Genomic DNA, 112,245 nt, shown 5'->3' on the forward strand with positions numbered 1-112,245 from the left:
GCCGCGGCAGGCGGCGTTCGCCCCCGCGCGCGAACGCCGCCTGCCGCGGGACCTGCACACGCGCGTGCCGGACAGGTGTCCCCAAGGGGACTTGTCCGGTACGCGGGTGGGGCCATTCGGAGGTAGCACCCACGACGTGCGACGATGTGCGGCATGCCGCAGCAGCCCCCCGTTCGGAGCACACCTCCGCGCCCCTCGCGCCCGGACGCCTCCATGTCGCTGCTCACCAACGTCATGGACCACAGCCTCGACGACGGATACGCCGAGGCGGCCGCCCGCAAGGAGACCGAGGGCGCCGGCGGCATGCCGAAGACGGTTCGGGCGAAGCTCGGTCTCGCCGCCGGTCTCGTGCTCGCCGCCCTGGTCGTGACCGTGGGAGCGGCCAACGCGCGGATCGCGGCGCCGGTCGTGGCCAAGGAACGCCAGGAGCTCATCGACCGGATCCAGCGCGAGACCTCGTCCGCGGACAAGCTCGAGGGCAGTGTCGACACCCTGCGCGACGACGTGAGCGCCCGGCAGCGCGAGGCACTGAAGAAGCAGGGGGGCGGCGACCAGGCCGACCTGGTCGGCATCCTGTCGGGTGCCGTCGCGGTGCACGGCCCTGGCGTGAAGCTGGTCGTGAACGACGCCAAGGAAGCCACCCAGGGCGGTGACGGTGATCCACGGGAGACCAATGGCTTCTCGGACACCGGCCGGGTCCGTGACCGTGACATGCAGCGGGTCGTCAACGGGCTCTGGGAGTCCGGCGCGGAGGCCGTGTCGGTCAACGGACAGCGGCTGACGGCGCTCTCGGCGATCCGGGCCGCGGGAGACGCGATACTGGTCGACAACAAGCCGCTGGTACCGCCGTACACCGTGCTCGCGGTGGGGGACGGCGAGCGGCTCAGCACCAGGTTCCAGAACAGTGCCGACGGGCTGTATCTTCACGCCCTTCAGGAGAACTACGGCATCCGGACCAGCATCTCCGTCGACGACGACGTCCGGTTGTCCGCCGCACCGAGTGTGATCGTACGTACAGCACAGCCGAGCACAGAGAAGGGCACATCGTGATCGCCGTACTGGGCCTCGTCGTGGGAGTCGTGGCTGGATTGTTGGTCCGGCCCGAGGTTCCGGTGATCGTGGAACCCTACCTTCCGATCGCCGTCGTGGCGGCGCTCGACGCCGTCTTCGGAGGCCTGCGCGCGATGCTCGACGGCATCTTCGACGACAAGGTCTTCGTGGTCTCGTTCCTGTCGAACGTGGTCGTCGCCGCGCTGATCGTCTTCCTGGGCGACAAGTTGGGCGTCGGTGCCCAGCTCTCCACCGGGGTCGTGGTCGTCCTCGGTATCCGTATCTTCTCCAACGCCGCGGCGATCCGTCGGCACGTGTTCCGGGCGTGAGGCCGATGAGCAACGAGGGTGAGACCCCAGACAACCGGCTGCGCCGGGAACTTCCCGAAGAGGTTCCGGCCGCGGCCGCCGAGAGTTCCGCGCCCCGGCAGCACGGAGCGCCCCCGCCGGACGACACGAACGCCGTCCCGGCGCTGACCGGCCGTCAGCGGCTGGGAAAGGGGCTGTGGCCGCCGAGGGTATCCCGTGCGCAACTCATCGTGGCGGTGCTGCTGTTCGGCCTCGGCTTCGGTCTGGCCGTCCAGGTGGCGTCCAACAGCGACAGCGGAAGCGCACTGCGTGGCGCACGTCAAGAAGATCTCGTACGTATCCTCGATGAACTCGACAACCGTACTCAGCGTCTTGAAGACGAGAAGCAGGGTCTCGAGGATCAGCGCACCGAGCTGGAGAACAGCTCGAACCAGGCTGCCGAGGCGCGCAAGCAGACGGCCGAGAAGGAGAAGCAACTCGGCATTCTGGCGGGCACGGTGGCGGCGCAGGGACCCGGCATCACGCTCACAATCGACGATACGAAGGGGACGGTCAAGGCGGACATGCTGCTTGACGCGATCCAGGAGCTGCGCGCGGCCGGCGCGGAGGCGATTCAGGTGAACGGTGTGCGGGTCGTCGCCAGCACCTATCTGAGCGACTCCGGCAAGGGTGTGAGCGTGGACGGGAACAAGATCACCCAGCCCTATCGTTTCAAGGTCATCGGCAAGCCGCAGGACCTCGAGCCGGCGCTCAACATCCCCGGAGGCGTGGTGCAGACTCTGGAGAAGGAGCAGGCCACCGTCACGGTGGAGCGGGCGACGAAGATCGTTGTGGACGCCTTGCGGGCCGCGAAGCTGCCTGACTACGCTCGGTCCTCCTCCCAGTGAGCCGGGGGCGCATGGGGGTGGTGCGGCGAGGGCATGAGGTTGCGGGGGGTCGGCGCACCGAATGGGTGGTGCGTGGTGGAAACTGTCTGGTGGATACGGACGTTGTGAGGATGTCCGGGTCGACCGGTGTGTGCAATCAGGGTTCGTCCTGCCCCACGGGCGGGTCTGTTTCGGTCAAGGGGAATCGCCCGTGAAGTTGTTTGCGAAGTTGTTCGGCAAGAGCGCACGCGAGGGCGGCGACAACGCCCGGCACCGTGCACCACGCCATGGAGACGTGGAGGGCCAGGGTGGCGAGCGCCCCCTGTTCCGGGACCAGGTCACTGGTCCGGGCGGCGACATTTCCGGTGGTCAGGGCGCGCCGTCTGTTGACCCTGCCCAGTCCGGCCGCATAGGTTTCGGGGAACCGTCAGCCTCAAGTACGGGTGGAGGGTTCGCCGCCGCCCCGTACGCGTCTCATGTCCCTGGGGGGCAGCCGCGGCAGGAGGATCCGATGTCGGCCCTGGTGTGTACGAGGTGCGGTAACCGCAACGCGGAAAACAGCCGCTTCTGTTCGAACTGCGGTGCGCCGCTGCGGCCCGGGGCGGTCCCGGAGCGCCCGTCCGAGACGACGTCGACGATCTCCATCTCGGGCCTCGAGGCCTACGACGCCGAGGTCACCGGTCAGACGCAGATGCCCACGCTCTCGCCGGAGGCGCAGGCCGCCGTCGACGCACTGCCGCTCGGCTCGGCGCTCCTGGTGGTCCGCCGCGGTCCGAACTCGGGCAGCCGCTTCCTCCTGGACAGTGAGCTGACCACGGCCGGGCGCCATCCGCAGAGCGACATCTTCCTCGACGACGTGACCGTGTCGCGCCGGCATGTGGAGTTCCGTCGCGCCGCTGACGGTTCGTTCACGGTCGCCGACGTGGGCAGCCTGAACGGTACATACGTCAACCGGGAGCGGATCGACTCGGTTCCGCTGTCGAACGGCGACGAGGTGCAGATCGGTAAGTACAGGCTGGTCTTCTACGCGAGCCAGCGAGGTATCTGACCCTTCCCCAGACTCCGTCCGGGGGGACCCCCAGGAAGGTCCATGCTTCGAACACCGAGCGGCGGTGCCGGCAGCGGTACCGCCGCAACGGACAGTGGGCTGATGAGTATCGGCGCGGTGCTGACCGCCCTGCGTGACGAGTTCCCCGAGGTCACCATCTCCAAGATCCGCTTCCTGGAGTCGGAGGGGCTCATCGAGCCTCGGCGGACGCCCTCGGGGTATCGCAAGTTCAGCGCCGACGACGTCGAGCGACTCGGGCACGTCCTGAGGATGCAGCGGGATCACTATCTTCCACTGAAGGTCATCCGCGAGCATCTCGACGCCCTGGAGCGGGGCGAGGCCGTACGGCTGCCGTCCCTGGGGCGTCAGCGCGACGGAGGTGACGCGGAGCCGCTGGAGCCCGACGCGCCCGCGGCGGTCCGGGTGGGCCGTTCGGAGCTGCTGGCCGCCGCCGAGATCGGCGAGCACGAACTGCGGGAGTGGGAGTCGTACGGGCTCATCGCCCCACTGGCGGAGGGGACGTACGACGCCGAGGCGGTGACGGTCGCCGCGCTCGTCGTCGAGCTGGGGCGGTTCGGTATCGAGCCGCGCCATCTGCGGGCGATGAAGGCCGCGGCCGAACGGGACGCGGGGCTGGTGGACCAGGTGGTGGCCCCGCTGAGGCGCCATCGCAATCCGCAGACCAGGGCGCACGCGGAAGCGCGTACGAAGGAGCTGGCGGGGCTCACGGTGAGGCTGCACGCCGCGTTGGTGCAGACCGCGCTGGGCGTAAGACTGCCCTGACCTCGGGCCCTGGCAGCTGTCCGGATCGGCCACCCGTTCTGTGCTCGACTACCCAAACGTCCCGGGCACGGCCTAGGGTTGCTGTGTGAACGAGCTCGATGTCGTAGGTGTCCGGGTCGAAATGCCCTCCAACCAACCGATCGTGCTCCTGCGTGAAGTGGGAGGCGATCGCTACCTCCCCATCTGGATCGGACCGGGGGAGGCGACGGCGATCGCCTTCGCCCAGCAGGGCATGGCCCCCGCACGACCGCTGACCCACGACCTGTTCAAGGACGTGCTGGAAGCCGTCGGCCAGGAGCTCACCGAGGTGCGCATCACCGATCTGCGCGAAGGGGTCTTCTACGCGGAGCTGGTGTTCGCCAGCGGGGTCGAGGTCAGCGCCCGTCCGTCCGACGCCATAGCGCTGGCGCTGCGCACCGGAACGCCGATCTACGGCAGTGACGGGGTGCTCGACGACGCGGGAATCGCGATTCCGGACGAGCAGGAGGACGAGGTGGAGAAGTTCCGGGAGTTCCTCGACCAGATCTCTCCCGAGGACTTCGGGACCAACAGCCAGTGAGGGGGCCGGGCGCCCCCGGCGGGCGCCCGGACACTCGTTCCCGCAGCTGTGCCGCGTCACGGGATCGGAGTACTCCCGGCGGCAATTGCCCGTGGCGACTGTGGCGCGCTGCGGCTCACTCCGAGAGCATTCGGCTAGCCTTTCCCCGCGGTGGGACACGGGAAACCACTCCTAGGGTGATTATCACTCGGCGTGCCGAGTGTGGCGATCGTTGACGCGCCCCTGGTGACTGCCTACCGTCGAGAAGGCAGGTCAAGGACGGAGGTCGGCGTGAGAAGCAGCGGCGACGGTACGGCTGGGGGTGCCCCCGGACGCGGTCCGGGGGAGAGCGGCCCGTACCCTCCCCCAAGCTCTCGGCTCGGCTCGAGCAGGGGGTACCCCCACCACGACAGCGCGGCCGACCAGGTTCCACAGCGGCCGACAGCGGTGCCGGGCGAGGGCGGGACGGACGCCGAGGAGATCGGCTACCGAGGGCCCACGGCGTGTGCCGCCGCGGGCATCACCTACCGGCAGCTCGACTACTGGGCCAGGACGGGTCTGGTGGAGCCGAGCGTGCGGCCCGCCTACGGGTCCGGGACGCAGCGGTTGTACAGCTTCCGGGACGTGGTGGTTCTTAAGATCGTGAAGCGGTTCCTCGACACGGGTGTGTCGTTGCAGAACATCCGCACCACGGTCCAGCACCTCAGGGAGCGTGGCTTCCGGGACCTGGAGCGGATGACGCTGATGAGCGACGGCGCGACCGTCTACGAGTGTTCCTCGCCCGACGAGGTCCACGCCCTGCTCCAGGGCGGCCAGGGCGTTTTCGGGATCGCCGTCGGCGTGGTGTGGCGGGACGTCGAGAACGCCCTCTCACAGCTGCACGGGGAGCGGGTGGACACGGGCGAGACGCTCGTGGGGCACAACCCCGCGGACGAGCTGGCACGACGGCGCAACCGCGCGGTCTGACGGGCTGAGCGATCCGACGGTCCGCACGGCCTGGAGAGCCGTGCCGGACCGACGAGTGCCGCGGACCGGCGTGGCGGTCCGGCTCGGCGGACGGCGCGGCTCGGCCCAGCGCCGGAATCCGGGGGCGATGTCAGTGGCGTAGGGCAGCATCGGGGGTGTGAGAAACGCGCCCACGATCCTGCATCTCGACATGGATGCCTTCTTCGCCTCGGCGGAGCAGGCGTCCAAGCCGAGCCTGCGGGGGAAGGCCGTCGTCGTGGGCGGCCTCGGGGTGCGCGGCGTGGTCGCCACCGCCTCGTACGAGGCCCGCGTCTTCGGGGTCCACTCGGCGATGCCGATGGCCCAGGCGCGCAGGCTCGCGCCGAACGCCGCGTATCTCGTGCCGCGTTTCGGGCTCTACCGGGAGATCAGCGACCAGGTGATGGGGCTGCTGCGGACGCTGTCCCCCCTGGTGGAGCCGCTGAGCCTGGACGAGGCGTTCGTCGACCTGGAGGCCGGGGGGACCGCCTGGGACGACGCCTCGGCGCGGCTGGCCGGGGTGAAGCTGCGCGCGGACATCAGGGCTGTCACGGGCCTGACCGGATCCGTGGGCCTCGCGGCCTCCAAGATGCTCGCCAAGATCGCCTCCGAGCAGGCCAAACCCGACGGCCTGGTGGTCATCGAGCCGGGGACGGAGCGCGCGATGCTCGGGCCGATGCCGGTGCGGACGCTGCCGGGCGTCGGGCCCGCCACCGGGGACCATCTGCGGCGGGGCGGGATCAACACGGTCGACGAGATCGCCGAGGCGGGCGAGGACGAGCTCGTACGGCTGCTGGGCAAGGCTCACGGGCACGCGCTGTACGCGATGGCGCTGGCCCGCGACGAGCGGCCCGTGGTGGCCGAGCGGGAGACGAAGTCCGTGTCGGTGGAGGACACCTATGACGTGGACATCCATGACCGGGTGCGGGTCGGGCTCGAGGTGCAGCGGCTCGCCGACCGGTGTGTGCAGCGGCTGCGCCGGGCGGGGCTGTCGGGACGGACCATCGTGCTGAAGGTGCGCAGGTACGACTTCTCGACGCTGACCCGGTCCGAGACGCTCCGGGGGCCCACGGACGACCCCGCGGTCGTACGGGAGGCGGCCGCGCGGCTCCTGGAAGCGGTGGACACGACGGGGGGTGTACGCCTGCTGGGCGTCGGTGTCTCGGGGCTCGCCGACTACACGCAGGAGGACCTCTTCGCGCAGGCCCAGGCCACGGCGCAGGCCCAGGCCGCGGTGGAGGAGACGGCGGAGCAGGAGCACTCCGATGAGGAGGGAGCGTCGGCGGAGTCGGCGGCCGAGCAGGTGCCGGCGGCCGGGCGGCGCTGGCCCGCGGGGCACGACGTGCACCATGCCGAGCACGGGCACGGGTGGGTCCAGGGCAGCGGGCTGGGCAGGGTGACGGTGCGGTTCGAGACGCCCGACTCGGAGCCGGGGCGGGTGCGGACGTTCCGTACGGACGACGGGGCCTTGGAGCCCGCGGACCCGCTGCCGCTGGTGCGCCGAAGACCCGAGGATTCGACCGGCGTGTCCGCCGGTGCGCCCGGGAGGGCCTGAACTGGTCCGGGCAGGGCCGACAGGAAGGGCCGGCCGCGGGGAAGGGCTGGGCACCGGAGGCCGTACGGCCGGCCGGTCGGCTGGTTCGCCGTACCCCGGAAGCAGTGCTCCGCGCCTCCGAAAGGGTGTCTCAGGTCTCGTCCGTTCCCGCCAGACGGCCGAAATCGCGGTCCGGCGGGAGGGCCGGGGGCGTCACGTCGAGACCGTAGTGGTGGTAGAGCTGGAGCTCCTGCTCCGGAGAGAGGTGGCGGCCCACGCCGAAGTCGGGGGCGTCCTTGATCAGGGCGCGGTCGAACGGGATGCGCAGACTGCCCTCGACGAGTTCGCTGGGCTCCAGGGGCACGAAGGCGTCCCTGCTGAACAGGCCCGTACGTATGGCGGCCCACTCCGGTATGCCGGTCGCGTCGTCCAGATAGACCTCGTCGACCGTGCCGATCTTGGCGCCATTGCGGTCGAGCGCCTTGCGGCCGATCAGATTGCGCGGATCGATGTCGGTCTGCACGGGCCCTCCACTCGATTGCAACTCATCCGTAGGCACTACGAAAGAGCACATTCGTGACGGTGGCCACTCGAAAGCCCGTGCGTTGTTCACGCTGGTACCCTGGCAAGCGGCTGCTGACCCCGCGCGGGAGAGTCCTCCAGACACCATCGGAGGCGCCGAAGGAGCAACTCCTCCCCGGAATCTCTCAGGCTCACGTACCGCACGGACGAGGTCACTCTGGAAAGCAGGGCGGTGCCGATGGCTACCGCTCTCACCGACGGTGAAAGCCGGGTCGCAGCGAGCGGGCGGGCCGGTGAAGCTCTCAGGTCGAGATGACAGAGGGGGAGGCCGTCGGGGCACCCACGCCGTGGTGCCCCTCGAAGGTCGTGTGTGACCAGGAGGCCTCCGTAATGACCGCCCATCGCATTCCGCTCTCCGAGCTCGAGCAGGGAATCCCCTTCGAGCAGCGCCACATCGGGCCCGCCCCGGAAGCACGGGCCAAGATGCTCGCGCAGGTCGGGTACGGCTCGCTGGACGAGCTGACGGCCGCGGCCGTGCCGGACGTGATCAAGAACGCCGAGGCGCTGGAGCTCCCGGGCGCGCGCACCGAGGCCGAGGTCCTGGCCGAACTGCGCTCCCTCGCGGACCGCAACCAGGTCCTCGACCCGATGATCGGCCTCGGTTACTACGGCACCTTCACGCCGCCGGTGATCCTGCGCAACGTCATGGAGAACCCGGCCTGGTACACCGCGTACACGCCCTACCAGCCGGAGATCTCGCAGGGCCGCCTGGAGGCGCTGCTCAACTTCCAGACCGTGGTCGCCGAGCTGACCGGGCTGCCCACCTCCGGCGCCTCGCTGCTGGACGAGGGCACCGCGGCCGCCGAGGCGATGGCGCTGTCGCGGCGCATGGGCAAGAACAAGAAGGGCCTCTTCCTGATCGACGCGGACGCCCTGCCGCAGACGGTCGCCGTCATCGAGACCCGCGCCGAGCCCACCGGCGTCGAGGTCGTCGTCGCCGACCTGAGCGAGGGCATCCCGGCCGCGATCGCCGAGCGCGAGATCAACGGCGTACTCGTCCAGTACCCGGGCGCCTCCGGTGCCGTACGCGACCTCAAGCCCGTCATCGAGCAGGCGCACGAGCTCGGCGCGGTCGTCACCGTCGCGGCCGACCTGCTCGCCCTGACCCTGCTCACCTCTCCCGGCGAGCTCGGCGCCGACATCGCGGTCGGCACGACCCAGCGGTTCGGCGTCCCGATGGGCTTCGGCGGTCCGCACGCCGGATACATGGCGGTGCGTGAGAAGTTCGCGCGGAGCCTGCCCGGCCGGCTGGTCGGCGTCTCCGTCGACGCGGACGGACACAAGGCGTACCGGCTCGCCCTGCAGACGCGTGAGCAGCACATCCGCCGTGAGAAGGCGACCAGCAACATCTGCACCGCTCAGGTGCTGCTCGCCGTGATGGCGGGCATGTACGCCGTCTACCACGGGCCCGACGGACTGAGGACGATCGCTCGCCGCACCCACCGCTACGCCACGCTCCTCGCCGAGGGGCTGAGGACCGGTGGCGCCGAGGTCGTGCACGGCGCGTACTTCGACACGCTGACCGTCCGTGTGCCGGGCCGGGCCGCCGGCATCGTGACGGGCGCGCGCGACCACGGTGTCAACCTCCACCTCGTCGACGCCGACCACGTGTCGATCGCCTGTGACGAGACCACCGCGCGCAGGCAAGTGGGGGCCGTATGGGCCGCGTTCGGCATCGAGGGCGACATCGAGGCGCTGGACGCGAGCACCGAGGACACGCTTCCCGCGGCGCTGCTGCGCACCGACGACTACCTCACGCACCCGGTGTTCCACCAGTACCGCTCCGAGACCGCGATGCTGCGCTACCTGCGCCGGCTCTCCGACCGTGACTACGCGCTGGACCGCGGCATGATCCCGCTGGGCTCCTGCACGATGAAGCTCAACGCGACCACCGAGATGGAGCCGGTCACCTGGCCCGAGTTCGGCCAGCTGCACCCCTTCGTCCCCGCCGAGCAGGCGGGCGGCTACCTCACGCTCATCGAGGAGCTGGAGACGCGGCTCGCCGAGGTCACCGGATACGACAAGGTGTCGCTGCAGCCCAACGCCGGTTCGCAGGGCGAGCTGGCCGGTCTGCTCGCCGTCCGCGGCTACCACCGGGCCAACGGCGACGAGCAGCGCACCGTCTGTCTGATCCCCTCCTCGGCGCACGGCACGAACGCCGCGAGCGCCGTGATGGCCGGCATGAAGGTCGTCGTCGTGAAGACGGCCGAGGACGGCGAGGTCGACATCGCGGACCTGCGGGCCAAGATCGAGCAGCACCGTGACGAGCTGTCCGTGCTCATGATCACGTACCCCTCGACGCACGGCGTGTTCGAGGAGCATGTCGCCGACATCTGCGCCCAGGTGCACGACGCGGGCGGCCAGGTGTACGTCGACGGAGCCAACCTCAACGCGCTGGTGGGCCTCGCCAAGCCGGGTCACTTCGGCGGTGACGTCTCGCACCTCAACCTGCACAAGACGTTCTGCATCCCGCACGGCGGCGGCGGTCCGGGCGTCGGCCCGGTCGGTGTGCGCGCGCACCTGGCGCCGTACCTGCCGAACCACCCGCTGCAGCCCGCCGCCGGTCCCGAGACCGGTGTCGGCCCGATCTCGGCCGCGCCCTGGGGCTCCGCGGGCATCCTGCCCATCTCGTGGGCCTACGTCCGGCTGATGGGCGGCGAGGGCCTCAAGCGGGCCACGCAGGTCGCGGTGCTGTCGGCGAACTACATCGCCAAGCGTCTCGAGCCGCACTTCCCGGTGCTGTACACCGGCCCCGGCGGGCTTGTCGCCCACGAGTGCATCATCGATCTGCGTCCGCTGACCAAGGCGACCGGCGTCAGCGTCGACGACGTCGCCAAGCGGCTCATCGACTACGGCTTCCACGCGCCCACCATGTCCTTCCCGGTGGCGGGCACGCTGATGATCGAGCCGACCGAGTCCGAGGACCTGATCGAGCTCGACCGGTTCTGCGACGCGATGATCGCCATTCGCGCCGAGATCGAGAAGGTCGGTTCGGGCGACTGGACGGTGGACGACAACCCGCTGCGCAACGCGCCGCACACCGCCGCCGCGCTCGGCGGTGAGTGGAAGCACGCGTACACGCGTGAGGAGGCCGTCTTCCCGGCGGGTGTCGCGGCCGCGGACAAGTACTGGCCGCCGGTGCGCCGGGTCGACCAGGCTTATGGCGACCGGAACCTGGTCTGCTCCTGCCCGCCGCTGGACGCCTACGAGGACTGAGACCGAGGAAGGCCGGCGGGCCGGCCCGGTGACATGAGGGCCCGCCCGGTGACGTGAGGGATCAGAAGAAGGGGATGTGCCCCGGCTCTTGCCGGGGCACATCCCCTTCTTCGTCCTTTTCCGCGCTCGACCCCTTTCCGGGGTGCGGGCGCCGCGACGAGCCGTCGGACAGGGGGCGGGCGGTCCCCGGCATCACGGCATCACGGCGTCACGGCGTCACCGGTCGCCTGGAGCCGTCTCGTCGGCCGCGTCTTTCGGCGCCGTCAGCGGGTGACGGCGAGCCATGGCATCGGGTCCGTGTAGGCGCCGTCGACGAGTACCTCGAAGTGCAGATGCGGGCCGGTCGACAGGCCCGTGGAGCCGACGAACCCGACCGCGGTTCCGGTCTCGACGCTCTGACCGGCGCTGACCAGCAGAGACGACATGTGACTGTACGTGGTCTCCAGCCGCCTGCCGCCGATCGTGCCGTGATCGATCACGACGCGGTTGCCGTACGCCTTTGTCATTCCCGCGAACACGACCTGCCCCTGCCGTGCGGCGGACACCGGCGCGTTCCGGGGAGCGGCGAAGTCCACGCCCGTGTGCAGCTTGGTGACGCCCGTGAGGGGGTGTTTGCGCGATCCGAAGGGGGAGCTGATCACCAGGGTGGTCACCGGTGGGGCCAGTATCCCGCTCGCCTTGCCGCTGCCGGGGTTCGCGTTCTCCTCGCGGTCGAAGGTCCTGTACCGCGCCGAGAGGTTCTTGACCGCGGTGAGATATGTCCGGGCCGTCGCCGGCACGCGTCCCGCCCGCGTCACCGAGTCCGTGCCCACCGTGTAGGCGGCCAGGGTGAGGTCGAGAAGGTCGCCCGAAACGGTGCCGCGGGTCCTGAGCCGGGTGACGTCCCCGGCGAGAGCGCAGTCCTGTCGGCCCAGCGCCATGATGGCGTCCACCGGGTCGCGCGGCGAGGACTTTCCGTTGCCGTCGGCGTCCTTGCCCCAGGTCCGCCACTGGCTCTCGGTGAACCCGGCGATCCCCACGGTGCCCGAGAGCGCGGCCGGGTCGGTGTTCCAGCCGGAACTCCGGTCGATCTGAGCGGCCAGGACGGACGGTTTCAGCAGGGCGCAGGTCCTGACCGCCTCGCGCAGCCACGGGACGTACGAGGCGTCGACACGGTCCGTCGCGGTGCTGCCCGCGGTCGTCGTGTGCGCGTCCGAGTCCTCCGACCAGGCCGAGGGCAGACGGCCCGTCGCGGCCATGAATCCCGCGAAGCCCAGCACGACGGTCAGCCCGGGCAGGGCCAGCAGGGTGAACGGTCCGGGGCGGCGACGGCGACGCGCGCGCTCGGGCCGCTCGTCCGACGGCGCCTGGTCCGTGCCGGCGCCGACCGCGTCCGCGCCGACCGGCTGCGTGCCCGTCCGAGGCGCGCCCAGCGCCGGATCGTTCACCGGTCCCTCGTGCGCCGCGGGATCCTCCTGGGCCGTGCGGTCACCGGGCGTCGGGTGGCGCTGCCCACGATCGGGGGAGTGCAGGAGTCCCATGACCGCCTTGCTCGCTTCGGGGGAGGTCCGTAGACGTGAACCGGATGCCGTCGGGGCGGGTCCGGCAACGGTTCCCCGGACGCCCGGAGGCTCACGAAGGGACGCTAGCGTTTCGTCCGCGGGACTTCAGGAGGTGGAGAGGCAGAGGGGAATGTCCGTTCGGGCAGACCGTAGTAGGCAGGCAGGCAGGCAGGGCGGCAGGCGGGTAGGGCGGTAGGCAGGCGATGGGCGGGCGGGTGCGGGGGTGTTGTGCCGAGTGGGCACCGGCAGGGTCGGAGGGTTCTCGCGGGGTTACGCGGAGTGATCGCGTCCGGACATGCGTCGGGGCCGGTGCGGAGTGTGTCTCTCCGGCCGGCCCCTCGTTCTGCCCGGGCTGGCGCCCGTCGTGCGTGCGGCTCAGGCGGCCGTCATCACGTGCTCGCTGCCCAGCGGGCGGTGCGGCGCGATGATCTGGCCGTCCGGCAGGAGCTCACCGGTGTCCTCGAAGAGCAGAACGCCGTTGCACAGCAGGCTCCATCCCTGCTCCGGGTGGTGCGCCACGAGACGCGCGGACTCCCGGTCGGCTGATTCGGCTGACGGACAGGGTGGCTGGTGCTGGCACATGGATGGGATCTTTCGCTGGGTCGAGAGGTGTGTGCTGGTCGTGGTGTCTGATTCGCGGCTCGAACTGCTCATGGCCGCCCCCCGTGGTGTGTGTTTGGAACCCAGTGTTGCCCTACGGGCGTCAATCCGCAGGGATTTGGCAGCAGCGCTCCTCACAGGTTGGAGACGCGTCACCCGCGCGGACGGTTCATCGCAACCGCAGGGTCCCTTCGGGGGGTTCGCGGTGGTCGGATGGGGCTAGTCAGACGCGGTCAGGGGCGTGTTTCCCCTCGTACGAGCAGGTGCGGGCCCGAACGAGCGGGCCGGTTCCGAGCCGGTTCGCGCGAGTCCCGGCGGGCCACCCGCGCGGCGCGACGACGTGCCCCGCGGCCGGAGGAACGGCTGCGGGGCACGCGGGCGGGTGCGGGTGACGGGTGCGGGTGGCTACGCGGGGGAGCTGAGCAGCGGGGCGGCGGTCAGGCGATGGGTGAGGACCGGCAGCAACTCGGCGACGCGGTGCGGGCGGTGGGCGGCGATACCGGGCGGCGCGGGCGCCAGCGGCACCAGGAGGTCGGTGGCGGCCGGATGGCCGGTGGCGCCGTCGGCGGCGCAGTCCCCGTGCAGCCAGAGGGTGAGCATGTAGAGCTCGGGCACGGAGAGCAGGCGTGCCTGGAACGACTGCTTCATGTTCTCGGCCTGACGCAGGGCGTGCTCGGTGGCGGTGATGTAGGGACCTTCGAAGAAGTGCGAGAAGGCCCAGCCGTCGGGAGTGAGCATGGTGTCGGCCGCGGCCACCGAGCGTTCGCCGCAGCGGATCAGGAAGCGCCACGCGACGAGTCGGCTGGCGGACGGGCCCGCTGGATCGCTCCGGTCCAGGACATGCACGGGCAGCGGGAGTTCGGGGGTGACCGGCCCCTCGGCCATCCGCAGGGAGGGGGTGCGGGCCTCGCGGACTGCGGTGGGGGAACCGAGTGCCGTGAGAACGGTGCGCAGGGCGGGCGCGGGAGCCGGGGGTACGTGCAGCGGCATGGTGGGTCGCCTCTCATTCGACAGGCACAGTGGCGCGAGGGGGCGGGGGCGGACGGCGCTGTCAGCTCTCGGGTCGGAGGGGCGGGGGGTCTGGATCTGCCGACGGGGGTGTCGCCTGCCGCGTGTCACCTCGACGGCAGGACCTGGGACCGCGAGCGCCAACTCTCTGCCTCGTTTGCGGAGTTTATACGACCGGTGTTCAGACGGTGTTTCGTCTAGTCGGTCCGAATATGAAGAGCAAGGCGGTATTCGGTCGGCGATAAGGAGAGGTTCATCCCGGTTCCGCGGCGATGTGCGACGATGACCTCGGAATACTCCGCGCGAGCGGTCGGCCGATTCTCGTCGGCGTTTTTCACGAGATCGTGTCGGGCTGAAAACAGGCAGTGGTCCATGCCTCGTGAATGTGCCGCTGGACACCCGCTCACAGCGTAGCGGCCGACGGCGCCCTCCAAGGCGTTATCGATCGGCTTGCCTGGGCATCATCCACCGGGACGGCGGAGGCCCGAGGATCGGCCCGCCCTTCGAGGAGGGACACTTCGATGGGAGAGAAGGTCGTGGCAGGGTCGTTCGACCTGTCCGATCGCCAGCGCTACCGCGGCAAGCTCCGGGAGTGTCTGGCGGGGCTGGCGCGACTGCTGGAGGAGAAGCGGTTCGATCGCCCGAAGAATCTCATGGGCCTGGAGATCGAACTGAATCTCGCCGGACCCGACGGCATGCCCAGGATGATGAATGCGCAAGTACTCGAAAGGATTGCGAGCCACGATTTCCAAACAGAACTTGCCATGTTCAATCTGGAAGTCAACATAGCTCCACACCGATTGGTGGGAAGGGTATTCGACCAGCTCGCCGAGGAGCTAGGTACTTCACTGGCATATGCGCACCGGAAAGCCGCCGAGGTCGATGCCGGAATCGTGATGATCGGGATTCTGCCGACGATCGACCGCGACGACCTGGTGTCGTCGAACCTGTCGGACGGCGACCGCTACACCCTGCTCAACGACCAGATCGTGGCCGCCCGCGGTGAGGACTTCGCGCTCGACATCGAGGGCGTGGAGCATCTGGTGTGCACGTCGAAGTCCATCGCGCCCGAAGCCGCCTGCACCTCGGTGCAGTTGCACCTCCAGGTCACCCCGGCACGCTTCGCGGACGTGTGGAACGCGGCGCAGGCGGTGGCCGCCGCGCAGGTCGTGGTCGGCGCCAACTCGCCCTTCCTGTTCGGCCGTGAGCTGTGGCGCGAGTCGCGGCCGCCGCTGTTCCAGCAGTCCACCGACACCCGGCCGCCCGAACTACAGGCCCAGGGAGTGCGGCCGCGTACCTGGTTCGGCGAGCGGTGGGTCTCGTCGGCGTACGACCTCTTCGAGGAGAACCTGCGCTTCTTCCCGCCCCTGCTGCCGATCTGCGACGACGAGGACCCTCTCGAGGTCCTCGACGCCGGAGGCGTTCCCAAGCTCGCCGAACTCGTCCTGCACAACGGCACGGTGTACCGCTGGAACCGGCCCGTGTACGGCATCGCCGACGGGGTCCCGCATCTGCGCGTGGAGAACCGTGTGCTGCCCGCGGGACCCAGCGTCACCGATGTCGTCGCCAACGCGGCCTTCTACTACGGGCTCGTCCGCGCCCTCGCCGAGGAGGCGCGGCCGGTGTGGACACGGCTGCCGTTCGCGTCCGCCGCCGCGAACTTCGACGCCGCCTGCCGCCACGGCATCGACGCGCGCCTGGAGTGGCCGCGACGGGGCCGGTACGGGGGTGTCGCGGAGGTCGACGCGGTCAGCCTGGTCCGCGACGAACTGCTGCCGCTCGCCGCCGTGGGACTGGACGCCTGGGGGGTGGAGCCCGTCGACCGGGACTTCTACCTCGGGGTGATCGAGGACCGGTGCCGGCTGCGCGTCAACGGGGCGACCTGGCAGGCGGCCACCTTCCACCAGGCCCTGGAGACGGGGCTGAGCCGGGACGCCGCGCTGGCCGCGACCACCCGGCGCTACGGCGAGTTGATGCACCTCGGGGAGCCGGTGCACACCTGGCCCGTGGGGCTGCCGGAGCCCGTACCCCTCGGGTGAGGACCGGCTCGGGCCCGGCCGCGGGTGGGAGTACGGCTTCGGCCCCGGCTGCGGGTGCGAGCACTTCGGTCCCGGCCGCGGGCGTGATCACCGCGCTCCGGCCGGGGGCGTGAGTGCCGCCTCGGCTGTGGTCGGGGGTGTGGCTACCGTCCCGGGTGTGGTCGGGGGTGTGTGGCTACCGCCCCGGGTGCGAGAGTGCCGAGCCGGTTCGGCCGAGGGTGTGGGTGCCGCGCCGGTTCCGCCGCAGAGTGGGTGCCGCCTCAGCTCCGGCTGTGGGCGGCCGCTCGCACGATGGCCCCGAGGATCACCGAGTGGATCTGCGAGGGATCGCTGACCTCCTGGCCGGAGCCGCCGGTCGCCCTGGCGATCTCCTGGACCTCCGCCTTGTCCGCGTCCGGGCCCACCGCGATGGCGATCAGCGGCACCGGGTGCTGCGGGTCGGCGAGCTGCCGCAGTCGGGAGACGAGAGCGGCGCGCGAGATGCTTCCCGGGTCCTCGTTGACGCCGTCGGTCAGCAGGACCAGTGCGTTGAACCTGCCTTTCGCGTAGCCGGAGGTGGCCGCCTGGTACGCGGCGAGCGTGGTGTCGTACAGGCCCGTCGCCCCGTTCGGCACGGGATTCAGGGCGTTGAAGGCCCCCGCCAGTCTCGCCCGCTGGGCGTTGCCGCCCTCGCGGTCGCCGAGGCGCCGCGTCGGCACGAGGACCCGGTAGTCGCGGTCGCCGTCGAGACGGGTGGAGAACTTCCACAGCCCGATCTCGTCCTCCGTGGTGAAGGTCGCGAGCGCCTGGAGCAGGGCCGCCTTGGTGACGTCCATACGGGTCCGGCCGGTGCCCGGCACCTGCTGCGACATGGAGGCGGAGGCGTCGACGACGGCGGTGATCCGGGCGCTCTGGACCGTGATCGTCCACGTGCCGAGCGTCTCTTCGACCGCCTTCTCCGGGAGGGGTTCGGTCGCGGCGCGGTCGAAGGGCTGCGGGGCACGGCCGCCGGCCTGCGCGACCAGCGCGCCGGACACCTCGTCGTCGTCCGTACGGAAGCCGGACCGCTGAAGGATCCGCCGGCCCTCCGGCTCGCCCGAGAGCGTCATGAAGCGCAGCGCGGCCCGGCTCTCGTCGGTGCTCAGCCGTGGCCGGTCGACGAGGGCGAAGGGGTAGTCGAGCCGCGGTGATCCGTCCTTGGGATAGAACAGGTCGAGCCCGAGCCCGCGGCCGGACGAGGAGTTGTGAACGAACGCCGACTGCTCGGAGAGGAACAGCGCCTGGTTGCGCCTCGGGTCGCTCCGCTCGGCACCGGAGGCGTCGCGGGGGAGGGTGTCCAGGACCTGCCGGTCGCTGTCCGACGTGCGCGGCGAGAGCGTCTTGGCCAGGGCCGCGGCCCGGATGCCGCCCTGGATCCCGTCCGCGGCTCCGCTGAGCCGGGTCAGCGCGAGCAGGCCGGTCGCGCTGCGCGCCGGGTCGGCCGCGCCCAGCCTGAACCGGTCGTCCCGCATCGAGGCGTCGGCCAGCTCGGTCCAGGTGTACGTCTTGGCGGGCCACCCCAGCGACGTGGCGGCGGACGGGACCATCGCGACACCGACCGGTGAGGACGCGACGTTGCCCGCCCTGGTGACCTGGAGCGCCCCGCTGCGTGCGGTGACCCCGTCCACCCACACGTCGGAGTCCGGCACCCACGCCTGGATGCCGGTCCTCCTGCCCGACCCCAGCGACTGGGCGACCTGGTACGACTCGCGAGCGGTCACGGTGACGTCGATGCAGTGCCCGTCGGACGTGACGTCGCGGTCGCGGGCGTGGTCGGCGAGCGCCTTCAGGGCGGGCGCCATGTCGGGTGACGCGGCGACCGTGATGTGCACGGCGCTGTCCCGGCAGGACGAACCGATGGAGAACAGGCCGCCGTCGACCGCGACGGCCGCGCCCGCGGCGACCGTCAGCACCAGCGCCGTCGCGAGGGCCACCGTGCGGCGGCGCGGGCGCGGACGGGGGGTGGCCGCGCCCGCCCCGGACGGGTGGGGCAAGCTGTGACGTCCCATGACGGTGGTGCCCTTCGAGGGTGAGCCGGTGCCGCGAGACAGCCGTATGAAAGCCGGGAGAGGGCGAGAAGGGGAGGCACGCCCGTACGGCGTCCGTCCCCCAACGGCCTGTCGCGCACGATCTTCGCAACTTCTTTCGAGACCCTAGCGGGGCGAAGATGGGGATGAGGCGGGATTACTCAACTGGAGGCGGGAGTGCAGGTGGAGGCGGGGTCACCGGCCGGATCTTTTCCTGGGGAGCGGCTGACGCGAAGGATTTTCCGGGACGAGACACTGCTCGTCCTGGGGCTCTCGCTCGGTGCGAGCGGGGTGTCCGCGCTGATCAGCTTTGTCGGATCGGTCACCAGGCCGGGTGGTCTCAAGGACCAGGCCGCCACGCTGAACGCCTCGGCCGCGCCGGGTCGGCCCTGGCTGGATCTGGCGTGGCAGCTCTTCGGCATCGCGTCGGCCCTCGTGCCGGTCGCGCTGGTCGCGCACCTGCTGCTGCGGGAGGGCCAGGGGCTGCGCGTGATCGGGTTCGACCGCACGCGGCCCTGGCCCGACCTCGGACGCGGGGCCGCCGTCGCGGCGGTGATCGGCAGCACGGGCATCGCCTTCTATCTGCTGGCGCGCGGGTTCGGCGCCAACCTCACGGTCGTGCCGGAGGCGCTGCCCGACGTGTGGTGGAAGTACCCGGTGCTGATCCTTTCGGCCGTGCAGAACGCCGTGCTGGAAGAGGTCATCGTCGTCGGCTATCTGCTGCGCCGGCTGGGCCAGTTGGGCTGGACGCCGGGCACCGCCCTGGTCGCGAGCGCGGTGCTGCGCGGCTCGTACCACCTGTACCAGGGCATCGGCGGCTTCATCGGCAACATGGTGATGGGCGTCGTCTTCGTCTACCTCTACCGGCGGTGGGGCCGGGTCGGGCCCCTCGTGGTCGCGCACTCGCTGCTCGACATCGGGGCGTTCGTCGGGTACGCGCTGCTGGCGGGCAAGGTGGGGTGGCTGCCCACGGCGTGAAGGGCCCGCCGCCGGGCGCTGCCGGGCGCCGCGGGGTGCTGCGGCGGTTCCGTCCGTATGTCCGTATGTCCGTAGGGTCGTACGCCGTCGGTACGTCCGTAAGTTGGTACGCCGTCCGTCCGACGTCCGGCGTCACACGAGCAGCTCGCCCTCGATGACCGTGACCGCGCTGCCGGTCAGGAGGGTACGGTCGCCGCGCAGCCCGGTGCGGACGAGACCGGAGCGCGGGGAGGCCTGCAGACCGGTCAGGTCGGGGCGGCCCAGGCGCTCGGACCAGTAGGGCGCGAGGGCCGTGTGGGCGCTGCCGGTGACCGGGTCCTCGTCGATGCCGATGTTCGGGAAGAAACACCGCGAGACGAAGTCGTAGCCCCGGGCGGGGTCCGCCGAGCGGGCCGTCGCGATGATGCCGCGCTCGGAGTACCGGGCAAGGGCCCTGAGGTCGGGAGCGAGCCCGCGCACCGTCTTCTCGTCGGCGACCTCGATCAGCAGGTCTCCGGTGTTCGGGCCCGTGTCGAAGGCCGTGAGCGGCTCGGCGCCGAGCGCCTCCGCGACACCGTCGGGTACGCCGACGGGGGTCAGCGGCGCGGTCGGGAAGTCCAGTGTGAGGGTGCCGTCCTGCTGGGGCGTGGCGAGCAGGACGCCGCTGCGGGTGGCGAACCGTACCGGTCCCGTGTGGGTGCCCGTCGCGTGCAGGACGTGTGCGGTGGCCAGGGTCGCGTGCCCGCACATCGCGACCTCGCTCGCGGGAGTGAACCAGCGCAGCGCCCAGTCGGCGTCCCCGCCCTCGGGCAGGGGGTGCGCGAACGCCGTCTCCGCGTGATTGACCTCCAGAGCCACGTTCCGCAGCCAGTCGTCCTCGGGGAAGCCGTCGGGGCCGAGAAGGAGGACCCCGGCCGGGTTGCCCGTGAAGGGGCGGTCGGTGAAGGCGTCGACGATTCGAATCCGCATGCCCCGACGCTAGCGGCTCCGGGGAGCCGGGGAACAAGGCCAATCCCGGGGTTCTGGCCCGGTTCCGGGCCGCCCCTCGAGCGGTTCCCACCCGAACTTTCCGCGTTCCGCGGAGCGTCATGGGTGCTGTTGGAGCCTCCTTGGGTGCCGTTGGGCAAGGCGTGGGAGGGGACAGGACGAGCATGGCCGGGTGTCGGCATCCGGGGGTTGCCCGGCGAGCTGTTCCGATATATCGTTGACGCATCGCGACCGATCAACGAACAGATGGGTCGATCAACGGAAAGACGGATGGAGTGAGGGCGATGCGTTCCGAAGAACAAGAATTCGGATTCGAACGTGGGCATGGCCGGCACGGCGGACCCGGCCCGCGGGGCAGGGGACTCTTCGAGGGGCGGCGCGGGGCTTTCGGGCCCTTCGGTCCGGGCGGACCCGGTGGTCCCGGCGGCTTCGGCGGACCCGGCTTCGGCCCGGGCCCCTGGGGTGGCGGGCGCGGTGGCCGGGGTGGCCCCCGGGGCAGGGCGCGGCGCGGTGACGTACGCGCGTCGATCCTGGCGCTGCTCAAGGACCGGCCCATGCACGGCTACGAGATGATCCAGGAGATCGCCGAGCGCAGTGGCGGGGCGTGGAAGCCCAGCCCCGGTTCGGTCTACCCGACCCTCCAGTTGCTGGAGGACGAAGGTCTCATCACGAGCGCGGCCGAGGGCGGCAAGAAGCTGTTCTCGCTCACCGAGGAAGGCCGCGGCGCGGCCGAGGAGGGACCCGACGCTCCCTGGGAAGAGGCCGGGCGCGGAGTCGACTGGGAGACGCTGCACGAGATCCGGCAGGCCGGCTTCGGCCTCATGGAGGCCTTCGGCCAGGTCTGGAAGACCGGCAGCAAGGACCAGCGTGACAAGGCGCTGGCGGTCATCAACGAAGCCCGTAAGAAGCTGTACCTGATCCTCGCCGACGAGGGCTGACGGGCATGCTTTGGTACCTGACGGCGCCCCGTGGAAGTGTCTTCGCGGGGCGCCTCTCCGCCTATGGGGGCTGGGTGCGGGCCTCGGCTCAGGTGCGGGACTCAGGTCACCAGTCCGCGCAGCTTGCGCAACGACTCGTTGAGGGCGGCCGTCGCCGAGTCCTTGAGCTTGCCGGCCATCAGCGAGACGGCGGCGCCGGTGAACTCCCCGTCGATGCGTACCGAGGTGGCGTCGCCGTCGGGGGTCAGGGTGTAGCGGGTGGCGACGGTGACGGCCATCGGGCCCTTTCCGCGGATGGCCAGGACGCGGGCCGGCTCCAGTTCCTCGATGGTCCAGCCCACCTCGGCCGGGAACCCCATGAGCTTCATGTTCTCCTCGAACGTCCCGCCCACCTCGAGTGAGGCCGGACCGCCCTTGGGGAAGCTGGTGTGGGTCGAGTTCCACTCACCGTACGAGGAGAAGTCCGTGAGCTGCGCCCACACCTTCTCGGCCGGCGCCTCGATGCGTGCTTCCGCGCTGACTTCGGCCATGCGGCCACCCCTTCGTGTCGGGCGCTGCGCCCGGCGCAGCTACGCTGTCGCGGAAGGTAGCCGCAGGCCCTGGAAGATTCAAGACTGATGGACCGTCAGGAAGTGCGGTGTCTGGAAGGCCGGAAGGCCGCGAGGCCGGGGGAACGGCGGTCGGACGGGGTCGGTCACCCGTCCGTGGCGCGGTCGCGTGCGGAGTGCGACGCAAGGCGGCACGCGCGCGGGGGAGAAATCCGTGCGAAGTCATCCCTGAGGAGGAGAACTCGCTCACGGTTGCCCACCTTGTGTGGGACGTGGAAATGGTGCCCTCCGGGGATGACCCGGCCCCCGGGGGCTGATGGGGTGGGGATGTGCCACCCCGTATCCCCTCGCAGTCGGCCGCCGAGAGCGGTCCCCACCGTACGGAACTCGAGGCCGGTCTCAGTGACGAGCTGGCCTCGGTGGTCTCCGCCGCGCGCAGGCGGGCCCTGCGGGACGGGGACCGGCAGATCGACACGGCCCATCTGCTGCACTCGCTGTTGGAGTCCGACCAAGGGGTGCGCGCCGTCTTCGACGGTGCCCCGCAGGTCGCCCGGCTGCTCGGCTATCTCGTCCAGCGCAGCATCGGCTACGGGCTGCGCTGGCAGAGCGCCGTGGAGGACTCGGGTGCCGTGCCGGTGATGGTCGAGGCGGGCTGGTCCCCGGTGGCGGCCGGTGCCATGGGGGGCGCGTGCGTACGCGCCGGACTGCGCGGTGAGGCGCGGGCCCGCTGTCTCGACCTGCTCGCCGCGATCGTCGCGGATCCGCAGGCGCGGGCTGTCGAGGTACTCCGGCGCGCGGGCGCGGACTCCGGAGTGCTGCTCCCGCGGATCGAGAGCGCGCTGCGCAACGAATGCGCGGATGAATACCCGGACGAATAGGCGGTCGAATAGGCGGTCGAATAGGCGGTCGGGTACACGGACGGGTCCGCGCGCGGGTGCCCGGACGGGCCGGGGCGCGGAGTCCAGCCGATGAGACAGGAGTCATCGGGGGTGACGCTCATGTCGTCGCCTGTCATCATGTGCCGGTGCATACGTCTCAGGGCAGTGAGGGCAATCGTGGAAAGGGCGCCGGCCTGGGCCTCGCCCTCGCGTCGGCGGTCGCCTTCGGCGGATCGGGTGTCGCGGCGAAACCGCTCATCGAGGCGGGTCTGGACCCGCTCCACGTGGTGTGGCTGCGGGTCACGGGCGCCGCTTTGGTGATGCTGCCGACGGCCGTACGCCATCGCGCGCTGCTGCGACGGCGTCCCGCGCTGCTGGCGGGGTTCGGTCTGCTCGCCGTGGCCGGCGTCCAGGCCTGCTACTTCGCGGCGATCTCCCGTATACCCGTCGGCGTCGCCCTGCTCGTCGAGTACCTCGCGCCGGCGCTCGTGCTCGGCTGGGTGCGGTTCGTGCAGCGCAGGCCCGTGACGCGTGCCGCGGCTCTCGGCGTCGTCCTCGCGGCGGGCGGACTCGCCTGTGTCGTCGAGGTGTGGTCCGGGCTCGGGTTCGACGTCCTCGGGCTGCTGCTCGCGCTGGGCGCGGCCTGCTGCCAGGTCGGCTACTTCGTCCTGTCCGACCAGGGCAGCGACGCGGGGGACGAGGCACCGGACCCGCTCGGCGTCATCGCGTACGGACTGCTCGTCGGCTCGCTCGTGCTGACACTCGTCGCGCGGCCCTGGACGATGGACTGGTCGGTCCTCGGCGGCGACGCGGACATGAACGGGACGTCCGTTCCGGCCGCCCTGCTCCTGGGCTGGATCGTACTGATCGCGACCGTCGTCGCCTACGTCACCGGCGTGCTCTCCGTGCGCAGGCTCTCCCCGCAGGTCGCGGGCGTCGTGGCCTGTCTGGAGGCGGTCATCGCCACGGTGCTCGCCTGGGTCCTGCTCGGTGAGCACCTGTCCGCTCCGCAGATCGTCGGCGGTGCCGTCGTACTGGCCGGCGCCTTCATCGCGCAGTCGTCGGCGCCGGTGAAGCCTTCGGACGGGCCGGTCCTGGGCGGTGCGGCGGGTGTCGAAGCGGGCGATCCCGAAAGGGAGTTGTCCGCCCGGGGCGGCACGGCCCGGGTCCGGAACTGACGGTGTCGAGGACGGGCCGGAGGCCCGCCCTCCTGCCGCGCTACCGGGCCGTCAGGTAGTCGGGGACATCGATGCCGGGGGCGAGGTCGGCGGCGGGGATCGGGGTGCCGCGTCCCTTGGTGACGGGAACGACGCCGGTCCAGTGGGGGAGGGCCAGGTCCTCGGGATCGTCGTTCGGGCCGCCGGTGCGCAGCTTCGCGGAGACCTCGTGCAGGTCGAGGGCGATCACGGCGGTGGCGGCCAGTTCCTTGGCGTTGGCCGCGCGGGAGTCGGCCGAGCGGCCGGGAACGACCTGGTCGACCAGTGCGTCCAGGGCCTCCCGCTTCTCGTCCGGATCCGTCACCTGGTGGGCGATGCCGTGCACCACCACGGAGCGGTAGTTGATCGAGTGGTGGAAGGCGGACCGGGCCAGGACCAGGCCGTCGACGTGGGTGACGGTCACACAGACCGGCAGGCCGGGGTCGGTCCCGCCGGTCATCCGCAGGGGCCGAGAACCCGTCGACCCGTGCACGTAGAGGCGTCGGCCGACCCGCGCGTACAGGGTGGGCAACACCACCGGCGCGCCGTCCCGGACGAAACCGAGGTGGCAGACGTACCCCTCGTCGAGTATCGCGTGGACCAGTTCGTGGTCGTACGCGGCGCGCTCCCTGGAACGCGTGGGGACGGTGCGGTCGGTCGGGGTGTAGGCGGCGGCCCGCGCCGTCTCTGGCTGTGTGCTCGTCTCCGACATTGCGCTCCCCATTGCACTAGTGCATAATCCTCTTTGTGCTAGGAGAGTATCCGATCGAAGGGCGCCGCGCAGCCGATATTTCGGCGAGCGTCGAGCGCGCGGTGGGCGCCGGAGCGCTCGAACCGGGACAACCACTGCCGCCGATGCGGGAGTTGGCCGCGCGACTGGGGGTCAATCCCAATACCGTGGCCGCCGCGTACCGCGTGCTGCGGGAACGCGGGGTGATCGAGACGGACGGCCGCCGGGGCAGCCGTGTCCGCGCCAAGCCCGTCACCACAGGGCGCGAGTACATCCGGGTCGAGGTGCCGGACGGTGTACGGAACCTGGTGGACGGCAACCCGGACCGAGCCCTGCTGCCCGGTCTGGCGGAGGCGTTCGCCGCGGCGGCGGGACAGTCGGACCGGGACCCCGTGCTGTACGGAGACGCGGCCGTGGAACCGGAACTGTGGCGGCTCGCGCGCGCCGACCTCGACGCGGACGGGGTGCCGGAGGGCCCCGTCGTCGTCACGTCCGGGTCGCTCGACGGCATCGAGCGCGTCCTGGCGGCCCATCTCAAGCCGGGTGACGCGGTCGCCGTGGAGGACCCGGGGTGGGGCAGCGTGTTCGATCTCGCGCCGGCGCTCGGACTGCGCACGGTCCCGGTGCGCGTCGACGACGAGGGCCCGCTGCCCGACGACGTACGACGTGCGCTGGAGGGGGGCGCCCGCGCGCTGGTCGTCACGGACCGGGCGCAGAACCCGACCGGGGCCGCCGTGACCGCCCCGCGCGCGGACGCCCTGCGTTCCGTGCTGGCGCGGTACCCGCGCACCCTGCTCGTCGAGGACGACCACGGACACCGGATCGTCGATCTGCCCCTGTATCCGCTGGCCGGAGTGACCGACCACTGGGCCCTGGTGCGCTCCGTCGCCAAGGCGTACGGCCCCGACCTGCGGCTCGCCGTGCTCACGGGGGACGCCGTCACCATGGACCGCGTGCACGGGCGGCAGCGGCTCGGCCCTGGCTGGGTGAGCAGGCTGCTGCAGCGGGCGGTCGCGCACCTGTGGGCGAGCGGCGCGGTGGACGTGCCGGCGGTGGCGGCCGCGTACGGGCGGCGCCGGGACGCACTGATCACCGCCCTCGCGGAGCGTGGCATCGAGGCCCACGGTCGCAGCGGGATGAACGTCTGGATTCCCGTCCCGGACGAGACCGGAGCGGTCGCGCGGCTCTTGCACGCGGGCTGGGCGGTCGCGCCGGGGGCACGCTTCCGGATGAGCGCGCCGCCCGGCATCCGGATCACCGTCTCGACGCTCACGCCGGGCGACATCGGACCGCTGGCCGACGCCGTCGCCTCCGCCGCGGGTCCCGGGCCCGCCCGCCGCTACGTGTGAGTCATCGGCGGCTCCTGGGCTGGGTGAGCGCCGCGCCGGCCAGGACGATCACCGCGCCGACCGGCGTCGACCAGGTCAGCGACTCACCGAGGACGGCGACTCCCGCTGTGGTGGCGATGACCGGGATGAAGTACGTGACCATCTGCGCGGTGGTCGGGCCCACCTCGGCGACCAGGCCGTACTGGACGAGGACGGCCAAGCCCGTGCCGAGGGCGCCGAGGGCGGCCGTGGCCAGCAGCGGGACGAGCGGGAAGTGGCTCGGCACGGTGGTGAACAGCGGGGTGACCAGAGCCAGTTGGGCGGTGGCCAGGAGCAGCTGGGCGCTGGTCATGGACAGGTGCGAGTGGTCGGAGCCGGCCAGGGTGCGGCGGACGTATATCCAGCCGACCGGGTAGCTCAGCGAGGCCAGCAGTGCCATCGCCGTACCCGTGGCGTCCAGGCCGTGGAATCCCTGCCAGGCGCCCAGGACCGTCAGGACGCCGAGGAAGCCGAGGCCCAGCCCCGCGACCCTGCGCCGGGTCGGCCGGTCCTCGGACAGGGCGACCATGGACAGGCCCATGCCCCACAGGGGCGAGGTCGCGTTGCAGATGCCCGCGAGCGTGGAGGGGATCGTCAGCTCCGCGTAGGCGAAGAGCGAGAACGGCAGCGCGTTCAACAGGAGGGCCGCGACCGCGAGATGACCCCAGGTGCGGGCCCCGCGCGGCAGCCGCTCCCGCTTCACCGCCATCGCGGCAGCGAGCACCGCCGTTCCGAACACCAGCCGCCCGAGGGTGACCTGGAACGGCGCGTAGCTCTGCGTGCCGACCTTGATGAGCAGGAAGCTGAACCCCCAGATGAGCGAGAGCGCGCCGAAGCGGATCCGCCAGTCGAGTGCGGTGCGGCGGCCCGGTCCGCGGCCGGTCGACGCCGGGGCGGCGGAGGTTGACTCCGCGGCGACCGGCTCCGCAGGAACCGGCTCCCCGGGAAACGGTTCAGGAGCGGCCGGTTCAGAGGCGGCCGGTTCGGGGGAGGCGGTGCCCGGCGTCGTGACGGTGGTCATGGACGTAACGATGAAGCAGAACGATCTCGTAGCGCAAGCGAGATTTCGCGACCAGTATCTCGTAGCATCGCTTACATGTTGAATCTGGAGCGCCTGCGCACGCTCGACGCCCTGGCCCGGCACGGCTCGGTGAGCGGCGCGGCTGACGGGCTGCACGTGACGACCTCGGCCGTGTCCCAGCAGATGTCCAAGCTGGAGCGCGAGGTGGGGCAGCGGCTGCTCGCCAAGAACGGACGGGGGGTGAGGCTCACGGACGCGGGCCGGCTCCTCGCGGACCACGCGGCGCGCATTCTCTCGCAGGTCGAACTCGCCCAGTCCGACCTGGAGGCACAGCGCGGCCAGGTCGTCGGCGAGCTGCGGCTCTCGGCCTTCCCGACCGCAGCCCGCGGGCTGTTCCCCACCGCGCTCGCCGCACTGCGCGCCGACCACCCCGGGCTGCGGGTGCGCTCGTGCGAACTGGAGCCGGAGGCCGGGGTCGCGGGAGTCGTGCGCGGTGACCTCGACCTGGCGGTGGTGCTCGACTGGTACAACAAGCCGATGCCGCTGCCCGACGGCCTGGTGAAGGCGTCGATCCTCGACGACCCGGCCGATGTGGCGATGCCGGTCGGCCACCGGCTCGCGGACCGCGCCGAGGTCGACCTGGCCGAGTTCGCCGAGGACGAGTGGATCACCTGGGGCGAGGGTGAGTTCTGCCACGAGTGGCTGATGTTCACGCTGCGCTCCAAGGGCGTCGAGCCACACATCGGCCATCGCGCCGCCGAGACGCACACCCAGCTCAGCCTGGTCGCCGCGGGGCTCGGCGTCTGTATCGCGCCGGTGCTCGGGCGTCGTCCGATGGCGGAGGGGGTCGTCACGGTGCCGCTGCGCCAGCGTGTACGGCGCCATGTGTACGTCGTCTGGCGGGCGGACGCCGACCGCCGCCCGTCGATCAGGGCGGCGGTGGAGGCGCTGCGCGCGGCCGGGGACGAGGTCCGCTGACCTGGCCGTCCCACCCCTTGACGCGGCGCCTGGTCGACCTGACCGGCCCGGTCGACCAGGCCGGCCGGTGTGACGCCTGACCGACCTGCCCGACTGGTCCATCTGGCCGACGGTGTGGCACACCGACCTGCGTGCCTCCGCCCGGTTCTTCTACAGCGGTGGCAGCTTCCGGAAGTCCCAGGAGGCGATCGCCGCCGGAGTCAGCCGCGCCCACGCGTGACGCCCGTCGTGCGGCATCTCCTCCAGACCGAAGTTCTTGCGGGCGAACAGGGTCTCCGGGACGTCGAGTTCGGCGCAGAGATCACCGGTGCGAGGAACCTCGCCCACGAACTCCACCGTCCCGGACAGTTCGACGCCTTGCAACTGGTCGTACTCCTCACCGGAGTCGACCACCACCGCGACCCGCGGGTCACGCCGCAACTGGGCCCACCGCTTGCTGCGGACCACGGAGTACAGCCACAACGAGGTGCCGTCCCAGGCGAACCAGAGGGCGCTCACATGCGGGGCGCCGTCCTGCGACACCGTCGCGACGCGGCACGTGCGCTGGGTGGTGAGGAACTCGTCCAGTTCGCCGGGAGTCATCATGATCTTCCGACCCCTGCGCTGAGTGACGGTCATACGGTCACCTCTTCTTCCACGTCGGCCTGGTACGTCGACAGAGATCCTCTGACGTTGTGTCAGAAAAAGCATGAGGCGTCTTCCGTCCCCACGCAATGGTCGTTACGCTCCCCCGCCCCGACCCTCGACGACAAGGGGGAACCGTGCCGTCGTACGAACAGCTCCGTGAACTCCTCGATCCCGCCACCACCGTGCTGCTCACCGTCGAGTGCCAGCAGGGTGTGGTGGGCCCCGGCAGCGCCCTGCCCGAACTCGCCGACGAGGCCCGCTCGTCGGGGGCGTTGGCGCAGGTGGCCCGGCTGGTGTCCGCTGCCCACGCGGGCGGGGTGCAGGTGATCCACGCGGTCGCGGAGCGGCGGGCCGACGGGCGCGGCGCCAACCGCAACGCCCGGCTCTTCCGCGCGGCCGAACGGCTTCCCGTGCGCCAGCTGCCGGGGACGGCGGCGGTCCGGGTCGCCGCCCCGATCGAGGTCGCCGAGGAGGACCTCGTCGTACGCCGTCTGCACGGGCTGTCACCGATCGCGGGGACGGACGTCGACGCGCTGCTGCGCAACCTGGGCTGCCGCACCCTCGTGGTGACCGGTGTCTCCGCCAACGTCGCCGTCCCGAATGCCGTGTTCGATGCCGTGAACCGCGGCTACACCGTCGTGGTGCCCGCGGACGCCATCGCGGGAGTGCCTTCCGACTACACCCCCGCGATGATCCGCAACACGCTCTCCCTCGTCGCCACCGTCACCGCCACCGAGGACGTGCTGGCCTGCTTCGCGCGACCGCGCCGCTGATGCCCGCCGGAGTCAGGCGAGCTTGATCGAGTCCCCGTCCACGCTGATGTCGGCAGCCGCCAGGGCCTGCGTCGCGGGCCCCTTCTTCACGCTGCCGTCCGTGGCGGAGAACTGGCTGTTGTGGCAGGGGCAGGTGATCACGCCGTTCGAGATGTCCTTCACGGCGCAGCCCTGGTGGGTGCACTTGGACGAGAAGGCCTTGAAGGTGCCCGCCGTCGGCTGCGTGACCACCACGCCCCGGTCGGCGAAGACCTTGCCGCCGCCCTCCGGGATGTCGGCGGTCTTGGCGAGGACCGTGCCGCCCGCGTTCCCGGCCGCGCCGTTGTCGCCGCCGCCCGAACCGCCGCTGCTCGCGCTGGAGGAGGAGTCGGAGGACTTGTCGTCCGACCCGCACGCGGTCAGCGCGACGGCGAGTCCCGCCGCGCCGACCGCCGCCACGACGGTGCGGCGTCCCGGGGCCGGGGCGGGGTGAGGCGATTCGCTGGTCATGCTGACTTTCCCTCCGACGGATGATGGATGATCTGTACAGAAGTACGCTCCACCGTCGCGACCTGTTCAGGAGGTGGCGACTTCTTGACCTGATCGACAGCGGGCCGACAGCTTGTCCGTCCCGGCCGGCAGCCCGCCGACCACTGAAGTCCTGCGGCGCGGCACGTCAGCACGTCAGCACGGTCGCGTGACGAGCTCCTGGTGCGTGCGGGAATTCCCGTTCGAGATTCGCGTGAACGACTGTGAATGTCTCTCGCCGGCTGCCCGTACGGTTTGTAGGCCGATCAAAAGGACACAAATTCCGCTCCGGCGATGACGTGGAATTCGTTGGTGGAATTCGGCAGTGGAATTCCGATATGCGAGCCCTTCGTCGCTCGGGATGGTCGGAATGCTTTTGGCGGTAATGCCGGCCCGGCAGGCTCGGGCAGTGGCTGCGGTTGCCCCGGATCTCGGTGAGCGGTATTTTTGCAACAAGAGTGTTTAAGACCCTCTCGCGGTCAGGCGCGACTTGGCTCGCCGAACCTGTTTGTCGTCTCGTGCGCAAGCCTCTTCGATATTCGAATCCTGAAGGAACGGCAAGTATATGAAAGCCCGTCACTTCATGATGTCCGGCAGGAAAACAGGCGTGGCGGCCGTAGCCGTCCTCGCCGGGCTGGCCGTGGTTCCGGCCCACGCACCCCAAGGCCCCGCCGGCACCACCCCCGGCAACAAGCCGACGGTGGTGCTCGTGCACGGTGCCTTCGCCGACGGCGGCAGCTGGAGCGGAGTGGTGGAGCGACTTCAGCACGACGGTTACCAGGTCATCGCTCCGGCCAACCCGTTGCGCGGCATGCCCCAGGACGCGACCTACCTGAACAGTCTCCTGAAGTCCATCAAGGGCCCGATCGTCCTCGTGGGTCACTCCTACGGCGGCGAGGTGATATCACAGGCGGCGGAGGGCGTGGACCAGGTCAAGGCACTCGTCTACGTCAACGCGATCATGCCCGACAAGGGTGAGTCCTTTTCCAGCCTGTCCGCCAAATTCCCGCCGACCAAGATCACGGGATCGTTCAGACAGGTTCCGTTCCGCAATGGCGACGGCAGTGCCGGTACGGATGTGTACATTCGATCCGACAAGATTCGGTCGGTTTTCGCTCAGGACCTCCCCGAGAGGCAGACCAGGATCATGGCGGTCACGCAACGCCCCCTCGCCCTGTCGGCGTTCACGGACAAGGTCGGCGCCGTGGCCTGGCGGGAAAAGCCTGTCTATGTACTCGTCGGAAAGCAGGACCGGGCCATCGATCCTCGTCTCGAACGCTTTGAGGCGAAGCGTGCCGACGCGCGCAGGACATGGGAGATCGATTCCTCCCACGTGTCTCTCGTCTCTCACCCGCAGGCTGTCGCGGGTCTGATCGTCACCGCCGCCGACGACTACCTTCGCCAACAGGCGAACAGGAGCTCGACGGAGCCGAAGATCCCCTGAGTTCTTCGGCGGTGACGGACTGAATTCGATCAGTGGCGTCCTGACGTTCCGCCCACAGGGGTCACACCCGGTCAACAACATTGCGGAGAATGTAATGAATTGCACCGGACGTGAGGCGCTCATATGGTTTATTTATGGCTATTGCGACTACGAGCCCTGTGACCGGTGAGGTGGTCGAGAGCTTCGACGAACTCACTCCCGAGCAACTGGAGGACAAACTCGCCCGAGCCGCCGCCGCGGCGGCGACGTACCGTCTGACGAGCGTGGAGGACCGGGCGGGGTGGCTCGCCCAGGCCGCCGACCTTCTGGAGAAGGACGCCGACGCCGTCAGCCGGATGATCACCACGGAGATGGGCAAGACGCTCCGGGCGGCGCACGAGGAAGTGGCCAAGTGCGTGCACGGGCTGCGGTTCTATGCCGTCGAGGGGCCGAAGTTCCTGCGGGACGCGCCGGGTGACGCCGGGCGCGTGGGTGCCAAGCAGACGTTCGTGACGTACCAGCCGATCGGCGTGGTGCTGGCGGTCATGCCCTGGAACCTTCCGCTGTGGCAGGCGATGCGGTTCGCGGCGCCCGCGCTGATGGCAGGGAACGTGGGGGTGCTCAAGCACGCGTCGAACGTGCCGCAGTGCGCGCTGTATCTGGAGCGGCTCTTCCGGGAGGCGGGTTTCCCGGAGGACGTGTTCCAGACGCTGCTGATCTCCGCCCGCCGGGTCGAACAGGTGCTGAGGGACGACCGGGTGCGGGCCGCGACGCTGACGGGCAGTGAGCCCGCGGGGCGTTCGGTGGGCACCATCGCCGGGGACGAGATCAAGAAGGTCGTCCTCGAACTCGGTGGTTCCGACCCGTTCATCGTCATGCCGTCCGCGGACCTGGAGCGGGCCACCGACGTCGCGGTGAAGGCGCGGACGCTGAACAACGGACAGTCCTGTATCAACGGCAAGCGCTTCTTCGTGCACCAGGACATCGCGGAGGCGTTCCTGGAGAGATTCACGGCGAAGATGGGCGCCTTGGTGGTCGGGGACCCGATGGACGAGGGCACGGACGTCGGTCCGCTGGCCACCGAGTCGGGCCGGCGGGATGTGGAGGACTACGTCGACGACGCCGTCGGCAAAGGGGCGACGGCGCTCGTGGGCGGCAGCCGTCCGGAGCGGCCGGGGTGGTTCTACCCGCCGACCGTGCTGACCGGTGTCACCCCGGAGATGAAGATGTACCACGAGGAGGTCTTCGGTCCGGTGGCGCAGGTATGGACGGTCTCCTCGCTGGAAGAGGCACTCGAGATCGCCAACGGGCACCCGTACGGCCTGGGATCGAACCTGTGGAGCGAGGACGGGGACGAGCGGGAGCTGTTCGTGCGGGACGTGCAGTCCGGCATGGCGTTCATCAACGGCAATACGACCAGCTATCCGGAGATCCCCTTCGGAGGTGTCAAACGCAGTGGCTACGGACGGGAGTTGTCCGACCTCGGCATGCGCGAGTTCATGAACGCCAAGACCGTCTGGGTCGGCCAGGACTCCTGACCGCCGGACCTGGCCCCCTGCCCGACCGTCATGCCCCGGCACCCTCTCCGGGCGCCGGAGGCGGAAAGTGGGTCCATGCGCCGGGTGGCGGGGTGCGAAGGCGCGTATCGAGCGGCGTGGAGGCGTGACGATGAGCGGAGCGAACCAGGCGCGATCCCGGCAGGGGCAACCGGTGGTGGCGGTGCTCGGGACAGGGACCATGGGTGACGCCATGGGGAGGAACATCGCGTCGGCCGGGCTGGGACTGCGCGTGTGGAACCGCAAGCGGGCCACCGCGGAACCGCTGGCCGGTGTCGGTGCGGTGGTGTGCGACACGGCGGCCGAGGCCTGCCGGGGCGCGAGCGTCGTCCTGACCACACTCGCCAACGAGGGGGTGGTCGCCGACGTGATGGACCAGGCCCGGGACGGCCTCGGCGACGACGCGGTGTGGGTGCAGGCGTGCACGGTCTCGCCGGACGGCAGCCGCCGGCTCGGCGACCAAGCCGCGGACCTCGGTGTCGCCTACGTGGAAGCCCCCCTCCTCGGCACCAAGGAGCCAGCCGTGGCCGGAACGCTGACCGTCCTGGCCGCCTCCCCCCGGACGGATGTCCGGGACCGCGTCCAACCGGTCCTGGACGCCGTCGGATCACGCACGGTCTGGCTCGACGAAGTGGGCCAGCCCAGCAGCCTCAAACTCGCCTACAACGCCTGGGTCCTGACCACCGTCGAAGGCATCGCGGAGTCCCTCACCCTCGCCGCCGCCCTCGGTGTCGATCCCCACCTGGTCATCGACGTCATCGACGGAAGCGGACTCAACAGCCCGTACGTGCAGAGCAAGGGCCCGAAGATGATCGATGACGATCTCGACGCCCCTTCCTTCCCCCTGGAAGCGGCAGCGAAGGACGCCGGCCTGATCACCGACACGGCCCGCGCCGCCGGCCTGCACCTCGGCATCGCCGAAGTCGTCAGTGAGCGGCTGCACCTGGCCGAGGACGACGGACTCGGCCGTGCCGACGTGGCCGCCACCTATCGCACGTCCCGCCGGACACCCACGTGAACCACTTCCGCCCGACGCCCGTCCGGCCCGGGCCCGGTCCACGGGCCGGATCCCCGGGCCGGTGCATGGAGGGAGGAACCGATGACCAGTACCGGGCTGTCCTCAGCGCGCCTGAGCAGCGAGCAACTGGCTGACGTCGTGCCCCTGGTGGACGACGAGCAGTGGGAACTGCCGTCCGCCTGTGCGGGCTGGCGCGTCATCGACGTGATCGCCCACCTGGGGGCCCTCGCCCACGAAGCGGTCGAACCCCCCGCCCCGGACCCCACCCTGCCCAGGAACCGCGAGCGCTACCACGACGTGCGGGTCGACCAGCGCCGCGGCTGGAGCCATGCCGAAGTCGTGGCCGAATGGCGCGACTTCACCCCCGGGCAGCTGGAGATCCTGGAGTCGGCCCAGGAGCCCTCGCGGGCCGGGCAGCCGGTCGAGGTACCGGGTCTGGGGACCTACCCGTGCCATCTGCTGGCGAACACCATGGCGTTCAACGTCCTGTGCCACCTGCGCCACGACATGCTCGCCCCGGAGGGTCCGCTCCCGTTCGCCGTGCCCGAGGAGACCGACGGCCTGGTCGCACCCGCGGTCGAGTTCATGCTCGCCGGTCTGCCCCAGATGCAGGGGCCCGAACTCGCCGCCACCGTCGCCGAACCCCTGGTCCTCGACCTGACGGGACCGGGCGCCACCACCGTCACCGTCCTTCCCGCCGCCGGGCAGGGCGGACCCCTGACCGTGCGACCCGGGGCCGACGGCGCCACCAGGATCAGCAGTACGGCATCCGACTTCATCGCGTGGGGCACCACCCGCAAACCCTGGCGCGACCATTGCCGCATCACCGGGGACCCGTCCGCCGCGACGCCGTTCCTCGACCGCCTCGACATCATCTGAGCGCGCACGCCCGGACGGCCCGCCGGAGATCAGCGGGCCGTTCGCGGCGCCCACTCATTCGAAGACGATGACCTGCCGCCCGACGATCTCGCCGCGCCCGAGGGCCTCCAGGTTCTCGTTGACGTCCTCGAGCGCGACCTTGGTGACGTTGTGCTTGACCAGACCCGCCTCGGCGAGGGAGAGCACCTCGACGAGGTCCATGTGGTTGCCCCAGAAGGAACCGAGATAGGACAGCTCCGTCCCCACGAAGGGGAACTGATTGTGCTCCACACGGTGACTCATGAGGCCCACGGCCGCCAGCGCGCCCTCGGGGCCCAGCAGGTCGAACCCCATCGAGAGGGACGCCTCGCTGCCGACGCAGTCCAGGACGGCGTCGATCGTCCTGCGCCCCGTGAGCCCCTCCAGTTCGTCCTGGATGGCCTCGGTGGACTTGTCCCTGACGTTGACCCCGTGGTCCGCGCCGTTCTCCTTCGCCACGTCCAGCTTGCTGTCCGTGCGTGCGAGGGCCACCACGGTCGCTCCGCTTCCGAGCAGCTTCGCATACTGGACCGCGTAGCTGCCCAGACCGCCGATGCCCGTGACGGCGACCGTGCGGGCGGGGCCGAGCCTGCCCGCGTCCCGTAGCTTCCTCATCCCCCGGTACGGGGTCATGCCCGCGTCGGTCATGGGAGCGAGGAGCTCAGGAGCCTTCGCGGCCTCCTCCGAGACCGGAACCGCGTGCCGGTACTCCACGGCCATGTACTCGGCGAAGCCTCCCGGCGGGCCGAAGCCCACCCACCTGCCGTTGCCGCTGCACAACTGTTCGTTGCCCTCGCGGCACTGGCGGCATGTGCCGTCACCCCAGCTGGGGTTGACCACGACCATGTCCCCCTCCGAGTAGCCGACCGATTTCGGTACGCCGCTGCCCAGTCCCGCCACCCGGCCTGTGACCTCGTGGCCCGGGATGTAGGGAAGATCCACGGGGAAGGGACCCTTGAAGTAGCCGTCGAGGAGCTGGTAGTCGCTTCGGCATATGCCGGTCGCGGCGACCTTCAGCAGAATCTCGTCCGGCGCGGGCTCGGGTACGGGAACCTCTTCGATCCGCAGGGGCTCGTTGTATCCGTGCATCCGGGCTGCTCGCATCCGCATGGCGGTGCCTCGCTTTCGCAGGCGGGCTGGGGGCGGCCCGTGCGGAGTGGCGGGACTCGGATTCCGTCACACGTCGTCGCGGCCGCCGCCTGTGACACCACCAGGTTCCTGCGCCTGCCCCGCCCGCGCATCCCGGACCATCGCGCGGACGCCCGCGCGGTGGTCCGGCCACCGGTGGGAGCCTACGGTTGATCGGTGGGAGTGCTGCGCTGGACGGAGTGGCTGCGGACCCGGGACGCGGGTCTTGCCGCGGCGCGGCGTTCGGCGCGGGTCACCGTGGTGGCGTGCGCCGGGTTCTACGCGGCGCGGTACGGGCTGGGAGACCGGACCGTCGCGATCTACGCACTGTTCGGCGCTGTCGCGGCGGGCGGGCTCTCGTCCGTGCCGGGGACGCCGCGTCAGCGGGCGCGGACGCTGCTGGGGGTGCTGCCGATCGCAATGGCGTTGGTGACGCTCGGTACGTGGCTTGCGGCGTACGGGTGGGCGGCGGCACTGGGGATGCTCGTCGTGGGGTTCCTGGTGACGTACAGCGGCGTGGGCGGGCCGAAATTGGTGGGGCTGGCCAATGGGTTGCAACTGTTCTACATCCTGCCGTGTTTCCCGCCCTACGCCCCGTCGACGCTGGGGTTGCGGCTTGCGGGCCTGGCGGCCGGAGTGCTGCTCATGGCCGCGGCGGAGGTGTGGCTCTGGCCGGCGCCGTGTCCGGGCCGGTACGGGGACCGGCTCGCACGGGCGGGGCGGGTGGCGGCCGACGCGCTGCACGGGCTGGCGGCGGATCCACCCCGGGGCTCCGACCCGGCGTTGCTGCTGGAGGCGTCGCAGGCGCTGCGCATGAGCCAGGTGCCGCCCGACGAACGTCCCGTGTCGGCGTCGGCGCGGGACCGGGCGCTCTCCGAGGGCGCTGGGTACCTGCGGCATCTCCTGGCACAGACACGGCAGTTGGCCGAGTCGCTGGAGAGGGGGGCGGCCCCGCCCGGACGGGCCGCGCAGGGGCTGCTGCTGGCGTCGGCCGCAGCCTGCGAAGACGTCGCACGGGCGTTGAGCGGGAAGGCGCCGCCGCCGACGCGGTCGTGGTGCCGGGCGGCGGTCCGCGCGTTCGAGTCGTATCGTGTGCGGCCGAGCGAGGCGGGCACGTACTCCGCGACGATGGTGCGCGACGGCGCGATCGCCCTGGACATCACGCACACGGCGGATCTGGTGATGACCGCGGCCCGGATCGCGCTGGACGCCCCCGTGCCGGCCGGGACGGCGTCGCCGGAGGTGCACGGCGCGTTCTGGTATGCGGGAAGGCCGACCGCGGAGCTGTACTACTGGCGGGTTCGCGCGCATCTGACTCCGCGGTCGGTGTGCTTCCAGAACGCGGTGCGCACCGCGGTGGCGCTGTCGGCGGTGCGGCTGGTGGTCGGCGAGCTGAGTCTGGCACACGGATTCTGGGCGCTGCTCACGACGCTGACCGTGATGCGGACGAGCGCCGCCGACACCCGCACCGCCCTGCGGCCCGCGTTGCGCGGGACGCTCGCGGGGGCGGTCGTGGCCGCGCTGATCCTGCAGTTCGCCGTGGACGCGCCGGTGGTGTACGCGGTGATGCTTCCGCCCTGCATGTTCCTGGCGTTCGCATCCGGCGCCGTGCTGGGGCCGGGCTGGGGGCAGGCGTTCTTCACCCTGACCGTGGCGGCCGCCTTTTCGCAGGTGGCCCGCAGCGGGCCCGAGCTGGCGGCCGCGCGGGTGCTGGACGTGCTGGCCGGTGCGTTCATCGGTGCCTTCGTCGGGCTGCTCGCGTGGCCGCACGGCGGCACGGGCGAGGTGCGGCGGGCCTGCGCACGCGTGCTCGACCAGGGCACCCGTGCGGTCACCGACATCACCGACACCCTCACCGAGGGGGTGCGGGCGACCGACGCCCTGCCCGGGGCGAGGCTCGCTCAGCGGATCGCGGAGGCGAGTTACGCGGAGTTCGCCATCGAGCGGCACACACCTCGGCGGGAAGAGGCGGCCTCCGACACCGACTTCCAGGTGATCATGCTGGTGGGCAACCGCGTCATCACGATGGGCCAGATCCTGCTGGACAACTGCCCGCCGGGCGCGCTGTCCGCGTGGCCGCCGAGCGCCGCCCACCTGCGCGACGCCGCCCACCGACTACGGCTCAGCACCCTGGAGTTCAGCCACGACCTGCGCTCGGGAGAAGGCCGGCCCGCTCCCGTGCGGGGCCCCGCCGAGGAAGCGCCGGCCGACAGCACGGTGATCCTCGACGTCTGTGCCGCCTCCGCGGGCCGGGACCCCGACCCCCTGCTGTACTACGCGGTGGACGCCGCCATCTGGCTGGCCAGTCTCCAGCGGGCGATCGGCGCGGCGCGCACGCCAGGAGCGGCGACGGGAACGACGACGTCGCCATGGAGTGAGGGATTTTCATGATCAAACCCTACGGTCCGTACGACTTCATGCCGCCGATCAGGACCTTCACGTTGACCTCGGAGTCCGTGGCCGACGGTGAGCCACTGGCCCGTGCGCAGGTGAGCGGCATCCTGGGAGCGGGCGGATCGGACGTCTCGCCGCAGCTGAGCTGGTCCGGCTTTCCCGAGGAGACGCGGAGTTTCACGGTCGCGATGTTCGACCCCGACGTGCCCACCGCCTCGGGCTTCTGGCACTGGGCCGTCGCCAACCTTCCCGCCTCCGTGACCGGCCTTCCGGCCGGGGCGGGAGACGGTGGCGATCTGCCCGGCGGCGCGGTGACGCTGGCCAACGACGCCGGCCACAGGAGGTACCTCGGTCCGGCGACACCGCCGGGCAACGGCCCCGACCGCTACTTCCTCGTGGTCCACGCCGTCGACGTGGAAGAACTGGAGGTGTCGGAGGCGACGGCCCCCGCCCTCATGGACTTCCTCCTGTTCACCCACGCGATCGCGCGGGCAACGATGCACGGCACCTACGAGCGGTGACCGGACAGGGCGCTCCGCTTCCCGGAGAACCCGCGCCTGACCGTAGATTGGTACGGCCAGAGAACGAGGGAGCCGGGAACATTGCTCAAAGAAGTCGCCGCCACCCGCTACATCACACCGCTGCGTGAGGGCGGCTCGCTGCCGGGGCTCGTCGAGGCCGACGATCTCGGGACGTATGTCATGAAGTTCACCGGTGCGGGGCAGGGGCGCAAGACGCTCGTCGCGGAGGTCGTCTGCGGTGAGCTCGCCCGTCGGCTGGGCCTGCGGGTGCCCGGACTGGTGACGATCGGCCTCGATCCGGTCCTGGGGCTCGGCGAACCCGACCAGGAGGTCCAGGAACTGCTCAAGTCGAGCGGTGGGTTGAACCTCGGCATGGACTTCCTCTCCCGCGCCGTCGGCTTCGACTCCCTCGCCTTCGAGGTGAGTGCGCGGGAAGCCGGGCGCGTCGTCTGGTTCGACGCGCTGGTCAACAACGTCGACCGCTCCTGGCGCAACCCCAACCTGCTGATGTGGCACGGCGATCTGTGGCTCATCGATCACGGCGCCACCATGATCTGGCACCACCACTGGCCCGGTGCCCAGGCCTCCGCCGCCAAGCCGTACGACGCCTCCGACCACGCGCTCGCGCCCTTCGGCCCGGACATCGCCTCGGCGGCGGCCGAGCTGGCGCCGCTGGTGACCGCGGAACTGCTCGCGGAGGTGACCGCCGCGATCCCGGAGGAGTGGCTGGCGAACGAACCGGGCTTCGACTCCACCGAGGCGCTGCGACGCGCCTACGCCGAGCCGCTCCTCACCCGCGCCGCCGTCATCCACGAACGGGTCAGGGGCATCGAGGGCCCCGAAACCCGGGCGGGCCGCGCGAGCGGCGAGGATCCCGGTGGCGGAGAGGGAGCCAAGGACACCAGGGTCACCGAGGGGGACGAGTGAGCGAGCGGGACGTCTTCGAGTACGCGCTGCTGCGGGTGGTGCCGCGCGTCGAACGCGGTGAGTGCTTCAACGCGGGCGTACTGGTGTACTGCCGCGCCAAGTCCTTCGTGGCGGCGCGCACCCATCTGGACGAGACGAAGCTGCGGATACTGGACCCGGAGGCCGACGTGGCGGGCGTACGGGCCGCGCTGCGCGCCGTGGAAGGGGTCTGCGCGGGCGGGAAAGCGGCAGGTCAGGCCGCGGGGGACGATGCGGGTCGGCGCTTTCGCTGGTTGATCGCGCCGCGCTCGACGGTGGTGCAGCCCGGTCCCGTGCACACGGGGCTCACCGCCGATCCGGAGGCGGAGACGGAGCGGTTGCTCGCGCTGCTGGTCAGGTAATGGATCACACCCGCGCCGTGTGCCGTTGACACCGGGTGTCAGGGCTTCTAGCGTCACGTCTGCTGAAGGTACTAAGCGGTCGCTCACCGGACGGGCGACCGTGCGAGCCGCAGGGCATGTCAGGCCGCAGGGCTTTTCAAGGGCGAGGAGAACCAGCAATGTCCACCACTGAGCAGCGCGTCGCCGTAGTCACCGGTGCCGCGCGCGGCATCGGTGCCGCGACCGCCGTACGACTGGCCGCGGAGGGCCGCGCCGTCGCGGTGATCGACCTCGACGAGGTCGCGTGCAAGGACACCGTGGAGAAGATCACCTCCGCCGGCGGCAAGGCCATCGCGGTGGGCTGCGACGTCTCCGACGAGGCCCAGGTCGAGGCCGCGATCGCGCGGATCGCCGAGGAGCTCGGTGCGCCGACGATCCTGGTGAACAACGCGGGTGTGCTCCGCGACAACCTGCTGTTCAAGATGGCCGCGTCCGACTGGGACACCGTCATGAACGTGCACCTGCGCGGTGCGTTCCTGATGTCGAAGGCCTGTCAGAAGCATATGGTGGAAGCGAAGTTCGGCCGGATCGTCAACCTGTCGTCCTCCTCCGCTCTCGGCAACCGCGGCCAGGCCAACTACTCCGCCGCCAAGGCCGGTCTCCAGGGCCTGACCAAGACGCTCGCCATCGAACTCGGCAAGTTCGGCGTCACCGCGAACGCCGTCGCGCCGGGCTTCATCGCCACCGACATGACCGCCGCCACGGCCGCCCGCGTCGGCATGGGCTTCGAGGACTTCCAGGCCGCCGCCGCCACCCAGATCCCCGTGCAGCGCGTCGGCAACCCCGACGACATCGCCAACGCCATCGCCTTCTTCACCGGCGAGGCCGCCGGATTCGTCTCCGGCCAGGTGCTGTACGTGGCCGGCGGACCGCTCAACTAAGGCCGGGGACACAGACATGACCGCACTTCCCGAACTCTCCGGCAAGGTCGCCCTCGTCACCGGCGCGAGCCGCGGCATCGGCTACGGCGTCGCGGAGGCCCTCATCGCCCGCGGCGACCGCGTGTGCATCACCGGCCGCAATGAGGACGCTCTCAAGGAGGCCGTCGAGACACTCGGTGCCGACCGCGTCATCGGTGTCGCGGGCAAGGCGCACGACGAGGCCCACCAGGCCGTCGCCGTCGAGCGCACCATGGAGGCCTTCGGACGCGTCGACTACCTGGTCAACAACGCGGGCACGAACCCGGTGTTCGGCCCCATGGCCGACCTGGACCTCAACGTGGCGCGCAAGGTCTTCGAGACCAACGTCGTCTCGGCGCTCGGCTTCGCCCAGCTGACCTGGAAGGCCTGGCAGAGCGAGAACGGCGGCGCGATCGTCAACATCGCGTCCGTCGCCGGCATCTCTCCCTCGCCGTTCATCGGCGCGTACGGCATGAGCAAGGCCGCCATGATCAACCTGACCGTGCAGCTGGCGCACGAGTTCGCGCCCAAGGTGCGGGTCAACGCGATCGCGCCCGCCGTCGTCAAGACCAAGTTCGCGCAGGCCCTGTACGAGGGTCGGGAGGCGGAGGCCGCCGCGTCCTACCCGCTCGGCCGGCTCGGCGTGCCCTCCGACATCGGAGGCGCCGCCGCGTTCCTCACCTCGGCACAGTCGGACTGGATCACCGGGCAGACGCTGGTGGTCGACGGCGGTATCTTCCTGAACGCCGGAGTGGGCTGACGGACGCCCCGGGCGCGCCCGGGGACGCTGACGGACCCGGGCCGCGCCCGGGTCCTGGGTGGGTTCGGTGTTCATGTCGGACGTCCGTTGTCTCACCGCCCGTGCCGGGCGCTCGACCGTCGACGGCCCGGGATGTTCGTGGCGAACCTCCCGGGACCGCGGTGGCGGCGCCGGCCGTCCACGGCCGGGCACCACACGTACTAGGGCTCCTCGGCGGGAACCACGGCATGGGCGATGCCGGTGAGGTTGCCCTGCGCGATGAGGATCTCCCGGCGGTTCGACCCGTCGAGATCGGCCGCGTAGACGGTCCCGGCCAGATCGGTGACGAACATGCGCCCGTCGTCCAGATCGAGAGCGATGCCGATGCCTTCCATCAGATGCGTCCACAGGATCTCGGGCTGCCGCTGCCCGCTGGGCGGATCCACCGGTGCGCGGTTCACGGAGTTGCCTCGCGGCGGATCCCCGCGGTCGGTCCAGTACAGCGTGCGCTCCGTCGGGTCCCACTGCAGGTCGATCGGCTCCGGGAGCCCCTGGAGCAGCACCTCGACGTCGCTCCGGCCGTCCGCGGATTCGCCGGCGGGCAGATCGAGCCCGGCCCGGAGGATCTTCCCCAGTCCCGCGTCGCTCGGTCCCTTCTGCGACCAGTACAGGTGCCCGCCGTCGGGATCCACGGCGACTCCGACGCACCACCTGGTCTCGTCGCGGCGGTCGTTGTCGGTCAGCCCCGTCCGGACGAGTGTCTCGATGTTCGCGCCGTCGAGGTCGCAGCGCATGACGCGCATCCCTTCGCGGTCACCCCAGTACAACTTGCGGCCGACGGAGTCGAGATGCAGTTGCTTCGGCGTGTGCGTGCCGCCCTCGGGAACGATCGTCGTCCGGTTGCCTCCGTCCAGGTCGACACGCTCGATCGAGCCGTCGTCGAGCGGCGGGGAACCCATGTTCGTCCAGTAGATGTGTCCTGCCCCGACGTCGACGGCCACACCGTCGGGGAACCTGCATCCCGAGACGAGGACCCGTCTGTCGGTGCCGTCGGGGTTCACCGAGAACACGCGACCGCCACCGCTGAGTTCGAGCACGAACAGTCTCTGCCGGCGCTCCGTCACGGTTCCTCCTCCCGGGCGAGGGCCCGCTGCCCCAGGGGTGACCGGTGCCTTCGGGGTGACCGCCGCCGTCTCATGCCGGCCGGCCGGTGGTGTCGTCGCGGGGGCCGGATCCCCGCACGGCCAGCAGGCTGAGCAGCATCGCGTCACGCCGGGCGGCCAGTTCGCCGACGGAGTGGCCGTCCGCCTCCTCCAGGACCCCGCCGACGATCCTCTCCCTGAGTTCGGGCGTGAGTTCCGGGTCGCCCAGCTCGTGCCACATCCCGGCCATCCCCGGCATGAGGGTGTCCATGAAGTGCTGGATGCCGCCCTCGCCTCCGCCGAGATGCCACAGCAGGTTGGGGCCCATGACACCCCACCTGAGTCCTGGACCCCAGGACACCGCGTCGTCGGAGTCAGAGACGTCCAGCACCCCCTGATCGATCAGGTGGACGACCTCGCGGTACAAAGCGGCCTGGAGGCGGTTGGCGACGTGCCCGGGGAGCTCCTTCTTGAGATGGATCGGCTTCTTGCCGATCGCGGTGTAGAAGGCCATGGCGTTCCGGACGGTCTCCGGGGCGGTCTTCGTTCCTCCGACGACTTCGACGAGCGGGATGATGTGTGGGGGGTTGAAGGGATGCCCGATGAGGGTGCGCTGCGGATTGCGGCACTCGGCCTGGATGACGCTCATCGTGATGCCCGACGAACTCGACGCGATGATCGCGCCCGGCGGCGTCGCGTCGTCGATGTCGGCGAACAGCCTGACCTTCAGCTCCGGGCGCTCCGGCGCGTTCTCCTGGACGAAATCGGCGTCCGCGACGGCCTCTCGCATGTCGGAGGTGAAGCGCAGACGGTCGGGCGAGGTTCCGGGTTCGGCGCCGAGCGCGGCCGCCGCGTCCCATGCTTCGGCCACGTACGCCCTGAGGGCCTCCTCCGCGGCGGGGGCGGGGTCGGTCGCCGTGACGTCGAAGCCCCGGGCGAGATAGTGCGTCGCCCAGCTCGCACCGATGGTGCCGGTGCCGACGATCGCCACGCGATGGACGGGTCCGTGTGCGTTCATGGTTCCTCGTTGCTCCTCGTTGCTCCTCGGCGTCGGGCGGGCCTCCTCGGCGTCGGGCGGGCCGGGGACGGCGCCGGTGGCGCGGGCGACGACGGTCCGGCGGACGGACCGGCTGTGCGGCGCGGCCTGTCAGCCGGGCCGCCTCCCCCGACGTGGCGGGGAGGATCCGCCCCGCCACGTCGGGGGAGAGGCTCGGTGACGCCGTAGGGGCTCTGTTCCAGGGTGCGGCGCATGGTCGCCCGGGGCATCTCGGGGACCGCCGCGCAGCCGTGGCCGAGCAGCTCTCGGCGGTCCTGCGGATCGTCGCCGCCGATCAAGACGGTGTGCGGGCCTGGGCGCGGGACCAGCCGGTAGCGGGGTGGGAACGCGGTGGAAGCGGAGGCGGTGACGGTGGCCGGAGGGGACCGGGACCGGCGGACGCCGGGACGGGATCCGCCGGGTGACAGGGGGAGGATCCGCTGGTGGCAAGGGGTGCGGGGTCGGGTGTCAGTGGTCGCCTGTAGGTTCTGAGGCCTGGAAGTGACCGTACATCGGAGGAAGTTGACGTGACCGACACCGCCATGCTGCCCGAGTCCTGGCGCGGCGTCCTGGGCGAGGAACTGCAGCAGCCCTACTTCAAGGAACTCACCGAGTTCGTCGAGGAGGAGCGAGCCAAGGGTCCCGTCTACCCTCCGCGCGAAGAGGTCTTCGCCGCGCTGGACGCGACACCGTACGAGCGCGTGAAGGTGCTGGTCCTCGGCCAGGACCCGTACCACGGCGAGGGCCAGGGGCACGGCCTGTGCTTCTCGGTGCGCCCCGGCGTGAGGACCCCGCCCTCCCTGCGGAACATCTACAAGGAGATGAAGGAGGAGCTCGGCACCCCGATCCCGGACAACGGCTATCTGATGCCGTGGGCCGAGCAGGGCGTCCTGCTGCTCAACGCGGTGCTGACCGTCCGCTCCGGTGAGGCCAACTCCCACAAGGGCAAGGGCTGGGAGAGGTTCACCGACGCGGTGATCCGCTCCGTGGCCGACCGGCCCGACCCGGCGGTCTTCGTGCTGTGGGGGAACTACGCCCAGAAGAAGCTCCCGCTCATCGACGTGGACCGGCACATCGTGGTGAAGGGCGCGCACCCCTCGCCGCTCTCCGCCAAGAAGTTCTTCGGCTCCCGGCCGTTCACACAGATCAACGAGGCCGTCGCACGGCAGGGCCACGAGCCGATCGACTGGCGGATTCCGGACCTCGGCTGACCCGGGGGCGGGGACGGCTGGGCCGGGCGGGGGCCCTGTCCTGTCCTCCCCGGCCCGGTCCGGCGGCGTACGGGGGCGCCTGAGCCGGTTTGGCAGTGGCTGCGGTTAGCGTCGGAAGAGACAGTGACGAGCCTGGAGGACGCGGTGGCGGAGCAGCAGGAGCAGACGGCGCCGGACGCCATGATGACCCGGATCGGCCAGGCCGTCATGCTGCACCACGGAGGCGATCGCGAGGAGGCCAGGGGCCGTTTCCTGGACCTGTGGTCGGAGATCGGCGAGGACGGTGACCCGCTGCACCGCTGCACCCTGGCCCACTACATGGCGGACACCCAGGACGACCCCTCGGACGAGCTGGCGTGGGACCTGCGCGCCCTGTCGGCGGCCGACGAACTCGGGGACGACAGGGTCGCGGAGAACCACCAGTCGCTCGCGGTACGGGCGTTCTACCCGTCGCTGCACCTGAACCTGGCGGCCGACTACGTGAAACTCGGCCGCTGCGACGCGGCCCGCACCCATCTGCGCCGGGCCCGCGGCGCGGTCGGTTTCCTCGGTGACGACCGTTACGGAGACGGGGTACGCGCGGCGATCGGCCGACTGGAGCTGAGGCTCGACGGGGACGGACCGTCGGAGGGGACCCCGGGGGAGGGCCCCGGCCGGTTCGGCGGGCCGGGAGGGGAGACGTTGGGGCCGCCGCGACAGCGGCCCTGAGAGCTGTCCCGAACCCCCCGCCGGATCAGCGCCTGGCATCGGACGCGGGTGTGCCACCGAGGCGGAGGGCAGGAACGGCGATGAGGCGTCCTCGTACGGGCGTGTGTCCGGGCGGTCCGGGACAACGGGGGCCGGGTGTGAGGCGCCGGACGGGTCAACGCCCGTATGTCCCCTTGCAGATGACCGCCTCGGGGCTGCCCGGCTTCCAGCCGCCGTACTTCCTGCCGAGGGCGCACACGTCCTGGGCTTTCGGCGGCTTCGTCGCCGGGGGCGGCGCGGCGGCGTGGTGCGCCGGTCGGTGCGGCTTCGGCTGGAGGCGCGGTGTGTCGGGGGCGTGACGTGGGGGGCGCGCCTGCGGTGCGGTCTGTGCGGGCGGAGCGGGGTGAGGCCGCGCGGCCGCGGGGGAAGGTTCCGGTGAAGGCTTCCGTGACGGCCCGACGAGTTCCAACGCCTCCCGCGCCGGAGCCTGCACGACCCGCTCCCCGGCCGTGCCGTCCGGACGCGGAGACGGCGGGGCGGGAGCGGGCGGCGGGCCGGGAGCGGATGGCCGTTGGACGGTCACACAGCCGGCGAGGGCGGTGACCGCCACGGTGACCAGGAGCGTCGCGGTCGTCGTCGTTCGATGCACGCGGGCAACTCTGCTGCGTGCGGCCGTCTTTGGGGAGCCGACGAGCGCAGGATGCCCCGCACGGGTGATCCTTCCGCTCCTCCGGCGGCTGCCGGAGGACGCGGGATGACCCGCGGCTGCCCGCTCGTACCCGTCCCCCGCCCTGTGCCGCACCGGACCGAGCAGGGACGGCTCGGACGGCTCGAACGAGTCGGTCCTGAGCCGCGCGCCGAACCAGGCGACGGGTCGGGCACCGCCGGACGGGGGCAGCGGTGACGCCCGTATGCTTCCGGCCAGGCCAGCATCGGCGAACGAAGGAGACCTCGTGAAGGTCGGCTGCATCGGACTCGGCGACATCGCGCGGAAGGCGTATCTGCCGGTGCTCGGGGTTCAGCCGGGGGTCGAGCTGCATCTGCAGACCCGGACGCCCGCGACACTCGCCCGGGTCGCGGACAGCCTGCACCTGCCGCAGGGGCAGCGGCACACCGACCTGACGGAGCTGCTGGCCCAGGATCTCGACGCGGCCTTCGTGCACGCGGCGACCGTGGCCCACCCCGAGATCGTCGCGCGGCTCCTGGAAGCGGGCGTACCGACGTTCGTCGACAAGCCGCTCGCCTACGAACTCTCCGCGTCGGAGGAGCTCGTCCGGCTCGCGGAGGAGCGCGACGTCAGCCTCGCCGTCGGCTTCAACCGGCGCCACGCACCCGGGTACACGCAGTGCCTGGAGCATCCCCGTGAGCTGATCCTGATGCAGAAGAACCGCACAGGGCTGCCCGAGGTGCCGCGCACGATGATCCTCGACGACTTCATCCACGTCGTGGACACACTGCGGTTCCTGGTGCCGGGGCCGGTCGACGACGTGACGGTACGGGCCCGTGCCGAGGGCGGACTGCTCCACCACGTCGTACTCCAGCTCTCGGGCGACGGCTTCACGGCGCTCGGTGTGATGAACCGGCTCAGCGGCTCGCCCGAGGAGATCCTCGAGGTCTCCGGCCAGGACACCAAGCGTCAGGTGCTCAACCTCGCCGAGGTGATCGACCACAAGGGGCAGCCCAGCGTGCGACGGCGCGGCGACTGGGTGCCGGTGGCCCGCCAGCGCGGCATCGAGCAGGGCGTGCTCGGCTTCCTCGACGCCGTACGCGCGGGCAAGGTGCTCAGCGCCCGGGACGCACTGGCGACTCATGAACTGTGCGAGCGGGTGGTGCGAGCGGTCCAGGAGCGGTCCGCCGCAGCCTGAGCGCGCGGACGCCCTCGGTGGCGCACAGGGCCGCCAGGACCAGCAGCGCCACGTGTACCGGCCAGTCGCCGAACCGGACGTACGGGGTGACCCCCCGCGCCAGCGGCACCTCGTACACCGCCGCCTCGCTCGCGTCCGTGCCGAGCCAGGAGCCGAGCCGCTCGCCGCTCGGCCCGTAGACGGCGGAGACACCGGTCAGGGTCGCGTGCACCATCGGACGGCCGGTCTCGGCGGCCCGCAGCGCGGCCAGCGAGGCATGCTGTTCGGGCGCCCAGCTGTGCTGGAACGACGAGGTCGACGACTGGGCGAGCAGCACCTCGGCGCCGTCCCGCGCGAGATGCCGGCTCATGTCCGGGAACGCCGTCTCGAAGCAGACCATCGGTCCGACCCGCAGTCCGTGTCCGGCGTCCATCACCACCTGCTCGCTGCCGCGCCTGCGGTCCTCGCCCGCCGCCTTGCCGACCGAGGTCGCCCAGCCGAGGAGGGAACGCGCCGGTATGTACTCACCGAAGGGGACGAGACGCATCTTGTCGTAGCGGGCGCCGGTCGGTCCGTGCGGTCCCACCAGCACCGAACTCTTGTATATCCCCGGCCGGTCGGAGCGCCGCGCGTCGACGTTCACGAGGATGTCGGCGCCGGTCTCGCGGGACAGCGCGGTGATCCGGTCCGCCAGGTCGGGGCGGTCGGCCAGGTCGGCGCCGACGCTGCTCTCGCCCCAGACGACGAGGTCGACGTGGCGCCCGGCGAGCGTGAGGGTGAGCGCCTCCTCGCGTGCGAAGCGCTTCTCCGCGCCGGCTCCGGCACCGCCGCCCATCACGCCGGGCTGTACGACGGCGACGCGCACCTGACCGTCGGTGTCCGGGCGCGGGGACCACACCCAGGCCGCCGAGGTGACGGCGGCGGTGGCGACGAGTCCGGTGACGGCGGTGGCGACGACGGGCCTGCGCGACCGGCGCACGGCCATCAGGACCGCGACCGCGACGTTGACGGCCACCACCAGGAAGCTCAGCAGCCACACCCCGCCGACCGAGGCGAGCCGCAGCGCGGGCGTCACCTGCCACTGGCTCGACCCGAGCAGACCCCACGGTCCACCCAACCCCTGCCAGGACCGGACGAGTTCGACGCCCAGCCAGCCCGACGGCAGCACCACGAGCGCGGCCCCGACCTGCCCCGCCGAGGGCACACCGCCGAGGAACCGCCGTACGAGCCAGCCCCAGGGCGCCCACAGCGTCCCGAGCAGTCCCGCGATGACGACCGTGAAGACATTGAGGCTCGGCAGCAGCCAGTGGTGCACGGCCAGCATGAACCCCAGGCCGCCGAACCAGCCGTCGTACGCGGCGCGTCTGCCCGTCGGGGCGGCGCGGGCCAGCAGGATCCAGGGCACGAGGGCGACGTAGGCGAACCACCACCACGACGGGGCGGGGAAGGCGAACACCGGCAGCGAACCCGCCAGCGCGGCGACGATCGCACGCCGCCAAGGAGAGGCGAGCCCGCGGTCGAACCTCGTCATGGGCGCCTCCCTCCCAGGTGGTCCCTCCAGTGTGCGCTTCGGGGACGATCTCCGACAGGGGGCGTCCGGTCAGGTGACGGCGGGTTCCTGACGCGGCTGCGGCATGCGGCGCCACTTCTCCTGGACGACCACCTCGCGCAGGCGCCAGCCGAGGTCCGTACGCACCAGTGCGAAGGCGTACCGGCCGCCGCACACGAAGTCCGGTGCGGTGGATCCGCCGTCGTCGCCCGCGAAGCGCATCGGATTGATGTAGTCGGCCTGCACGCGTGCGGTGTCGCCCCGGTCCTGGTCCAGTACGCCGAACCGCAGGCGCCGGTTGACGATCAGATGCTGGCGCATGGGGAACAGCTCCATGCTCCGCGCGAGCCACCCCGCGACCTGGCCCGCGTCCCCCTCGATACCGCCGGCGGAGCGGTAGTCCGCGCGGCCGTCCGGCGCGAACAGCCGTCGGTACGCCTCCCAGTCGCCGTCGTCGACCGCCACCGCGTACTCGGTGACGAGCCCGTCCACGGCGAACCGGTCCATCAGGGTCGCGAGCTCCACACGCTGCGTCATCGGCTCAGTGTTGGCCACGGGGCCTGCGCAGCCAAGGGGCGTGCAGCGACATTCGTCGACCGGTCGGTGGGTGTGCGCGGCGGGTCCCGCGATCTACCGCGGGAGCTCCTCCGCCGGTGTCATGACGTGCTGTCGGACGAGTGCGTAGGACTTCAGACGGTCGGTCAGCGCGTAGACGGGTGTCACCAGCATGAGTTCGTCCGCGCCGGTCGCGTCCGCCAGGTCCGTCAGGTGGGCCGCGACGGTGTCGGGTGTGCCGTGTGCCTGGTGGGCGCGGAAGGCCGTCAGGGCCCGCGACTCCTGTGCGCTGAAGGAGTGGGCGGCCGCCTGCTCGGGCGTGGGGAAGGGGATGTCGCCCCGCCCCTTGAGCAGTCCGGCCTTGACGACGTCCATCGGGCCCGCGAGCCGGGCGGCCTCCTCCCGCGTCTCGGCGCACACCGTCTCCACGCAGACCAGCACGCGGGGGCGGTCGCACCAGCGGGAGGGGGAGAAGCGCTCCCGGTAGTGGTGGAGCGCGGCGAGGGTGTTGTCGGGACGGATGTGATGGGCGAAGGCGATCGGCAGCCCGAGTTCCGCCGCGAGCGTGGCACCGGCCGTGCTCGAGGACAGCAGCCATGGCTCCGGGAGCGGGTCGAGCGCGACCTCCTCCACCAGGAACCGCAGGGTCTCCGACACGTCGTCGCGGTACTCGTCGTCGGTCGTCGGTCCCGCCCCGCGCCGCAGGGCCCGCGCCGTGGCCTCGTCGAAGGTGCCCGGGCCGCGGCCGATGCCCAGGTCGATCCGGCCCGCGTGCAGTGCGGCCAGCGTGCCGAACTGCTCCGCGAGCATGATCGGAGCGTGGTTCGGGGCGAGGACGCCGCCGGATCCGAGACGGATGGACGAGGTGGACGCGGCCGTGTGGGCGGTCAGGACGACGGGCGGGAACGCTCCGATGGCAGGGGAGTGATGGTGCTCGGCGTACCAGAGCCGCCGGTATCCGAGGTCTTCGAGCCGCCGGGCGAACTCGGTGGTGTCGCGTAACGTGTCCACGGCCGGAGCGCCCGTCCGGACCATGGCTACTTCCAGCGCGCTGAGCGGCACAGTGATCATCCGCTCAGTATAGAAAGCGGCCGCCGGCGGTCACGGGCGTTCACCGGCCCCGGCCGACGTCCAACTCCCCGGCCCGCGGGGGCCGGACAGGCGCCGGGGGGCGACCGCGTGCGTACGCGGCCGCCCCGTGGCGCGGGTGAGGTGCGGGACCGGGACGCCGGGTACGGCGACCGGCCCTGCCCCCGGATCAGACGGCCGGTACCGGGTAGGTCGGGTACTCGACCCCGGAGACGTGCTGGACGACCCGGATGACCTGGCAGGAGTAACCGAACTCGTTGTCGTACCAGAGGTAGAGGATCGCGTTGTCCCCGTCGACCTTGGTGGCGCCGGCGTCGACGATCGAGGCGTGGCGTGAGCCGATGAAGTCGCTCGACACCGCGTCGGGGGCGGTGGTGAAGTCGATCTGACGCTTGAGCGGCGAGGTCAGCGACACCTCGCGGAGGTGGTCGAGGACCTCCTCGCGGGTGGTCTCGCGCCCCAGCCGCAGGCTGAGGATGGCGATCGAGACGTCCGGCACCGGGACGCGGATCGAACTGCCCGTGATCGGGGCCTTGAGGTCGGGCAGTGCCTTGGCGACGGCGGAGGCGGCCCCCGTCTCGGTGATGACCATGTTGAGCGGCGCGGAGCGGCCCCGGCGGTCGGAGCTGTGGTAATTGTCCAGCAGGTTCTGGTCGTTGGTGAAGGAGTGGACGGTCTCCACATGACCGCGCAGGACGCCGTACTCGTCGGCCATCGCCTTCAGCGGCGGGACGATCGCGTTGGTGGTGCAGGAGGCGCAGGACAGGATCCGCTCGTCCGGCTTGATCGTGTCGTGGTTGACGCCGTGCACGATGTTGGGGACGTCGCCCTTGCCGGGCGCGGTGAGCACCACCTTGTCGATCCCGGGGCGCAGGTGCTTCGACAGGCCTTCGCGGTCACGCCACTTGCCGGTGTTGTCGATGAGGATGGCGTCCTTGATGCCGTACGCCGTGTAGTCGACCTCGCTCGGGTCGCCGGCGTAGATCACCTTGATCTCGTTGCCGTTGGCGATGATCGTGCTGTTCGCCTCGTCGACGGTGATCGTGCCCTGGAACTGGCCGTGGATGGAGTCACGGCGCAGCAGCGAGGCGCGCTTGACGATGTCCTGTTCCCCGCCCTGGCGCACGACGACGGCGCGCAGCCGCAGGCCGTTGCCCGAGCCGGCCTTCTCGATCAGCAGGCGGGCGACGAGCCTGCCGATGCGGCCGAAACCGTAGAGGACGACGTCCCTCGGCTCGCGGCGCTCGATCTTGCCCGCGCCCGTGGCGCCGGCGACGGCCCTGGCGGTGAACTCCTGTACGGAGAGCCCGAGGTCGTCGCTCCGGTACGTCGCGGCGAGCATCCCGAGGTCGATCTGGGAGGGCCCGAGGTCGAGCGTGGTCAGCGCCTGGAGGAACGGCAGCGTCTCGGTGACGGAGAGTTCCGCGCCGGCGATCTGCCGGGCGAACCGGTGGGTCTTGAGGAGGCTGACCACCGACTTGTTCACCAAGGAGCGGCTGTGGAGGAGGACCGTGACGTCCCGCTCCCGGTGCAGCTTCCCGATGATCGGGATCATCGACTCCGCGATCTCCTCGCGGGTCTTCCAGTTGGTGAACGCGTCGTCATTGACAGTCACAGGTCTATCTTTCGAGCTAGGCGGCGCTCATATGGTAACCCGTGCGTTGTTTTGATCATCCAGTGGGTGTACGGCCGGGGTCGCGAAGGGATACGAAGGCAGGAGTCATGATCGAGGGCGAGCGCGGAGCGGGAGCCGCCCCGCCGGAGGGAGGCACGCATGACACGCCCGGTCACTGTGGTCACGGGTGGCAGCCGGGGGATCGGCGCCGCGATCTGTGCCCGCCTGGCGGCGGACGGACACGATGTGGTGGTCGGCTACGTGCGTGACGGCACGGCGGCGGAGTCGACCGCGACGGCCGTCCGCGCGGCGGGGTCGCGCTGTGTGACGGTCCGGGTGGACACCTCCGACGCGGACGACGTGGAGCGCCTCTTCGACACGGCGGAGGACCGTCTCGGGGCCGTCGGCGGGCTGGTGAACAACGCCGGTGTGACCGGTCCGCTCGGGCGGCTCGCGGACACCGACCCCGCCGACCTGCGGCGCGTGGTGGACGTCAACCTGTTGGGCACGCTGCTGTGTTCACGGCGGGCCGCCCGGACCATGGCGGCCCGGGGGAGCGGCGTCATCGTGAACGTGTCCTCGGCGGCGGCGACGCTGGGCAGCCCCGGGGAGTTCGTCCACTACGCGGCCACGAAGGCCGCCGTCGACGCCCTGACGGTGGGCCTCGCCAAGGAACTCGGCCCGGACGGCATCCGGGTCAACGCGGTCGCGCCCGGCATGATCGACACTGAGATGCACGCCGCCATGGGCGACCCGGGCCGCGCCGAGCGCGCCGCCCCCTCGATTCCGCTGCGCCGGGTCGGCCGGGCGGAGGAAGTCGCCGCCGCCGTCTCGTGGTTGATGTCGCCCGACGCCTCGTACGCCACGGGCGCGGTGCTACGGGTGTCCGGGGGGCGGTGAGCCGCGGACGGGCTCGCGGCGGTACGGGATCGCGGGCGGGCTTTGGCGGGTGCCTGTCCGGAAGTGTTCGGGCGTCAGCCCGTCCCTTGGGGCGGCAACTCTGCCCCTGCGGCCCTGGGAACGTGGCCGTCTTCCGTGCGAGGCTGTTGGGCTTGGTCGTCTGTGATGCCGGAGGAAGACGTATGGGACTGGCCCGCGACGAGAGCACCGCGGCGGGGAAAGGGCCGGAGCCTCGGCGCCCGCGAGTGAGTCCCCCATCCGCCGGAACGGCCGTGCAGCGGATGCTCGCTCTGCAGAGTCATACCGGGAACAGGGCCGTTGCCGAGATGCTGCGGCGGGCCGGGCACCCGGAAGCGCAGGGCCGGCATCAGCACGGTCTTGGATGCGGACACCAGTCGCAGGAACCTCCGGTACAGCGTTCCCCGGACGGCGCCACCGTCGCGCGCGCCGAGGAGGAGGACGGACACGTCCGCGGCGGGGTGCGGGACACCAGCCCGGAAGGGCAGGGCGCCCTGCTGGCCGCCGCCATGAACTCGTCGAGCGAGTCGTTGCCTTCGTCGGTGGTGGCGAAGGCCGGGGCGTTCTACCAGAACGAGGGGCTCTCCTCCACCCGTGTCCACCGTGGCGCGGTGGCCCAACGTGCCACGGCGGCGCTGGGGGCCCAGGCCATGACCGTCGGTAACCACATTTTTCTCTCGGCCGGGACCGCAGGCGACGAGAAGCTGATCGGCCACGAGCTCAGCCACGTCGACAAGAACCTCAGAGGCCTGCCCGAGACGGGCCACGGCAACGGCGCGGGAGTCACCGTCACCGACCCGAGGCAGGACTCCGAACGAGCGGCGGAGAAGGACGGCAACGCCTTCGCCGCGGGTGAGACGACCGCCCCCTCCGTCACCGCCCCGCGCCAAGCGGCGAACGGCTCACGCGAACCTGTCCAGCGGATGCGCGAACCCGTCCAGCGGATGATGGAAGCGGGGGAACAGTCGGAAGGGTCCGAGGGCGGGAGGCGGATCGCTCTGCAGGATCAGCCTCTGGGACTCAGCGCCGAGGACCACATCGCGGCGCTGCCCGAAGACAGCGAACAGGAAGTTTTCCTGAAGCGCGGTGTGACGCCCACGCAGCGGAAACATCTCCAGAAGGAGGTGATTCGCGGCTCTTTCGTCAGCCTCCCGAAGATGGTCCGAAAGCCTGACGAGCACGCTACGAAGCCCGAGCGTGAGCACGTCGAAGGATACGTGAGCCAGCACCGTAACGAGGAGACCGCGAGCCTGATCGAGTTTTCCACGGATGCTGAGATAGCCGGCAAATTCGCGTCGGAGGCCCGGTTCGGATACGTGCTCACCATCCGGATCAGGAGAAAGTATCTGGCGAAGGGCGCCACCGGCTCCGAGCACGGCTGGATCGCGAAGCAGGGCGCACCCTACGACATCGTCGGGATCGAGCGAAAGGACTCGTTGGAGGAAGGCGTGGCCCCGCTGACCGAGAACGAGTTCCGTGAAGCGGTCAAGAAAGAGGAAATGGCCGAGTATCTGCTCAAGGTTCAGGACCAGGCCGCGATGGTGGCCCATATGAGTCAGTTCGAGGGGGGAAAGAAGAAGGATGAGGCCATGAAGATTCTTGCGTACAAGAGGTCGGTGTACCAGGACTGATGATCCGGCCGTGGATCGTGGGCTTCTTCGCCGTACTCGCGGCAGCGGGGATCTCCGCAGCGGAGCGAAGCACAACGATGCGGTGTCCGGAAGGCGTCCGACGGATGTCCGGATGTCCGGGCGAGGGGCTGTCCTACCGGGCGTGCGGACAGTGCACGGAACGAGGTACGGGAGCGGCGGACCGTCTTCCAGTGGCCCGGGAGGCCGTCCCGGACGGGATGCGGCGCCTGCTTGCCCGGGCGGAGCGGGACCCTGACGTGCGCCGCCAGGCCGGGCGGGCGGTCACCGCGCGCGTGCCGCTCGGCTGCTCCGGCGGACAGTGCGCGCCTATCAGCACGAAGTCCTGCGGAGTGGAGCGGGTCAGGCCGCCTCGACGACCTCTCCGCGGATCGCTTCCGCCCATTTCACGACCAGCAGCTCGTACTCCGCACGCTCCTGGGCGGACAGGGAGCCGCCCGAGCGCATCCACAGGGCGCGGATCTGTTCGTTTAACGCGGCAGCGGACCGCACGGAACCAGAGAACGTGAAGTCGGGGGACATGCGTACCAGCCTAGGGGTACGGGCTGACACTGCGCTACCGGTCGGCTACGCGCGCCGTATGCGGTTCGTCACGGCCTGCGGCGCGCTGCCGCGGGGGCTGGGGCGGGAACCGGGCCGATCTTGCTCCTGAACGGCCCCGACGGACCCGCCCGGCCGGAGGGCGCGGATCGTGAGGGGCCCGGCGCGCTCGCCGGCAGGGGTTTCCCGACCGTGCCGGACCGCTGACGGGCCACGCTCGCCCGCTCGTGGGAGACCGGGGCGCCCGAGGCGTTGTCGGTGGATGGCCGGGCGGCCGCGGCGGTGCGGCATCGAGGGGGTGCTGTCCGACCGGCCGCCGTGGCGCCGGTCCGGCCGGCCGACGTCGAGCCTCGCGCCCGCCCCGAGTCGGGGCGGGCACTCGCGGGTCCGGCAGCACGTTCCTGATGGATGGATGCCCGCGCGGCCTGGCCTACTTGTAGAAGACGGCCACGCCGCCATGGTGCGAGCAGGCGCCCTGATGGTGCGCGGCGAAGGAGTAGGTGCCGTCATTGCAGCGAGCGGTGGCGCCGTTCCCGGCAACACCGGAGCCGCCGGAGGAACCTGAGCCGCCGCTCCCGGACGATCCGCCGGACGAACCGCTGCCGGAGCCGCTGCCGGAGGCGGCTTTCGCGGTGACGGTCACCTTCACCTTGACCGTCTTCGTGGCGGTCACCGTGGGCGCGGGTCGCGGTGTCGCGGTCTCCGTCGCCGTGGCTGTCGCGGTGACGGTGGCGGCCGGCCGCACCTTGTCGGCTGCGGCCTTCGTGGTACTGCCGTCCTGACCGCCCCCGCCGACGGTGGTGCCGAGGACGAAGGCGAGGCCGACGGCGGGCAGCATGTACCGCTTGCGGGCCCATTTCGGTCTGGGCGGCTGCGGGGCGGGCGTGAACGGCGACGGCGGCCCGTATCCGGGCGGCGGCGGAGGCTGGTTGTACGGCATGGTCCCCCCAAGGACGGTTCGTGGTGGAGCGACCGTAACGGGAGATGTGAAGGAAGCGTGAGTGTCCTGCGGGGGCGGTGACGCAGTTGTGACCGTTCACGGCCGGGCGAGCGAGTCCGGCCGGGCTGCTTCGGCGCACGTCACCGCGGGTGCGGGAGCTTCCCGGGCTCGACCGGCGCGGCCTTCACATCTGTGCGTCCGTCAGACTCGGAAGCACCGACGCGACGACCGCCTCAGCCCGCGGACTCCGCCGCGTGAGGGCTGAGGACGTCGGCGCCGACCAGGGCGATGATGACGACGCCGAGCGCGATCCGGTACCAGACGAACGGCATGAAGCTCTTGTGGGAGATGAACTTCATGAACCACGCGATCACGGCGTACCCGACCACGAACGCGATGACCGTCGCGAAGATGGTCGGCCCCCAGGAGACGTGACCGCTCTCCGTGGCGTCCTTCACCTCGAAGGTTCCCGAGGCGAGCACGGCCGGCATGGCGAGGAGGAAGGAGTAACGGGCCGCCGCCTCGCGGGTGTAGCCCATGAAGAGGCCGCCGCTGATGGTCGCCCCGGAGCGGGAGACGCCGGGGACCAAGGCCATCGCCTGGCAGAGGCCGAAGAGGAGGCCGTCCTTGGTGTTGAGGTTCTCGATGGTCTTGCGCTGCTTGGGGGCCCGGTGCTTGCCGCCCGACTCGTCGCGCGCCGCGAGCCGGTCCGCGACACCGATGACCACGCCCACCACGATCAGCATGGTCGCGGTGACCCGCAGGTCGCGGAACGGACCCTCGATCTGGTCCTTGAGGGTCACACCGAGCACGCCGATCGGTATGGAGCCGACGATGACGAGCCAGCCCATCTGGGCGTCGTGGTTCTGGCGCATCGCCTTGCTCGTGAGCGAGCGGAACCACGCCGCGAGAATCCGGCCCACGTCCTTGCGGAAGTAGATCAGCACCGCGGCCTCCGTGCCGAGCTGCGTGATCGCGGTGAAGGCCGCTCCGGGGTCGTGCCAGCCGGAGAACGCCGCGGTCAGGCGCAGATGCGCGCTGGAGGAGACAGGGAGGAACTCGGTCAGCCCCTGGACGAGTCCGAGGATGAGGGATTCAAACCAAGACATGAAGTGAGGTGGTCCAAGCGCTGATCGAGGACGGGCCGGGGGACACGCCGTGTCGCGGTTCGCGGTGCCTGTGATCACGGGTGTTGAAGGCAGCGTAGCGCCCCGCACGGACCGGTCCTGTCACGGGGGTTTGCCTGCGCTAGAGGAACTGTTCGATTGATCGTACGAACGTGGGAGGGTCCCGTGTCCACGGCGCCGAGGGGTCCTGTGTCTACGCCCCCGAGGGTCCCGTCACCGTCCAGCCCGGGGACTGCGGGTGGGCCGTCAGGTCGCCCTGCTCGATCTCCTGGCCGCACTCCCGGCAGACCACCTGCGGGACCAGCTCATGGCCGCAGGTGTGCTCCATCACCATCGGGCGGAAACCGTCCTCCTGGAGATGACGGTCGCCCCACGCCATCAGCGTCAGCAGCACCGGTTGCAGCTCCAGCCCGGCCCGCGTGGGCCGGTACTCGTAGCGCTTCGGGCGGTCGCTGTACTCGGCCTTCTCCAGCACGCCGATGTCGACGAGTCGCTTCAGGCGTGCGGTGAGCACATCGCGCGGTGCGCCGATGTTGCGGGCGAGCTGGTCGAAGCGGGTGGCACCGAGCATCACCTCCCGCATGACCAGCAGGGAGTACTTCTCGCCGACGAGGGCCAGGGTCTCGGCGATCGAGCAGGGGCGGGCGTCCTTCATGCCCTCAGTCTAACGGGTGGGTTGGAATGTCCAACTAACTCGGTTACTCTTGAGTCACTTAGCGAGTTTGGAAAGCAAACTCCCTGACGTTGGAGAGCAGACATGCGAGATGCCGTGATCGTCGAAGCCGTCCGCACGCCCGTCGGCAGGGGCAAGCCGAACGGCTCTCTCGCCCATGTCCACCCGGTGGAGCTCCTCGCCCACACGCTTCGGACCCTCGTCGAGCGCTCCGGGATCGACCCGGCGCTGATCGACGACGTCATCGGCGGCACCGTCACCCAGGTCGGGGAGCAGGCCGCGAACCTCACCCGGTACGCGGTGCTCTCGGCCGGCTTCCCGGAGACGGTGCCCGCGACCACCGTGGACCGGCAGTGCGGCTCCTCCCAGCAGGCCGTGCACTTCGCGGCGCAGGGCGTCCTGTCGGGGGCGTACGACATCGCGGTGGCCTGCGGGGTGGAATCCATGAGCCGCGTACCGATGGGGTCGAACGTCCGCGGTACCGAAGGCCCCTTCGGCCCCGGGATCGCCGAGCGCTACCCCGAGGGCCTGGTGCCGCAGGGCATCAGTGCCGAACTGATCAACGCGAAGTGGGGCCTGTCGCGCGAGCAGTTGGACACGTACGCGGCGGGTTCGCACCAGAAGGCGGCCGCGGCCTGGGACAACGGCCTCTTCGACGCGGAGGTCGTACCCGTTCAGGGTGTGACCCGCGACGAGAGCGTCCGCCCCGCCAGCACCACGGAGACACTCGCCGGGCTCAAGCCCGCCTACTACCACCCGGCCATCGCCGAGCGCTTCCCCCAGATCGACTGGTCCGTCACGGCGGGCAACGCGAGCCCCATCAACGACGGCGCGTCGGCCGTGCTCATCATGTCGAGCGACACCGCCGCCCGCCTCGGTCTGCGCCCGCTGGCGCGCCTGCACAGCTTCGCCGTCACCGGATCCGACCCCCTGCTGATGCTCACGGGCGTCATTCCGGCGACCGAGAAGGTGCTCCGCAGGGCCGGACTCTCACTCGGTGACATCGACCTCTTCGAGGTCAACGAGGCCTTCGCGAGCGTCGTCCTGGCCTGGCAGCAGGAGACGGGCGCCGACCTCTCCCGGGTCAACGTGCACGGCGGGGCGATCGCGCTCGGGCACCCGCTGGGCGCGAGCGGCACCCGGCTGACGACCACCCTCGTGCACGCCCTGCGCGCCCGCGGCGCCCGCTACGGACTGCAGACGATGTGCGAGGCGGGCGGCCTCGCCAACGCGATGGTGCTGGAGGCGATGTAGCGCGGAGCGGACGGCGTAGCAGGTACGGGCCGGCTCGGCTCGTACAGGTCGCGGGATCCGGGACCGTCGGCGGTGTCCGTGCGGGTTCCGGATCCCGGGGCGGTCGGCGGTGTCCGTGCCGGTTCCGTGCGGGTTCCCGATCCGGGGGCGGTCGGTGGCGTCCGCGGACGTCCCGGGACCGTGGTGTCAGTGTCCGCGCAGGTGGTGACGCTTGCGCCAGGCCACGACGGCGCCGGCCAGCGCGGGCAGCGCGATGAAGCCCATCGCGATCAGGAAGGCGGGCGAGGTCGGTGCCGAGGCCCGGGCGCCGGCGACGGCGTACGCGGCGGTGTTCGGGACCGACCCCAGGGCCGTGGCCAGGAGGAACGGCAGCCAGCCCATACGGGACACGGCAGCGCAGTAGTTCGCCGCCCAGAAGGGCACTCCGGGGAACAGGCGGGCCATCATCATCGTGCGGAAGCCGTGCCGGCTGAGCTGCCCGTCGGCCGCCTTCAGCCAGCGGGCGCGCAGCAGCGGGCGCAGCGCGTCCTGCCCGAGGATCCGGCCGAGCCCGAAGGCGATCCCGGCGCCGAGCACCGTACCCGCGAGCGCCGTGGTGAGACCGAGCTGGGAGCCGAACAGGGCGCCGGCGGCGAGGTTGAGCAGCGGCCGGGGCACGAACGCCACCGTGCACAGCCCGTACGCCAGCCCGAAGACCACGGCGGCCGCGGCACCGCTGAGCTGCGGTGGCCAGCCGTCCGAGAGCAGTCGCTGCGGTTCGAAGAGCAGCACGCCCGCCGCGGACGCCGCGAGCAGCGCCAGCAACAGGGAGAGCCGGGACCAGGGCGAGAGCACCACTCTCGTGCACCGGGCGGCGAGGCCCGTGGGAGTGGAGACGGCGAGCTCCGAGGCGAGGGAGAGCTCCGTGGCGGGGGCCGCGGGGACGGCCGTGGCGGTGCCCCCAGAGCGGGTGGTGGCATCGAGCATTCGGCGACACTAACCGACCCGTGTGTGTGATCGCCGTATGGTTCGTCTCATGGGCGTCACAGCTTCCGGAACGCCGGCAACCCGGTTCGAGATGCCGGGCGGCGCCCTCGAGGACACGGGGGCGGCACGGCTCACCGTCACCGGCGTCGCGGCGGCCGATCCGCGACAGGCCGCGGCCAAGGGACCGTACAGGAACGACATCAAATCCCTCCCGGGTCTGACCACGCCCGATGGCCACGCGCCGTACCGCACCGTCCTTCCCTGAACCACGGCCCCGGCGGACGCGGGCGGCTCCACCGCGGCCCCGTGCGGCCGGCCGCCGGCCGAAGCACCGGTTCCCGCGCGGCGCCGTCGACCGGCCGTGCCGCCGTGTGAGACAACTCTCCTCCGGATGCCCGCCGGTGGCCCCTCACCGCCGCACCGGCCCCTGAGGCGCGCGCCCCTGACGCACCGGCAGTGCCGCGTGCCGTCGCGGGATCCGGTGGCGCGGAAAACCATTCGACGTGGCCGGACATGTCGGCGATGATCGCCTCATGTTCCGGCACGCCTTCGTCTTCGCGGCATCCGCAGTCGCGGATGCGCCGAAGGCTGCCGTCCCGATCACCGTGGCAGCCCTCGACGGCGCCCGAAGCTGACCCTTCCCGGATTGTCCGGCGGACCCCGCAGGGGGAGGGTCGGCGGAACCTCGGGGTCCCCGTCCCGGCCATGAGCGCCGGGACCCTCACTCAGCTCCGCTGACACCCAAGAGGCTTCGAGGTACAGCCATGCCCAAGACGGCTTACGTGCGCACCAAGCCGCACCTGAACATCGGCACCATGGGTCATGTCGACCACGGCAAGACCACCCTGACCGCCGCCATCACGAAGGTTCTCGCCGAGCGCGGCTCCGGCACGTTCGTGCCCTTCGACCGCATCGACCGCGCTCCGGAGGAGGTCGCGCGCGGCATCACCATCAACATCGCGCACGTCGAGTACGAGACCGACACCCGGCACTACGCGCATGTCGACATGCCGGGCCACGCCGACTACGTCAAGAACATGGTCACCGGCGCGGCGCAGCTCGACGGGGCGATCCTCGTCGTCTCCGCGCTCGACGGGATCATGCCGCAGACCGCCGAGCACGTGCTGCTCGCCCGGCAGGTGGGCGTCGACCACATCGTCGTAGCCCTGAACAAGGCCGACGCGGGGGACGAGGAGCTCACCGACCTCGTGGAGCTGGAGGTCCGCGACCTGCTCTCCGCGCACGGCTACGGAGGCGAGTCCGTCCCCGTCGTCCGGGTGTCCGGTCTCAAGGCACTGGAGGGGGACCCCCGCTGGACCGCGGCGATCGACGCGCTGCTCGACGCGGTGGACACGTACGTGCCGATGCCCGAGCGGTACATCGACGCGCCGTTCCTGCTGCCGGTCGAGAACGTGCTCACCATCACCGGGCGCGGGACCGTCGTCACGGGCGCCGTCGAGCGCGGCACGATCCGGGTCGGCGACCGCGTCGACGTGCTCGGCGCCGCCGTCGACACGGTGGTCACGGGTCTGGAGACCTTCGGCAGGCCCATGGCGGAGGCGCAGGCCGGGGACAACGTGGCGCTGCTGCTGCGCGGGGTGCCCCGGGACGCCGTACGACGCGGGCACATCGTCGCCGCGCCCGGCAGCGTGGTGCCCAGCCGCCGCTTCTCGGCGCGGGTGTACGTCCTGTCGTCGGGCGAGGGCGGGCGGACGACGCCCGTCGCCACCGGGTACCGGCCGCAGTTCTACATCCGCACCGCGGACGTGGTCGGCGACGTCGACCTCGGCGAGCGGGCGGTCGCCCGGCCCGGCGACACCGTCACGATGACGGTCGAGCTGGGACGCGAGGTGCCACTGGAGCCCGGCCTGGGTTTCGCCATCCGTGAGGGCGGCCGGACGGTCGGCGCGGGCACGGTGACCTCGGTCGGCTGACGGCCGGGGAGCGGTACGGGGGACACGGGTGCCCGCTGCGAAAGTAGTGGGCACCCGTTCGTCCGGCGCACCACGCGAGGCCGGGGCGGCACAATGGACGCGTGGACGAGCCGATACCCGTGATGCGGGCCGTGGATCACGGGACCGCCAAGCTGATGCCGGACGTCGACCGGAAGCGGGCCTGGCTGTTGACGGTCGACGGGGCACCGCAGTCGTACGTCGACCTGGACGAGCCCACGCACCTGGAGTTCGAGTACGCGCGACGACTGGGGCACGTGCTGGACACGGTCGTCGCGCCGGGACAGAGGCCGGACGTGCTGCATCTCGGCGGGGGCGCGCTGACACTGCCCCGCTATGTGGCCGCGACCCGGCCGGGCGCACGTCAGGACGTGGTCGAGGCCGACCGCGGTCTGCTGGCCCTGATCGGCGAGCACCTGCCCGTGGCCGACGACGCCGGTATCACCGTGCACGGCGCGGACGCCCGGGAGTGGCTCGAATCCGCGGCGCCCGCCTCCGCCGACCTCGTGATCGCGGATGTCTTCGGCGGCTCGCGTGTCCCCGCGCACCTGACGTCCACGGCGTACGCGCGTGCCGCCGGGCGGGTCCTGCGCGACGGCGGCGTCTACCTGGCCAACCTCGCCGACTCCGCCCCCTTCGCCTTCCTGCGGTCCCAACTTGCCACGTTCTCCACGGTGTTCGAGGAACTGGCGGTGATCGCCGAGCCTGGCGTGCTGCGCGGACGGCGTTTTGGCAACGCGGTGCTGGTGGCTTCCCACCATCCGCTCGACACGGCCGCCCTCGCCCGCCGTACCGCCGCGGACGCGTTCCCGGCCCGGGTGGAACACGGCCCCGCGCTGCGCAGGTTCATCGGCGGTGCCGCACCCGTCCGCGACGAGGACGCGGTCCCCTCACCCGAGCCGCCCGGCGGAGCCTTCGGCATCGGCTGACACCCGCCCGGCGGAGCCTTCGGCATCGGCTGACACCCGCCCGGCGTCCAACGGCGGCGATCCCTGCGCCACCGGCCTGGTCCGCCGGGTCAGATTCCGCACGTCCGGTACGAACAGCACCGCCGCCGTGACGACGACGACCAGTACCGAACAGCTCCACAGGGCGGCCGTCCGGCCGAAGGCCTGCTCCGCCGGGCCCGCCAGGGCCGTGGCCAGCGGGACCATCGCGATCGAGCCGAACCAGTCGTACGCCGAGACGCGGGAGAGTTTGTCCTCGGGGATCTCCTGGTGCAGCGCGGTCATCCACGAGACGCCGAAGACCTCTATCGCCGCCCCGCTGACGAACATCACGGCGCACAGCGGCACCACCGCCACCGGCACCGCGAGCGCGGCGGCCGGCGCGGCGAGCGGGAAGACACAGAGGGTGCCCGCGAGCAGCAGCCGGCGTGGCTTCCAGCGGGTCATCAGCAGCGCGCCGCCGACCGTGCCCGCACCGAACGCGCCGAGGGCCAGACCCCAGGGCCCGGGGCCGCCGAGGCTGTCCCGGGCGACCAGCGGGCCGTACACCGCGTCGGCGGCGCCCACGACCGCGACCACTACGGAGAACTGGGCGACGACGGTCCACAGCCAGGGCCGTCCGACGAACTCCCGCCAGCCCTCGCGGAGATCGGAGAGCAGCCCGCCGCCGGGCCGGCGCGGCGGTATGTGGCTCACGTCGAGGAACGAGCGCAGCGCCCCGGCGACGGCGAACGCCACCGCGTCCACCGCGAGCACCCAGCCGGGCCCGATCACCGCCACCATCGCCCCGCCGAGCGCCGCCCCGCCGAGTCCCGCGCCCTGCATCGCCATCCGGAACATGGCGAAGGCGCGACTCGCCTGCTCACCTTCGACCGAGGACATCAGCATGCCCTCGGCGGCCGGGCTGAAGAACGCCTGACCGGTGCCGCCGAGCGCGGACAGCAGCAGCATCTGCCACAGCCGCGGTTCGCCGGACAGGACCAGGAGCGCGAACGCCGCCTGCGAGACGCAGTTGAGGGCGTTGGCCGCGACCATCACCCGATGGCGCGGCAGCCGGTCCGCGACCGCGCCGCCGATCAGCAGGAAGAGGACCAGCGGCAGTGTCCGCGCCGCCGCCACCAGGCCGACGTCGCCCCCGTCGCCGCCCGTTTCGAGCACCGCGAACGCCGCGGCGATGAGCGCGCCCTGGCTGCCCAGGTTGGTGACGACCGCGGCGGCGGTCAGCAAGGTGTAGTTCCGGCCCGCCCAGGAGGGACGGCGCGGGTGTCGACGGAGGTCGGCGGCAGAGGTCACCGGGCCACTTTCGCCGCCCGGTGCCCCACTTGCCAAACCCGGTGCACGCCCTCCGCGCACCGCTCACGCCTCCGAGCGTCCGCTCAGGACTGCCCGGGGTCGCTCACGGCCCCCTCGGCTCACCGTGCAACGCTCACGAGCCCGTCGGCTCACCGTGCAACCGGACCGTGCTCAATATCTTCTGGACCGTGGCGTCAGGCACCTCCTGGCCGACCCCCTTCGCGCCGTAGAACGTCCAGGACACGAAGTCGCCCGCCGAGTTCTTGAAGGCGAACGTGGTCGCCTTGCCGTCCGAGTCGCACTTGCCCTTCTTCGGGACGCCGCTCGAATACGTCTTGGCGACGCTCCCCGTGATGCCGGAAGCCGTCGTGTACGCCGTGGGTCTGCCGATCCTGAGCAGCTTCTTCGACGCTTCCTTCTGGTCGGTGTAGCCGCCGAAGACCCACACGGCCGAGTCGATGCGCGCGACGTCGTCGGTGTTCTTGGCGCCGCTCTGCCCCTTGGTGCCCGCGGCGGCCAGCGCCGTGTCGTTCGTACGACCGTCCTTGTCGTCGTCGGACGTGCACCACTTCTCCTTGAGGAAGGCGGGTGCGGACATGCCGATGATCGCGGAACCGTCGCCCTTCTTCTCGTCCTCGAAGCCGATGAAGGTGCCGGGCGTGCCGACGTTCCAGTCCGCGGGCACGTCGAACGCGGTGCCCCACTTGGGGTTCACGACGACCTTCCAGCCGGCGACGGTCGGCTTCTCGTCGTCGGTGCCGCGCGGGTTGTCGTCGCTCCCGCTCGCGCTCGGGGACGTCGAGGCGGACGTCTTCGGCGACGTGGACGGATCGCCGGCCGCCTTGTCGTCCTTGCCCTTGCCGCCCAGGACGAGGAAGCCGGTGACGCCCGCCGCGATCACGACGGCCGAGGCCGCGACGATGGCGGTGATCTTCGTCCTGTTGCCGCCGCCCCCGTTCCCGCCCCCGGGACCGCCGGGTGCCTGGGCCACCCCGGGCGACTCCGGGACGGTCCCCCACTGCGGCTGCCCGTACGGATTGGGCTGCTGGTATCCGGGCTGCTGATACGGATTCGGCTGCTGGTACCCCGGCTGCTGATACGGGTTGGGCTGCTGCGGATTCTGGTTCTGCGGGTTCTGCTCGCCCCCGGGCGGCTGCTGTCCTGGCCACATGGGCAGTAACCCTAGTAGCGGCTGTGCCACGTTTCGGTCACCGCTCGTCATCAGGCATGTACCGGTCAGAGATCGGGTCCGAATTTTTTCGATTTCTTCACATGCCCGGGTGCTGGCCAAGATTTTCTACTCATGGGTAACCTTCGGGCATGAGCGCAGACCAGATGACGATCGGCGAGATGCTCGCCGCCACGGTGCCGATGGCCCGGACCCTCAACCTCGAGTTCGTGGAGACCACGCCGGAGAAGGCCGTCGTGAGCCTCCCCGACCAGAGCGACTATCACAACCACGTCGGCGGCCCGCACGCCGGAGCGATGTTCACCCTCGGCGAGTCGGCGAGCGGGGCCATCGTCCTCGCCGCCTTCGGGGAGCAGCTCTCACGTGCCGTGCCGCTCGCGGTGAGCGCCGAGATCGCCTACAAGAAGCTGGCGATGGGGGCGGTCACCGCCACCGCGACCCTCGGCCGTCCGGCCGCCGACGTCGTGGCCGAACTCGACGCGGGGCAGCGCCCCGTGTTCCCCGTCTCCATCGCCATCCGGCGCGCGGACGGCGCTGTCACCGGCGAGATGACCGTCGTGTGGACCCTGCGGCCGAACGGCTGAGCGGACCACCCATGACGGCGGACGGCCCCTCCGGCTTCGGACCGGACGGGGCCGTCCGCCGTTCTCGGCGTCATTGTCAGAGAATGGGCGTTCTCTTAGGCTGGCCCGACGTGTCGACGTCGTTCTCCAGGAACGGAGATGTGCATGCTCAGCAAGCGCGAAGCCGCCGAAGCCGTCCGCCAGGCCAAGGTGAGGACAGGGGTCACCTGGGCACAGCTGGCCGAAGCGGTCGGCAGACCGCTCGCGTGGACGACGGCCGCGCTGCTCGGGCAGCACCCCATGCGCGAGGAGGAGGCGGCTACGGCCGCGGCGCTTCTCGAACTCGGCGACGACGCCGTCCTCGCCTTCCAGCTCCAGCCGACCCGCGGCTCCCTGGACGCCGCGGTCCCCGCGGACCCCACGATCTACCGGCTCTACGAAGTCGTCCAGGTCTACGGTCCGACGATCAAGGAGCTGATCCACGAGCAGTGCGGTGACGGCATCATGAGCGCGATCAACTTCCGCCTCGACGTGCGGCGTGTGCCCGACCCCGAGGGTGACCGGGTCGTCATCACCCTCGACGGGAAGTACCTGCCCTATCAGTGGTAGCGGGCCCGGTGCCGGGGGAGCGCGGCTCTACAGCAGGGGCACCGGTGCCCACCGCCGGACTCCGTCGCGCCCGGCCGAGCGGTAGGCTTCCCGGCATGCGCTCGCACGAGCGCATGCCGGGAAACACGTGACGGGGAGGAACCGGCGTTGCACGTCCAGGATTGGCTCGAGACGGTGCCCGCGGTCAGTATCTACGCGCTGGTGGCCCTCGTCATCGGCCTGGAGAGCCTGGGTATACCCCTGCCCGGCGAGATCGTCCTGGTCTCGGCGGCGCTGTTGTCCTCCCAGCACTCGGGGATCAACCCCGTCATCCTCGGGGCGTGTGCCAGCCTCGGCGCGGTCGTCGGCGACTCCATCGGCTACGCGATCGGCCGCAAGGGCGGACGGCCGCTGCTGGCCTGGCTCGGCGGGAAGTTCCCCCGGCACTTCGGTCCGGGACATATCGCGACGGCCGAGCGGTCCTTCCAGAAATGGGGCATGTGGGCCGTCTTCTTCGGCCGCTTCATCGCCCTTCTGCGCATCTTCGCGGGGCCGCTCGCCGGTGTGCTGAAGATGCCGTACTGGAAGTTCCTGATCGCCAACGTGCTCGGCGGGATCATCTGGGCCGGGGGCACCACCGCGGTCATCTACTACGTCGGTGTCGTCGCCGAGTCCTGGCTGAAGCGGTTCTCCTGGGTCGGACTGGCGATGGCGGTACTCATCGGGATCGCCTCGATGCTGGTCGTCAAGCGCCGGGCGAAGCGGGCGTCCGCCGAGCTGGACGAGGCACAGCCGGAGCCGGTCGCCGCCGCCGAGTAGGACCCGTCACCGGGCCCGGCGCCACGCCACCGGCGGGCCGGCCGCCACGACCGGTCACGCGCTTCCCCGCACGAGAGGTCTCTCAGCTCCCGGCTTGCTCCGTGGCGTCCTTGTGGGCCTTCGCCAGCTCCACGTAGAAGGTGCCGTTGAGCGTGAGGCCCTGGCGCTCCTCCTCCGTCAGCGGGCGCTTGACCTTCGCGGGTACGCCCGCCACCAGTGAGCCGGGCGGGACCCGCATCCCCTGCGGGACCAGGGCCTGGGCCGCGACCAGCGAACCGGCACCGATCACCGCCCCGTTGAGGACCGTGGCCCCCATCCCGATCAGGCAGTCGTCCTCGACGGTGGCCCCGTGCAGCACGGCGTTGTGCCCGACCGAGACCCGCTCGCCCACGGTGACGGGGAAGCCGGGATCCACGTGCAGGGTGCAGTTGTCCTGGATGTTGCTGTCGGCGCCGATGACGATGGGCCCGCAGTCGGCCCGCAGCACCGCGCCGTACCAGACACTCGCGCCCGCCCGCAGGGTGACGTCTCCGACGACCACCGCCGTGCGCGCCGTGAACGCCTCGGGGTCCACCCGCGGATCCTTGCCGCCGATCCCCATGATCAGCGCCTCCTGCGTCATCGCCGCCTCCTCGTCGTCGGTACTCCGGCACCGTATGCCATGATCCGCGACCCGGTGGGGCGAAGATCACAGCCGGGTTCTCCGCCCGCCCCTTCTTCCCCTGAGTACCGTGAGCGCGTGCCCAGTAACAGGAACGCGTTCTCGTCATGGCGGCGCCGCCTCGTGCAGCGCGCCGTCCACGCGGGCTGGGCCTGGGTGCAGCGCACGGCCTCGGTCACGGCCGAGCACCCGGGACGGCTGCGCTTCGGGGCGATCGGAACAGGTACCAGACTCGCCTTCCCGCTCGGCACCGTCTTCGGCGAACCCTGGATCCACCTCGGCGATCACTGCATCGTCGGTGAACAGGTCACCCTCACCGCGGGACTGATGCCCGACCTCGACCTCGGCCCCGACCCGATCCTGCGCCTCGGCGACGGCGTGGTGCTCGGCCGTGGCAGCCATGTCATCGCCGACACGACGGTCACCATCGGCAGCGACTGCTACTTCGGGCCGTACGTGTACGTGACGTCCACCAACCACTCCTACGACGATCCGCACGAGCCCATCGGCAAGCAGTGGCCCCGGATGGAGCCGGTGGAGATCGGCCCCGGCTGCTGGATCGGCACCGGGGCGGTGATCCTTCCGGGGGCGCGGATCGGGCGGAACGTCGTGGTGGCGGCGGGCGCGGTGGTACGCGGCGTGGTGCCCGACCACGCGGTGGTGGCGGGCGCTCCCGCCCGGGTCGTGCGGCGCTGGGATCCGGTGGCCGGATGGCAGCCGCCGTTGCGGACGCCGGCGCCCGTGCCGATCCCCGACGGCGTCACCCCGGAGCAGCTGCTCGCGCTGTCGGGGCTGGACGAGGAGGCCGTGGCCCGGCTCGCGGAGCTGGACCTCGCGGCCGGGGAACCGGCCGCGGACGTACGCGCCGATTCCTGACCCGACCCGACCCGACGCGTCGATGACCGTGCCGACTCAACCCGTCGCGAGCATGACCGTGCCGACCAGGGCCAGGCCCGCGCCCGCCGCCTGGACTCCGCGCAGCCGTTCGCGGAGGAAGCCGCGCGCGGCCAGGGCCGTGACCACCGGGTAGAGCGAGGCGAGCACGGCGGCCACCGTCACCGGACCGTGGTGGGCGGCGACGGAGTAGGTGCCGTTGGCCGCCACATCGGCGAGGCCGACGAAGGCGAACGCCGGAAGCGCGCGCCAGGGGAAGCCGTCGTCGGGAAGCCCGGCGGAGCCGTGCCGCACCGAGGCCCATAGTGCCGTGCCGCCCGCGACCACATTGGTCACCCGCTGCACGAACAGGGCGAGGAACAGCCCCGTGACCGACGAGGACGCCTCCGCGATCAGGACGAACACCGTGCCGAAGCCGAGCGCCGCGAGCAGGGTCAGCAGGATCGCCTGCCGCTGCACGGGGGCGCCCCTGAACTGCGGCCCGCCCGCGAGCACCACACCGGCGACGGCGACCGCGATGCCCGCGAACTGCAGCGGCCCGGGCCGCTCACCGAGAGCGAGACCCACGGTGAGCGGGACGGCGACGCCCAGCGAGCCGAGCGGCGAGACCACGCCCATCGGACCCAGGGCGAGGGCCTTGTAGAACGAGAACAGCGCGACCGGTCCCACCAGGCCGGCGGCGGCCGCGAACCACAACCGCGGTCCCGCCTCGCCCCAGGCGCCGGTCGCGACCACGATCACGCCGAGGACGGCCGCCGCGACCGCCTGCGAGACGACGACGACGGTGAGGGCGGGGGTCCGCCGGGTCAGCAGGCCTCCGCCGAAGTCGGCCAGGCCCCACAGGAGGCTGGTGGCCAGGGCGAAGAGCGCTGTCATGAGTCGCCTCGCAGTACAGTTCGGTGAACGATCGGGTGCACCACACCATAGTTCACTTTATTAAACTCTGTCATTTAAAATATTGGACGGAAAGTGTCGGATCTCGACCTGCTGACCCAGTCCCTGGCACGCAATGTGAAGCGCTGGCGCACCGAGCGCGCCTTCACCCTGGAAGCGCTCGCGGCCCGCGCCGGAGTCAGCCGCGGCATGCTCATCCAGATCGAGCAGGCCAGGACCAACCCCAGCCTCGGAACCGTCGTCAAGATCGGCGACGCGCTCGGTGTCAGCATCACCACGCTCCTCGACTACGAACAGGGCCCCAAGGTCCGGATCGTCCCGGCCGAGCAGGCCGTACGGCTGTGGCACACCGATGCGGGCAGCTACAACCGGCTGCTCGCGGGCACCGAGGCCCCCGGCCCGCTGGAGATGTGGGACTGGCGCCTGATGCCGGGCGAGGGCAGCCCCTCCGACCCGCACCCCACGGGCACCGTGGAACTCGTCCATGTCACGGCGGGCGATCTGACCCTCACCGTCGACGGCGTGGCCCACCGGGTGCCGGCGGGGGCGAGCGCCTCCTTCGAGGCCAACACCCCGCACCGGTACGGCAACGACGGCGACGTACCCGTGGAGATGGTCATGGCGGTATCGGTTCCGCTCGTGCACTGAGACGCCCGACCGGACGCCCCTGACCGGCTGTTACCGTGCGGCCATGCGCGCCCCCATCGGACACTTCGACCATGCCACGCCCGCTCCCGAGTGCCTCGGCGAACTCGTCGGCCCGGTCGCCGACGCCGTACGCGCCTGGCGAGGCACCGTCCCCGCCGAGCGGATCGTGTACGTCGACACGGACCCCGCCCGGGCCGACACCGCGACCTTCGTCGAGCACTACGGCAGGGAACTGCTCGAACAGTCCGCCAACTGCGTGGTCGTCGCGGGCCGGCGCGGCGGGGAGAACACGCTCGCCGCGTGTCTGGTCCTCTCCACCACCCGGGTCGACGTCAACGGAGTCGTCCGCCGCCAACTCGGCGCCCGCAAGGCGTCGTTCGCGTCGATGGACACGGCGACCGGGGAGACCGGCATGGAGTACGGCGGCATCACACCCGTCGGACTGCCCGGTGACTGGCCCTTGTTGGTGGACCAGGCGGTCGTCGAGCTGCCGTACGTCCTCGTCGGCAGCGGCCGGCGGCGCGGCAAACTGCTGGTGCCGGGCGAGGCGTTCGGCGAACTGCCGAACGCCGTGGTGATCGAGGGGCTCGGAGTCGCCTGACGGGCCCGCGGGCCGACCCACCGGATCAGGTCAGCCGCAGGTCGACCCACTCCGCGGTGTCGCCCGGCAGCACGTAGCGCTCGATCTCGGCGAATCCGTGCTTCAGGGCGAAGCGCAGCCCGTCCGCGTTCGAGGCGAGGACGACCGTCTCGATCACCTCAGCGCCCAGCGTTCGCGCCTGCTCCAGCCCCCGCTCGTACAGTTCCCCGCCGAACCCCCGCCCGCGGTGCCCAGGCAGCACCCGGGCGATCACCGTCGCCGTCGAGGAGTCCTCCTTCGGCGGGCGCACGGTCGTGCAGCCCACCAGGACGTCACCGAGGTGCACGACCTCCAGGAGGTTGCGGCCGGCCCGCTCCCGGACCTCGTCGAGCGACAGGGCGGCGGGAGGGACGATCACGTTGTGGACGTGACGCCAGGCTTCGAGGCCGGGTTCGTCGGCCGGCCGCCGGAAGAGAAGAGTGGGCACCACGGCAGCAAACCCGGCCGCCGCGCGCGGCGTCAACCAGGTGGGGCGCACGGGTCCGGGGTGGTGCGGGGCCCGGTCAGCCGAGGCGGGGGATCTCGATGGCGGGGCAGCGGTCCATGACCATGTCGAGCCCGGCGGCGCGGGTACGGTCGTACGCGGCCTCGTCGACGACGCCGAGCTGGAACCAGACGGCCTTGGCGCCGATCGTGACGGCCTCGTCGGCCACCGTCCCGGCGAGGCCGCCGTTGACGAAGACGTCGACGACATCGACGTCGAACGGGATCGCGTCCAGCGAGGGATAGCCCTTCTCGCCGTGGACGGTCTCGGCCTTCGGGTGCACGGGGACGATCCGCTTGCCGTGGCGCCGCAGGACGTCGGCGACTCCGTACGCCGCACGCCCCTCGTTCGACGAGAGGCCGACGATCGCCCAGGTGTCGCCGAGTTCGTTCAGGATCTTGCGGATCGTCGCAGGGTCGCCGTACACGGTCGTCCTCCGGGGTGCCTGTCGGGGAATCTCATCGGTGTTCAGCCGGAAAACAGCGGACGGCACGCGGTGATTCCCCGATTTTCCGATTCGGCAGTCGAGGGGACGTTTCGCACGCCCGTACGCCCTGCCGGGAACAGCGCGGTGCGCCGGGATGCGGGTAGGGACGGCAGGCCGGAAGCTCGGAATATGCGGGGCCGGTCGTACGCCGGTTCGCTGATCGGCGGCATCCCCGAGACGCAGGAGATGCTCGACGTTCTGTGCCGAGCACGGTCTCGGCGCGGAGGCCGAGGCCATTCCCGCTGAGAGGATCAACGAGGCGTACGAGCGGATCACGGCCTCGGACGTGCGCTACCGGTTCGTCATCCGCACCTCGACACCGGGCTGACGACCGCCCGGACCCGTACGCCCGCCCGAAACCGAAACCGAAACCGAAACCACCCGAGGAAGACCATGACCACCATCGCCATCGTCGGAGCCGGACCGGGCCTCGGAGCCGCGGTCGCCCGGCGGTTCGGCCGCGCGGGCTTCGACGTCGCCCTCATCTCCCGCGACGCGGACCGGACGCGTGCGTTCGCCACCGAGCTGGCCGGCGAGGGTCTGACGGCGGGTGGTTTCGCCGCCGACGTCCGCGACCCGGCCGCCCTGGAGGCGGCTCTCGACGCCGCCACCGCCATGCTGGGACCCATCGAGGTCCTGCAGTACAGCCCGGTTCCGCACCGGGACTTCATGCGGCCCGTCCTGGAGACCGATGTCGCCGACCTCGTCGGCCCGATCGAGTTCTCGGTGTACGGACCCGTCGTCGCCGTGCGCCAGGTGCTGCCCGGCATGCGGGAACTCGGCCGCGGCACCGTCCTGTTCGTGAACGGCGGCACCGCCGCGATTGCGCACACCGAACGCGCCGGCACCTCCATCGCCTTCGCCGCCGAGAGCGCCTACGGCCATCTGCTGCACGAGGCGCTCGCCCCCGACGGCATCCACGTCGCACAGTTCGTCATCCCCGGCGCGATCATCCCCGGGCACCCGAGGAAGGACCCCGACGCCCTCGCGGAGGCCCTGTGGACCATCCACCAGGACCGGAACGGGTACCGGCACTTCGCCGACGATCTCGACGCCTGACCCGACACCTCGCCCGGCCGGCGGGTGACCTCCCCGCCGGCCGCCGTCGTCCCGATCCGCTCGGCGCTCAGCGGGCCGACTGTCCGGAATGCGGGCCACCTTCCTGCGCCCGGCCCTCCGGCCGCCTACGCTCACCTCGTGCTGCGTATCACCGACGCCCGAACGGGCGAGACCGTCGACGCCGTCCGCGCCCGCCGGGGCCTGACCCGCGTCGAGGCGCACGTGGAGTGCGACGACCTGTCCGCGTTGCGGGTCCTGCTGGTCGCCGACGTGCTCGCCAGGGCCCTGGAACTCGGCGGGACACCCGTCGTCACGGTGGCCGACCCGCCCGCGACGCTCAGGGCGCGCGCGGACGCGCTCGGCATCCGCCGGGCCGAGGGCGAGCGGGGCGGCGCGGGTCCGGCCCTGCACGTGCTCGTCTCCCCGGGCGGAGCCCCTGAGGGCCCGGCCCCCGGACGCTCGGCCTCCGGGGACCCGGCCTCCAGGGACCCGGCCCCCGCCGGCCAGGACCCCGTGATCCCGGCACCTGCGGACGCCGACCCCGACGGCGTCCGTATCGAGGTCGCCCCGGTGAGCGGCACCGCCGATCCCTCGCTGCTGCGGATGATCCTGCTCGCGACCCCGCGCCGGCAGTCCCTCGACCTCGCCGCCGCCGACCTCGACGGTGCCCGCGAGACGCTCGGCCGCTGGCGCGAGGCCGTCGCCGGCTGGGCCACCCGGCCGTCGAAGCCCGTTCCCGAGCACGTACGCCAGGAGTTGCGCGCCGCATGGGAGGACGACCTCGACGTCCCCGCCGTGCTGGAGGCGCTGCGGCGCGTCGAGCACGCCGAGGACGTCCCGGACGGCGCCCGCTTCGAGACGTACGCCTACGCGGACCGGTTGCTCGGACTCGAACTCACCCGTGACATCGGGACACAGTGGTGATGGCACGCGCCGGAACCGGCCCGCTGCGCAGACTCGTCGTGCTCAGACACGCCAAGTCCGCCTGGCCCACGGGCGTCGGCGACCACGACCGGCCCCTCGCCCCGCGCGGCCGCCGCGACGCACCGGCGGCCGGGCGCGCCCTCGCGGACACCGACTGCCTGCCCGACCTCGCCCTGTGCTCCACCGCCGTACGCGCCCGCCAGACATGGGAGCTGGCGGCGCAGCAGTGGGGCACCCCGCCGCCCGCGCGGTTCGACGGGCGGCTGTACGGCGCCGGTGTACCGGAGTTGCTCGCGGCCGTGCGCGAAGTCCCCGACCAGATGATGACGTTGCTCCTGATCGGGCACAATCCGGGGCTTCAGGAACTGGTCCTCGAACTGGCCGGGGACAGTCTCGGCGACGCGCTGGACGATGTGCGGACCAAGTTCCCGACCTCCGCCATGGCCGTCCTGGCCTGGCACGGAGCTTCCTGGGACGCGCTCACCCCGGGCGTGGCCCTGCTGACGGACATGACCGTGCCGCGGGGCCGGAAGAAGCCCTGAAAGTCCCGAGGATCAGCCCACGTGGACGCGCGGTCGCCGTTCCGGGTCGGGCTCGGCGCGGCGGAGCACCTCGCGGGTGACGGGGGCGACCTCGCCGTCGCCGAAGACGAGGAAACGGACCAGGTGGCTCAGCGGGTTGCCCTCGGTCCAGTTGAAATAGGCGTGCGGGACCTGGCCGGTGCGGTCGCGCAACCGCATCATCACGGCCGCGATGGTGTTGGGCACGGTGGCGCCCTCGACGCGCAGTCTGCGCACCCCGTGCTTCTCGTCGCCGTGCACGGCGACGTCGGCCGTGAAGTCCGAGGAGTCGGTCACGAAGATCTCGAGGAACAGCACGGGACGGCCGTCCGGTATGTGTGTCTGCTCGCGCTGGCTGTACTCCTTGGCGCGGTACTCCCGCGTGCTGTGCTCGTGCGGTTCGTTGGCTATCAGCAGCAGCGGCCCGTTCGCCGCGGCCTCGTCGACGAACCGGGCCGCCGCCTCGTCGAAGGTGACCTCGGCGGCGCGGAGTTCGAAGGCGCGGCGCACGCGGGAGGCGAACGAGGTGAGCAGGATCGCCAGGATGAAGATCATTGCGATCTTGATGCCGTCGGGGCGCTCGATGACGTTGGTGACCAGCGTGTAGCCGAACACCACGGTGATCGCGCCGAAGCCGATCGCCGCGGCGCGGTGGCCGCGCTGGTGGACGGCGACGGCCGAGGCGAACGACGCGGAGAGCATCAGGACCAGGACACCGGTCGCGTACGCGCCGCTCTGGTCGTCGACGTTCGCGTCGAACCACAGGGTGATGAGCACCGCGGCCGCCATGAAGACGAGCACCAGGGGACGGACGGCGCGCGTCCATTCGGGAGCCATGCCGTAGCGGGGCAGATAGCGCGGGACGAGGTTGAGGAGGCCGGCCAGCGCGGAGGCTCCGGCGAACCACAGGATCGCGATGGTCGATATGTCGTAGACCGTTCCGAAGCCCTCGCCCAGGCACTGGTGCGCGAGGTAGGCGAGCGCGCGGCCGTTCGCCGAGCCGCCGCTCTCGAACTCGCCCTGCGGGATCAGGATCGTCGTCGCCAGGCTGGACAGCAGCAGGAAGCAGCTCATGATCACGGCGGCCGTGGTGAGCAGCCGGCGGGTCTCGCGGATCCGGCCCGTCGGCTTCGCGTACGTGTCCGTGGAATCACCCTTGACCTGCGGCATCACCGCCACACCGGTCTCGAAGCCGGACATGCCGAGCGCCAGTTTGGGGAAGACCAGAAGCGCCACACCGACCATCGCGAGCGGCGAGGAGTGCTCCGCCGTCATCGCGTCGGTCCAGTCGCCGACCTTGTGCGGGTGACTCAGCACCTGCCAGGCGGCGGTGACCAGGACGACGACGTTGAGCGTGAGATACGTGGCCACGAGCGCCACGGCGATGCCCATGGCCTCCTTGAAGCCCTTCAGGAACACCGCGCCCAGCGCGGCCACCAGGAGAAGGGTGATCCACACGTTCGCGCCGTGCGTCCAGTGCGGGGCGAAGGGGTTCTCCACGACGTGCGCCGATGCGTCCGCCGCGGACAGGGTGATCGTGATCAGGAAGTCGGTGGCCGCGAAGCCGAGCAGCACCAGGACGAAGACCTTCCCCGCCCACCAGGGAAGCAGCCGCTCCAGCATCGCGATCGATCCCTCGCCGTGCGGGCTCTCCTTGGCGACACGGCGGTAGACCGGCAGCGCGCCGAGCAGGGTCAGCGCGATCAGGACGAGCGTGGCGAGCGGGGAGAGCAGTCCGGCCGCGAGGGCGGCGATGCCCGGCTGGTAGCCGAGCGTGGAGAAGTAGTCGACACCGGTGAGACACATCACCCGCCACCAGGAGTGACCCTGGTGTTCGCTGTCCGGGGTGGCGTGCGGGCCCGGGTGCCGGGCCGACTGCTCACTGAGCCCCTCCAGGAGCCACGCCCGCCAGCGGGGCGCGGCGGCGGACGGCCCACGCCCCGCGGGCACAGCCGGTTCCGCGTTGTCCACCTGGGTGCCGGTCATCCTGCGATCTCCCTGCGATCGATCGGGCCGACGATCCGGCTTCGGGCAACGAGGAGCGAGTATCCACTACGGCGTCGCGAGGGCCCGCGCCGGGGCGACCGCACCGGAGGGCGGCACCTCCGGGCTCCGCCGTCCGCCACGCGCGCGTGCAGCGCATACGCTGGCCGGATGCAGGACGAGTACCGCACAGTGGCCCGCGCGGGTGTGCACGAGACCGAGATCAACCGCTCCCGCTTCAGGTGCGCCCTCGCCCCGGCGGCCACCGAGCAGGAGGCCCAGGACTTCGTCGCGGGCGTCCGCAGACAGCACGCGGACGCCACCCACAACTGTTTCGCGTACGTCATCGGAGCCGACGCCGCCGTCCAGCGGGCGAGCGACGACGGCGAACCCGGCGGCACCGCGGGCGTCCCCATGCTCCAGATGCTGCTGCGCCGCGACATGCGGTACGTCGTCGCCGTCGTCACCCGCTACTACGGCGGGGTCAAGCTCGGCGCGGGCGGACTGATCAGGGCGTACGGCGGCTCGGTGGGCGAGGCGCTGGACGCGCTCGGCACACGGACGCGCAGACGCTTCCGGCTGGCCACGGTCACCGTGGACCACCAGCGCGCGGGCAAAGTACAGAACGACCTGCGCGCCACCGGGCGCGACGTGCGCGACGTGCGCTACGGCGAGGCCGTCACGATCGAGATCGGACTGCCGGACGCCGACGTCGCGGCCTTCCGGGCCTGGCTCGCGGACGCGACGGCGGGGACGGCCGGGTTCGCACTGGGCGGAGAGGCGTACGGGGACGCATAGGCGGGCAGTGCGGGCCGATACGGGAGTAGCCGCCCGTGATGTCCGACCCGCCCGTTAGTCTCGGGGATCATGAGGCTTCTGCACACGTCCGACTGGCATCTCGGCCGGGCATTCCACCGGGTGACGATGCTCGGCGCCCAGGCCGAGTTCATCGGCCATCTCGTCACGACCGTGCGCGAGCGCGGTGTCGACGCGGTGGTCGTGTCCGGGGACGTGTACGACCGCGCGGTCCCGCCACTGGCGGCCGTCGAGCTCTTCGACGACGCCCTGCACCGGCTGGCCGACCTCGGCGTGCCCACGGTGATGATCTCCGGGAACCACGACTCGGCGCGCCGCCTCGGCGTAGGGGCCGGGCTGATCGGGCGGGCCGGCATCCATCTGCGGACCGAGCCCTCGGCGTCCGGCACGCCCGTGGTCCTCGCCGACGCCCACGGCGACGTGGCCCTCTACGGCCTGCCGTACCTCGAACCGGCCCTGGTGAAGGACGAGTTCGGCGTGGACAGGGCGGGACACGAGACCGTGCTCGCCGCCGCCATGGACCGGGTCCGCGCCGACCTCGCCGCGCGGCCGCCGGGCACCCGTTCCGTGGTCCTCGCCCACGCCTTCGTCACCGGAGGGGCGGCCAGCGACAGTGAGCGGGACATCACCGTAGGCGGTGTCGCCGCCGTGTCCGCCGGGGTCTTCGACGGGGTCGACTACGTGGCGCTGGGCCATCTGCACGGCAGCCAGACCATCACCGAGCGGGTCCGTTACTCCGGCTCCCCGCTGCCGTACTCCTTCTCCGAGGCCGCCCATCGCAAGACCATGTGGCTGGTGGACCTGGGCCCGGACGGCTCGCTCGACGCCGAGCGCGTCGACTGCCCCGTACCCCGGGCGCTCGCCCGCGTCCGGGGGCGGCTGGAGGACCTGCTCGCCGACCCGGAGCTGGCGCGTCACCAGGAGGCGTGGGTCGAGGCCACCCTCACCGATCCGGTGCGGCCGGCCGAGCCGATGGCCCGGCTGACCGAGCGCTTCCCGCACACCCTCAGCCTGGTCTTCGACCCCGAGCGGACCCCCGAGGACCCGGACGTGTCGTACGCCCGGCGGCTGGCGGGCCGCAGCGAACAGCAGATCGCCGAGGACTTCGTGGCCCATGTGCGCGGCACGGGTCCCGACCCCCGGGAGCAGGCCGTCCTGCGGGAGGCGTTCGACGCCGTCCACACCGACGAGGCCGTACGGGAGGCCACCCGGTGACACCACCACCGCGCGGGTCCGGCGCCGCCGCCCGTCTCACCGCCTCCGGTCCCACCGCCGTCCGCACCGACCGGGACGACTTCGGCGGGGAACGTTTCGACGGGAACCGCCGCGACGGGAACTACCGCGACGGGAACTACCGCGACGTGAACCACCGCGCCGCGCACCGCTTCGACGACAGCGAGGGGGGCCGATGAGGCTGCACCGTCTGGACATCACCGCCTTCGGGCCCTTCGGGACCACCCAGAAGGTCGACTTCGACGAGCTGTCGGCCGCCGGACTCTTCCTGCTGCACGGACCGACGGGCGCGGGCAAGACGTCCGTCCTCGACGCCGTCTGCTACGCGCTGTACGGAGCGGTCCCGGGCGCCCGCCAGAGTGGTCAGGGACTCACCCTGCGCAGCGATCACGCGGCCCCCGCCACCCGCACCGAGATCCGTCTCGAACTCACCGTCGCCGGACGTCGGCTGGAGATCACCCGGCAGCCCCCCTGGGCCCGTCCGAAGAAGCGCGGCACGGGCACGACCATCGAAAAGGCCCAGAGCTGGCTGCGCGAGTACGAGGCGCCGGCGGGCTCCTGGAAGGACCTCAGCCGTTCCCACCAGGAGATCGGCGAGGAGATCACCCAGCTGCTCGGCATGAGCCGTGAGCAGTTCTGTCAGGTCGTACTGCTGCCCCAGGGCGACTTCGCCCGCTTCCTGCGGGCCGACGCCGAGGCCCGCGGCAAGCTCCTCGGCCGCCTTTTCGACACCCACCGCTTCGCCGAGGTCGAGAAGCGCCTCACCGAGCGCCGGCGCGGAGCCGAGGCCCAGGTGCGCGACGGGGACGCCGCGCTGCTCGCCGACGCCCACCGCATGCAGCAGGCCGCCGGGGACATCGCCGAGGTGCCGCTGCCCGACCTCGCGCCCGGCGACCCGGGCCTCGCCGAGGCGGTCCTGGCCTGGGCCGCCGTCGCCCGGGGCACGGCCCGCGAGCGGCTGACCGTCGCGCACAGCGCGGTCTCGGCCGCCGAGTCCGCGCAGGCCGCCGCCGACCGCGTACTCGACGACGTACGGGAAGTGGCGCGGCTGCAACGCAGGTTCACCGAAGCGCGGGAGCGCGCCGCGCGGCTGGAGGAGCGCTCGGACTCCCACCGCGAGGCACAGACACGCATGGAGCGTGGCCGCAAGGCCGAGGCGGTGGCACCGGCACTCGACCTGCGCGACGCGGGCGAGGCGGAGCACCGGCGTGCGGTCATGGCGGAGGCACACGCGCGTGCGGCTCTCCCGGCGTCCTTCGCCGACGCCGGCGCACCCGGGCTGGCGGCGGACGCGCGCCGGGCGGCCGAGGAACTGGGCGGCCTGGCCTCGGCCCGCCGGGCCGAGCGCCGGCTCGGCGAACTCACCGACGAGCGCGCCGGCCTGGACCGCCAGGAACGTGCCGACGAGGACGTCCTGCTGGACGCCGAGAGCTGGCTCGCCACCTGGGAGACCACCCGCGCCGGCCTTCAGGCGCGCGTCGAGACCGCGCAGGAGGCCGCCACCCGCGCCGAGCAGCTGGCCGTGCGGCGCGACCCGGCGCGGGCCCGGCTGCGGGCCGCCCGCGAGCGCGACCAGTTCGCCCGGGACACGGACGACGCCCACGAGCGCGCTCTCGCCTCCCGCGCGCACGCGACGGACACGCGCGCTCGCTGGCTCGACCTGAAGGAACAGCGGCTCGACGGCATCGCCGCGGAACTCGCCGCCGGACTCGTCGACGGAGATCCCTGCGCCGTCTGCGGCGCCACCGAACACCCGGCGCCCGCACGGAAGATCGCCGGACACGTCGACCGGGAGACGGAGGAGCACGCCCTCGCCGTCCACCAGCGCGCCGACGAGACGGCGGCCGAGGACGAGCGCCGCCTCGGTGTCGTACGCGAGGCGCTCGCCGCAGCCTCCGCCGAGGCGGGCGACACACCGACCGACCGACTCGCCGAACAGGATGCGGAACTGGAGCGGGAGCACGGCGAGGCACGCGCCGCCGCTTCCGGGCTGCACGCCGCCCGCGAGCGTCTCGTCCAGGCCGAACGCGAACACGAACGACGGGTCGCCGCCCGGCAGAAGGCCGAACTGACGGCCGCGGCCCGGGTCTCCCACCGTGACACCCTCGACCGCGAAAGGGCCCAGCTGGAGGGGGAGTTGACGCTGGCCCGGGGCGCTGCCGAGAGTGTCGCCGCGCGCGCCGCGCAACTGGAGCGACGGGCCGCCCTGCTCACCGAGGCCGCGGACGCCGTCCGCGCGGCCGAGGACGCCGCACAGCGGCTCAAGGACGCCGACGCGCGCCTGGCCGACGCGGCCTTCCGCGCCGGGTTCTCCACACCGCAGGCCGCGGCCGCCGCGCTGCTCGACAACGCGGCCCACCGCGAGCTGCAACGACGCCTCGACGCCTGGCAGTCGGAGGAGGCCGCGGTCCGCGCCGTGCTCGCCGAGGCGGACACGACCGCCGCGGCCCGGCGGCCGGCCGCCGATCCGCGGGCGGCCGAACAGTCCGCCGAGTCCGCCGCCCGCCGGCTGCGGGACACCGCCTCCGCCCAGGACGCGGCCGCCCGGCGCTGCGCCGAGCTGGACCGGCTGTCCGCGCGCGCGACCACGTCCGTACGCCGCCTGGGACCGCTGCGCGAGGAGTACGACCGGGTGGCGCGCATGGCGGGGCTGGCGGCGGGCACCTCGGCGGAGAACGAACGCAGGATGCGCCTGGAGTCGTACGTCCTCGCCGCCCGCCTGGAACAGGTCGCCGCCGCCGCGACGGTACGGCTCGAGCGCATGTCCTCCGGGCGCTACACCCTCGTTCACTCCGACGACCGTGCGGGCCGCGGCCGCAGCGGGCTCGGACTGCACGTCGTGGACGCCTGGACCGGCCGGGAGCGGGACACGGCGACGCTCTCCGGGGGCGAGACGTTCTTCGCCTCGCTGGCGCTGGCCCTCGGCCTCGCGGACGTCGTCACGGACGAGGCCGGCGGGGTGCGGCTCGACACGCTCTTCATCGACGAGGGCTTCGGCAGCCTCGACGACCAGACCCTCGACGAGGTCCTCGACGTGCTCGACTCGCTGCGGGAGCGGGACCGCAGCGTCGGCATCGTCAGTCATGTCGCCGACCTGCGGCGCCGTATCCACGCCCAGCTGGAGGTCGTGAAGGGGAGAACGGGATCGGTCGTACGGCAGCGGGGCGTACAGGACTGAGACGCCGGGTCAGTGCCCCAGAGGCCGCCGGGGCAGTGGTGAGGAGTAGACGACGCTCGTCGTCACGGAGCCCAGCGTGCCGATCCTGCCCGAGATCTCCTCCAGGTGACTCATCGAGCGGGCCGCGACCTTGATGACGAAGCAGTCGTCGCCGGTGACGTGGTGGGCCTCCAGAATCTGGGGCGTCGCGTCGACGAGATCATGGAACGGCTTGTAGTTGCCGTTCGGGTAGCGCAGCCGGACGAAGGCGAGGATCGGCAGGCCGATGTTCTCCGGGGCCACGACGGCCGCGTACCCCTGGATGACGCCGGCCTCCTCCAGCCGCCGCACCCGCTCGGTGACCGCGCTCGCGGACATCGAGACGGCACGGGCCAGTTCGGCGAAACTGACCCTCCCCTCGCGCTGGAGGACGTCGAGGATGCGCCAGTCGGTGGTGTCCGGGGAATACGCGGTCATGAACGAGGAATAGCAGGGAAATCCCCGGCAGATCAAGAGAGAGGCCGTGGATCACCACTTCAGGAGCGGGATCACCGCCCGTAGATTTTTCGCCATGCCACCCATGCCACCGATGACACCCATGACGCCCGCGACACCCATGGCCTCCATGACGAGTGACCCCCCGGCCGTGACGAACGCCGTACTGCGCGTCGCCCCGGCCCCTCCGGCGGCGGCCGTCGCACACTTCGGCGCGAGCCTCGCCTTCCACGCCGACGTGTCCGACGTCGCCTCCGCGCTCGCGGCCGGCGGGGACCCCGGATTCGTCGTCCTCGACTCCCGTTCCACCCGGTCGTGGGACCAGGGGCACGTGCCCGGCGCGATCCATCTGCCGACCGCGCTCGTCGCCGAACAGGCCGAGCGGCTCCTCGACAGGTCGGTGCCGGTCGTCACCTACTGCTGGGGACCCGGCTGCAACGGCGCGACCCGCGCCGCCCTCGCCCTCGCCGGACTCGGCTTCCAGGTGAAGGAGATGCTCGGCGGGTTCGAGTACTGGGTGCGTGAGGGCTTCGCGTTCGAGACGGGGGAGGGGCGTGCGCGGCGCGGGCCCGACCCGTTGACGGCGCCCGTGGACGCGGAGGACTGCGGCTGCTGAGCGGGGACGGATCAGTCAGGCCCGCGGGAGACCGCCGACGGCGGCCGGGCCCCGCGGCGGGCCCCGGTCGTGGGGACCGGGCCGCCGTGCGTCCGTGCCCGGCTGCCGTCGGGGGCGGTCAGAGCCGGGACAACTCGTCCACCAGGTCGTCCAGGCCCAGGGAACCCTGCGACAGGGCCGCCATGTGCCACGCCTTCGCGTCGAAGCCTTCCCCGTGCCGCCGCCGCGCGTTCGCGCGGCCCTTCAGCCAGGCCCGCTCACCGAGCTTGTAGCCGATGGCCTGACCGGGGATCGAGAGGTAGCGGGTCAGCTCGCTCTCGACGAAGTCCGCGGGCCGGCTGCTGTGCGCGCCGAAGAACTCCTCCGCCAGTTCGGGCGTCCAGCGCTCGCCGGGGTGGAAGGGCGAGTCCGCCGGGATCTCCAGCTCCAGGTGCATACCGATGTCGACGATCACCCGGGCGGCGCGCATCATCTGCGCGTCCAGGTAGCCGAGCCGCTGCTCCGCGTCCGCCAGGAAGCCGAGCTCGTCCATCAGCCGCTCCGCGTACAGCGCCCAGCCCTCGCAGTTGGCGCTCACGAGACCCACGGTCGCCTGGTAGCGGGAGAGGTCCTCGACGACGTACACCCACTGGGCGAGCTGGAGGTGGTGCCCGGGAACGCCCTCGTGGTACCAGGTCGAGACGAGGTCGTACACCGGGAACCTGGTCTGCCCCATCGTGGGCAGCCAGGTCTGGCCGGGCCGCGAGAAGTCCTGCGACGGCGCCGTGTAGTACGGAGCCGCCGCACTGCCCGGCGGCGCGATCCGGGACTCCACCCGCCGTACCGGCTCGGCGAGTTCGAAGTGCGTGCCGTCCAGGGCGTCGATCGCCTGGTCCATCAGGCCCTGCAGCCACGTCTGGACCTCGTCGACCCCTTCGATGTGCCTGCCGTGCTCGTCCAGGTACGCGAGCGCCACCCAGGGCGTCTCGGCGCCGGGCAGGATCTTCTCCGCCTCGGTCCTCATCTCGGCGAGCAGCCGGTGATACTCGGCCCAGCCGTACGCGTACGCCTCGTCGAGATCGAGATCCGTACCGTTGAAGTAGCGTGCCCAGCGCGCGTACCGCTCCCGGCCCACCGTGTTCGGCGCGCCCTGGATCGTGGGCGCGTACACGTCGCGCATCCAGTCGCGCAGCTCCACCAGGGCCTGGGTGGCCATCCGCGCGGCGGTGTCCAGTTCGGCGCGCAGGGAGTCGGGGCCCGCGGTCACGAAGTCCTCGAACCAGGCGCGGCCGTCCGCGTCCGGGGCGGACCACTCGGTGAGCTGGTCGACGAAGGTCGCGGTGGGGCGTGGACCCGCGTAGAGCTTGCGCTCCAGGCCGAGGGCGAGGGACTCGCGGTACCCCGCCAGCGCGGCCGGCACGGCGCGCAGCCGCTCGGCGATCGCCGCCCAGTCCTCGTCCGTCCCGGTCGGCGCGATGCTGAACACCTGCCGGACGGCGTGCGCGGCGGTGTGCATGTTGCCGACGGCCCGCAGGCCCTCCTCGGCGTCGTACACGGCCAGTTCGGCGGTCAGCCGCTCGCGCAGCAGCCGCGCGCAGCGGCGCTCGGTGTCGCTGTCCGCGCCCGGCTGCCGCTCCGCCTCGTCGAGGCGGTCGAGGGTCGCCCGTGCCAGCTCCGCGACGGCCCGCTGTCCCGCGGGCGAGGTGTCCGGGAGCCTGCCGGCGCTCTCCTTCACACCGAGGTACGTACCGAGGACCGGGTCGAGGGCGATGAGGTCGTCGACATACGCGTCGGCGACCTCGCGGGGCAGCGGGTTCTTCGTCTCTGACATGCCGACATCCTCATACGGGAACAGGTGGCACGTCAGCCCGTCCGAGCGGGCTTTTGGCCCGCATCAGCCCGATTTCGCTGTGGGCGTCGCTCCCGGCCCCGCGGGTGGCAGGAGCGGACCGCAGTCCCACTGCTGGAAGATCAACCGGGTCTCCACCCGGGCGACTTCACGCTGGGAGGTGAACTCGTCGAGCACCAGCCGCTGCAGGTCGGCCATGTCCGCGACCGCGACCAGCACGAGGTAGTCGTCGGGACCGGTGAGATGGAAGACCGTCCGGGACTCCGGCAGCGCCCTGATCCGGTCCACGAACGGACCGACCAGTTCCCTGCGGTGCGGTCTGACCTGCACGGACAGCAGTGCCTCCAGGCCCCGGCCGAGCTTCGCCGGATCGAGCCGCAGCTGATGACCGAGAATGACTCCCGCGCGGCGCAGCCGTGTCACCCGGTCCAGGCAGGTCGAGGGCGCGACTCCGACCTGCGCGGCGAGATCGCGGTACGTCGTCCGGGCGTCGTTCTGCAGCAGTCGCAGCAGATGAAGATCCACCGGATCGAGTACGACGGAATCGGCCATGGACCGAACGTAACACGGGTTCTGGCGCCATGACCCCGGCCGGTGTTCAGGCTGCTGTGCATGGACTTCGGCGGAGATGACATGGACGCGGACATACGCGGCACGCGCGACACCGGTATCGGTTCCGGCGCCGGTACCGGGCTCACCGGCACCGGGACCCCCGACCCGCGGGGTGGTTCCCGCACTCGTACTCACGCTCTGGCCACCGAGGCCGTGCACGCGGGGCGGGAGGATCTCGCCCGCAGCGGGCTGCACGCCGCACCGATCGATCTGTCGACCACCTATCCGTCGTACGACAGCCGGGGTGAGGCCGCCCGCATCGACGCGTTCGCGGCCGACGGCGCCGAACCGGAGGGTCCGCCCGTCTACGGGCGCCTCGGCAATCCGACCGTCGCGCGCTTCGAGACCGCCCTCGCCCGGCTCGAAGGGACCGAGAGCGCGGTCGCGTTCGCCAGCGGTATGGCCGCGCTGAGCGCGGTCCTGCTCGTACGCAACGCGATGGGCCTGCGTCACGTCGTCGCCGTGCGGCCCCTGTACGGATGCAGCGACCACCTGCTCACGGCCGGACTGCTCGGCTCCGAGGTGACCTGGGTCGACCCGGCGGGCATCGAGGACGCCCTGCGCCCCGACACCGGACTGGTCATGGTCGAGTCCCCGGCCAATCCGACGCTCGCCGAGATCGACCTGCGCGCCGTCGCGCACGCCTGCGGCTCGGTACCGCTCCTCGCCGACAACACCTTCGCCACGCCCGTGCTGCAACGCCCCGCGGAGCAGGGGGCGCGTCTGGTCCTGCACAGCGCCACCAAGTATCTGGGCGGGCACGGGGACGTCATGGCCGGAGTGGTCGCCTGCGACGAGGAGTTCGCCGGGCGGCTGCGCCAGGTGCGGTTCGCCACCGGTGGCGTCCTGCACCCGCTGGCCGGATACCTGCTGCTGCGGGGGCTGTCGACGCTGCCGGTACGGGTGACGGCCGCGTCCGCGAGCGCCGCGGAACTCGCCGGCCGGCTGGCCGCCGACCCGCGTGTCACCCGCGTCCACTACCCGCGGATCGGCGGCGCCATGATCGCCTTCGAGGTGCACGGGGACCCGCACGAGGTCATCGCCGGAGTCCGTCTGATCACCCCCGCGGTGAGTCTCGGCAGCGTCGACAGCCTGATCCAGCATCCGGCGTCCATCAGCCACCGCATCGTCGCCGAGGGCGACCGCCGCGGTGCGGGCGTGAGCGACCGTCTGCTGCGCCTGTCCGTGGGGCTGGAGGACGTCGAGGACCTGTGGGCCGACCTGGACGGCGCGCTGGGACACGCGACGGAGATCGGTGCGGTGGAGGCAGGGGGCCGGAACCTCCGGGAGGAACACGCGGGTTCGGTCACGGGGTGACGGGGGAGGCCCCGGGCGAGGTGCGCGGGGCCTCTTGCGGTGGCGCGAGGGGCGTGAACAGGGTTGGGGCCAGGTCGTGTTGCGAAAATCCCGTCTGCCCGGCGTCCCGCGACATGATCCAAACGGCAGGCCCTAGTCCCGGGTGACCCGCGCGCCCCGCGGCGACCCGTGCCGTCCCTGCTCCTGCCCTTGGGCGTACGGAGGTGGGGACGTCACCGGTGTCGTGTCCAGGCGCGCGGTGATCACCAGGGTTCCCTCCTCGATCTGGTAGTCGAGGGGCAGGTCGAGGCCGCGCATCGCGGCGACCATCCCGGTGTTGGAGGCCTGCGTGACGATGTACACGCTCTCGCACCCCGCCTCGACCGCCATGGCCACCAGACGGCCGAGCAGCTCGCCACCGATACCGCGCCGCTGCCAGTCGTCCTCGACGAGCAGCGCGATCTCGGTCTCGTCACCGTCCCAGAGGAGGTGGCCGAGCCCGACCATCCGCCCCGACGGTGTCCGGACGGCGAGAGTGCGGCCGAAGTGCGGGCTGAGCAGGTGGTTCAGATAGCGGTCCGCGTCCCCGACCGGCCCGTGGTATCGCATGGTGAGGGTGCGCGAGGAGCAGCGCTCGTGCATCGCCTTCGCGGACGCCAGGTCGGACACGTCGGCGCGGCGCACGGTGATCTCGTTGCCCTCCGGCAGGGTCAGCATGTCCTGGCCCCGGGGGATGCGCGGACCCAGGCGCGCGTCCAGCTCGACCAGGGCCCGCGCCCGCGCGAACTCGGTCGGCGTGAACGGCAGGTACGGCCGCTCCACCGTGATCACCCCACCCTCCGGCGCGCGCAACCGCATCACCGTGTCCTCCAGCGCTCCTTCGACCGGCGCGCCCTCTTCCGCCCGGCCCGATCCAGGAGACCTGGCGGGCAGCGAACGAATGGTGCACCGACCGAGCAACTGCCGGAGGGCCAGCGGAAGTTCCGCCGTGTCCAGAGCCGTTCGCGTGGCCAGGCCGAGGACGCGGGTGGGTGCGTCCACCAGGTCGTGGGCGTCGGCCCGCTCGATCCAGGTGCAGGAGCCGCCCGCCGGCGAGAGCGCGCGGGTGATCCCGGACGCGGCCAGCTGCGCGGGTGCGCGGAGCAGGAACTCGTCCACCGTTCCCTCCGCGAGCGGATGTGTCTGCAGGCTGAGGATGTCGACGTGCAGGTGCGCCAGCGCCGTGCACAGCGCGGCCAGCGAACCCGGCTCGTCCTTGACCGTCGTCCGCATCCGCCACAGCACCGTCGCCCCGGCGGCGGTCTCCGGCTTCGTCCCGGACCGCTTGGCTTCCCCGGTGTCCGCAGTCTCCCCGGTGGCCCCGGTGGCCCCGGTGGCCTTGTCGGGCCGCCCGGACCGCCGCCCGTCGGCGGGTGTCCGGGCATCGGTATGGTCCGGCGGGGGCGCGTGACCGTGGCGGCGTGCCCACCATGTGTGGAATCCGGCCGTGGCGACCAGGACGGCGGCCGAGATCACCAGCAGGGCCGCCCCGTCGGGGCCGTGCCCGATCAGGTTGGCGGCGGCGTCCGCGACCGCGACGGCTGTGAACAGGGCGGCGAGTTCGACGAGGTCCCGCCGCCAGTGGTGAACGGGACGACCGTGCCTCGCACGGGTCACATCAGACATGTCTGGAGTCATGGAGCCACTGTGAAGGAGTGGTGTTGCGTGATCACGAACGGTCTGTGACTGATCGGTAAAGTGTCCTTCTATCCCTTTTGTAGTTCTTTTTGCGGTTGTTTTGCCTCCTTCGGAGCGCTTGAGTTACGCGCCTGGTCAGGCGTCCTTCCGCGGCGTCGCTGCGGTCCGGGGCCGACGAGTCCGTGTCACCACTTTGGACGAGCCATGTCGGTCAGCCGTCCGCGCGACATGGACGGGCTCACCACGCGCCCCGGAGCGCTCGGCGGACCGCGCGGCGACGTCCAGGGGAACCGGCGGCGACCGCGGGGACGTACACCCGCGACCGCGAGAGGCCCGGCCGGGTGCCCGGCGAAGCAGGCGTCGGCGCGTGCGGCCACGCGGGCGCGCACCGGGGGATGACTCCGGTGCGCGACCCGACACGTCGAGGGTACGGGAGTCGGGAGAGGCCGTGGAGCTACTGACCCACACGCCCCGGCCGGAGCACCTGGGTGAACAGCACGGCGCCGTCCTGTTCCCGCAGACGCACCGTCAACTCCCCGCTGTCGCCGTCGATGTCGACCTCGCCGAAGAACTGGTAGCCCTCGGCGGGAGAGACGTTGGCGGCCGTGGGCGCCTTGACGAAGACCCGGTCCGGCCCGAAGGTGCCGTCGAGGGCGCTCGCCGGGAACGCGCCGGCGTTGAGCGGTCCGGAGACGAACTCCCAGAAGGGCTCGAAGTCCTTGAACGCGGCCCGCGACGGGTGGTAGTGCTGGGCCGAGGTGTGGTGCACGTCGGCCGTCAGCCACACCGTTCCGGTGATCCTCCGGTGCTTGACGAACCGCAGCAGTTCCGCGATCTGCAGTTCGCGGCCGAGGGGAGCACCCGGGTCGCCCTGGGCGACGGCCTCGAAGTTCGGCCTGCCCTCACCCGGGTCGGGCACGACCAGCCCGAGCGGCATGTCGTTGGCGATCACCTTCCACACCGCGCGTGACGCGGCCAGTTCGCGCTTGAGCCACTCCAGTTGTTCCCGCCCGAGGATGCCCTGCGGGTCGGTGGTCTGGTCGTCGGCCGAGTTGGCGTTCCGGTAGGTACGCATGTCCAGCACGAACACGTCCAGGAGCGGGCCGTGGTGGACGGTCCGGTAGATCCTGCCGTCCGGGCGCCCGTTGATCGTGGAGATCGGGAAGTACTCGGAGAAGGCGCGCCGGGAGCGGACCGCCAGGTCGTCGAGTGCCGTACCCGCCGGGTAGGGCGTGCCGGTCCCGATGACCTCACCGGGGTACCAGTTGTTGCGGACCTCGTGGTCGTCCCACTGGATGATGTTCGGCACCTGCGCGTTGAAGCGGCGCAGCGCGGAATCCAGCAGGTTGTAGCGGAAGTTGCCCCGGTAGTCGGCCAGGGTGACCGCGACGTGCGCCTTCTCCTCGGTGGTGACGTTCCGGTAGACGCCGCCGTCGGGGAGCGCCGCGGTGGCCGCGATCGGGCCGTCGGCGTAGATGTTGTCGCCGCTGCACAGGAAGAAGTCCGGGTCCACCTTCGCCATGGCGTCGAAGATCCGGTAGCCGCCGATCGACTCGTTGATGCCCCAGCCCTGTCCGGCCAGGTCACCGGACCAGACGAACCGCACGTCCCGACGCCGTTTCGCGGGCGCGGTGCGGAAGGTGCCCGTCACCGGCTCGCCGGTACGCCGCGGGTCGTCGGCGTCGGCGAGCAGGACGCGGTAGTGGATCTGCTCGCCCGCGGGCAGCCCGCGCAGCCGTGTCGTACCGGTGAAGTCCGTGTCCGCGCCGAGCAGCGGGCCGTGCCATCTGCGCGGGTTGCGGAACGACTCGGTCGCGGACGTCTCGACGATCATCCGGGCCGGACGGTCGGAACGGACCCACACCAGACCGGAGTGCGCGCTCACGTCGCCGGCCTGGACGCCCCAGCCGGCCTTCGGCCGTCCGGACAGGGCCAGCGCAGGGGCGGCGCCGAGCGCGGTGGGCAGCGCCAGCGCGGCCGAGGCGGCCAGCGTGCCGCGCAGCACGCTGCGGCGGCCGGGGAGCGGGAGGGGGCCTTGCGGACGGTGTGACATGAACGCGCCTCCAGGGACGGATTCGGCCGGTATACAAGCCCACAACTACTGGTACGCCGCAGCGCGTACGGAAACCGCGAGTGAACAACTAGCCCCGCGGGCAACGGAATCGGCGGCGGCCACCTCCCGAGTCGCACGTGCGTCGGCCGGTGCTCGCACGGGTGGGTGGGCCGGGCTCCTCACGCGCCCCCGCGCGAGTTCCCCACCCGAGCCGCTCACCCGGCCGGCCCGGCCCGTACCGCCTCCGCCAGCAGCCGCACCCCTTCGCGGATCCGCGCGGGGGACCGGTGCGCGTAACCGAGGACCAGACGTACGCCACCCGCCCTCACGGCCCGCTCGTAGTCCGTCAGCGGACGCACCGCCACCCCGGCCGCGGTCGCCCGCAGCAGGAAGTCGGCCCGAGGCCCGTACCGTTCGGGCAGCGCGGCGATGACGTGCAGCCCCGCCGCGATCCCGGACACCTCCGTACCGGGAAAGTACTCCGCGAGAGCGGCGACGAGGGCGTCCCGCCGCTCCCGGTAGGCGCGCCGGCATCGGCGCAACTGCCGGTCGTAGTCGCCCCGTTCCACGAAGCGCGCCAGGAGCGCCTGGTCGACGACGGGGTTCCCCAGATCCATGGTCCGCTTGCGCGCGACGACCTCCGGGGCGAGTGACGCCGGTACGAGCAGCCAGCCGAGCCGCAGACCGGGCGCGAGCGACTTGCTGACCGACCCCGTGTAGGCGACCCGCTCGGGATCGAGCCCCTGAAGCGCCCCTACGGGAGCCCGGTCGTAACGGAAGTCCCCGTCGTAGTCGTCCTCGATCACCAGCCCCTCCACCGAGCGTGCCCAGTCGAGGAGTTGGGCGCGGCGCCGCGCGGAGTACGCGATCCCCGAAGGGAACTGATGGGCGGGCGTCGTCACCACCGCCCGTACGCCTGACGCCCGCAGCGGTCCCATGGCCAGCCCCTCCCCGTCCAGGGGCAGCGGTACGGTGCCGACCGCGGCCGAGGCGTACAGGGCGTCGTGCTCGGGACTGCCGGGGTCCTCGACGCCGACGGCGCGCGTCCCGCGCGCGTGGAGCACGAATCCGAGCAGCGTCATCGCCTGCGCGACCCCGGACACCACGACCACGCGTTCCGGTTCCGCGACCACGCCACGGCGTCGCACGAGCAGTTCCGCCACGGCGGTGCGCAGCCGGGGCAGGCCACGCGGATCCGGGTAACCCAGCGCGTGGTGCGGCAGTTCGGCGAGCACCCCGCGCTGGGTGGCGGCCCAGGCGGCGCGCGGGAACAGGGACAGGTCCGGTGTCCCGGGAAGGAAGTCGGCGCAGGTCCCGGTCGGCCGCGGGGCGAGATCGCGGGCGGCCGGGCGGCCCGCTCGAACGGCGTCGCCGACCCAGGTCCCCGCGCCCCGGTCGCTGCGCAGATACCCCTCGGCGGTCAACTGCTCGTACGTCTCGGTGACCAGCCCTCGCGACACACCGAGATCGACGGCCAGTTCGCGGCTGGACGGCAGCCGGGTGCCCGGCGCCAGCCGGCCCGTACGGACCGCCTCCCGCAGCGCGGCCTGAAGAGCGCGGCCCCGCGCGCGTGCCGGCGCCGAAGCGGCCGGCAGGAGCAGTTCCCAGGCGGCGCTCCACAGGGCTGGGGCCGCCTGGCCGGGGCCGCGCGCGGCGGAGGCGGCCGGGGGACCCGGGGCGGCGTCGTCCGGCTCGCCGTGACTGGTCCCCGATGACGTCATGGAAGTGGACCTTAAACCGGACCACGGCGCTTCGTAGCGTCACCGTCATGAACGCCACCACCAAGGGGTCGCTGCTCGCCGCCCTCGCCTGTGTCCTCGTCGGAGGCTCCTTCACCGCCAACAGCGTCCTGGGCGACTACCCGTACGCGGGGGGCCAGTTCCTGCGCTACGGCCTCGCCTGCGCGCTGCTGCTGCCCCTGGCCGGCCGCAACGGCACGGCACCGCTGCGCCGGCTCGCACTCCGCCAGTGGGCGCGGCTCGCGCTGCTCGCGGCCGTGGGCATGGTCGGATTCAACCTCGCCGTGCTCGCGGCGGAACGCACGGCGGAACCGGCCGTCCCAGGGGTCTTCGTGGGGTGCGCGCCGGTCGTCGTGGCCGTGCTCCTCCCCCTCGCCGAGGGGCGCCGCCCGCGACGCCGGGTCCTGTACGGGGCGACGCTCGTCGCCCTGGGCGCCTGCACCGTCCAGGGCTGGGGCCGTACCGACGGCGCGGGCATCGTGTGCTCGGTGTGCGCGCTGGCCGGCGAGGCGGGCTTCGCGGTCCTCGCCGTGCCGGTGCTGCGCCCCCTGGGCCCACGGCTCCTGTCGGCCACCGTGTGCGGGATCGCCGCGCTCGAGTCCGCGGCGGCCGGGATCCTCGCCGACGGCGGATGGCTGCGGACGCCGGACGCCGCCGAGACCACCGCGCTGCTGTGGCAGGCGGTGGTGGTCACGGTCGTCGGCTTCGTGGCCTGGTACATGGGCGTGCAGCGCATCGGCGTGGAGCGCGCCACGCTCTTCTCCGGCCTCATCCCCGTCGCGGCGGCCTGGACCGCACCGCTCGTCGGCACGGGCACGTACGGTGCCGCGCAGGCCGTCGGCAGCGTGCTGGTCGGTACGGGAGTGGCCCTGGGCTCCGGTGCCCGGGTGCGCCCTGCCGGGAAGCGCGCCCCGGCCGCCGGCGCGCGGTGTTCAGCGGCTGCCGTCGAGGATGACGCGGGCGACGAGCGCGGGGTCGTCGTTCATCGGGACGTGCCCGCAGCCGGGCAGCCGCACCAGCCGGGCCCGCGGAATGATCTGCTTGGCGCGGATCCCCTGACGGCGCAGCAGCAGCCGGTCCCGGGTACCCCAGGCCACGGTGACGGGCAGTCCGGGGACGTCGTCCGTGAACTGGACGGCGGTACCGGCCCGCAGCGTGTCGGCGAATCCCTCGGCGTGGGCCAGCGCGAGGGTCTCGGCGACGACGGCCTCGGGTGAACGGCGGCCGGGCCGGGCGTAGATGGTGCTGGTCAGGGCGGCGCGTCCGACCGCGGTCCGCGAGAGACGTTCGACCGCGGGAAGCGGCAGGCGCTGCGCACCCTGCCGCATCGCCATCAGCACTCCGAACGCGTACCGCCGCTCGGCCGTCGTCCAGAAACCGGCGGGCGACAGCGCGGTGACGGACCGGACGAGCTTCTCGCGGCCCAGTTCCAGGGCCAGGAGTCCGCCCAGCGAGTTGCCCGCCACATGCGGCCGGTCGAGCTCCAGCGCCTCGCAGAGCGCGCCGAGCACGGGCACCACCGTGCCGAGGCCGTGCGTGAGCCCGTCGGGCAGCGCCGGGGACGCGCCGAATCCCGGCAGGTCGACGGCTATCACCTCGCGCTCGGCGGCCAGGATGTGGACGACCGGGTCCCAGGCCTGCCGGTGGTGACCGATGCCGTGCAGCAGGAGCAGCGGTTCGCCGGTGCCCACGCGCGCGTAGGACATGGTCACGGTCTTCGGGCCGTGCGCGGAGGGGAGGCTGAAGGAGACCGTGGCGGACATGTTGCTGCTCCTCGTCTGGTGACACGCTGTCGGAACCGACGTCGTAGACAGCTTGTCAGCAACCGCTACCGACGGGTAGCCCCCGGTGGTCGCGAACCGCGCGACACTCCCGGGTGCCCGCCGTCGCCCCGCGCCCACCTCACGTACGCCCGTCAACTCCCCCTGCGCACCCCTGGATCGCCCTCCCGCCGCTCCGCTCCGGGCGGAGCCCGTGCCGCCTGGACAGGACGGAACGCGTCGGCTGGGATGGAGCCGTGACCACCGACACCGCGACCGAGGTCTTCGAAGAACACCGCTCCGTCCTCATGGGCGTCGCCTACCGCATGCTGGGCCGGGTGGCCGACGCGGAGGACGTGGTCCAGGAGGCCTGGCTCCGCTGGGCGGGTGCGGACCGGAGCGAGATCCGAGAACCGCGCGGCTACCTGGTGCGCGTCACCACCCGGCTCGCCATCGACCGGCTGCGCCAGGTGCGGTCGCGCAAGGAGGCGTACGTGGGCCCGTGGCTCCCCGAACCGTACGTCACCGACTTCGGGGACGCCGTCGAGGACACCGCCGAACGGGCCGTGCTCGCCGACTCCGTCTCGCTCGCCGTCCTCGTCGTCCTGGAGTCCCTGTCCCCCCTGGAACGCGCGGTGTTCGTGCTCAGGGAGGCCTTCGGCTTCCCGTACGCGGAGATCGCCGCCGTTCTGGACCGCGGTGAGCCGGCGGTGCGACAGCTCGCCGGGCGGGCCCGCAGACACGTCGGGGAAAGGCGCCCGCGCTATGAGGTCGACCCGGCCGAACGCCGTGATCTGACCGAACGGTTCCTCGCCGCGGCGGCGAAGGGGGACCTGAAGGGACTCATGTCCCTGCTGGCGCCTGACGTCCGGCTGGTCGGCGACAGCGGCGGTCTGTCCAAGGCGCCGCTGCGGGTCATCGAAACGGCCGACAAGGTGGGCCGCTTCCTCGTCGGCGCCGCGCGGAAGGGCGCCTCCGACCTCTCCTTCCGCCTCCTGGAGCTCAACGGCGGCGCGGCGCTGCTGGCGCTGTCCGGGGACGAGCCCGACAGCGTCTTCCAACTCGACGTCGTGGACGGCCGGATCCAGTGCGTCTACATCGTGCGCAACCCGGAGAAGCTGGTGTCCCTGGGCAACCGGTAGTCGCACCAGGCCCCTACCAGCCGAAAGCCCCCGTTCCGCGGACGGGGGCTTTCGGCGTCATGTCACGAACATCGCCCAGCGCGAACGGTTTGTGAACGCTCCGCGCCACCCGCCTATGCAATGCGTAAGGGATCGAGGATTGGTCTTGACCAAGGGTGAGGGCGGCTTTATGGTCGCAGAGATAGTGCAGGAACCTTTAATAAACAAGGGCGCTAAACGCCGCCGGGTCACGGCGATTGCGGAGGACAGGGTGGGGACCACGCAGCTGGAAACGGTGCCGGAGCCTAAGTACTGGCATCTCAGGACAGTGCTCAGCGAGGCACTGGACTCCGAGTTCTCGGTGGGGGAGATCCTGCCCAACGAGCGCGACCTCGCGGCCAGGTTCGGGGTCGCCCGCGCCACCCTGCGCCAGGCACTCGAACAACTGGAGCTGGAAGGGCGACTGCAGCGGCGCCGCGGAGTGGGCACCACCGTGGCCCCGCCGCGCGTGGGCGTGGCCGTCGGATCCGAGCAGCACGTGTGGCCGGGTGCGGTCGGCGACGCCTGGCAGCCCATGGACTGCGCGACGGCGGTTCCGCCCGTCTCGGTGGCCGACGCCCTGGACACGGGCCATGACGTCGCGGTGCACACCATCCGCCGTTCCCGGGGTACGCACGGCCAGCCGGTGGCCGCCGAACTGCTCTACGTCCCGGCGTCCTCGGTGCCCGACCTCTCGGCGATAGACACGCCCGAGGGGGCGGCACGCGCGCGTGCCGTGCTGCGCGAACTGCAGCGCCTCGACCTGGACGGCCAGGACCGCGCCGTGGAGCTCGGCTCGGCCCGCGCGGACGACGCCAAGGAGCTGGACCGGCTGCCCGGAGCGCCCGTCCTCGTCGTCACGACCCGGTTCCGCGCGCTGGGGCGCACCGCGGCGGTCTCCGTGGCCACCTACCGTGCCGACACCTGCCGGCTGACCTTCGGGGACTCCGGCGGCGTGCAGATCCACCACGACCCCGAGCGCAGGGCCTCCTGAAGTCCTGAAGCTCGGGCTCCCGCCGAGCCGTAGCCGTCGCGCCCCGGACACTCCGGGGCGCGACGGCTTTTCGCCGACCGGGCCTCACCAAAAGGGCCTTGCGTGAAGGGCCTCACCGACCCGAGGCCGCCGGCCGGGCTCCGCCCACCGGTCTCTGGCGTCGGCCCTCGTCGTCCGGCCCGGTGTGCGGTCCCCGGCGTCGGGCCGGGCCTCGCGGCCGACCTTCAGCGGCGTGCCGTCACGGTCCCCTCCACCGCGAACAGCTCCTCCTCCACATGGTCGAGGGCCAGCCGCAGGGCACCCGTCGCGATGGCGGCCTCGCCCAGCAGGGAGAGCGTCACCTTGGGCGGCCGAAGACAGTAGCGGGCCAACTCGCGCCGCAGCGGCTCCAGTACGCCGTCCAGGCCGGCCGCCCAGCCGCCGATCACGACGAGTTCGGGATCGAGGGCGAGGGCCAGCGCCGCCACGTCGTGCACGAGCCGCTGGATGAAGCGGTCGACCGCCGCGCGGGCCCGCTGGTCGCCGCCCTTGGCGAGCGCGAAGACCTCGGCGACGGCCTGCTCGTCCAGCGGGTGCAGCGGCTCGTCCGTGGTCGACAGCAGCGTCTCGGGGGTCGCCTCGCTGCCCAGCAGATGCAGCGCCCCGATCTCTCCTGCGGCGCCCCCGTATCCCCGGTGCAGCCGCCCGCCGATCAGCGAACCCGCGCCGGGGCTCAGCCCGGCCAGCACGAACACCACGTCGTCCGACTCGGTCGCCGAACCCTTCCAGTGCTCGGCGACCGCCGCCGCGTTGGCGTCGTTCTCCACCAGCACCGGGCACTTGAAGGAACGGCTCAGCCGCTCGCCCAGCCGCAGCCCCGTCCACTCCGGCAGCGCCGTGCCCAGTCGTACGGTGCCGTCCGCCTCGACGATCCCGGGGCTTCCCACGCCCACCGCGCGCAGGGAGCTGCGGGCGACGCCGGCCCGGCGCAGCAGCTCGGCGACCGCCGTGCGCAGCCGGTCGAGCCGCTCGTCCGCCGGCGCCGTCTCGTCGACCTCCTTGGAGAGCGCGCCCAGTACGCGTCCGTCCAGATCGGCCAGGAGCACGCTGACGCGGTGCGGACCGATCTCCAGCCCCAGCAGATGACCCGCCTCGGCCCGGAACCTGAACCGGCGTGCCGGTCGCCCCTGGCGCCGTGCGGCGCCCTCCTCGGCCGCCTTCTCGACCACGAGTCCGGCCTCGATCAGCCCTTCGACGACGCCCTCGACCGTGGGCCGCGACAGTCCGGTCACCCGGGTCACCTCGGTGAGGGTCGCGCAGTCAGTGGTCCGCAGCGCGTGCAGCACCACCGCGGAATTGATCCTTCGCAGCAGAGAAGGGTCCCCGCCGGTCAACCGCCCCAACGTCCGTCCTCCCAGCTAGCGCGCGTGTTGGCCGGATCGTACTCGGAGCGGCGCGCTCCGGCGAGGGCCGGGGACCCCTTCGTCACCGGCGGGTCGTACTCAGCCCGGGGCCACGAACCCCGACTCGTACGCCGCGATGACCGCCTGAGTGCGGTCCCGGGCGCCCAGTTTCGCCAGTACGGCGCTGACGTGTGACTTCACCGTCTCCGTGCCGACCACCAGCCGCGCGGCGATCTCCGCGTTCGACAGCCCCCGTGCCATCAGCCGCAGCACGTCCGTCTCCCGCTCGGTCAGCGCGGCCCGCTCCATGGCAGCCCGTGCCGCGGGACTGCCCGCGTCGACTCCGTACGCGGCGGCCAACTTCCTTACGGACGCGGGGAAGAGCAGGGACTCGCCCTCGGCGACCAGCCGTACCGCGTGCACGATCTCGGCGGGCCGTGCCCGCTTCAGCAGGAATCCGTCGGCACCCGCGCGCAGTGCCTCGTAGACGTACTCGTCGTTCTCGAACGTCGTCACCACGAGGATCTTCGGCGGATCGCTGACGGTCCGCAGGACGGCGCGGGTGGCCTCGATGCCGTCCATGAGGGGCATGCGGACGTCCATGGCGACCACGTCCGGACGCAGCCGCCGTACCAGCGGGATCACCGCGGCGCCGTCGGCCGCCTCCCCGACGACCTCGATGTCCGGCTGCGCCTCCAGGACGGCGCGCAGCCCGGCCCGTACGAGGGGTTCGTCGTCGACGAGGAGAACGGTGACCGGCATCCGGCCAGCGTAGATCACACCCTACGGACCGTCAGGGGCCGTGCCCGGTAGAGCCGTTGCGGACCACCGTACGCCACCGGTGCCGGGCGGTAGGGACCGGCCGGTGCCGACCGGCACGGATCAGCGCAGTGGCAGGTCCACGCGCACCTGCCAGTCGCCCCCGTCGGGTCCGGTGCGCGCCCGTCCGCCCAGCAGCGCCGCCCGTTCCCGTATCCCGCGCAGCCCGCTGCCACGGCCCGGCCCCGGTACCTCCCCGTTCAGCGGACTGCGGACCTCCAGCCCGAGGCTGCCGTCACCGACCGCGATGCGCACCCGGACCGGCACACCGCCCGCGTGCCGCAGCACGTTGGTGAGCGACTCCTGCAGGATGCGGTACCCCTCGCGGGACACCGGCCCCGGCACGGTCTCCAGCGGACCCGTCACCTCGGCGTCGACCTTCGCCCCCGAGGCGCGCGCCGAGTCCAGGAGCCGGTCGGCCTCGGTCAGCGTCGGTCTGCCGCTCGCCGGCCGCCCCGGCTCGCGCAGCACACCGAGCACCCTTTCGAGATCCTCCAGGGCGGCCCGGCCGGTGTCCTCGATGGCACCGAGGGCCCGGTCGGTGAACGCGGGGTCGCAGGCCGCCCGTGCGGCGCCCGCCTGCACCACCGCCACCGTCAGCGCGTGACCGATCGAGTCGTGCAGCTCACGGGCGATGCGCGTGCGCTCCAGAAGCTGCTCGGTGCGCTCCTCCAGGGCGGAGAGCCGCTCGGCGGGGGACGGGCCGAGAAGACGGCGCGCGACGGCCGTGGTCAGCTCGCCGAGGCCGACCACGCCGCCGTAGAGGGCGAGCAGCGGGAACGGGACGAGGAGCGCGTAGGCCCAGTGCGGACGGGACACCGACACGACCGGGCCGGCGACCGGGCTCCACGCCGCCCTGAGCACGTCGACGGCGATCACCGGCAGCCAGACGGTGAGCACGGACGCCGCCACGCCCAGCGCCATCCGCGTCTCCAGCCAGAGCACGGTCCGCCATCTGTCCCGCCACGTGGCCGAGGGCGCGACCGAGAGGGCCGTGTCCTCGCTGTCCCGTGCCAGCATGTGGCGCGCCTGCACCCCCTCGCCGCGCCGCACGGCCGGGATCAGCCCCAGCGGGATCAGCAGCGCCGCGGGCACCCAGGGCTTCGACATGTCGATGAACAGCCACACGCTGACGAACAGCATCGGCACCCACAGATGCAGCAGGCGCGTGTATGTGGTCCCCCGCGACAGCGGGCGCAGAAGGCGGGCCATCGCGCCATCGTGCCAGGCCGCGCCGGCGGCCGGGGTCCCCCGGACGGGGGAGACGATCTCCACCCGCGGGGGAGGTGGCGACCCGTCAGTGGGGGCCACGCTGGGCCCATGACCAGTATCGACGTCCAAGACCTGACCAAGGAGTACGGCGGCAGGCGCGCCGTGGACCACCTCACCTTCCGGGTTCTCCCCGGCCGCGTCACCGGATTCCTCGGGCCCAACGGCGCCGGAAAGTCCACCACCATGCGGCTCGTCCTGGGCCTGGACCGGCCCACGTCCGGCAGTGCCCGCATCGGGGGCCGCGCCTACGCCGGCCTCCACGAGCCGCTGCGCCGCGTGGGTGCCCTGCTCGACGCGGGGGCCGCGCACGGATCACGCACCGCCCGTGACCATCTGCGCGCGCTCGCCGCGAGCAACCGCGTCCCCGAGCGGCGCGTCGACGCGGTCCTCGAGGAGGCGGGACTCGCGTCGGTCGCACGGCGCCGGGTGAAGACGTACTCCCTGGGCATGCGCCAGCGTCTGGGCATCGCCGCCGCGCTCCTCGGCGACCCGCCCGTGGTGCTGCTGGACGAACCGTCGAACGGGCTCGACCCCGAAGGGATCATCTGGATCCGGGAGTTGATGCGAGAGCTGGCCCGGGAGGGCCGCACGGTCCTCGTCTCCAGCCACCTCATGAACGAGACCGCGTCCTTCGCCGACCACCTCGTCGTCCTCGGCCGGGGCCGGCTCCTCGCCGACACGCCCATGCGCGAGTTCATCGACGCGCGGGTGCAGCCCCGGGTGCGGGTGCGCGCCACCGAGGGGGCCGCGCTGGGCGACCTGCTCGCCCGGCACGGCATCGAGGCAGCGCGGGGGGGACGACGGACGCTGGACCGCCCTCGACGCGCGTGTGGAGGACATCGGGCGTCTCGCGGCGGCCGCGCAGCTGCCCCTCCTCGAACTCGCCACGGAGGAGGCGACGTTGGAACAGGCCTACCTGGATCTGACGGCGAACCGGACCGAGTTCGCCGGCACGCCGGCCACGACGCGGCGCCAGGAGGCCCGATCATGACGTTCGTACCCGCACTCCGCGCCGAATGGATCAAGATCCGTACGCTGCGGTCGCTCGTCGGGGGACTGGTCGCCGTCCTCCTGGCCACAACGGCCTTCTCCGCGCTCGCGGGCCTCGACGACTCGGGCGGCCAGGACTTCGACCCGCTGTTCTCGGTGTTCTTCGGTGTCAGCTTCGGGCAGATCGCGGCGATCACCTTCGGCGCGCAGGTGGTCTCGGCCGAGTTCCAGGGCGGCGCCCTGCGCGTCTCGCTCGCCGCGGTCCCCGACCGTGTGCGGTGGTTCCTCGCCAAGGCGGTGGCGATCGCGGCACCGGTGCTGCTGACCGGCCTGGTCACGGGAGGCGCGAGCCTGGCCGTGGGCACCTCGGTGCTGGGCGACAGGGCGAGCGGGCTGGGTGGGAGCGAGGAACTGCGCGGAGTCGTCAGGTGTGCCGTCTATCTGACGCTGATGGCCCTGTTCGCCGCGGGGCTCGCGGCCGTTCTGCGCAGCGGTGTCGCCACTCTGAGCATCCTCGTCCCGTTCCTCCTGATCGTGTCCTTCGTCGTCGGGGGAGCCTCGGGCACCGTGGCCGACTTCCTGCCCGACAAGGCGGGACAGGCGGTGCTGCACGCGTCGGCGGACGGCGGCCCGGGGCCCTGGGCCGGGCTCGGGGTGACCGCGCTGTGGGCCGCCGGCGCACTGCTCGCGGGCGCGTGGAGTGTGCGCCGCCGGGACGCGTGACCCGGGGAGCTAACCGCGCCGGTCCTCGGCGGCGGCCGACCGCAGGCGTCCGAACTCCTGCGCCATCGTCGCGGCCGTCCAGTGCGCGTTGAGCCCACTGGGATTCGGCAGCGCCCACACCCGGCTGGACCCGATCGTGCGCTCCTGCGGGCCGATCGCGGCCCCGCGTTCGCCGAACGCCGACCTGTACGCGGTGATCCCCACCACCGCGAGCAGCCGCGGCCGCAGCCGCTCCACCTTCGCGACGAGCAGCCGGCCGCCGTCCCGGTACTCGTCCGGGGTCAGCTCGTCGGCCCGCGCCGTCGCCCGCGCCACCACGTTGGTGATGCCGAGCCCGTACGACAGCAGTTCGTCCTGTTCCGAGGGCTTCAACTGGCGGGGTGTGAAGCCCGACAGGTGGAGCACCGGCCAGAAGCGGTTCCCGGGTCGCGCGAAATGGTGGCCCGTGGCGGCCGTCATCAGGCCGGGGTTGATACCGCAGAACAGAACGTCGAGGCCGTCCGCGACGACATCCGGCACGAGCCGGTCGCGGGCGGCCTCCAGGTCCGCGGGGGTCAGCCGCGTCAGAGGATCGCCCCCGGCGTGTAGCCCGCGGCCTCCGGGTGCTGCTTCACGATCTCCTCGACACGGGCCACGACGACGGCGACCTGGTCGGCGGCGGCGCCCGTGAAGGACAGCTTGTCGGCCATCAGGTCGCCGAGCTGCGCGCGGTCGAGCGGGATGCGCTCGTCCGCGGCGAGCTTGTCCAGCAGCTCGTTGCGCTCGGCGCCCCGCTCGCGCATCGCGAGGGCGGAGGCGACGGCGTTCTCCTTGATCGCCTCGTGCGCGACCTCGCGGCCGACGCCGGCCCGCACCGCGCCCATCAGGACCTTGGTGGTGGCGAGGAACGGCAGGTAGCGGTCGAGCTCGCGCGCGACGACGGCCGGGAACGCGCCGAACTCGTCGAGAACGGTGAGGAAGGTCTCCAGCAGACCGTCGAGCGCGAAGAACGCGTCGGGCAGCGCGACCCGGCGCACCACCGAGCAGGAGACGTCGCCCTCGTTCCACTGGTCGCCCGCCAGCTCGCCGGTCATCGAGGCGTAGCCGCGCAGGATGACCATCAGACCGTTGACGCGCTCGCAGGAGCGGGTGTTCATCTTGTGCGGCATGGCGGACGAGCCGACCTGGCCCGGCTTGAAGCCCTCGGTGACCAGCTCGTGCCCGGCCATCAGCCGGATCGTCTTGGCCAGCGACGAGGGGGCGGCCGCCAGTTGCACCAGCGCGGTGACGACCTCGTAGTCCAGCGACCGCGGGTAGACCTGGCCGACGGAGGTGAAGGCCTGCGAGAAACCGAGGTGTCCGGCGACGCGCCGCTCCAGGTCCGCGAGCTTCGCCGCGTCCCCGTCCAGCAGGTCCAGCATGTCCTGCGCCGTGCCGACCGGGCCCTTGATGCCGCGCAGCGGGTAGCGGCCGAGCAGCTCCTCGACCCGGCCGTACGCGACGAGCAGCTCGTCGGCGGCGGTCGCGAAACGCTTGCCGAGGGTGGTCGCCTGTGCCGCGACGTTGTGCGAGCGGCCCGCCATGACCAGCTCGGCGTACTCGCCCGCGAGCTTGCCGAGCCGCGCCAGTACGGACACCGTGCGGTCGCGCATCAGCTCGAGCGAGAGCCGGATCTGCAGCTGCTCGACGTTCTCGGTGAGGTCCCGGGAGGTCATGCCCTTGTGCACCTGCTCGTGCCCGGCGAGGTCGTTGAACTCCTCGATCCGCGCCTTCACGTCGTGCCGGGTGACCTTCTCGCGCTCGGCGATCGAGGCCAGGTCGACCTGGTCGAGGACGCGCTCGTAGTCGGCGATGGCGGCGTCCGGCACCTCGATCCCGAGGTCCTTCTGCGCCCGCAGCACGGCGAGCCAGAGCTGACGCTCCAGCCTCACCTTCTGCTCGGGGGACCAGAGCGTGGCGAGCTCGGCGGAGGCGTAGCGTCCGGCGAGGACGTTGGGGATACGGGGCTTTGCGGGCGCGGCAGTCACGTGGACGGATTCTACTGGCGATTCCTGCAGGCCAGCGCCGGGGGGTTTGTCGGAGGAAGCTACGAAAGCGCCTCCACCTGTGTGGACCGCGTGGTGCCGCCGGCGTCGGCCCGCTCCGCCAGGACGGTACGGGTACGCCTACGCCGACGACCCTTCGTACGGCGACGGAACGGGATGCCTACCCCAGCGGGCCCTCGTACGGCAGCAGCTCCGGCCGTTTGGCCGGGCGGCCGTCGCCCGACGAGCGGCCCGTGAGCCGTCGGCCTATCCACGGCAGCAGGTGCTGCTTGGCGAAGCGGACGTCGGCGGTGCGGCGGGCCGTCCAGCCGGGCGGCGCCGTGGGCGGCACCGGCGCGTGCCAGTCGGGGTCCTCCGCCGCGAGGCCGAGCGTCTGCCAGACGGCCTCGGCGACCCTGCGGTGCCCGTCGGCCGTCAGGTGCAGCCGGTCCACGTCCCACATCCGGGGATCGGAGAGCGACGGCGCCCCGTACAGGTCGACGACCAGCGCGCCGTGCCGCTTCGCCAGGTCGTCGACGAAGCCGAAGAGCTCCTCCATGCGCGGCCGGAACCGTTCGAGCACCGGGCCGTTGCGGCCGGGGCTGCGCATCAGGACGAGCTGCTCGCAGGCGGGGGCGAGCCGCTCCACGGCCTCCTCCAGCAGCCCGCGGACCCGCCCCATGTCGACCTTGGGGCGCAGGGTGTCGTTGAGGCCGCCGACCAGAGTGATCACGTCGGGCCGCATCGCGACCGCCACGTCCACCTGCTCGGCGACGATCTGTCCGATGAGCTTGCCGCGCACCGCGAGGTTCGCATAGCGGAAGGCGGGGGTCAGCGCGGCCATCCGGCCGGCCAGGATGTCGGCCCAGCCGCGGTACGAGCCGTCGGGCAACAGGTCCGACATGCCCTCGGTGAAGGAGTCGCCGACCGCGACAAGACTGGTGTACGTGGCATTCGTCTGCATGGCGGAAAAGATGGTAACCCGCGCGCGTACTCGTCGGTCGGTCGGGCCTCCCGGTGCCCGGTGCCCGGTGCCCGGTGCCCGGTGCCCGGCGTCCGGCGCACGGCCCCGGCGCCCGGCGCACGCCGCGCGGTCGGCGCCGGCCGTCCGGCACCGACCGACGCGTCACACCGCGTGGCCGACGCGTCACACCGTCTGGTCGAACAGCTCCCGCAGCACGTCCTCCATCGTCACCAGCCCCGAGAGACGTCCGTCGCTGCCCATGACCGCCGCGAGATGCGTCCGGCTGCGCCGCATCGCGGTGAGCACGTCGTCCAGCGGGGTGCTCTCCCGGACGCGCGCGATGGGCCGCATGTCCCCCACCTGGAACGGCACGTCGCGCGGCACCGCGTCCAGCGCGTCCTTGACGTGCAGATAGCCGACGATGCGGCGCGCCTCGTCCACCACCGGGAAGCGCGAGAACCCGGACTCGGCGGACAGCCGCTCCAGCCCCTCGGGGGTGACGCCCACACTCGCGTACACGACGCCCTCCAGCGGGAGGACGACATCGCGCACGGGCCGGCGCCCGAGCTCCAGGACGTCGTGCAGCCGCTCCTGGGCACGGTTGTCGATGAGCCCGGCCGCTCCGGAGTCCTTGACCAGCCGGGCCAGTTCGTCGTCGGAGAAGGCCGCCGCGACCTCGTCCTTGGTCTCGACCCGCAGCAGTGCCAGCAGGCCGTTGGCGAAGGCGTTGACGGTGAAGATCACCGGGCGCAGGGCGCGGGAGAGCCCGACCAGCGGCGGGCCGAGCACCAGCGCGGTGCGCACCGGCTCCGCCAGCGCGATGTTCTTCGGGACCATCTCGCCGAACAGCATGTGCAGATACGTCGCCAGGGTGAGCGCGATCACGAACGAGACTACGTGGCCCGCGCCCTGCGACACACCCACGGCGTGGAACACCGGCTCCAGCAGGTGCGCGATCGCGGGCTCGGCCACGATGCCGAGAACCAGCGTGCACAGGGTGATGCCGAGCTGCGCGGCCGCCAGCAGCGCGGACACGTGCTCCAGCCCCCACAGCACACTGCTCGCCCTGCGGTCGCCCCGCTCGGCATGGGGCTCGATCTGGCTGCGGCGCACCGAGATCAGCGCGAACTCGGCGCCCACGAAGAAGGCGTTCACGACCAGCGTCGCCAGGCCGATCAGCAGTTGTACGGCGGTCATCGCTTCCCTTCCTCGTGCTGGTCGAGCGGTGCGTGCAGCAGCACCCGTGCGGCCCGTCGCCCCGAGGCGTCCACCACCTGGAGCTGCCACCCGGCGACCTCGACGCTGTCCCCGACGGCCGGAATGCGGCCGAGCTCGGTCGCGAGGAAGCCGGCCAGCGTCTCGTACGGGCCGTTCGGGACCCGCAGCCCGAGGCGGGCCAGCTGGTCCGTGCGGGCCGCCCCGTCGGCCGAGTAGAGGCTGCGCCCCTCGCTGTCGGCGTCGGCCGGGGCCAGGTCGGGGGTCTCGTGGGGGTCGTGCTCGTCGCGGACCTCGCCGACGACCTCCTCGACGATGTCCTCGAGGGTGGCGACCCCGGCCGTGCCGCCGTACTCGTCGATGACGACGGCCATGGTGCGCTTGCCGGAGAGCCGGTCGAGCAGCCGGTCGACGGTCAGCGACTCCGGTACGAACAGCGGCTCGCGCATGATCTTGGAGACGGTGGTGCGGCCCCTGCGCTCGGCGGGCAGCGCCAGGACGTCCTTGATGTGCGCGATGCCGACGACGGCGTCGAGACTGCCGCGGTGGACCGGGAAGCGGGACAGGCCGGTCGCCCGCGTCGCGTTCGCCACGTCCTCGCAGGTCGCCTGGATGTCCAGCGCGATGACCTGGACGCGCGGGGTCATCACGTTCTCCGCGGACAGGTCGGCGAGGTTCAGTGTGCGCACGAACAGCTCCGCGGTGTCCGCCTCCAGGGCGCCCTGCTTGGCGGAGTGCCGGGCGAGGGCCACCAGCTCCTGGGGCCCGCGCGCGGAGGCCAGCTCCTCGGCGGGTTCGAGGCCGAAGCGGCGTACGACATGGTTCGCGGTGTTGTTGAGATGTGTGATGAACGGGCGGAACGCGGCGCTGAACCAGCGCTGCGGCGTCGCCACCCGCCTGGCCATGGCGAGCGGCGCGGAGATCGCCCAGTTCTTGGGCACCAGCTCGCCGACGACCATCAGGAAGAGGGTCGACAGCGCCGTACCGATGACCAGGGCCACCGACATCGACGCGGAGGGGGAGATCCCGGCCGACTCAAGGGGCCCGGCGAGGAGCTTGGCGATCGACGACTCGGAGAGCATGCCGACGACCAGATTCGTGACGGTGATGCCGAGCTGGGCGCCGGAGAGCTGGAAGGTGAGGTTCCGTACGCCCTTGAGGGCGCCCGCGGCGCCGCGCTCGCCGCGTTCGACGGCACGCTCCAGCTCGCTGCGCTCGACCGTGGTCAGCGAGAACTCCGCCGCGACGAAGACGCCGCAGGCCAGCGAGAGCAGTACCGCCACCAGCAGGAGGAGTACTTCGGTCATCGGGTCACCTCCGTCCCATGATCGGCCAGGGTCGGGGGGATCGCGCGATGTCGGGTACCGGGAGGTTCGCCCATGGGCGGACGCTCACACCTTTCACTGAACCGACTGAGGCGGCTGAGCCGACTGAGTCATTGGGAGGATGTGGTGATCTGACGATCCTCCAATGGTAAAGGATGAGCAAAGAGCCGTCTCCGGCGGGGCGGGGCCTAGCGGGCGAGCGGCTTCACCCACCGTCGCCAAGCCTCCTCCGGCGCGTACCCGGCCGCCCGCCACGCATGCTGAGCGGTCTCGTTCCGGCGCAGCACCATCGCGTCCCCGCGTCGCCCCCCGAGCCGTACGAACCGCTCCTCGGCCGCGGCGAGCAGGGCCGAGCCGATCCCGAGCCGCCGTCGCCCGGGATGGACCGCCAGGCGGTACAGATGGCAGCGCCAGCCGTCGAAGCCCGCGATCACCGTCCCCACGAGCTCCCCCTCCCGCTCGGCCAGGATCAGCGCCTCGGGGTCACGGGCGACCAGCCGCTCCACGCCGTCCCGGTCGTCACTGATGCTCGTGCCCTCGGCGGCGGCCCTCCAGAAGGCCAGCACGGTGTCGAGGTCCTCGGGCGTCGCGGCCCGGATCAGCAGGTCGGTCATGCGCCGATCCCATCACGCGCCCCGGGGGGCGACCCGGAATTCCACCATCTGGGATGTGATGATCCGGACGACCCCGAAGGCGGGCCGCGGGACGGCCTCACCTCAGGGGCAGGCCGTGCGACACGGTTCAAGGGCAGGTCGCGGGACACGTCCGACGACAGGTCACAGGACGGGGCTGGGGGGCGGATCGCGGTCGTCGGTGACGGCGACGATCCGGATCAGCGGGTGGAACTCGGCGGGCACCTCGCGTCCCGCGGCGTGTGCCCGGTACACGGCGACGCGTTCGCCGAGTTCCCCGGCGGTGAGCGGTTCCAGCGCCCCGCCCGGCGTGGTACGCGCTCCGGTGAACACGACGATGTCCGCGTGCTCGGCGGCCGGCCGCGGCATCCGGTCGCCGTTCGCGCCGATCAGCAGGGGCACGCGAGACGGGGGCGCGAACTCTCCTCACTCACCGGTGACTTGTCCTCAAAGGGGCGGAGCGGAGCCGCGCATCTCACTCGTGCGCGATCGCCGCCAGTACGTTCATGCGCGACGCGCGCAGCGCCGGCAGCAGCGCCGCGACGATGCCCACGACGGCCGAACCCACCACCACTGCCGCGATGGTGGCCCAGGGAACGGCGAACGCCGTCAGGCCCTGGAGCGCGAGCACCTGCTGTACACAGACGCCCCAGACCAGCCCCAGCACGAGACCGAGGACGGCGCCGAACACGGCGATCACCACCGACTCCAGGCGGATCATCCGGCGCAACTGGCGGCGGCCGAGGCCGATGGCGCGCAGCAGTCCGATCTCCCGGGTGCGCTCGACGACCGACAGGGCCAGGGTGTTGACCACACCGAGCACCGCGATGACGATCGCGAGTCCGAGCAGGGCGTACACGAGATAGAGCAGTACCGCGATCTGATCGTGGACCAGCTTCTTGTAGTCGGCCTGGTCACGCACCTGTACCTGCGGATACGGCTCGAGCGTCTTCTCCAGCCGGGAGCGCAGCTGGTCGGCGCCGGTGCCCGAAGCCGCGTTCACGTACAGGGTGGAGTCCTGTCCGCCCGGCACGTACTTCTCGATCGTGCCGAAACCGGCGTACAGGCCGCCCTGCATGCCGAACCCCTCGGCGGACTCCTGGTCGGTGAGCGCGGCCACCGTCAGATCGGCGTGCCGCCCGGCGGGGAACTCGACGGGGACCGTGCTGCCCACCCGCACGTCGTGCTCCCGCGCGAACTTCGCGTCCATCGCGAGATGCCCCGCGCCCAGCGCCGCCGCGGTGTCCCCCTGGGCGTACCTGAGATGGGCGACGTCGTCGAGGCGCGGATCGTAGCCCGCGGCGGTGGTCTTGATCCGCTTGCCGTCCGGCAGCCGCACCGCGACCGGGGTGAACCGCTGGCGGACGACGAGAGCGACGCCGTCCGTGCCGCGCACCTTGTCGGTGACCTCCTGCGAGAACGGTACGAAGTTGCTGTTCTGGATGACGAAGTCGGCGCCCAGTGTCTTGTCGATCTGCTGGTCGAAGGACTTGCTCATGGAGGCGCTCGCCACGGACATCCCGCCGACCAGGGCCAGGCCCACCATCAGGGCGGACGCCGTGGCACCGGTGCGCCGGGGATTGCGCAGCGCGTTGCGCTGGCTCATCCGGCCGACCGACCCGAACAGCGCAGGGAAGGCCCCGCCCAGAACCTTGATCACCGGCCGGACCAGGAGCGGGCCCGCGATCACCGTCGCCACGAGGGTCAGCACGACCCCGAGTCCCAGCAGCGAGCCGGCCGTCGAGGTCTTCGACGCCGCGACGCACCCGCCGAGCGCGGCGACGCCGGCCAGCCCCACGACCGAGCCCACGACCCCCCGTACCCGCAACGGCCTTCCCAGACCCGCGACCTCGGCGTCCGCGAGGGCCGCCATCGGGGAGACCCCGGCCGCGCGCCGGGCGGGGAGGTACGCCGCCACGAAGGTGACGCCGACCCCGACGACGTACGACGCGACGGGGGTTCCCCAATTGATCACCATCTCGGTCGACTTCAGGTTCATCCCGAACGCGGTCATCAGCTTGATCAGCCCGACGGCGAGCCCGATCCCCGCGGCCAGGCCGAGCGTCGAGCCGACCAGTCCGAGCAGCAGCGCCTCGGTCAGCACGGACCGTCGTACCTGCCGCCGGTCGGCGCCCAGCGCACGCAACAGGCCCAGTTCGCGCGTGCGTTGGGCGATGAGCATCGAGAAGGTGTTGACGATGAGGAAGACACCGACGAGTACGGCGATCCCGGCGAAGCCGAGCATCACGTACTTGATGACGTCCAGGAAGCCGCCGAGTTGTGCGGCGGCGTCCTTGGCCTGCTCGTCGGCCGTCTTCAAGTCGTACGTGCTCGTGCCGAGTTCGGCCGCGACGTGCTGCTTGAGCACGGCGTCGTCGACGCCGGGCGCCGCGTCCAGCGAGATGCTCGTGGCGGCGGAGGTGCTGCCCAGCAGCCTGGTCTGCGCCGTCGGGGTGTCGAGGAACAACAGCGCGGCACCGGGGTTGGTGGTGGTGAAGGTGGCGATGCCGACGATCCGCACCTCGAACGTGCCGGGTTGCGCCTGCACCGTCAGGGTGTCGCCCATGCGGACGTGCTTGCGGTCGGCGGTGTCCGCGTCGAGCAGCGCCTCGCCGGCGCCGTGCGGAGCGTGGCCGGAGGTCAGCTTCACCGGACTGCGTTCGCTGGGCTGCCAGTTGGTGGCGATGGTCGGCGCGCCCGAGGTCGGCCCGACCGACTCGTTCCCGCGGTCGACGATGGTGAGGTTCTCGACGGCCGCGTCGACGTGGGCGGCCGAGACGCCGTCGACCTTCGCCAGCCGGTCCGCGAGCGAGGCGGGCAGTGTCGGGGTGGCGCCGGTCGGGATCTGTGACGTGAGCTCGTTCCTGGGCGACACGGTCACATCCGCCGAGGTGGAGGCGAAGAGCCGGTCGAAGGTACGGGTGACCGTGTCCGAGAAGATCAGGCTGCCGGCGACGAACGCCACGGACAGCACGACGGCCAGCGCGGAGAGGAGCAGCCGCCCCTTGTGGGCGAGGAAACTGCGCAGAGTCGCCTTGAGCACGGCCGCCTCAGTCCTTGTCGTGGGATACGTGGCCGGTGCCGCCGTCGGCCGTCACACCGCCGGAGTCCGCCGCGGAGTCCGCTCCGGGGGGTGCGGCGCGGTCGGCGCCCGTTTGGGGAGGTACGACACCCGTGTCCCCCTTCCTGGGGTGGGATTCCCCGTCGCCGGGTGCGGAGCCCGAGAGGCCCGCCCGGACGGTGTCGAAGCGTTTCATGCGCTCCAGCACCGCTTCCGCCGTCGGCCGCCGCATCTCGTCCACGATCCGCCCGTCCGCGAGGAAGAGCACCAGGTCGGAGTGGGCGGCCGCGCCGGGATCGTGCGTGACCATGACAACGGTCTGGCCGAGCTCGTCGACCGCCTCACGCAGGAAGCCGAGGACCTCCAGACCCGCGCGGGAGTCGAGATTGCCGGTCGGCTCGTCCGCGAAGATCAGCTCGGGGCGCGAGGCGAGCGCCCGCGCGCAGGCGACGCGCTGCTGCTGGCCACCGGAGAGCTGTGCGGGACGGTGCTTGAGCCGGTCGCGCAGCCCGAGTGTGTCGATGACCTGGTCGAGCCACTTCGGGTCGGGCCGCTGACCCGCGATGTCCATCGGCAGCGTGATGTTCTCGGCCGCGCTGAGCGTCGGGATCAGGTTGAACGACTGGAACATGAAACCGATCCGGTCCCGGCGCAACCGGGTCAGCTCGCGGTCCTTGAGCCCCGTGATCTCGGTGTCGCCGAGCCACACCTGTCCGGCCGAAACGGTGTCGAGCCCCGCCAGGCAGTGCATCAGGGTCGACTTCCCGGAGCCCGAAGGGCCCATGACCGCGGTGAAGCGGCCGCGCGCGATGGCCACGTCGACCGAGTCGAGGGCGAGGACGGCCGTCTCGCCCGAGCCGTACGCCTTCGTCAGACCGCGGGCGCGGGCCGCCGTCCCGTCGGCGTCCCCCTGGCCGACGGCGTGCTCCGCAGCTGATGTGGGCAAGGCCGCCTCCTGAGTGGTCGATGTCCCGGCATCCGTGTCCCGGCCGAGCGTAATGTGATCCCGTCCACAGGGGGTATCCCTTCCGGGTTATTGGGCCGGCCGTCCTCCGGCCCTTGCGGGTGCTAGCACTTCGGCGCTAGCTTCGGAGTATGGCGAAGACTCAACTGAACGTGCGGGTGGACGAGGGCACGGCCCGGGCCGCCCGCGAGCGGGCCCTGGCGCGCGGCATGAGCGTGAACCGCTACATCGAGGAGCTGGTCAGACAGGACACCGGGGAGGTGGGTCACACCTTCGTCGATGCCGCCTCCGACTTCATGAAGCAGTACGAATCCGTCTTCGCCGAGGAATTCGGCGCGGACCGCGAAGGCGCTCGTGAAGGCATCCGTCCGGGCTCGCGTGAAGGTCGTCGTTGATCCGTTGAGCAGTCTCAGAGTCGACCTTGCCTGGCTTCTCATGATCGCCGAACAGAAGACGCCCGGAGACCCCCAGGTCACCGACTGGGGAGCCCTCGTCGCCGCCGTCAGCCG

105 protein-coding genes, 4 pseudogenes and 1 riboswitch (1 of these 110 only partly in view) are annotated in these 112,245 nt (G+C 71.8%); of the genes and pseudogenes, 59 read left to right on the forward strand and 50 right to left on the reverse strand.

Annotated features, from left to right (window positions below; genetic code table 11):
• Positions 1-153 precede the first annotated feature (153 nt).
• From ABZV34_RS09275 to ABZV34_RS09310, 8 genes are all read left to right on the forward strand, one after another.
• Positions 154-1,050 (forward strand): DUF881 domain-containing protein, encoded by an 897-nt coding sequence (locus tag ABZV34_RS09275; RefSeq protein WP_356272855.1) that lies wholly within the window; start codon positions 154-156, stop codon positions 1,048-1,050.
• Complete coding sequence (locus ABZV34_RS09280; protein WP_148007916.1) at positions 1,047-1,379, forward strand: small basic family protein; 333 nt, start codon at positions 1,047-1,049, stop codon at positions 1,377-1,379. Before ABZV34_RS09275 ends, ABZV34_RS09280 begins: the two co-directional genes overlap by 4 nt.
• A 5-nt stretch (positions 1,380-1,384) precedes the next feature.
• On the forward strand, positions 1,385-2,245 hold the full coding sequence (locus tag ABZV34_RS09285; RefSeq protein ID WP_356272857.1) for a DUF881 domain-containing protein: 861 nt from the start codon (positions 1,385-1,387) through the stop codon (positions 2,243-2,245).
• Positions 2,246-2,306: 61 nt separating this feature from the next.
• Positions 2,307-3,272 carry an FHA domain-containing protein gene (locus tag ABZV34_RS09290; protein WP_356272859.1) on the forward strand — a complete coding sequence of 322 codons (966 nt, stop codon included), beginning with the start codon at positions 2,307-2,309 and terminating at the stop codon, positions 3,270-3,272.
• A gap of 42 nt (positions 3,273-3,314) precedes the next feature.
• Positions 3,315-4,055 carry a MerR family transcriptional regulator gene (locus tag ABZV34_RS09295; protein ID WP_356272861.1) on the forward strand — a complete coding sequence of 247 codons (741 nt, stop codon included), beginning with the start codon at positions 3,315-3,317 and terminating at the stop codon, positions 4,053-4,055.
• A gap of 85 nt (positions 4,056-4,140) precedes the next feature.
• A complete protein-coding gene (locus tag ABZV34_RS09300) occupies positions 4,141-4,614 on the forward strand; it encodes a bifunctional nuclease family protein (protein ID WP_006123076.1) in 474 nt (157 codons plus the stop codon).
• A 270-nt stretch (positions 4,615-4,884) separates the two neighbouring features.
• The gene (locus tag ABZV34_RS09305) at positions 4,885-5,559 is read left to right on the forward strand and encodes a MerR family transcriptional regulator (RefSeq protein ID WP_356272863.1); all 675 of its coding nucleotides are present in this window, start codon (positions 4,885-4,887) and stop codon (positions 5,557-5,559) included.
• Between the two features lie 157 nt (positions 5,560-5,716).
• On the forward strand, positions 5,717-7,132 hold the full coding sequence (locus ABZV34_RS09310; protein WP_356272865.1) for a DNA polymerase IV: 1,416 nt from the start codon (positions 5,717-5,719) through the stop codon (positions 7,130-7,132).
• Between the two features lie 130 nt (positions 7,133-7,262).
• Here ABZV34_RS09310 and ABZV34_RS09315 read toward each other — a convergent pair whose 3' ends face one another.
• The gene (locus ABZV34_RS09315) at positions 7,263-7,634 is read right to left on the reverse strand and encodes a PRC-barrel domain-containing protein (RefSeq protein WP_356272867.1); all 372 of its coding nucleotides are present in this window, start codon (positions 7,632-7,634) and stop codon (positions 7,263-7,265) included.
• Positions 7,635-7,748: 114 nt separating this feature from the next.
• Positions 7,749-7,844: riboswitch (glycine riboswitch) on the forward strand.
• 179 nt (positions 7,845-8,023) lie between these two features.
• Here ABZV34_RS09315 and gcvP point away from each other — a divergent pair.
• On the forward strand, positions 8,024-10,909 hold the full coding sequence (gene gcvP / locus ABZV34_RS09320; protein ID WP_356272869.1) for an aminomethyl-transferring glycine dehydrogenase: 2,886 nt from the start codon (positions 8,024-8,026) through the stop codon (positions 10,907-10,909).
• A 263-nt stretch (positions 10,910-11,172) separates the two neighbouring features.
• Here gcvP and ABZV34_RS09325 read toward each other — a convergent pair whose 3' ends face one another.
• The 3 genes from ABZV34_RS09325 to ABZV34_RS09335 all read right to left on the reverse strand — a co-directional run bounded on the left by ABZV34_RS09325 (position 11,173) and on the right by ABZV34_RS09335 (position 14,040).
• Positions 11,173-12,429 carry a M23 family metallopeptidase gene (locus ABZV34_RS09325; RefSeq protein WP_356272871.1) on the reverse strand — a complete coding sequence of 419 codons (1,257 nt, stop codon included), beginning with the start codon at positions 12,427-12,429 and terminating at the stop codon, positions 11,173-11,175.
• Positions 12,430-12,825: 396 nt separating this feature from the next.
• On the reverse strand, positions 12,826-13,032 hold the full coding sequence (locus tag ABZV34_RS09330; protein WP_148007936.1) for a DUF5999 family protein: 207 nt from the start codon (positions 13,030-13,032) through the stop codon (positions 12,826-12,828).
• Between the two features lie 423 nt (positions 13,033-13,455).
• Complete coding sequence (locus ABZV34_RS09335) at positions 13,456-14,040, reverse strand: hypothetical protein (protein WP_356272873.1); 585 nt, start codon at positions 14,038-14,040, stop codon at positions 13,456-13,458.
• Positions 14,041-14,579: 539 nt separating this feature from the next.
• On the opposite strand from ABZV34_RS09335, the gene ABZV34_RS09340 reads away from it, so the two are divergent.
• Positions 14,580-16,097: a glutamate--cysteine ligase gene (locus ABZV34_RS09340; protein WP_356272875.1), complete on the forward strand. Its 1,518-nt coding sequence runs from the start codon at positions 14,580-14,582 to the stop codon at positions 16,095-16,097.
• 260 nt (positions 16,098-16,357) lie between these two features.
• On the opposite strand, the gene ABZV34_RS09345 is transcribed toward ABZV34_RS09340, so the two are convergent.
• Positions 16,358-18,124: a substrate-binding and VWA domain-containing protein gene (locus ABZV34_RS09345; protein ID WP_356272877.1), complete on the reverse strand. Its 1,767-nt coding sequence runs from the start codon at positions 18,122-18,124 to the stop codon at positions 16,358-16,360.
• 195 nt (positions 18,125-18,319) lie between these two features.
• On the opposite strand from ABZV34_RS09345, the gene ABZV34_RS09350 reads away from it, so the two are divergent.
• Positions 18,320-19,120: a type II CAAX endopeptidase family protein gene (locus tag ABZV34_RS09350; protein ID WP_356272879.1), complete on the forward strand. Its 801-nt coding sequence runs from the start codon at positions 18,320-18,322 to the stop codon at positions 19,118-19,120.
• A gap of 132 nt (positions 19,121-19,252) precedes the next feature.
• Here ABZV34_RS09350 and ABZV34_RS09355 read toward each other — a convergent pair whose 3' ends face one another.
• Positions 19,253-20,068: a PhzF family phenazine biosynthesis protein gene (locus ABZV34_RS09355; protein ID WP_356272880.1), complete on the reverse strand. Its 816-nt coding sequence runs from the start codon at positions 20,066-20,068 to the stop codon at positions 19,253-19,255.
• 302 nt (positions 20,069-20,370) lie between these two features.
• Here ABZV34_RS09355 and ABZV34_RS09360 point away from each other — a divergent pair, with 302 nt between their 5' ends.
• Complete coding sequence (locus tag ABZV34_RS09360; protein WP_356272882.1) at positions 20,371-21,024, forward strand: PadR family transcriptional regulator; 654 nt, start codon at positions 20,371-20,373, stop codon at positions 21,022-21,024.
• Between the two features lie 101 nt (positions 21,025-21,125).
• Here the strand turns inward: ABZV34_RS09360 and ABZV34_RS09365 are convergent, their stop codons facing one another.
• Positions 21,126-21,554: an SRPBCC family protein gene (locus ABZV34_RS09365; RefSeq protein WP_356272884.1), complete on the reverse strand. Its 429-nt coding sequence runs from the start codon at positions 21,552-21,554 to the stop codon at positions 21,126-21,128.
• Positions 21,555-21,901: 347 nt separating this feature from the next.
• Between ABZV34_RS09365 and ABZV34_RS09370 the strand changes: the two genes are divergently transcribed.
• Both ABZV34_RS09370 and ABZV34_RS09375 read left to right on the forward strand, forming a co-directional pair.
• Complete coding sequence (locus tag ABZV34_RS09370) at positions 21,902-22,450, forward strand: Clp protease N-terminal domain-containing protein (RefSeq protein WP_356272886.1); 549 nt, start codon at positions 21,902-21,904, stop codon at positions 22,448-22,450.
• Positions 22,451-22,590: 140 nt separating this feature from the next.
• On the forward strand, positions 22,591-23,628 hold the full coding sequence (locus ABZV34_RS09375) for an EamA family transporter (protein WP_356272888.1): 1,038 nt from the start codon (positions 22,591-22,593) through the stop codon (positions 23,626-23,628).
• Between the two features lie 40 nt (positions 23,629-23,668).
• Here the strand turns inward: ABZV34_RS09375 and ABZV34_RS09380 are convergent, their stop codons facing one another.
• Positions 23,669-24,358, reverse strand: a complete 690-nt coding sequence (locus ABZV34_RS09380) for a pyridoxamine 5'-phosphate oxidase family protein (RefSeq protein ID WP_356272890.1) — start codon at positions 24,356-24,358, stop codon at positions 23,669-23,671.
• A 35-nt stretch (positions 24,359-24,393) separates the two neighbouring features.
• Between ABZV34_RS09380 and ABZV34_RS09385 the strand changes: the two genes are divergently transcribed.
• Positions 24,394-25,725, forward strand: coding sequence for an aminotransferase class I/II-fold pyridoxal phosphate-dependent enzyme (locus tag ABZV34_RS09385; protein ID WP_356272892.1), 1,332 nt, complete (start codon positions 24,394-24,396; stop codon positions 25,723-25,725).
• Between the two features lies 1 nt (position 25,726).
• On the opposite strand, the gene ABZV34_RS09390 is transcribed toward ABZV34_RS09385, so the two are convergent.
• Positions 25,727-26,764, reverse strand: coding sequence for a DMT family transporter (locus ABZV34_RS09390; RefSeq protein ID WP_356272894.1), 1,038 nt, complete (start codon positions 26,762-26,764; stop codon positions 25,727-25,729).
• 75 nt (positions 26,765-26,839) lie between these two features.
• On the opposite strand from ABZV34_RS09390, the gene ABZV34_RS09395 reads away from it, so the two are divergent.
• A complete protein-coding gene (locus tag ABZV34_RS09395; protein ID WP_356272896.1) occupies positions 26,840-27,742 on the forward strand; it encodes a LysR family transcriptional regulator in 903 nt (300 codons plus the stop codon).
• A 150-nt stretch (positions 27,743-27,892) separates the two neighbouring features.
• Here the strand turns inward: ABZV34_RS09395 and ABZV34_RS09400 are convergent, their stop codons facing one another.
• Positions 27,893-28,360, reverse strand: a complete 468-nt coding sequence (locus tag ABZV34_RS09400) for a pyridoxamine 5'-phosphate oxidase family protein (RefSeq protein ID WP_356272898.1) — start codon at positions 28,358-28,360, stop codon at positions 27,893-27,895.
• Between the two features lie 143 nt (positions 28,361-28,503).
• Between ABZV34_RS09400 and ABZV34_RS09405 the strand changes: the two genes are divergently transcribed.
• Positions 28,504-29,142, forward strand: a complete 639-nt coding sequence (locus ABZV34_RS09405; RefSeq protein ID WP_356272900.1) for a cysteine hydrolase — start codon at positions 28,504-28,506, stop codon at positions 29,140-29,142.
• Between the two features lie 12 nt (positions 29,143-29,154).
• Here the strand turns inward: ABZV34_RS09405 and ABZV34_RS09410 are convergent, their stop codons facing one another.
• Entirely contained in the window at positions 29,155-29,631 is a 477-nt protein-coding gene (locus tag ABZV34_RS09410) for a Rieske (2Fe-2S) protein (RefSeq protein WP_356272902.1), read from the reverse strand.
• A gap of 583 nt (positions 29,632-30,214) precedes the next feature.
• Here ABZV34_RS09410 and ABZV34_RS09415 point away from each other — a divergent pair.
• From ABZV34_RS09415 to ABZV34_RS09430, 4 genes are all read left to right on the forward strand, one after another.
• Positions 30,215-31,093: an alpha/beta hydrolase gene (locus ABZV34_RS09415; RefSeq protein ID WP_356272904.1), complete on the forward strand. Its 879-nt coding sequence runs from the start codon at positions 30,215-30,217 to the stop codon at positions 31,091-31,093.
• 134 nt (positions 31,094-31,227) lie between these two features.
• Complete coding sequence (locus tag ABZV34_RS09420) at positions 31,228-32,610, forward strand: NADP-dependent succinic semialdehyde dehydrogenase (protein WP_356272906.1); 1,383 nt, start codon at positions 31,228-31,230, stop codon at positions 32,608-32,610.
• Positions 32,611-32,740: 130 nt separating this feature from the next.
• On the forward strand, positions 32,741-33,646 hold the full coding sequence (locus ABZV34_RS09425; protein ID WP_356272908.1) for an NAD(P)-dependent oxidoreductase: 906 nt from the start codon (positions 32,741-32,743) through the stop codon (positions 33,644-33,646).
• An 81-nt stretch (positions 33,647-33,727) separates the two neighbouring features.
• On the forward strand, positions 33,728-34,525 hold the full coding sequence (locus tag ABZV34_RS09430) for a maleylpyruvate isomerase family mycothiol-dependent enzyme (RefSeq protein ID WP_356272910.1): 798 nt from the start codon (positions 33,728-33,730) through the stop codon (positions 34,523-34,525).
• A gap of 54 nt (positions 34,526-34,579) precedes the next feature.
• Here ABZV34_RS09430 and ABZV34_RS09435 read toward each other — a convergent pair whose 3' ends face one another.
• On the reverse strand, positions 34,580-35,653 hold the full coding sequence (locus ABZV34_RS09435) for an NAD(P)-dependent alcohol dehydrogenase (RefSeq protein WP_356272912.1): 1,074 nt from the start codon (positions 35,651-35,653) through the stop codon (positions 34,580-34,582).
• Between the two features lie 195 nt (positions 35,654-35,848).
• On the opposite strand from ABZV34_RS09435, the gene ABZV34_RS09440 reads away from it, so the two are divergent.
• From ABZV34_RS09440 to ABZV34_RS09465, 6 genes are all read left to right on the forward strand, one after another.
• Positions 35,849-38,062 (forward strand): FUSC family protein, encoded by a 2,214-nt coding sequence (locus ABZV34_RS09440; RefSeq protein ID WP_356272914.1) that lies wholly within the window; start codon positions 35,849-35,851, stop codon positions 38,060-38,062.
• A complete protein-coding gene (locus tag ABZV34_RS09445; RefSeq protein ID WP_356272916.1) occupies positions 38,059-38,586 on the forward strand; it encodes a YbhB/YbcL family Raf kinase inhibitor-like protein in 528 nt (175 codons plus the stop codon). Before ABZV34_RS09440 ends, ABZV34_RS09445 begins: the two co-directional genes overlap by 4 nt.
• 81 nt (positions 38,587-38,667) lie before the next feature.
• Positions 38,668-39,513 (forward strand): HipA family kinase, encoded by an 846-nt coding sequence (locus ABZV34_RS09450; RefSeq protein ID WP_356272918.1) that lies wholly within the window; start codon positions 38,668-38,670, stop codon positions 39,511-39,513.
• On the forward strand, positions 39,510-39,893 hold the full coding sequence (locus ABZV34_RS09455; RefSeq protein WP_356272920.1) for a DUF3037 domain-containing protein: 384 nt from the start codon (positions 39,510-39,512) through the stop codon (positions 39,891-39,893). Before ABZV34_RS09450 ends, ABZV34_RS09455 begins: the two co-directional genes overlap by 4 nt.
• 158 nt (positions 39,894-40,051) lie before the next feature.
• Positions 40,052-40,813: a 3-oxoacyl-ACP reductase FabG gene (gene fabG, locus ABZV34_RS09460; protein ID WP_356272922.1), complete on the forward strand. Its 762-nt coding sequence runs from the start codon at positions 40,052-40,054 to the stop codon at positions 40,811-40,813.
• Between the two features lie 16 nt (positions 40,814-40,829).
• Positions 40,830-41,591 (forward strand): SDR family oxidoreductase, encoded by a 762-nt coding sequence (locus tag ABZV34_RS09465; protein WP_168527059.1) that lies wholly within the window; start codon positions 40,830-40,832, stop codon positions 41,589-41,591.
• Between the two features lie 200 nt (positions 41,592-41,791).
• Here ABZV34_RS09465 and ABZV34_RS09470 read toward each other — a convergent pair whose 3' ends face one another.
• Together ABZV34_RS09470 and ABZV34_RS09475 are read right to left on the reverse strand one after the other, a co-directional pair.
• Positions 41,792-42,694, reverse strand: coding sequence for a 3-hydroxyacyl-CoA dehydrogenase (locus ABZV34_RS09470; RefSeq protein WP_356272924.1), 903 nt, complete (start codon positions 42,692-42,694; stop codon positions 41,792-41,794).
• 70 nt (positions 42,695-42,764) lie between these two features.
• On the reverse strand, positions 42,765-43,730 hold the full coding sequence (locus ABZV34_RS09475) for a 3-hydroxyacyl-CoA dehydrogenase NAD-binding domain-containing protein (protein ID WP_356272926.1): 966 nt from the start codon (positions 43,728-43,730) through the stop codon (positions 42,765-42,767).
• Between the two features lie 545 nt (positions 43,731-44,275).
• Between ABZV34_RS09475 and ung the strand changes: the two genes are divergently transcribed.
• Both ung and ABZV34_RS09485 read left to right on the forward strand, forming a co-directional pair.
• Entirely contained in the window at positions 44,276-44,959 is a 684-nt protein-coding gene (gene ung, locus ABZV34_RS09480; RefSeq protein WP_356272928.1) for a uracil-DNA glycosylase, read from the forward strand.
• Between the two features lie 144 nt (positions 44,960-45,103).
• Complete coding sequence (locus tag ABZV34_RS09485) at positions 45,104-45,667, forward strand: hypothetical protein (protein ID WP_356273284.1); 564 nt, start codon at positions 45,104-45,106, stop codon at positions 45,665-45,667.
• A gap of 154 nt (positions 45,668-45,821) precedes the next feature.
• On the opposite strand, the gene ABZV34_RS09490 is transcribed toward ABZV34_RS09485, so the two are convergent.
• Positions 45,822-46,295, reverse strand: coding sequence for a hypothetical protein (locus ABZV34_RS09490; RefSeq protein WP_356272930.1), 474 nt, complete (start codon positions 46,293-46,295; stop codon positions 45,822-45,824).
• A 304-nt stretch (positions 46,296-46,599) separates the two neighbouring features.
• Between ABZV34_RS09490 and ABZV34_RS09495 the strand changes: the two genes are divergently transcribed.
• A complete protein-coding gene (locus ABZV34_RS09495) occupies positions 46,600-47,511 on the forward strand; it encodes a Gfo/Idh/MocA family oxidoreductase (protein WP_356272932.1) in 912 nt (303 codons plus the stop codon).
• On the opposite strand, the gene lnt is transcribed toward ABZV34_RS09495, so the two are convergent.
• The 4 genes from lnt to ABZV34_RS09515 all read right to left on the reverse strand — a co-directional run bounded on the left by lnt (position 47,429) and on the right by ABZV34_RS09515 (position 52,298).
• Complete coding sequence (gene lnt, locus ABZV34_RS09500) at positions 47,429-49,021, reverse strand: apolipoprotein N-acyltransferase (protein WP_356272934.1); 1,593 nt, start codon at positions 49,019-49,021, stop codon at positions 47,429-47,431. The two genes, ABZV34_RS09495 and lnt, sit on opposite strands and share 83 nt — an antisense overlap.
• A gap of 69 nt (positions 49,022-49,090) precedes the next feature.
• Positions 49,091-49,576 (reverse strand): nuclear transport factor 2 family protein, encoded by a 486-nt coding sequence (locus ABZV34_RS09505; RefSeq protein ID WP_356272936.1) that lies wholly within the window; start codon positions 49,574-49,576, stop codon positions 49,091-49,093.
• A 93-nt stretch (positions 49,577-49,669) separates the two neighbouring features.
• Entirely contained in the window at positions 49,670-50,665 is a 996-nt protein-coding gene (locus ABZV34_RS09510) for an LLM class flavin-dependent oxidoreductase (protein WP_356272938.1), read from the reverse strand.
• A 187-nt stretch (positions 50,666-50,852) separates the two neighbouring features.
• Positions 50,853-52,298 carry a glyceraldehyde-3-phosphate dehydrogenase gene (locus ABZV34_RS09515; protein WP_356272940.1) on the reverse strand — a complete coding sequence of 482 codons (1,446 nt, stop codon included), beginning with the start codon at positions 52,296-52,298 and terminating at the stop codon, positions 50,853-50,855.
• 159 nt (positions 52,299-52,457) lie between these two features.
• Between ABZV34_RS09515 and ABZV34_RS09520 the strand changes: the two genes are divergently transcribed.
• Together ABZV34_RS09520 and ABZV34_RS09525 are read left to right on the forward strand one after the other, a co-directional pair.
• Complete coding sequence (locus ABZV34_RS09520) at positions 52,458-53,198, forward strand: glucose 1-dehydrogenase (RefSeq protein ID WP_356272942.1); 741 nt, start codon at positions 52,458-52,460, stop codon at positions 53,196-53,198.
• 182 nt (positions 53,199-53,380) lie between these two features.
• Positions 53,381-54,847: a DUF4157 domain-containing protein gene (locus ABZV34_RS09525; RefSeq protein ID WP_356272944.1), complete on the forward strand. Its 1,467-nt coding sequence runs from the start codon at positions 53,381-53,383 to the stop codon at positions 54,845-54,847.
• A 360-nt stretch (positions 54,848-55,207) separates the two neighbouring features.
• On the opposite strand, the gene ABZV34_RS09530 is transcribed toward ABZV34_RS09525, so the two are convergent.
• The 4 genes from ABZV34_RS09530 to ABZV34_RS09545 all read right to left on the reverse strand — a co-directional run bounded on the left by ABZV34_RS09530 (position 55,208) and on the right by ABZV34_RS09545 (position 58,127).
• Positions 55,208-55,387, reverse strand: a complete 180-nt coding sequence (locus ABZV34_RS09530; RefSeq protein ID WP_356272946.1) for a hypothetical protein — start codon at positions 55,385-55,387, stop codon at positions 55,208-55,210.
• Positions 55,388-55,835: 448 nt separating this feature from the next.
• Positions 55,836-56,345, reverse strand: a complete 510-nt coding sequence (locus ABZV34_RS09535; RefSeq protein WP_356272948.1) for a DUF3761 domain-containing protein — start codon at positions 56,343-56,345, stop codon at positions 55,836-55,838.
• 233 nt (positions 56,346-56,578) lie between these two features.
• Positions 56,579-57,454 carry an undecaprenyl-diphosphate phosphatase gene (locus ABZV34_RS09540; protein WP_356272950.1) on the reverse strand — a complete coding sequence of 292 codons (876 nt, stop codon included), beginning with the start codon at positions 57,452-57,454 and terminating at the stop codon, positions 56,579-56,581.
• Between the two features lie 211 nt (positions 57,455-57,665).
• Complete coding sequence (locus ABZV34_RS09545; RefSeq protein WP_356272952.1) at positions 57,666-58,127, reverse strand: helix-turn-helix domain-containing protein; 462 nt, start codon at positions 58,125-58,127, stop codon at positions 57,666-57,668.
• Positions 58,128-58,229: 102 nt separating this feature from the next.
• Between ABZV34_RS09545 and ABZV34_RS09550 the strand changes: the two genes are divergently transcribed.
• Positions 58,230-59,399, forward strand: coding sequence for a thiolase family protein (locus tag ABZV34_RS09550; protein ID WP_356272954.1), 1,170 nt, complete (start codon positions 58,230-58,232; stop codon positions 59,397-59,399).
• A 186-nt stretch (positions 59,400-59,585) separates the two neighbouring features.
• Here the strand turns inward: ABZV34_RS09550 and ABZV34_RS09555 are convergent, their stop codons facing one another.
• Positions 59,586-60,365, reverse strand: coding sequence for a VTT domain-containing protein (locus ABZV34_RS09555; RefSeq protein WP_356272956.1), 780 nt, complete (start codon positions 60,363-60,365; stop codon positions 59,586-59,588).
• Between the two features lie 49 nt (positions 60,366-60,414).
• On the opposite strand from ABZV34_RS09555, the gene ABZV34_RS09560 reads away from it, so the two are divergent.
• The 3 genes from ABZV34_RS09560 to ABZV34_RS09570 all read left to right on the forward strand — a co-directional run bounded on the left by ABZV34_RS09560 (position 60,415) and on the right by ABZV34_RS09570 (position 63,246).
• Entirely contained in the window at positions 60,415-60,630 is a 216-nt protein-coding gene (locus ABZV34_RS09560; protein ID WP_356272958.1) for a hypothetical protein, read from the forward strand.
• Positions 60,631-61,129: 499 nt separating this feature from the next.
• Positions 61,130-62,299 (forward strand): elongation factor Tu, encoded by a 1,170-nt coding sequence (tuf, locus tag ABZV34_RS09565; RefSeq protein ID WP_356272960.1) that lies wholly within the window; start codon positions 61,130-61,132, stop codon positions 62,297-62,299.
• Between the two features lie 101 nt (positions 62,300-62,400).
• Positions 62,401-63,246: a fused MFS/spermidine synthase gene (locus ABZV34_RS09570; RefSeq protein ID WP_356272962.1), complete on the forward strand. Its 846-nt coding sequence runs from the start codon at positions 62,401-62,403 to the stop codon at positions 63,244-63,246.
• Here ABZV34_RS09570 and ABZV34_RS09575 read toward each other — a convergent pair.
• A complete protein-coding gene (locus ABZV34_RS09575) occupies positions 63,208-64,557 on the reverse strand; it encodes an MFS transporter (RefSeq protein WP_356272964.1) in 1,350 nt (449 codons plus the stop codon). The two genes, ABZV34_RS09570 and ABZV34_RS09575, sit on opposite strands and share 39 nt — an antisense overlap.
• A 133-nt stretch (positions 64,558-64,690) precedes the next feature.
• A complete protein-coding gene (locus ABZV34_RS09580; RefSeq protein ID WP_356272966.1) occupies positions 64,691-65,728 on the reverse strand; it encodes a hypothetical protein in 1,038 nt (345 codons plus the stop codon).
• Between the two features lie 164 nt (positions 65,729-65,892).
• Here ABZV34_RS09580 and ABZV34_RS09585 point away from each other — a divergent pair, with 164 nt between their 5' ends.
• The 3 genes from ABZV34_RS09585 to ABZV34_RS09595 all read left to right on the forward strand — a co-directional run bounded on the left by ABZV34_RS09585 (position 65,893) and on the right by ABZV34_RS09595 (position 67,716).
• On the forward strand, positions 65,893-66,330 hold the full coding sequence (locus ABZV34_RS09585) for a DUF4442 domain-containing protein (RefSeq protein WP_356273286.1): 438 nt from the start codon (positions 65,893-65,895) through the stop codon (positions 66,328-66,330).
• A 144-nt stretch (positions 66,331-66,474) separates the two neighbouring features.
• Positions 66,475-66,918 carry a cyanase gene (cynS, locus tag ABZV34_RS09590; protein WP_356272968.1) on the forward strand — a complete coding sequence of 148 codons (444 nt, stop codon included), beginning with the start codon at positions 66,475-66,477 and terminating at the stop codon, positions 66,916-66,918.
• A 147-nt stretch (positions 66,919-67,065) separates the two neighbouring features.
• Positions 67,066-67,716: a DedA family protein gene (locus ABZV34_RS09595; RefSeq protein WP_356272970.1), complete on the forward strand. Its 651-nt coding sequence runs from the start codon at positions 67,066-67,068 to the stop codon at positions 67,714-67,716.
• 82 nt (positions 67,717-67,798) lie between these two features.
• Here the strand turns inward: ABZV34_RS09595 and ABZV34_RS09600 are convergent, their stop codons facing one another.
• On the reverse strand, positions 67,799-68,338 hold the full coding sequence (locus ABZV34_RS09600; protein ID WP_356272972.1) for a gamma carbonic anhydrase family protein: 540 nt from the start codon (positions 68,336-68,338) through the stop codon (positions 67,799-67,801).
• 117 nt (positions 68,339-68,455) lie between these two features.
• Between ABZV34_RS09600 and ABZV34_RS09605 the strand changes: the two genes are divergently transcribed.
• A complete protein-coding gene (locus ABZV34_RS09605) occupies positions 68,456-69,253 on the forward strand; it encodes an acyltransferase (protein ID WP_356272974.1) in 798 nt (265 codons plus the stop codon).
• A 36-nt stretch (positions 69,254-69,289) separates the two neighbouring features.
• Here the strand turns inward: ABZV34_RS09605 and ABZV34_RS09610 are convergent, their stop codons facing one another.
• Positions 69,290-70,147 carry an EamA family transporter gene (locus ABZV34_RS09610; RefSeq protein ID WP_356272976.1) on the reverse strand — a complete coding sequence of 286 codons (858 nt, stop codon included), beginning with the start codon at positions 70,145-70,147 and terminating at the stop codon, positions 69,290-69,292.
• Positions 70,148-70,240: 93 nt separating this feature from the next.
• Between ABZV34_RS09610 and ABZV34_RS09615 the strand changes: the two genes are divergently transcribed.
• Positions 70,241-70,813: an XRE family transcriptional regulator gene (locus tag ABZV34_RS09615; RefSeq protein WP_356272978.1), complete on the forward strand. Its 573-nt coding sequence runs from the start codon at positions 70,241-70,243 to the stop codon at positions 70,811-70,813.
• A gap of 43 nt (positions 70,814-70,856) precedes the next feature.
• Positions 70,857-71,414, forward strand: coding sequence for a YbaK/EbsC family protein (locus ABZV34_RS09620; RefSeq protein WP_356272980.1), 558 nt, complete (start codon positions 70,857-70,859; stop codon positions 71,412-71,414).
• A gap of 25 nt (positions 71,415-71,439) precedes the next feature.
• Here the strand turns inward: ABZV34_RS09620 and ABZV34_RS09625 are convergent, their stop codons facing one another.
• Together ABZV34_RS09625 and ABZV34_RS09630 are read right to left on the reverse strand one after the other, a co-directional pair.
• On the reverse strand, positions 71,440-71,880 hold the full coding sequence (locus ABZV34_RS09625; RefSeq protein ID WP_356272982.1) for a GNAT family N-acetyltransferase: 441 nt from the start codon (positions 71,878-71,880) through the stop codon (positions 71,440-71,442).
• Positions 71,881-71,956: 76 nt separating this feature from the next.
• On the reverse strand, positions 71,957-72,364 hold the full coding sequence (locus ABZV34_RS09630) for a CoA-binding protein (RefSeq protein ID WP_356272984.1): 408 nt from the start codon (positions 72,362-72,364) through the stop codon (positions 71,957-71,959).
• Positions 72,365-72,562: 198 nt separating this feature from the next.
• Here ABZV34_RS09630 and ABZV34_RS09635 point away from each other — a divergent pair.
• The 4 genes and pseudogenes from ABZV34_RS09635 to ABZV34_RS09650 all read left to right on the forward strand — a co-directional run.
• Positions 72,563-72,752 (forward strand): annotated as a pseudogene (locus ABZV34_RS09635) (alcohol dehydrogenase); the annotation flags it as partial.
• A 65-nt stretch (positions 72,753-72,817) separates the two neighbouring features.
• Entirely contained in the window at positions 72,818-73,483 is a 666-nt protein-coding gene (locus ABZV34_RS09640) for an SDR family NAD(P)-dependent oxidoreductase (protein ID WP_356272986.1), read from the forward strand.
• Positions 73,484-73,621: 138 nt separating this feature from the next.
• Complete coding sequence (locus ABZV34_RS09645; protein ID WP_356272988.1) at positions 73,622-74,407, forward strand: hypothetical protein; 786 nt, start codon at positions 73,622-73,624, stop codon at positions 74,405-74,407.
• Positions 74,404-74,949, forward strand: a complete 546-nt coding sequence (locus tag ABZV34_RS09650) for a histidine phosphatase family protein (protein WP_356272990.1) — start codon at positions 74,404-74,406, stop codon at positions 74,947-74,949. Before ABZV34_RS09645 ends, ABZV34_RS09650 begins: the two co-directional genes overlap by 4 nt.
• 12 nt (positions 74,950-74,961) lie before the next feature.
• Here ABZV34_RS09650 and ABZV34_RS09655 read toward each other — a convergent pair whose 3' ends face one another.
• Positions 74,962-76,953: an amino acid transporter gene (locus ABZV34_RS09655; protein WP_356272992.1), complete on the reverse strand. Its 1,992-nt coding sequence runs from the start codon at positions 76,951-76,953 to the stop codon at positions 74,962-74,964.
• Between the two features lie 168 nt (positions 76,954-77,121).
• Here ABZV34_RS09655 and ABZV34_RS09660 point away from each other — a divergent pair, with 168 nt between their 5' ends.
• The 4 genes from ABZV34_RS09660 (at position 77,122) to ABZV34_RS09675 (ending at position 82,177) form a co-directional block, all read left to right on the forward strand.
• Positions 77,122-77,748: a YigZ family protein gene (locus ABZV34_RS09660; protein WP_356272994.1), complete on the forward strand. Its 627-nt coding sequence runs from the start codon at positions 77,122-77,124 to the stop codon at positions 77,746-77,748.
• A gap of 69 nt (positions 77,749-77,817) precedes the next feature.
• Positions 77,818-78,981, forward strand: coding sequence for an exonuclease SbcCD subunit D (locus ABZV34_RS09665; RefSeq protein ID WP_356272996.1), 1,164 nt, complete (start codon positions 77,818-77,820; stop codon positions 78,979-78,981).
• Positions 78,978-79,178: a hypothetical protein gene (locus tag ABZV34_RS09670; RefSeq protein WP_356272998.1), complete on the forward strand. Its 201-nt coding sequence runs from the start codon at positions 78,978-78,980 to the stop codon at positions 79,176-79,178. The genes ABZV34_RS09665 and ABZV34_RS09670 overlap by 4 nt, the downstream gene beginning before the upstream one ends.
• Complete coding sequence (locus ABZV34_RS09675; protein WP_356273000.1) at positions 79,175-82,177, forward strand: SMC family ATPase; 3,003 nt, start codon at positions 79,175-79,177, stop codon at positions 82,175-82,177. Before ABZV34_RS09670 ends, ABZV34_RS09675 begins: the two co-directional genes overlap by 4 nt.
• Positions 82,178-82,186: 9 nt before the next feature.
• Here the strand turns inward: ABZV34_RS09675 and ABZV34_RS09680 are convergent, their stop codons facing one another.
• Positions 82,187-82,633, reverse strand: coding sequence for an Lrp/AsnC family transcriptional regulator (locus ABZV34_RS09680; RefSeq protein WP_356273002.1), 447 nt, complete (start codon positions 82,631-82,633; stop codon positions 82,187-82,189).
• A gap of 148 nt (positions 82,634-82,781) precedes the next feature.
• Between ABZV34_RS09680 and ABZV34_RS09685 the strand changes: the two genes are divergently transcribed.
• On the forward strand, positions 82,782-83,267 hold the full coding sequence (locus ABZV34_RS09685; RefSeq protein ID WP_356273004.1) for a rhodanese-like domain-containing protein: 486 nt from the start codon (positions 82,782-82,784) through the stop codon (positions 83,265-83,267).
• 118 nt (positions 83,268-83,385) lie between these two features.
• Here the strand turns inward: ABZV34_RS09685 and ABZV34_RS09690 are convergent, their stop codons facing one another.
• Together ABZV34_RS09690 and ABZV34_RS09695 are read right to left on the reverse strand one after the other, a co-directional pair.
• On the reverse strand, positions 83,386-85,077 hold the full coding sequence (locus ABZV34_RS09690) for a DUF885 domain-containing protein (RefSeq protein ID WP_356273006.1): 1,692 nt from the start codon (positions 85,075-85,077) through the stop codon (positions 83,386-83,388).
• Positions 85,078-85,140: 63 nt separating this feature from the next.
• On the reverse strand, positions 85,141-85,647 hold the full coding sequence (locus ABZV34_RS09695; protein ID WP_168527015.1) for an Lrp/AsnC family transcriptional regulator: 507 nt from the start codon (positions 85,645-85,647) through the stop codon (positions 85,141-85,143).
• A gap of 81 nt (positions 85,648-85,728) precedes the next feature.
• On the opposite strand from ABZV34_RS09695, the gene ABZV34_RS09700 reads away from it, so the two are divergent.
• Complete coding sequence (locus ABZV34_RS09700; RefSeq protein WP_356273008.1) at positions 85,729-87,024, forward strand: PLP-dependent transferase; 1,296 nt, start codon at positions 85,729-85,731, stop codon at positions 87,022-87,024.
• A gap of 132 nt (positions 87,025-87,156) precedes the next feature.
• On the opposite strand, the gene ABZV34_RS09705 is transcribed toward ABZV34_RS09700, so the two are convergent.
• The 3 genes from ABZV34_RS09705 to ABZV34_RS09715 all read right to left on the reverse strand — a co-directional run bounded on the left by ABZV34_RS09705 (position 87,157) and on the right by ABZV34_RS09715 (position 92,454).
• On the reverse strand, positions 87,157-88,668 hold the full coding sequence (locus ABZV34_RS09705) for a GNAT family N-acetyltransferase (RefSeq protein WP_356273010.1): 1,512 nt from the start codon (positions 88,666-88,668) through the stop codon (positions 87,157-87,159).
• A 466-nt stretch (positions 88,669-89,134) separates the two neighbouring features.
• Positions 89,135-90,733, reverse strand: a complete 1,599-nt coding sequence (locus ABZV34_RS09710; protein ID WP_356273012.1) for an alkaline phosphatase D family protein — start codon at positions 90,731-90,733, stop codon at positions 89,135-89,137.
• Between the two features lie 215 nt (positions 90,734-90,948).
• On the reverse strand, positions 90,949-92,454 hold the full coding sequence (locus ABZV34_RS09715; RefSeq protein WP_356273014.1) for a PLP-dependent aminotransferase family protein: 1,506 nt from the start codon (positions 92,452-92,454) through the stop codon (positions 90,949-90,951).
• Between the two features lie 47 nt (positions 92,455-92,501).
• On the opposite strand from ABZV34_RS09715, the pseudogene ABZV34_RS09720 reads away from it, so the two are divergent.
• A pseudogene (locus tag ABZV34_RS09720) lies at positions 92,502-93,332 on the forward strand (DMT family transporter); the annotation flags it as partial.
• 72 nt (positions 93,333-93,404) lie between these two features.
• Here ABZV34_RS09720 and ABZV34_RS09725 read toward each other — a convergent pair.
• Complete coding sequence (locus ABZV34_RS09725; protein ID WP_356273016.1) at positions 93,405-94,235, reverse strand: alpha/beta fold hydrolase; 831 nt, start codon at positions 94,233-94,235, stop codon at positions 93,405-93,407.
• A gap of 254 nt (positions 94,236-94,489) precedes the next feature.
• On the opposite strand from ABZV34_RS09725, the gene ABZV34_RS09730 reads away from it, so the two are divergent.
• On the forward strand, positions 94,490-95,374 hold the full coding sequence (locus ABZV34_RS09730) for an RNA polymerase sigma-70 factor (RefSeq protein WP_356273018.1): 885 nt from the start codon (positions 94,490-94,492) through the stop codon (positions 95,372-95,374).
• A 250-nt stretch (positions 95,375-95,624) separates the two neighbouring features.
• On the forward strand, positions 95,625-96,386 hold the full coding sequence (locus tag ABZV34_RS09735; protein ID WP_356273288.1) for a GntR family transcriptional regulator: 762 nt from the start codon (positions 95,625-95,627) through the stop codon (positions 96,384-96,386).
• 224 nt (positions 96,387-96,610) lie between these two features.
• On the opposite strand, the gene ABZV34_RS09740 is transcribed toward ABZV34_RS09735, so the two are convergent.
• The 3 genes from ABZV34_RS09740 to ABZV34_RS09750 all read right to left on the reverse strand — a co-directional run bounded on the left by ABZV34_RS09740 (position 96,611) and on the right by ABZV34_RS09750 (position 99,799).
• On the reverse strand, positions 96,611-97,768 hold the full coding sequence (locus ABZV34_RS09740) for an ROK family transcriptional regulator (RefSeq protein WP_356273019.1): 1,158 nt from the start codon (positions 97,766-97,768) through the stop codon (positions 96,611-96,613).
• A 99-nt stretch (positions 97,769-97,867) separates the two neighbouring features.
• Positions 97,868-98,530: a response regulator transcription factor gene (locus tag ABZV34_RS09745; RefSeq protein WP_356273021.1), complete on the reverse strand. Its 663-nt coding sequence runs from the start codon at positions 98,528-98,530 to the stop codon at positions 97,868-97,870.
• A 120-nt stretch (positions 98,531-98,650) separates the two neighbouring features.
• The gene (locus tag ABZV34_RS09750) at positions 98,651-99,799 is read right to left on the reverse strand and encodes a histidine kinase (RefSeq protein WP_356273023.1); all 1,149 of its coding nucleotides are present in this window, start codon (positions 99,797-99,799) and stop codon (positions 98,651-98,653) included.
• A 108-nt stretch (positions 99,800-99,907) separates the two neighbouring features.
• Between ABZV34_RS09750 and ABZV34_RS09755 the strand changes: the two are divergent.
• Together ABZV34_RS09755 and ABZV34_RS09760 are read left to right on the forward strand one after the other, a co-directional pair.
• Positions 99,908-100,850: pseudogene (locus ABZV34_RS09755) on the forward strand (ATP-binding cassette domain-containing protein).
• A complete protein-coding gene (locus ABZV34_RS09760; RefSeq protein WP_356273025.1) occupies positions 100,847-101,572 on the forward strand; it encodes an ABC transporter permease in 726 nt (241 codons plus the stop codon). Before ABZV34_RS09755 ends, ABZV34_RS09760 begins: the two are co-directional and overlap by 4 nt.
• A gap of 9 nt (positions 101,573-101,581) precedes the next feature.
• Here the strand turns inward: ABZV34_RS09760 and mug are convergent, their stop codons facing one another.
• The 9 genes and pseudogenes from mug to ABZV34_RS09805 form a co-directional block, all read right to left on the reverse strand.
• The gene (gene mug / locus ABZV34_RS09765) at positions 101,582-102,139 is read right to left on the reverse strand and encodes a G/U mismatch-specific DNA glycosylase (protein ID WP_356273290.1); all 558 of its coding nucleotides are present in this window, start codon (positions 102,137-102,139) and stop codon (positions 101,582-101,584) included.
• Positions 102,136-103,578, reverse strand: coding sequence for an adenylosuccinate lyase (gene purB / locus ABZV34_RS09770; protein WP_356273027.1), 1,443 nt, complete (start codon positions 103,576-103,578; stop codon positions 102,136-102,138). Before purB ends, mug begins: the two co-directional genes overlap by 4 nt.
• 178 nt (positions 103,579-103,756) lie before the next feature.
• Positions 103,757-104,539, reverse strand: coding sequence for an SGNH/GDSL hydrolase family protein (locus tag ABZV34_RS09775; protein ID WP_356273029.1), 783 nt, complete (start codon positions 104,537-104,539; stop codon positions 103,757-103,759).
• A 183-nt stretch (positions 104,540-104,722) separates the two neighbouring features.
• Positions 104,723-105,736, reverse strand: a complete 1,014-nt coding sequence (locus tag ABZV34_RS09780) for a hemolysin family protein (protein ID WP_356273031.1) — start codon at positions 105,734-105,736, stop codon at positions 104,723-104,725.
• Positions 105,733-107,061: a hemolysin family protein gene (locus ABZV34_RS09785; protein ID WP_356273033.1), complete on the reverse strand. Its 1,329-nt coding sequence runs from the start codon at positions 107,059-107,061 to the stop codon at positions 105,733-105,735. The genes ABZV34_RS09780 and ABZV34_RS09785 overlap by 4 nt, the downstream gene beginning before the upstream one ends.
• Positions 107,062-107,267: 206 nt before the next feature.
• On the reverse strand, positions 107,268-107,693 hold the full coding sequence (locus tag ABZV34_RS09790; protein WP_356273035.1) for a GNAT family N-acetyltransferase: 426 nt from the start codon (positions 107,691-107,693) through the stop codon (positions 107,268-107,270).
• Between the two features lie 189 nt (positions 107,694-107,882).
• Positions 107,883-108,116, reverse strand: a pseudogene (locus ABZV34_RS09795) (LLM class F420-dependent oxidoreductase); the annotation flags it as partial.
• Positions 108,117-108,186: 70 nt separating this feature from the next.
• Positions 108,187-110,754 carry an ABC transporter permease gene (locus tag ABZV34_RS09800; protein WP_356273037.1) on the reverse strand — a complete coding sequence of 856 codons (2,568 nt, stop codon included), beginning with the start codon at positions 110,752-110,754 and terminating at the stop codon, positions 108,187-108,189.
• Between the two features lie 7 nt (positions 110,755-110,761).
• A complete protein-coding gene (locus tag ABZV34_RS09805) occupies positions 110,762-111,718 on the reverse strand; it encodes an ABC transporter ATP-binding protein (RefSeq protein WP_356273039.1) in 957 nt (318 codons plus the stop codon).
• A gap of 149 nt (positions 111,719-111,867) precedes the next feature.
• Here ABZV34_RS09805 and ABZV34_RS09810 point away from each other — a divergent pair, with 149 nt between their 5' ends.
• Together ABZV34_RS09810 and ABZV34_RS09815 are read left to right on the forward strand one after the other, a co-directional pair.
• On the forward strand, positions 111,868-112,131 hold the full coding sequence (locus ABZV34_RS09810) for a toxin-antitoxin system HicB family antitoxin (protein ID WP_356273041.1): 264 nt from the start codon (positions 111,868-111,870) through the stop codon (positions 112,129-112,131).
• A gap of 4 nt (positions 112,132-112,135) precedes the next feature.
• Positions 112,136-112,245 carry the beginning of a fic family toxin-antitoxin system, toxin component gene (locus tag ABZV34_RS09815; protein WP_356273043.1) on the forward strand. Its footprint extends 265 nt past the window's final position, so the window shows 110 of its 375 coding nt (coding positions 1-110); the start codon lies at positions 112,136-112,138; its stop codon lies off the right edge, out of view.

It is taken from the genome of Streptomyces sp. NPDC005195, from assembly GCF_040608315.1.
Classification (GTDB): domain Bacteria; phylum Actinomycetota; class Actinomycetes; order Streptomycetales; family Streptomycetaceae; genus Streptomyces; species Streptomyces kaempferi.

Bases quoted from the DNA above. Each gene is read 5' to 3' on its own strand.
- ABZV34_RS09275 (WP_356272855.1), top strand. From the start codon at position 154: ATGCCGCAGCAGCCCCCCGTTCGGAGCACACCTCCGCGCCCCTCGCGC.
- ABZV34_RS09285 (WP_356272857.1), top strand. From the start codon at position 1,385: ATGAGCAACGAGGGTGAGACCCCAGACAACCGGCTGCGCCGGGAACTT.
- ABZV34_RS09290 (WP_356272859.1), top strand. From the start codon at position 2,307: ATGGGTGGTGCGTGGTGGAAACTGTCTGGTGGATACGGACGTTGTGAG.
- ABZV34_RS09295 (WP_356272861.1), top strand. From the start codon at position 3,315: ATGCTTCGAACACCGAGCGGCGGTGCCGGCAGCGGTACCGCCGCAACG.
- gcvP (WP_356272869.1), top strand. From the start codon at position 8,024: ATGACCGCCCATCGCATTCCGCTCTCCGAGCTCGAGCAGGGAATCCCC.
- ABZV34_RS09325 (WP_356272871.1), bottom strand. From the start codon at position 12,429: ATGGGACTCCTGCACTCCCCCGATCGTGGGCAGCGCCACCCGACGCCC.
- ABZV34_RS09330 (WP_148007936.1), bottom strand. From the start codon at position 13,032: ATGTGCCAGCACCAGCCACCCTGTCCGTCAGCCGAATCAGCCGACCGG.
- ABZV34_RS09335 (WP_356272873.1), bottom strand. From the start codon at position 14,040: ATGCCGCTGCACGTACCCCCGGCTCCCGCGCCCGCCCTGCGCACCGTT.
- ABZV34_RS09340 (WP_356272875.1), top strand. From the start codon at position 14,580: ATGGGAGAGAAGGTCGTGGCAGGGTCGTTCGACCTGTCCGATCGCCAG.
- ABZV34_RS09345 (WP_356272877.1), bottom strand. From the start codon at position 18,124: ATGGGACGTCACAGCTTGCCCCACCCGTCCGGGGCGGGCGCGGCCACC.
- ABZV34_RS09355 (WP_356272880.1), bottom strand. From the start codon at position 20,068: ATGCGGATTCGAATCGTCGACGCCTTCACCGACCGCCCCTTCACGGGC.
- ABZV34_RS09360 (WP_356272882.1), top strand. From the start codon at position 20,371: ATGCGTTCCGAAGAACAAGAATTCGGATTCGAACGTGGGCATGGCCGG.
- ABZV34_RS09365 (WP_356272884.1), bottom strand. From the start codon at position 21,554: ATGGCCGAAGTCAGCGCGGAAGCACGCATCGAGGCGCCGGCCGAGAAG.
- ABZV34_RS09380 (WP_356272890.1), bottom strand. From the start codon at position 24,358: ATGTCGGAGACGAGCACACAGCCAGAGACGGCGCGGGCCGCCGCCTAC.
- ABZV34_RS09390 (WP_356272894.1), bottom strand. From the start codon at position 26,764: ATGACCACCGTCACGACGCCGGGCACCGCCTCCCCCGAACCGGCCGCC.
- ABZV34_RS09395 (WP_356272896.1), top strand. From the start codon at position 26,840: ATGTTGAATCTGGAGCGCCTGCGCACGCTCGACGCCCTGGCCCGGCAC.
- ABZV34_RS09400 (WP_356272898.1), bottom strand. From the start codon at position 28,360: ATGACCGTCACTCAGCGCAGGGGTCGGAAGATCATGATGACTCCCGGC.
- ABZV34_RS09410 (WP_356272902.1), bottom strand. From the start codon at position 29,631: ATGACCAGCGAATCGCCTCACCCCGCCCCGGCCCCGGGACGCCGCACC.
- ABZV34_RS09415 (WP_356272904.1), top strand. From the start codon at position 30,215: ATGAAAGCCCGTCACTTCATGATGTCCGGCAGGAAAACAGGCGTGGCG.
- ABZV34_RS09420 (WP_356272906.1), top strand. From the start codon at position 31,228: ATGGCTATTGCGACTACGAGCCCTGTGACCGGTGAGGTGGTCGAGAGC.
- ABZV34_RS09425 (WP_356272908.1), top strand. From the start codon at position 32,741: ATGAGCGGAGCGAACCAGGCGCGATCCCGGCAGGGGCAACCGGTGGTG.
- ABZV34_RS09430 (WP_356272910.1), top strand. From the start codon at position 33,728: ATGACCAGTACCGGGCTGTCCTCAGCGCGCCTGAGCAGCGAGCAACTG.
- ABZV34_RS09435 (WP_356272912.1), bottom strand. From the start codon at position 35,653: ATGCGGATGCGAGCAGCCCGGATGCACGGATACAACGAGCCCCTGCGG.
- ABZV34_RS09445 (WP_356272916.1), top strand. From the start codon at position 38,059: ATGATCAAACCCTACGGTCCGTACGACTTCATGCCGCCGATCAGGACC.
- fabG (WP_356272922.1), top strand. From the start codon at position 40,052: ATGTCCACCACTGAGCAGCGCGTCGCCGTAGTCACCGGTGCCGCGCGC.
- ABZV34_RS09465 (WP_168527059.1), top strand. From the start codon at position 40,830: ATGACCGCACTTCCCGAACTCTCCGGCAAGGTCGCCCTCGTCACCGGC.
- ABZV34_RS09475 (WP_356272926.1), bottom strand. From the start codon at position 43,730: ATGAACGCACACGGACCCGTCCATCGCGTGGCGATCGTCGGCACCGGC.
- lnt (WP_356272934.1), bottom strand. From the start codon at position 49,021: ATGACGAGGTTCGACCGCGGGCTCGCCTCTCCTTGGCGGCGTGCGATC.
- ABZV34_RS09505 (WP_356272936.1), bottom strand. From the start codon at position 49,576: ATGACGCAGCGTGTGGAGCTCGCGACCCTGATGGACCGGTTCGCCGTG.
- ABZV34_RS09510 (WP_356272938.1), bottom strand. From the start codon at position 50,665: ATGATCACTGTGCCGCTCAGCGCGCTGGAAGTAGCCATGGTCCGGACG.
- ABZV34_RS09520 (WP_356272942.1), top strand. From the start codon at position 52,458: ATGACACGCCCGGTCACTGTGGTCACGGGTGGCAGCCGGGGGATCGGC.
- ABZV34_RS09525 (WP_356272944.1), top strand. From the start codon at position 53,381: ATGGGACTGGCCCGCGACGAGAGCACCGCGGCGGGGAAAGGGCCGGAG.
- ABZV34_RS09530 (WP_356272946.1), bottom strand. From the start codon at position 55,387: ATGTCCCCCGACTTCACGTTCTCTGGTTCCGTGCGGTCCGCTGCCGCG.
- ABZV34_RS09535 (WP_356272948.1), bottom strand. From the start codon at position 56,345: ATGCCGTACAACCAGCCTCCGCCGCCGCCCGGATACGGGCCGCCGTCG.
- ABZV34_RS09540 (WP_356272950.1), bottom strand. From the start codon at position 57,454: ATGTCTTGGTTTGAATCCCTCATCCTCGGACTCGTCCAGGGGCTGACC.
- ABZV34_RS09545 (WP_356272952.1), bottom strand. From the start codon at position 58,127: ATGAAGGACGCCCGCCCCTGCTCGATCGCCGAGACCCTGGCCCTCGTC.
- ABZV34_RS09550 (WP_356272954.1), top strand. From the start codon at position 58,230: ATGCGAGATGCCGTGATCGTCGAAGCCGTCCGCACGCCCGTCGGCAGG.
- ABZV34_RS09555 (WP_356272956.1), bottom strand. From the start codon at position 60,365: ATGCTCGATGCCACCACCCGCTCTGGGGGCACCGCCACGGCCGTCCCC.
- ABZV34_RS09560 (WP_356272958.1), top strand. From the start codon at position 60,415: ATGGGCGTCACAGCTTCCGGAACGCCGGCAACCCGGTTCGAGATGCCG.
- tuf (WP_356272960.1), top strand. From the start codon at position 61,130: ATGCCCAAGACGGCTTACGTGCGCACCAAGCCGCACCTGAACATCGGC.
- ABZV34_RS09580 (WP_356272966.1), bottom strand. From the start codon at position 65,728: ATGTGGCCAGGACAGCAGCCGCCCGGGGGCGAGCAGAACCCGCAGAAC.
- ABZV34_RS09585 (WP_356273286.1), top strand. From the start codon at position 65,893: ATGACGATCGGCGAGATGCTCGCCGCCACGGTGCCGATGGCCCGGACC.
- cynS (WP_356272968.1), top strand. From the start codon at position 66,475: ATGCTCAGCAAGCGCGAAGCCGCCGAAGCCGTCCGCCAGGCCAAGGTG.
- ABZV34_RS09600 (WP_356272972.1), bottom strand. From the start codon at position 68,338: ATGACGCAGGAGGCGCTGATCATGGGGATCGGCGGCAAGGATCCGCGG.
- ABZV34_RS09610 (WP_356272976.1), bottom strand. From the start codon at position 70,147: ATGACAGCGCTCTTCGCCCTGGCCACCAGCCTCCTGTGGGGCCTGGCC.
- ABZV34_RS09620 (WP_356272980.1), top strand. From the start codon at position 70,857: ATGCGCGCCCCCATCGGACACTTCGACCATGCCACGCCCGCTCCCGAG.
- ABZV34_RS09640 (WP_356272986.1), top strand. From the start codon at position 72,818: ATGACCACCATCGCCATCGTCGGAGCCGGACCGGGCCTCGGAGCCGCG.
- ABZV34_RS09655 (WP_356272992.1), bottom strand. From the start codon at position 76,953: ATGACCGGCACCCAGGTGGACAACGCGGAACCGGCTGTGCCCGCGGGG.
- ABZV34_RS09660 (WP_356272994.1), top strand. From the start codon at position 77,122: ATGCAGGACGAGTACCGCACAGTGGCCCGCGCGGGTGTGCACGAGACC.
- ABZV34_RS09665 (WP_356272996.1), top strand. From the start codon at position 77,818: ATGAGGCTTCTGCACACGTCCGACTGGCATCTCGGCCGGGCATTCCAC.
- ABZV34_RS09675 (WP_356273000.1), top strand. From the start codon at position 79,175: ATGAGGCTGCACCGTCTGGACATCACCGCCTTCGGGCCCTTCGGGACC.
- ABZV34_RS09680 (WP_356273002.1), bottom strand. From the start codon at position 82,633: ATGACCGCGTATTCCCCGGACACCACCGACTGGCGCATCCTCGACGTC.
- ABZV34_RS09685 (WP_356273004.1), top strand. From the start codon at position 82,782: ATGACGAGTGACCCCCCGGCCGTGACGAACGCCGTACTGCGCGTCGCC.
- ABZV34_RS09690 (WP_356273006.1), bottom strand. From the start codon at position 85,077: ATGTCAGAGACGAAGAACCCGCTGCCCCGCGAGGTCGCCGACGCGTAT.
- ABZV34_RS09695 (WP_168527015.1), bottom strand. From the start codon at position 85,647: ATGGCCGATTCCGTCGTACTCGATCCGGTGGATCTTCATCTGCTGCGA.
- ABZV34_RS09700 (WP_356273008.1), top strand. From the start codon at position 85,729: ATGGACGCGGACATACGCGGCACGCGCGACACCGGTATCGGTTCCGGC.
- ABZV34_RS09705 (WP_356273010.1), bottom strand. From the start codon at position 88,668: ATGTCTGATGTGACCCGTGCGAGGCACGGTCGTCCCGTTCACCACTGG.
- ABZV34_RS09710 (WP_356273012.1), bottom strand. From the start codon at position 90,733: ATGTCACACCGTCCGCAAGGCCCCCTCCCGCTCCCCGGCCGCCGCAGC.
- ABZV34_RS09715 (WP_356273014.1), bottom strand. From the start codon at position 92,454: ATGACGTCATCGGGGACCAGTCACGGCGAGCCGGACGACGCCGCCCCG.
- ABZV34_RS09725 (WP_356273016.1), bottom strand. From the start codon at position 94,235: ATGTCCGCCACGGTCTCCTTCAGCCTCCCCTCCGCGCACGGCCCGAAG.
- ABZV34_RS09745 (WP_356273021.1), bottom strand. From the start codon at position 98,530: ATGCCGGTCACCGTTCTCCTCGTCGACGACGAACCCCTCGTACGGGCC.
- ABZV34_RS09750 (WP_356273023.1), bottom strand. From the start codon at position 99,799: ATGGCCCGCCTTCTGCGCCCGCTGTCGCGGGGGACCACATACACGCGC.
- ABZV34_RS09760 (WP_356273025.1), top strand. From the start codon at position 100,847: ATGACGTTCGTACCCGCACTCCGCGCCGAATGGATCAAGATCCGTACG.
- ABZV34_RS09775 (WP_356273029.1), bottom strand. From the start codon at position 104,539: ATGCAGACGAATGCCACGTACACCAGTCTTGTCGCGGTCGGCGACTCC.
- ABZV34_RS09780 (WP_356273031.1), bottom strand. From the start codon at position 105,736: ATGACCGCCGTACAACTGCTGATCGGCCTGGCGACGCTGGTCGTGAAC.
- ABZV34_RS09785 (WP_356273033.1), bottom strand. From the start codon at position 107,061: ATGACCGAAGTACTCCTCCTGCTGGTGGCGGTACTGCTCTCGCTGGCC.
- ABZV34_RS09790 (WP_356273035.1), bottom strand. From the start codon at position 107,693: ATGACCGACCTGCTGATCCGGGCCGCGACGCCCGAGGACCTCGACACC.
- ABZV34_RS09810 (WP_356273041.1), top strand. From the start codon at position 111,868: ATGGCGAAGACTCAACTGAACGTGCGGGTGGACGAGGGCACGGCCCGG.